The sequence below is a fragment of the Micromonospora sp. WMMD710 genome (assembly GCF_029626045.1).
Lineage (GTDB): Bacteria > Actinomycetota > Actinomycetes > Mycobacteriales > Micromonosporaceae > Micromonospora.
Genome location: NZ_JARUBD010000001.1, coordinates 3,477,825 through 3,593,167 on the forward strand (window position 1 = coordinate 3,477,825; position 115,343 = coordinate 3,593,167).

General features: G+C 72.2%; 98 protein-coding genes and 1 riboswitch (2 of these 99 cut by a window edge). Of the genes, 31 read left to right on the plus strand and 67 right to left on the minus strand.

The features are described 5' to 3' along the window. Positions 1-187: the 5' portion of a hypothetical protein gene (locus O7620_RS15980; RefSeq protein WP_278123639.1), read on the minus strand. The gene continues 32 nt to the left of window position 1, outside the view; 187 of the gene's 219 nt are visible here — the first part of the coding sequence; the start codon lies at positions 185-187; the stop codon falls past the left edge of the window. A 481-nt stretch (positions 188-668) separates the two neighbouring features. Between O7620_RS15980 and O7620_RS15985 the strand changes: the two genes are divergently transcribed. The 4 genes from O7620_RS15985 (at position 669) to O7620_RS16000 (ending at position 2,591) form a co-directional block, all read left to right on the plus strand. Further along, the gene (locus O7620_RS15985; protein ID WP_278123640.1) at positions 669-1,529 is read left to right on the plus strand and encodes a DUF5753 domain-containing protein; all 861 of its coding nucleotides are present in this window, start codon (positions 669-671) and stop codon (positions 1,527-1,529) included. 10 nt (positions 1,530-1,539) lie between these two features. Further along, complete coding sequence (locus O7620_RS15990) at positions 1,540-1,722, plus strand: DUF397 domain-containing protein (RefSeq protein WP_151491755.1); 183 nt, start codon at positions 1,540-1,542, stop codon at positions 1,720-1,722. Between the two features lie 38 nt (positions 1,723-1,760). Then, on the plus strand, positions 1,761-2,027 hold the full coding sequence (locus O7620_RS15995; protein ID WP_278123641.1) for a hypothetical protein: 267 nt from the start codon (positions 1,761-1,763) through the stop codon (positions 2,025-2,027). Between the two features lie 150 nt (positions 2,028-2,177). Then, positions 2,178-2,591, plus strand: a complete 414-nt coding sequence (locus tag O7620_RS16000; protein WP_278123642.1) for a hypothetical protein — start codon at positions 2,178-2,180, stop codon at positions 2,589-2,591. Between the two features lie 168 nt (positions 2,592-2,759). Here O7620_RS16000 and O7620_RS16005 read toward each other — a convergent pair whose 3' ends face one another. From O7620_RS16005 to nrdR, 7 genes are all read right to left on the minus strand, one after another. After that, positions 2,760-3,548 (minus strand): DUF1883 domain-containing protein, encoded by a 789-nt coding sequence (locus tag O7620_RS16005; RefSeq protein ID WP_278123643.1) that lies wholly within the window; start codon positions 3,546-3,548, stop codon positions 2,760-2,762. 326 nt (positions 3,549-3,874) lie between these two features. After that, complete coding sequence (locus O7620_RS16010) at positions 3,875-5,086, minus strand: hypothetical protein (protein WP_278123644.1); 1,212 nt, start codon at positions 5,084-5,086, stop codon at positions 3,875-3,877. Between the two features lie 761 nt (positions 5,087-5,847). Further along, a complete protein-coding gene (locus O7620_RS16015) occupies positions 5,848-6,171 on the minus strand; it encodes a helix-turn-helix transcriptional regulator (protein WP_278123645.1) in 324 nt (107 codons plus the stop codon). Further along, on the minus strand, positions 6,168-7,280 hold the full coding sequence (locus O7620_RS16020; RefSeq protein ID WP_278123646.1) for a tyrosine-type recombinase/integrase: 1,113 nt from the start codon (positions 7,278-7,280) through the stop codon (positions 6,168-6,170). The genes O7620_RS16015 and O7620_RS16020 overlap by 4 nt, the downstream gene beginning before the upstream one ends. Before the next feature lie 95 nt (positions 7,281-7,375). After that, the gene (locus tag O7620_RS16025; RefSeq protein ID WP_278123647.1) at positions 7,376-7,522 is read right to left on the minus strand and encodes a hypothetical protein; all 147 of its coding nucleotides are present in this window, start codon (positions 7,520-7,522) and stop codon (positions 7,376-7,378) included. Between the two features lie 235 nt (positions 7,523-7,757). Beyond that, entirely contained in the window at positions 7,758-10,664 is a 2,907-nt protein-coding gene (locus O7620_RS16030; RefSeq protein WP_278123648.1) for a vitamin B12-dependent ribonucleotide reductase, read from the minus strand. Positions 10,665-10,696: 32 nt separating this feature from the next. Beyond that, positions 10,697-11,197 (minus strand): transcriptional regulator NrdR, encoded by a 501-nt coding sequence (gene nrdR / locus O7620_RS16035; protein WP_278123649.1) that lies wholly within the window; start codon positions 11,195-11,197, stop codon positions 10,697-10,699. Between the two features lie 539 nt (positions 11,198-11,736). On the opposite strand from nrdR, the gene lexA reads away from it, so the two are divergent. Next, complete coding sequence (lexA, locus tag O7620_RS16040) at positions 11,737-12,522, plus strand: transcriptional repressor LexA (RefSeq protein WP_203177784.1); 786 nt, start codon at positions 11,737-11,739, stop codon at positions 12,520-12,522. A 62-nt stretch (positions 12,523-12,584) separates the two neighbouring features. Here lexA and O7620_RS16045 read toward each other — a convergent pair whose 3' ends face one another. Together O7620_RS16045 and hflX are read right to left on the minus strand one after the other, a co-directional pair. Beyond that, the gene (locus O7620_RS16045) at positions 12,585-14,237 is read right to left on the minus strand and encodes a hypothetical protein (protein WP_278123650.1); all 1,653 of its coding nucleotides are present in this window, start codon (positions 14,235-14,237) and stop codon (positions 12,585-12,587) included. Positions 14,238-14,287: 50 nt separating this feature from the next. Further along, positions 14,288-15,742, minus strand: a complete 1,455-nt coding sequence (gene hflX / locus O7620_RS16050) for a GTPase HflX (protein WP_278123651.1) — start codon at positions 15,740-15,742, stop codon at positions 14,288-14,290. Between the two features lie 181 nt (positions 15,743-15,923). Here hflX and O7620_RS16055 point away from each other — a divergent pair, with 181 nt between their 5' ends. Continuing rightward, entirely contained in the window at positions 15,924-17,390 is a 1,467-nt protein-coding gene (locus tag O7620_RS16055; RefSeq protein ID WP_151491761.1) for an NAD-dependent malic enzyme, read from the plus strand. 195 nt (positions 17,391-17,585) lie between these two features. Here the strand turns inward: O7620_RS16055 and dapF are convergent, their stop codons facing one another. Genes dapF through O7620_RS16070 form a run of 3 tightly spaced genes read right to left on the minus strand, consistent with a single transcriptional unit; the run spans position 17,586 to position 20,120 of the window. Beyond that, entirely contained in the window at positions 17,586-18,437 is an 852-nt protein-coding gene (gene dapF, locus O7620_RS16060; protein WP_151491762.1) for a diaminopimelate epimerase, read from the minus strand. A gap of 7 nt (positions 18,438-18,444) precedes the next feature. Next, positions 18,445-19,356: a tRNA (adenosine(37)-N6)-dimethylallyltransferase MiaA gene (gene miaA, locus O7620_RS16065; RefSeq protein ID WP_347403769.1), complete on the minus strand. Its 912-nt coding sequence runs from the start codon at positions 19,354-19,356 to the stop codon at positions 18,445-18,447. Continuing rightward, positions 19,353-20,120, minus strand: a complete 768-nt coding sequence (locus O7620_RS16070; protein WP_278123653.1) for a class III extradiol dioxygenase subunit B-like domain-containing protein — start codon at positions 20,118-20,120, stop codon at positions 19,353-19,355. Before O7620_RS16070 ends, miaA begins: the two co-directional genes overlap by 4 nt. A 150-nt stretch (positions 20,121-20,270) precedes the next feature. Here O7620_RS16070 and O7620_RS16075 point away from each other — a divergent pair, with 150 nt between their 5' ends. From O7620_RS16075 to O7620_RS16085, 3 genes are all read left to right on the plus strand, one after another. Continuing rightward, on the plus strand, positions 20,271-21,479 hold the full coding sequence (locus O7620_RS16075) for a DUF349 domain-containing protein (RefSeq protein ID WP_278123654.1): 1,209 nt from the start codon (positions 20,271-20,273) through the stop codon (positions 21,477-21,479). 1,029 nt (positions 21,480-22,508) lie between these two features. After that, a complete protein-coding gene (locus O7620_RS16080; protein WP_151491165.1) occupies positions 22,509-24,095 on the plus strand; it encodes a cellulase family glycosylhydrolase in 1,587 nt (528 codons plus the stop codon). A 117-nt stretch (positions 24,096-24,212) separates the two neighbouring features. Then, complete coding sequence (locus O7620_RS16085) at positions 24,213-24,410, plus strand: hypothetical protein (protein ID WP_278123655.1); 198 nt, start codon at positions 24,213-24,215, stop codon at positions 24,408-24,410. A 44-nt stretch (positions 24,411-24,454) separates the two neighbouring features. Here the strand turns inward: O7620_RS16085 and miaB are convergent, their stop codons facing one another. Beyond that, positions 24,455-25,933, minus strand: a complete 1,479-nt coding sequence (gene miaB / locus O7620_RS16090; RefSeq protein ID WP_278123656.1) for a tRNA (N6-isopentenyl adenosine(37)-C2)-methylthiotransferase MiaB — start codon at positions 25,931-25,933, stop codon at positions 24,455-24,457. A 220-nt stretch (positions 25,934-26,153) separates the two neighbouring features. Between miaB and O7620_RS16095 the strand changes: the two genes are divergently transcribed. Next, positions 26,154-27,062, plus strand: a complete 909-nt coding sequence (locus O7620_RS16095; RefSeq protein ID WP_225854622.1) for an alpha/beta hydrolase — start codon at positions 26,154-26,156, stop codon at positions 27,060-27,062. A 37-nt stretch (positions 27,063-27,099) separates the two neighbouring features. Here O7620_RS16095 and fxsT read toward each other — a convergent pair whose 3' ends face one another. From fxsT to O7620_RS16125, 6 genes are all read right to left on the minus strand, one after another. Further along, positions 27,100-30,969: an FxSxx-COOH system tetratricopeptide repeat protein gene (gene fxsT / locus O7620_RS16100; protein WP_278123657.1), complete on the minus strand. Its 3,870-nt coding sequence runs from the start codon at positions 30,967-30,969 to the stop codon at positions 27,100-27,102. After that, positions 30,966-32,216 (minus strand): TIR-like protein FxsC, encoded by a 1,251-nt coding sequence (locus tag O7620_RS16105; protein ID WP_278123658.1) that lies wholly within the window; start codon positions 32,214-32,216, stop codon positions 30,966-30,968. The genes fxsT and O7620_RS16105 overlap by 4 nt, the downstream gene beginning before the upstream one ends. Beyond that, positions 32,213-32,866, minus strand: a complete 654-nt coding sequence (locus tag O7620_RS16110; RefSeq protein ID WP_278127032.1) for a TIR-like protein FxsC — start codon at positions 32,864-32,866, stop codon at positions 32,213-32,215. Before O7620_RS16110 ends, O7620_RS16105 begins: the two co-directional genes overlap by 4 nt. A gap of 58 nt (positions 32,867-32,924) precedes the next feature. Next, complete coding sequence (locus tag O7620_RS16115; protein WP_278123659.1) at positions 32,925-33,746, minus strand: AAC(3) family N-acetyltransferase; 822 nt, start codon at positions 33,744-33,746, stop codon at positions 32,925-32,927. Next, positions 33,730-36,021 (minus strand): FxsB family cyclophane-forming radical SAM/SPASM peptide maturase, encoded by a 2,292-nt coding sequence (locus tag O7620_RS16120; protein ID WP_278123660.1) that lies wholly within the window; start codon positions 36,019-36,021, stop codon positions 33,730-33,732. The genes O7620_RS16115 and O7620_RS16120 overlap by 17 nt, the downstream gene beginning before the upstream one ends. Before the next feature lie 63 nt (positions 36,022-36,084). Further along, complete coding sequence (locus tag O7620_RS16125; RefSeq protein ID WP_151491156.1) at positions 36,085-36,273, minus strand: hypothetical protein; 189 nt, start codon at positions 36,271-36,273, stop codon at positions 36,085-36,087. Positions 36,274-36,436: 163 nt separating this feature from the next. On the opposite strand from O7620_RS16125, the gene O7620_RS16130 reads away from it, so the two are divergent. After that, entirely contained in the window at positions 36,437-36,691 is a 255-nt protein-coding gene (locus O7620_RS16130) for a DUF2277 family protein (protein ID WP_278123661.1), read from the plus strand. 43 nt (positions 36,692-36,734) lie between these two features. On the opposite strand, the gene O7620_RS16135 is transcribed toward O7620_RS16130, so the two are convergent. Both O7620_RS16135 and selD read right to left on the minus strand, forming a co-directional pair. After that, a complete protein-coding gene (locus O7620_RS16135) occupies positions 36,735-37,214 on the minus strand; it encodes a hypothetical protein (RefSeq protein ID WP_151491154.1) in 480 nt (159 codons plus the stop codon). Between the two features lie 221 nt (positions 37,215-37,435). Further along, the gene (gene selD / locus O7620_RS16140) at positions 37,436-38,425 is read right to left on the minus strand and encodes a selenide, water dikinase SelD (RefSeq protein ID WP_278123662.1); all 990 of its coding nucleotides are present in this window, start codon (positions 38,423-38,425) and stop codon (positions 37,436-37,438) included. Between the two features lie 194 nt (positions 38,426-38,619). On the opposite strand from selD, the gene O7620_RS16145 reads away from it, so the two are divergent. From O7620_RS16145 to O7620_RS16160, 4 genes are all read left to right on the plus strand, one after another. Next, a complete protein-coding gene (locus O7620_RS16145; RefSeq protein WP_278123663.1) occupies positions 38,620-39,375 on the plus strand; it encodes an amino acid ABC transporter ATP-binding protein in 756 nt (251 codons plus the stop codon). Positions 39,376-39,432: 57 nt separating this feature from the next. Beyond that, positions 39,433-40,368 (plus strand): glutamate ABC transporter substrate-binding protein, encoded by a 936-nt coding sequence (locus O7620_RS16150; protein WP_278123664.1) that lies wholly within the window; start codon positions 39,433-39,435, stop codon positions 40,366-40,368. 79 nt (positions 40,369-40,447) lie between these two features. Beyond that, the gene (locus O7620_RS16155; protein ID WP_234590776.1) at positions 40,448-41,104 is read left to right on the plus strand and encodes an amino acid ABC transporter permease; all 657 of its coding nucleotides are present in this window, start codon (positions 40,448-40,450) and stop codon (positions 41,102-41,104) included. 34 nt (positions 41,105-41,138) lie between these two features. Then, the gene (locus O7620_RS16160) at positions 41,139-42,020 is read left to right on the plus strand and encodes an amino acid ABC transporter permease (RefSeq protein WP_278123665.1); all 882 of its coding nucleotides are present in this window, start codon (positions 41,139-41,141) and stop codon (positions 42,018-42,020) included. Between the two features lie 62 nt (positions 42,021-42,082). On the opposite strand, the gene rny is transcribed toward O7620_RS16160, so the two are convergent. The 7 genes from rny to O7620_RS16195 form a co-directional block, all read right to left on the minus strand. Beyond that, complete coding sequence (gene rny / locus O7620_RS16165; protein ID WP_278123666.1) at positions 42,083-43,849, minus strand: ribonuclease Y; 1,767 nt, start codon at positions 43,847-43,849, stop codon at positions 42,083-42,085. A gap of 752 nt (positions 43,850-44,601) precedes the next feature. Further along, positions 44,602-45,315: a regulatory protein RecX gene (locus O7620_RS16170; protein WP_151493000.1), complete on the minus strand. Its 714-nt coding sequence runs from the start codon at positions 45,313-45,315 to the stop codon at positions 44,602-44,604. 14 nt (positions 45,316-45,329) lie between these two features. Beyond that, positions 45,330-46,376: a recombinase RecA gene (recA, locus tag O7620_RS16175; protein WP_151492999.1), complete on the minus strand. Its 1,047-nt coding sequence runs from the start codon at positions 46,374-46,376 to the stop codon at positions 45,330-45,332. 184 nt (positions 46,377-46,560) lie between these two features. Then, positions 46,561-46,761 carry a DUF3046 domain-containing protein gene (locus O7620_RS16180; RefSeq protein ID WP_278123667.1) on the minus strand — a complete coding sequence of 67 codons (201 nt, stop codon included), beginning with the start codon at positions 46,759-46,761 and terminating at the stop codon, positions 46,561-46,563. A 4-nt stretch (positions 46,762-46,765) separates the two neighbouring features. Then, positions 46,766-48,127, minus strand: coding sequence for an MFS transporter (locus O7620_RS16185; protein WP_278123668.1), 1,362 nt, complete (start codon positions 48,125-48,127; stop codon positions 46,766-46,768). A 174-nt stretch (positions 48,128-48,301) separates the two neighbouring features. Further along, a complete protein-coding gene (locus O7620_RS16190; RefSeq protein WP_278123669.1) occupies positions 48,302-49,429 on the minus strand; it encodes an FAD-dependent oxidoreductase in 1,128 nt (375 codons plus the stop codon). Between the two features lie 1,775 nt (positions 49,430-51,204). Then, entirely contained in the window at positions 51,205-52,545 is a 1,341-nt protein-coding gene (locus O7620_RS16195) for an aminotransferase class I/II-fold pyridoxal phosphate-dependent enzyme (protein ID WP_278123670.1), read from the minus strand. Positions 52,546-52,579: 34 nt separating this feature from the next. Between O7620_RS16195 and O7620_RS16200 the strand changes: the two genes are divergently transcribed. After that, complete coding sequence (locus O7620_RS16200) at positions 52,580-53,821, plus strand: bifunctional pyridoxamine 5'-phosphate oxidase family protein/GNAT family N-acetyltransferase (RefSeq protein WP_278123671.1); 1,242 nt, start codon at positions 52,580-52,582, stop codon at positions 53,819-53,821. Between the two features lie 20 nt (positions 53,822-53,841). Here the strand turns inward: O7620_RS16200 and O7620_RS16205 are convergent, their stop codons facing one another. From O7620_RS16205 to O7620_RS16250, 10 genes are all read right to left on the minus strand, one after another. Next, entirely contained in the window at positions 53,842-54,771 is a 930-nt protein-coding gene (locus O7620_RS16205) for a sporulation protein (RefSeq protein WP_151491589.1), read from the minus strand. Positions 54,772-54,880: 109 nt separating this feature from the next. After that, positions 54,881-55,945, minus strand: a complete 1,065-nt coding sequence (locus O7620_RS16210) for a hemolysin family protein (protein WP_151491590.1) — start codon at positions 55,943-55,945, stop codon at positions 54,881-54,883. Then, complete coding sequence (locus O7620_RS16215) at positions 55,942-57,297, minus strand: hemolysin family protein (RefSeq protein ID WP_278123672.1); 1,356 nt, start codon at positions 57,295-57,297, stop codon at positions 55,942-55,944. The genes O7620_RS16210 and O7620_RS16215 overlap by 4 nt, the downstream gene beginning before the upstream one ends. 181 nt (positions 57,298-57,478) lie before the next feature. Continuing rightward, positions 57,479-57,838: a monovalent cation/H(+) antiporter subunit G gene (gene mnhG / locus O7620_RS16220; RefSeq protein ID WP_278127033.1), complete on the minus strand. Its 360-nt coding sequence runs from the start codon at positions 57,836-57,838 to the stop codon at positions 57,479-57,481. Continuing rightward, entirely contained in the window at positions 57,838-58,101 is a 264-nt protein-coding gene (locus tag O7620_RS16225; RefSeq protein WP_278123673.1) for a monovalent cation/H+ antiporter complex subunit F, read from the minus strand. The genes mnhG and O7620_RS16225 overlap by 1 nt, the downstream gene beginning before the upstream one ends. Beyond that, a complete protein-coding gene (locus O7620_RS16230) occupies positions 58,098-58,712 on the minus strand; it encodes a Na+/H+ antiporter subunit E (RefSeq protein ID WP_278123674.1) in 615 nt (204 codons plus the stop codon). The genes O7620_RS16225 and O7620_RS16230 overlap by 4 nt, the downstream gene beginning before the upstream one ends. Then, complete coding sequence (locus tag O7620_RS16235; RefSeq protein ID WP_278123675.1) at positions 58,709-60,214, minus strand: Na+/H+ antiporter subunit D; 1,506 nt, start codon at positions 60,212-60,214, stop codon at positions 58,709-58,711. Before O7620_RS16235 ends, O7620_RS16230 begins: the two co-directional genes overlap by 4 nt. Then, positions 60,214-60,693 carry a Na(+)/H(+) antiporter subunit C gene (locus O7620_RS16240; RefSeq protein WP_278123676.1) on the minus strand — a complete coding sequence of 160 codons (480 nt, stop codon included), beginning with the start codon at positions 60,691-60,693 and terminating at the stop codon, positions 60,214-60,216. The genes O7620_RS16235 and O7620_RS16240 overlap by 1 nt, the downstream gene beginning before the upstream one ends. Then, positions 60,690-63,524 (minus strand): Na+/H+ antiporter subunit A, encoded by a 2,835-nt coding sequence (locus tag O7620_RS16245; RefSeq protein WP_278123677.1) that lies wholly within the window; start codon positions 63,522-63,524, stop codon positions 60,690-60,692. The genes O7620_RS16240 and O7620_RS16245 overlap by 4 nt, the downstream gene beginning before the upstream one ends. Positions 63,525-63,662: 138 nt before the next feature. Then, entirely contained in the window at positions 63,663-64,049 is a 387-nt protein-coding gene (locus tag O7620_RS16250) for a hypothetical protein (RefSeq protein ID WP_151491596.1), read from the minus strand. 177 nt (positions 64,050-64,226) lie between these two features. Here O7620_RS16250 and O7620_RS16255 point away from each other — a divergent pair, with 177 nt between their 5' ends. Further along, positions 64,227-68,894: an ATP-dependent helicase gene (locus tag O7620_RS16255; protein WP_278123678.1), complete on the plus strand. Its 4,668-nt coding sequence runs from the start codon at positions 64,227-64,229 to the stop codon at positions 68,892-68,894. A gap of 175 nt (positions 68,895-69,069) precedes the next feature. On the opposite strand, the gene O7620_RS16260 is transcribed toward O7620_RS16255, so the two are convergent. Then, positions 69,070-69,657, minus strand: coding sequence for a hypothetical protein (locus O7620_RS16260; protein WP_192580456.1), 588 nt, complete (start codon positions 69,655-69,657; stop codon positions 69,070-69,072). Positions 69,658-69,804: 147 nt separating this feature from the next. On the opposite strand from O7620_RS16260, the gene O7620_RS16265 reads away from it, so the two are divergent. From O7620_RS16265 to O7620_RS16275, 3 genes are read left to right on the plus strand one after another with little or no spacing between them, the layout of a single operon-like run. After that, positions 69,805-70,302 carry a GNAT family N-acetyltransferase gene (locus O7620_RS16265; protein WP_278123679.1) on the plus strand — a complete coding sequence of 166 codons (498 nt, stop codon included), beginning with the start codon at positions 69,805-69,807 and terminating at the stop codon, positions 70,300-70,302. A gap of 9 nt (positions 70,303-70,311) precedes the next feature. Next, positions 70,312-71,112 (plus strand): SAM-dependent chlorinase/fluorinase, encoded by an 801-nt coding sequence (locus O7620_RS16270; RefSeq protein ID WP_151492444.1) that lies wholly within the window; start codon positions 70,312-70,314, stop codon positions 71,110-71,112. A 25-nt stretch (positions 71,113-71,137) separates the two neighbouring features. Beyond that, positions 71,138-71,380, plus strand: coding sequence for a CPCC family cysteine-rich protein (locus O7620_RS16275; RefSeq protein WP_225854764.1), 243 nt, complete (start codon positions 71,138-71,140; stop codon positions 71,378-71,380). Positions 71,381-71,405: 25 nt separating this feature from the next. Here the strand turns inward: O7620_RS16275 and O7620_RS16280 are convergent, their stop codons facing one another. Next, positions 71,406-72,671 carry a hypothetical protein gene (locus tag O7620_RS16280; RefSeq protein ID WP_278123680.1) on the minus strand — a complete coding sequence of 422 codons (1,266 nt, stop codon included), beginning with the start codon at positions 72,669-72,671 and terminating at the stop codon, positions 71,406-71,408. Between the two features lie 109 nt (positions 72,672-72,780). On the opposite strand from O7620_RS16280, the gene O7620_RS16285 reads away from it, so the two are divergent. Then, positions 72,781-73,590 carry a DNA-formamidopyrimidine glycosylase family protein gene (locus O7620_RS16285; RefSeq protein WP_278123681.1) on the plus strand — a complete coding sequence of 270 codons (810 nt, stop codon included), beginning with the start codon at positions 72,781-72,783 and terminating at the stop codon, positions 73,588-73,590. Between the two features lie 161 nt (positions 73,591-73,751). Beyond that, positions 73,752-77,552: a hypothetical protein gene (locus O7620_RS16290; RefSeq protein WP_278123682.1), complete on the plus strand. Its 3,801-nt coding sequence runs from the start codon at positions 73,752-73,754 to the stop codon at positions 77,550-77,552. Between the two features lie 30 nt (positions 77,553-77,582). Here O7620_RS16290 and O7620_RS16295 read toward each other — a convergent pair whose 3' ends face one another. From O7620_RS16295 to O7620_RS16330, 8 genes are all read right to left on the minus strand, one after another. Next, positions 77,583-78,368: a hypothetical protein gene (locus tag O7620_RS16295; RefSeq protein WP_151492440.1), complete on the minus strand. Its 786-nt coding sequence runs from the start codon at positions 78,366-78,368 to the stop codon at positions 77,583-77,585. 23 nt (positions 78,369-78,391) lie between these two features. Then, a complete protein-coding gene (locus O7620_RS16300) occupies positions 78,392-79,255 on the minus strand; it encodes a PspA/IM30 family protein (protein ID WP_278123683.1) in 864 nt (287 codons plus the stop codon). 203 nt (positions 79,256-79,458) lie between these two features. Further along, the gene (locus tag O7620_RS16305; protein ID WP_151492438.1) at positions 79,459-79,917 is read right to left on the minus strand and encodes a helix-turn-helix transcriptional regulator; all 459 of its coding nucleotides are present in this window, start codon (positions 79,915-79,917) and stop codon (positions 79,459-79,461) included. 152 nt (positions 79,918-80,069) lie between these two features. Beyond that, complete coding sequence (locus O7620_RS16310) at positions 80,070-80,618, minus strand: CinA family protein (RefSeq protein WP_278127034.1); 549 nt, start codon at positions 80,616-80,618, stop codon at positions 80,070-80,072. 148 nt (positions 80,619-80,766) lie between these two features. Next, the gene (gene pgsA / locus O7620_RS16315; RefSeq protein WP_151491458.1) at positions 80,767-81,357 is read right to left on the minus strand and encodes a CDP-diacylglycerol--glycerol-3-phosphate 3-phosphatidyltransferase; all 591 of its coding nucleotides are present in this window, start codon (positions 81,355-81,357) and stop codon (positions 80,767-80,769) included. Between the two features lie 77 nt (positions 81,358-81,434). Next, complete coding sequence (rimO, locus tag O7620_RS16320) at positions 81,435-82,937, minus strand: 30S ribosomal protein S12 methylthiotransferase RimO (protein WP_278123684.1); 1,503 nt, start codon at positions 82,935-82,937, stop codon at positions 81,435-81,437. A 106-nt stretch (positions 82,938-83,043) separates the two neighbouring features. Further along, positions 83,044-84,249 (minus strand): DUF2207 domain-containing protein, encoded by a 1,206-nt coding sequence (locus tag O7620_RS16325; protein WP_278123685.1) that lies wholly within the window; start codon positions 84,247-84,249, stop codon positions 83,044-83,046. A 142-nt stretch (positions 84,250-84,391) separates the two neighbouring features. Further along, the gene (locus tag O7620_RS16330) at positions 84,392-85,315 is read right to left on the minus strand and encodes an ornithine cyclodeaminase family protein (protein WP_278123686.1); all 924 of its coding nucleotides are present in this window, start codon (positions 85,313-85,315) and stop codon (positions 84,392-84,394) included. Positions 85,316-85,407: 92 nt separating this feature from the next. After that, positions 85,408-85,480: riboswitch (guanidine-III (ykkC-III) riboswitch) on the plus strand. A gap of 61 nt (positions 85,481-85,541) precedes the next feature. Here O7620_RS16330 and O7620_RS16335 point away from each other — a divergent pair. The 4 genes from O7620_RS16335 to O7620_RS16350 all read left to right on the plus strand — a co-directional run bounded on the left by O7620_RS16335 (position 85,542) and on the right by O7620_RS16350 (position 87,581). Continuing rightward, entirely contained in the window at positions 85,542-85,856 is a 315-nt protein-coding gene (locus tag O7620_RS16335) for an SMR family transporter (RefSeq protein ID WP_278123687.1), read from the plus strand. Positions 85,857-86,064: 208 nt separating this feature from the next. Beyond that, complete coding sequence (locus O7620_RS16340) at positions 86,065-86,895, plus strand: IS5 family transposase (protein WP_278122041.1); 831 nt, start codon at positions 86,065-86,067, stop codon at positions 86,893-86,895. Next, the gene (locus tag O7620_RS16345) at positions 86,892-87,299 is read left to right on the plus strand and encodes a hypothetical protein (protein ID WP_278122040.1); all 408 of its coding nucleotides are present in this window, start codon (positions 86,892-86,894) and stop codon (positions 87,297-87,299) included. The genes O7620_RS16340 and O7620_RS16345 overlap by 4 nt, the downstream gene beginning before the upstream one ends. Before the next feature lie 36 nt (positions 87,300-87,335). After that, positions 87,336-87,581, plus strand: a complete 246-nt coding sequence (locus tag O7620_RS16350) for a hypothetical protein (protein WP_151491463.1) — start codon at positions 87,336-87,338, stop codon at positions 87,579-87,581. Between the two features lie 106 nt (positions 87,582-87,687). Here the strand turns inward: O7620_RS16350 and O7620_RS16355 are convergent, their stop codons facing one another. After that, positions 87,688-90,141, minus strand: a complete 2,454-nt coding sequence (locus tag O7620_RS16355) for a DNA translocase FtsK (RefSeq protein ID WP_278123688.1) — start codon at positions 90,139-90,141, stop codon at positions 87,688-87,690. Between the two features lie 113 nt (positions 90,142-90,254). Here O7620_RS16355 and O7620_RS16360 point away from each other — a divergent pair, with 113 nt between their 5' ends. Together O7620_RS16360 and O7620_RS16365 are read left to right on the plus strand one after the other, a co-directional pair. Beyond that, positions 90,255-90,734, plus strand: coding sequence for a YbjN domain-containing protein (locus O7620_RS16360; protein ID WP_151491465.1), 480 nt, complete (start codon positions 90,255-90,257; stop codon positions 90,732-90,734). Positions 90,735-90,814: 80 nt separating this feature from the next. Beyond that, on the plus strand, positions 90,815-92,449 hold the full coding sequence (locus tag O7620_RS16365; RefSeq protein ID WP_278127035.1) for a YbjN domain-containing protein: 1,635 nt from the start codon (positions 90,815-90,817) through the stop codon (positions 92,447-92,449). 64 nt (positions 92,450-92,513) lie between these two features. On the opposite strand, the gene O7620_RS16370 is transcribed toward O7620_RS16365, so the two are convergent. From O7620_RS16370 to O7620_RS16390, 5 genes are all read right to left on the minus strand, one after another. Further along, the gene (locus O7620_RS16370) at positions 92,514-94,202 is read right to left on the minus strand and encodes a ribonuclease J (protein WP_151491467.1); all 1,689 of its coding nucleotides are present in this window, start codon (positions 94,200-94,202) and stop codon (positions 92,514-92,516) included. A 52-nt stretch (positions 94,203-94,254) separates the two neighbouring features. After that, complete coding sequence (gene dapA / locus O7620_RS16375; RefSeq protein ID WP_151491468.1) at positions 94,255-95,181, minus strand: 4-hydroxy-tetrahydrodipicolinate synthase; 927 nt, start codon at positions 95,179-95,181, stop codon at positions 94,255-94,257. A gap of 47 nt (positions 95,182-95,228) precedes the next feature. Then, positions 95,229-95,969 carry an FAD-dependent thymidylate synthase gene (thyX, locus tag O7620_RS16380; protein ID WP_151491476.1) on the minus strand — a complete coding sequence of 247 codons (741 nt, stop codon included), beginning with the start codon at positions 95,967-95,969 and terminating at the stop codon, positions 95,229-95,231. Positions 95,970-96,211: 242 nt separating this feature from the next. Continuing rightward, entirely contained in the window at positions 96,212-96,733 is a 522-nt protein-coding gene (locus O7620_RS16385) for a DUF2752 domain-containing protein (RefSeq protein ID WP_225854654.1), read from the minus strand. A gap of 64 nt (positions 96,734-96,797) precedes the next feature. Beyond that, positions 96,798-98,027 (minus strand): crosslink repair DNA glycosylase YcaQ family protein, encoded by a 1,230-nt coding sequence (locus O7620_RS16390; RefSeq protein WP_151491470.1) that lies wholly within the window; start codon positions 98,025-98,027, stop codon positions 96,798-96,800. 80 nt (positions 98,028-98,107) lie between these two features. Between O7620_RS16390 and O7620_RS16395 the strand changes: the two genes are divergently transcribed. After that, entirely contained in the window at positions 98,108-98,659 is a 552-nt protein-coding gene (locus tag O7620_RS16395; protein ID WP_278123689.1) for a GNAT family N-acetyltransferase, read from the plus strand. On the opposite strand, the gene O7620_RS16400 is transcribed toward O7620_RS16395, so the two are convergent. Next, entirely contained in the window at positions 98,558-99,832 is a 1,275-nt protein-coding gene (locus tag O7620_RS16400; protein WP_151491472.1) for a glycosyltransferase 87 family protein, read from the minus strand. The genes O7620_RS16395 and O7620_RS16400 overlap by 102 nt on opposite strands. 36 nt (positions 99,833-99,868) lie before the next feature. Between O7620_RS16400 and O7620_RS16405 the strand changes: the two genes are divergently transcribed. After that, positions 99,869-100,450 carry a GNAT family N-acetyltransferase gene (locus tag O7620_RS16405; RefSeq protein ID WP_278123690.1) on the plus strand — a complete coding sequence of 194 codons (582 nt, stop codon included), beginning with the start codon at positions 99,869-99,871 and terminating at the stop codon, positions 100,448-100,450. Positions 100,451-100,487: 37 nt separating this feature from the next. Here O7620_RS16405 and O7620_RS16410 read toward each other — a convergent pair whose 3' ends face one another. The 4 genes from O7620_RS16410 to O7620_RS16425 form a co-directional block, all read right to left on the minus strand. Further along, positions 100,488-101,375, minus strand: a complete 888-nt coding sequence (locus O7620_RS16410) for a carbohydrate ABC transporter permease (RefSeq protein ID WP_278123691.1) — start codon at positions 101,373-101,375, stop codon at positions 100,488-100,490. Position 101,376: 1 nt separating this feature from the next. Beyond that, positions 101,377-102,495: a sugar ABC transporter permease gene (locus tag O7620_RS16415; RefSeq protein WP_278123692.1), complete on the minus strand. Its 1,119-nt coding sequence runs from the start codon at positions 102,493-102,495 to the stop codon at positions 101,377-101,379. Positions 102,496-102,566: 71 nt separating this feature from the next. Then, positions 102,567-103,817 (minus strand): extracellular solute-binding protein, encoded by a 1,251-nt coding sequence (locus O7620_RS16420; protein ID WP_278123693.1) that lies wholly within the window; start codon positions 103,815-103,817, stop codon positions 102,567-102,569. Positions 103,818-103,841: 24 nt separating this feature from the next. Continuing rightward, entirely contained in the window at positions 103,842-104,831 is a 990-nt protein-coding gene (locus tag O7620_RS16425; RefSeq protein WP_278123694.1) for a LacI family DNA-binding transcriptional regulator, read from the minus strand. A 145-nt stretch (positions 104,832-104,976) separates the two neighbouring features. Between O7620_RS16425 and O7620_RS16430 the strand changes: the two genes are divergently transcribed. Beyond that, complete coding sequence (locus O7620_RS16430; RefSeq protein WP_278123695.1) at positions 104,977-107,091, plus strand: glycogen debranching N-terminal domain-containing protein; 2,115 nt, start codon at positions 104,977-104,979, stop codon at positions 107,089-107,091. Positions 107,092-107,532: 441 nt separating this feature from the next. Here the strand turns inward: O7620_RS16430 and O7620_RS16435 are convergent, their stop codons facing one another. The 7 genes from O7620_RS16435 to truB form a co-directional block, all read right to left on the minus strand. Beyond that, positions 107,533-108,003, minus strand: a complete 471-nt coding sequence (locus O7620_RS16435; protein ID WP_278123696.1) for a GNAT family N-acetyltransferase — start codon at positions 108,001-108,003, stop codon at positions 107,533-107,535. A 108-nt stretch (positions 108,004-108,111) separates the two neighbouring features. Beyond that, on the minus strand, positions 108,112-108,864 hold the full coding sequence (dapB, locus tag O7620_RS16440) for a 4-hydroxy-tetrahydrodipicolinate reductase (RefSeq protein WP_151488141.1): 753 nt from the start codon (positions 108,862-108,864) through the stop codon (positions 108,112-108,114). Positions 108,865-108,960: 96 nt separating this feature from the next. Next, on the minus strand, positions 108,961-110,358 hold the full coding sequence (locus tag O7620_RS16445; RefSeq protein ID WP_151488142.1) for a pitrilysin family protein: 1,398 nt from the start codon (positions 110,356-110,358) through the stop codon (positions 108,961-108,963). 47 nt (positions 110,359-110,405) lie between these two features. Beyond that, positions 110,406-112,790, minus strand: coding sequence for a polyribonucleotide nucleotidyltransferase (locus O7620_RS16450; protein WP_151488143.1), 2,385 nt, complete (start codon positions 112,788-112,790; stop codon positions 110,406-110,408). Positions 112,791-113,015: 225 nt separating this feature from the next. Further along, the gene (rpsO, locus tag O7620_RS16455; protein ID WP_030337594.1) at positions 113,016-113,285 is read right to left on the minus strand and encodes a 30S ribosomal protein S15; all 270 of its coding nucleotides are present in this window, start codon (positions 113,283-113,285) and stop codon (positions 113,016-113,018) included. Between the two features lie 198 nt (positions 113,286-113,483). After that, complete coding sequence (locus tag O7620_RS16460; protein WP_151488144.1) at positions 113,484-114,413, minus strand: bifunctional riboflavin kinase/FAD synthetase; 930 nt, start codon at positions 114,411-114,413, stop codon at positions 113,484-113,486. A 77-nt stretch (positions 114,414-114,490) separates the two neighbouring features. Next, positions 114,491-115,343 carry the 3' portion of a tRNA pseudouridine(55) synthase TruB gene (gene truB, locus O7620_RS16465; protein ID WP_278123697.1) on the minus strand. 32 nt of this gene lie beyond the right edge of the window, so 853 of the gene's 885 nt are visible here — the last part of the coding sequence; its start codon lies beyond the right edge, outside the window; its stop codon occupies positions 114,491-114,493.

Here is a 115,343-nt window from a genome sequence, read left to right on the forward strand (position 1 = left end):
GCAGCCCGGCGGGCACCCAGGTCAGATCCTCGGCAGCCCAGACCAGGTAGGACCCCATGTAGAGGGCCAACGACACGGGTGCGCCATCAAACTCGGCGCGCAGCTCGGTGCGCCGGGTCCGGCAGGGCCAGGGCGCGGCGCAGCCGCCGCAGGTCCACACCGGAAGGACCGGGCCATGGGTGGTCACCGCAGGCCATCCAGAAAACGCCGGGTGGCGACCCGGGCGTGCCAGCGGGCGGCCCATTCCGCCTGATAACAGGGGTACGGACACAGTCGCGCCCACCACCAGCGACAGCCCGCACAGAGGCCGTCGACGCCGGGCAGGTGCACGGACAAGATTCGTCCGACCTGATCCTCGGTCACTCCTGTTCCTCCCCTGGCCAGTGGCCTCGCCGGATCGGGATGCGATGCCGGACTCGGCACGGCAGCTCCGCCCCACATCGGCAGACCCGCCGCCACCGCCGCCACGACCAGACCGGCCGGTGCCGCCGAGCCAGGGTCAGCGCCACCGCCAGCAGGTAGTCGTCGTACGGCACGTGCGATCCCATAAGGCTCCAAAGTTGGACTCCTATTCTGGAAGTGCAACCAGGCTAAAGCTGGACTCCCAAATTGGGAACCTCTTCGCGGCGTGTCGCGGTGACCGGCTACGGCTGGGCCATAATCAGCCGGTGGTGAATCCGACGATCCAGCGGCGGCGTCTCGGTCTCGCCCTCAAACGGGCTCGTGAAGGTGCAGGCAAGACGCAAGACGAAGCGGCTGCTGTCATCGATGCAGCAGCGAGCAAGATCAGCAGAGTCGAACTTGGACAGTCCGGCATCAAGCTCACCGACCTGAACCTGCTACTCGACCTCTACGGGGTCCGGGGCGATGACGCCGAGCCACTACGCGACCTTGCCCGAGCAGGGCGACAACGCGGGCGCTGGAGCACCTACCGAAACGCCGTGCCCGACTGGTTCCGCCAGTACCTAGACCTCGAAGGTGACGCGTCAGAGATTCGCTGGTACCAGCCAGAGGTCATCCCCGGAGTCCTTCAGGTCGAGCCCTACATCCGCGCCATGAACGCGATCGCCCACCCACGCCCACCCGCCGATGAGGTCGACCGGCAGGTTGCCGTGCGCATGGAACGGCAGTCGATTCTGCGGCAGGACGACGGGCCCGACCTGAGCTTCATCCTCAGCGAGTCGGCGCTGCGCCGAAGCGTCGGTGACGCGACGACGATGCGCGATCAACTCCTGCACCTGGCACAGGTCAGCGAGCAGCCCAACGTCACCCTGCAGGTGTTCCCGTTCAACGCACAGACCTACGAGACGGCATCGTTCAGCTTCATCATCCTGCGCTTCGGGGACGACGCCGCATCGGACGTGATCTACGTCGAGACCTTCACCGACGCCGACTACCTTGACCGGCCGGACGCCGTACGGGCCTACACTCGACTGTGGGACCGACTCCGGGCAGCCGCTCTCGGGCCGGTAGAGTCGCGCAAGCTCATCCTGGGGATGGCGGACGACGTGGAGCGGCAACAGACCTGAGAGAGTGATCATGGAGACTTCGGACAACCCGGTCTGGCGCAAGTCGAGCTACAGCGACAACAACGGCGGCGCTTGTGTCGAGGTCGCCGAACTGGATACGAGCATCGCGGTGCGCGACAGCAAGAACCCCAGTGGGCCGACCCTTCGCTTCAGCAGAGGCGCGTGGACCGGGTTCATACGGACCGTTCGATAGCTCACGTTCTCGACAACCCAAAGCTCAGGAGACCGGCCGTGCCGTGGCGTGGCGACAGGTGGCGCTGGTGGCTCACAGCAGCCGGTGGTGCGCTTGCGCTACTACCGCTCGGGCAGGGTGCGCCCACGGTCGCGGTATTGGCGGGGATCTGCGGCCTGCTCGTCATCAGCGCCTGGGCATGGGGCACCAGCAGCGGCCGCGTCGTCGGCGTGACCGTCGGCGTCGTCTTCATCGCAGGGCAGGCCGGCGCGTTCGTCGCCTCACAATGGTCCCGCGGCCTGGTAGCCGCGCCCTGGTTTGACTGATTCGCGGTGTGGTTGCTGGTCGGCGTCGTATGCCTGGCCGCGTTGGTCATCGACCGGAGGGCGCACCCCGTCTGGCCCGCCCATATCGCCCGGCGGAACCTGCCGGTGGGCAGAGGTCAGTGGGTTGCCTCTCTGGCAACGCTGGCTACCATGCTGCTGCTGTGCGGCTGCGGGCTTGGCGTCCTCGGGTCCGACGGTGACGGCAGGCTGAGGTTCACTGTCCGCGACGACGAGGTCCTTCCGCTGCCCACGTCGCTGAGCCTTGTCTCGGCCGATAGCTGTGCTGATGGTGGCAGCTCTGGCAACTGCACTGCCGAATTCGTGGTGATGGCCGCCGATGGTGCCGGCAGGACAAGGACCGTGGCTCGGCTCGTCGAACACCTCCGTAGCCGTGGTTGGCCAGTGCAGCCCGAAAATCGCGTCTATCGCGGCACCCGCGAGACTGGCGGGATCCTGAACTGGACACCCCACCGGCTATGGCTGTACGCCGACGTTGAGCCGGCCACGCCGCTGCGGTCCGCGCCACCGCCGGACGCGGCCGTCATCTACATCGACAACATGTGAAACGTCGCCAGCCTCGACGGGCACGCACTCTCTGGGCAACACCTGCCCGCCCATCGACCCTGCCACGAGCGGGAACGCCGCGAGCGCGGCAGGTGACCCTGCCGCGCTCGCGTCTGTTGCGGTCGTACGTACTGGTGGAGAACACCTATTCGCAGCGTGCGGTATTCCTCAGGCCGCACCCGCGTCGAGGTCAGGCCGGACGACGTCGGCGATCTCGGTGGCGATCTCCTCGATCGTGTACTGGGCAGTACTGCGGGCGATCTTGTCTGCGAGGGATGGGCTCTGGTTCATCACCTCGTCCTTGGTGATCTCGTGCCAGATGGGAAGCAGGCTCTGTTTGCCGGAGACCTGCATGGTGATGAGACCGTCGAGTTCGTACTGGGGCCAGCCTTTTCGGAAGAAGGACCGGGACAGCACCACGATGCCGAATCGGCTGCGGGCCAAGCCGGCATCGATCTTGCGACGGAGGCTGTCGCCGATGCGCAGTTCGAACGCGTCGAGCCAGACGGACACGCCCAGTTCTCGCAGGTGCTCGGCGAGTGGAGTGACGACGGCTGGTTTGTCCTCGCTGGCGTGCGAGATGAAGACGTCCCAGACCCGGGCGTCGTCGGTGTCGAGGGAGGGTGGCGCTTCGTGGCGGATCTGACTCAGCGGGGCGGTCGTGCTGCTGCCGCGCAGTCTCGGAAGCGGCGGCGGCTCGACGGACACGGCAGCCCGCACTGATCCACGCAGCCCCGCCATGTCGATCGTCACGTGCCAGTGGCCGTTGCGTGGGATGGAAAGCCGGACGGGCGACTTGGTCACGAGGCCTCCGGCGTAGCGATGCGCACGGCCGTTCTTGTAGCTGGAGAAGTTACTCGAATCCATCAAGCGCACGTTCGCGGCGTTTCCACGGAGCTGGACGACGACGGTGGCGCCGCGCTTGAGCTGACCGAGGTCGAAGTGCTGGAAGTTCATACTCCCTCTCCGGGGTGTCGTGGCCGTCAGGCCGGTGGGGGTTCGTTGGAGTTGTCGTCGCCGCGTGTAGCGACGAACTGCGCCCAGTCACGCTTGGCCCAGGCCGTCCATCGCACGGCAGTCGTGATGTGCAGACCAGTCAGGTCAGCCAGGACGGAGGCGGGAAGTTCGGCGGCGAGTGCGAGCCGGGCGGCGTTGCGTCCGGCGAAGGTGTTGATGCCAGCGCGTTGCAGCCGTGTGGCGATGGCGTTGTCGTGGGCTGGCCGGGTCGCGATCTGCCCGGGAAACAGCCAACCCGGAGACGTGTTGATCCGAGCCAGGGTGGATCAGGCACCGGCGTGGGTCTGGAGCCGGTGGATCAGATCGGCAAGGCGGGCTGGCAGTCGGAGTTGGTGGCCGTCGATCAGGAGGTGAGTGTGGTCGGGATCGCGTAGGACGTCAGCGTCGCGTAGGCGGAGCACCCGGGTCAGCGGCAGCGCGAACAGCAGGATCAGGACTCCGGCAACGCGCAGGTCCAGGGGAAGCGCCTCGTCGGTGAAGCAGCGGCGCAGTTGGGCGACGCGGTCGTCTTCCTTGAGGAGGATCGCCGGTGCCGTCTTGGCTGCCATCGGGACGTCGAGCCCGGTGACCAGTCCGCGGTTGTGGGCCCAGGCTAGGAAGTAGCGGACCGAGCGACGTGTGGTCGCACCTTTCTCCAGCCACCGGTCGAGGACGGGTTGCGTGAGTGTTTCCAGGGTCAATTCGTGCTGGTCGAGCCAACTGAGCAGTTCCAACGCGTTCAGAATCCGGGCGCGTGCGTGGTCGGCGCTGCTGCGGCGGTAGTCCCCGTTGCGGGTGGCGGAGCGGCGGGCGCGGCGGATGACGAACCACTGGGCAAACGGCTTGACGGCTCGGACGTGGTGGCTGGGCTTGCCGGCGAGGATCCGGTCCAGCCAGGGGCCGAGCCGTTCGAGATGTTCTTCGCGGGGCGGAAGGACGCCGGTGGTGACGAGGACTTCGCGAATGTAGTGCAGGGGCTGGGTCTGTGGCTGTTGGTCAAGGAGGTTGTGGGTGAGGGGCGTGGGGGTGATGGCGAACTCGCGCAGGAGCTTCGCCGAACGGCTCTTGGCGAGCCAGCCGACGACCGTCGCGGGGTTGTCGACCCCGGTCAGCGCTTCCTGCAGTGGACGGAGTTGCTCGGCGACCTGACCGTCGGGGCCGGTGAGCAGGTCGGTGAGGCGTTCGGCCAGGACGCAGTGGAAGCAGCGCTCGTCGCAGTGGATCTCCCCGCTTCGACCGCAGCCGCGGCAGGTGTAGGTCAGGTCGACGCCGACGCAGGGCCCACAGACTGATCCACCTTCGTCGTTCCGGGCGATCAGCGGCCGGACCTGGCGGCAGTTGAAGCATTCGGCGGGGTGCCGACGGACGTTCTCGTAGCAGCCGACGCAGACGGGGCCGGCTGGCCATTCCGCTTGAACCGGGCGGCTGCGGCCGCAGCGGAAGCAGGTCCTCGGCGGACGCGGTCGGCAGGCCTTGCAGATCGGGCGTCCAGCGCCCACGCGGTGACAGGGTCGTACCCGCCCGCAGACCGAGCAGGCCGCCTCCTGCCCCTGATAGCAGCCGTAACACAGGTCCGGGCTGCCGCCGCTGGCGCGACGGGCGATTGGGCGGTGTTGGTCGCACCGACCGCAGCGGCGGGCCGGTGCCCGGTAGCACGAGGTGCAGACCGGCCCATCGGCGGTGATGGCGCTCGCTGGCCGTTGCGCTCCGCACGAGGAACACGTGCGGGCCGGCCGCGGGTGACATCCCTGACAACGGGAACTACCGTCTGCTGCCCACGCGACCGTCCTGCGGGTCCGGCCACAGCCGCCGCACTTCCGGCATCGGGCCTTCTCGTAGCAGGCGGTGCAGATAACGCCCTCGTCACGGCGACCCTGCAGCCGGCGGACTTGCCCGCACCGGGCGCACGGACCGACGCGCAGTGCCGCCGCGCATGCGCCGCAGATCCGCCGCCCGCTCCCGTCTCGGCGGCCAAGACCGACCTTGGGCTGGTCGCACCGAGCGCAGCGTGGCAAACGCACGCCGTCGTGGCCAGCGGCAACCAGCGCATGGGCCAGCCGCACCAGCATGACCGGAACATCTCCACCCGGATGAGCCAGAGCGTCGGGATGCTCGTCAAGATAGGCGTCCAGTAGCCGCCACCCGCGGGGTTGATCGCCGACACCCGCCTGAACCAGCGCCGCATCCGCGCCGGGAACCGCCGCGACGACTCGGGCCACAAGCCGGTCGCGGACATGCGCGACGTCTTCGCGGTTGCGGCTCATGACAGCTCCGGGCGGCGGATTGTGCTGCGGCGGACCGCAGGGGCGGCGCGGCGAGACTGGTCCGCGGTCTTGCGCACCTCGGCGTGGACCACCTGCACCTCAATGAGGTCGTTGGGTTGGCAGTCGAGGATGTCGCACAGAGCCGCGAGCGTGTCCATCGACAGTCGTTGTGGTTCCTGGGTGACCAGTCGGTAGACCTGCTCACGAGACAGGTGCACGCCCCGCTCGGCCAGCAGCGGCTGCAGGTCCGACGTGTGGAACATCCCCTTGGCTGCCATCCGAATCCGCAGATGCCAGACGATCCCCATCTTCCTGATCACCGCTGCGGCCCCTCCCACAACTCGGCGTGCCGGTCCCGCAACGCTCGCGTGAGTAGTCGATTGCGGTACTCGTCGGACACACCGGTGTAGATCGCCGTGGTTGACGCGTAGGAGTGGCCAACCTGCTCCTGCACGAACCGCTCCGGATAGTCGAACTCCACCAGATGCGTCACGTAGGAATGGCGCAGGCAATGCAGATCGAGGACAGGGTCGAGACCCGCGTCCTCCCGGGCCTTCTCGAACGCCTCGTTGATCGAACGCTTCGACACCCGACCACGCCGCTCGGTCACCCACAGCGCCGGATGGTTCCCCGGCGACAGCAGCGGCCGGATCTCCTCCAGCCACTGCACGAGCACCGACGTCACCCAGTCCATCTCCGGCACCAGCAACACCGTGCGCCGTTTCGGCGCGCTGCCCTTCGACGACTTGCCCCACCTCACGAACAGGCCACCGCAACGGCCGAACTGCTTCGCCCTGGGGTTATGCCGCAAATCGGTCACGTCCAAGCCCCACGCCTCCCGCCGACGCAAGCCGAACGCGTAGACCGTCTTGAGTAGCGCGGAGTCACGCTGCGCGGTCAACACGCCCTTGCGGCGCCGTGCCCGGATCTCATCCGCACGGCCGTCGGCGGCATCGAACAACGCCTGCACCTCGTCGTAGCTCAACGGGCGGCGGCCCGGCCGGCCCTCGTACTCCGTGACGTGCGCGATCGTGTTCCACTCACCCAGCACCTGCTGCGGGGCCTCACCGAATCGCTCCACGCACAAGCTCGTCCAGCCATAGCGGGCATCAACCAGGTAATCCAGGAACATACGAAGCGCACCCACGTAGCCGCGAGCGGTCGACGCGGCGATCGGCCTCGCCCCCGAACACAGCTGGTCGATGAACGCCTCGACCTCCCCCGCCCGCCACTGCCACGGGTGCTGGTTGCTGAACAACGCCAGCCGCCGGACCACGTCAACGCGACTCTCGATCGTGTCCGACTTGAGGAACCTCACCCGCTGCTGCCGAGCCCAGCCCTCAATCATCGCCTCGAACACCGCCCGGGCCGGATCAAGATGCGCCACCCCGTCAGCGAGCATCAGATGGGCGGCCCCGGGCAGATCCACCTTCGGTTGCGTCACGTTGCATCCAACGCAACATTGATGAAGGCGTTACGGCTGCGCCGTACTGCCCAGGCGGTAGGACCTGGGCAGACCTCAAGCTACTTGCGCTTGCTGGACTTCGACGGCGTCTGAGACAGCGCGCTGGCCGCAGCCGTCTTGTCCGCCTTCGACGACTTCGGGTTCGCGAGCACCTTGGCAGCAGCCGAAGCCGCCTTGGCACCCGTCTGCCGGGTGTTTCGAGCCATATCCTCCACCTCCTCCGCAGTTGTCCTGCGGCCCGAGATGTGGTGTCATGCTGGTTCCTAGGCGCAGCGGACACCACGCCCCTGCCGCAGCGACCGCCCGATCCCCTACCGGCTCGGGCGGTCGCTGTCTTTCAGGCTCGGCCGGCGTCCCACGACCAACATCGCAGAACGCCAGCCCGAGCCCACGTCACCATCGAGCGATTCGGCGTTGCATCAGATGCAACTCCGCCCAGTTTCAGCTGCAGCCGCTGGTGGAGCCGCAGCCCTCGCAGACGTAGCAGCTGCCGGCGGGGCGCATCTTCGTGCCGCAGGTGAAGCAGAGCGGCGCGTCGGCGGCCTTGCCGATGACGGCCTCCAGCAGTTCGGTGCTGGAGCCCACGCTCGGAGCCGGCTTGGCGGCGGCCACGTCGGCCATCTCCTGGGCCGGCTGGGCGACAGCCTCCGACTTGGCCGGCGTCTCCACCGGCGCGGACGACGCCATCGCGCTGAGCTCGGCACCGGTGACGGCGGCGGCTTCCGCGTCGGCCTCGGCCCGCAGCTGGGCGGCCCGCTCACTGGCGGTGAAGATGCCCAGCTCGGCGCGGCGCTCGTAGGGCAGGAAGTCCAACGCCAGGCGACGGAAGATGTAGTCCATCACCGAGGCCGCCATCCGCACGTCCGGGTCGTCGGTCATACCGGCCGGCTCGAAGCGCATGTTGGTGAACTTGCTGACGAATGTCTCCAGCGGCACGCCGTACTGCAGGCCGATGCTGATGGCCACCGAGAAGGCGTCCATCACGCCGGCCAGGGTGGAGCCCTGCTTGGACATCTTGAGGAAGACCTCGCCGAGGCCGTCGTCCGGGTAGGACGACGCGGTGAGGTAGCCCTCGGCGCCACCGACGGAGAAGCTGACCGTCTCGGACGTGCGCTTCTTCGGCAGGCGCTTGCGCACCGGCCGGTACTCGATGACCTTCTCCACCGCGGCCGGCGCGGCGGCTGCGGTCTCGACGGCGGCCGGCTCGGTGGCCTTGTTGGACTTCGCCACCGACAGCGGCTGGCCGACCTTGCAGTTGTCCCGGTAGATCGCCAGCGCCTTCAGGCCGAGCTTCCAGCCCTCGAAGTAGATCTTCTCGACGTCCTCGACGGTGGCCGCCTCCGGCATGTTGACCGTCTTGGAGATGGCACCGGAGACGAACGGCTGGATGGCCGCCATCATCCGCACATGGCCCATCGGGGCGATCGACCGCTCACCCATCGCGCAGTCGAAGACCGCGTAGTGCTCCGGCTTGAGGCCCGGCGCGTCCACCACGTGGCCGTGGTCGGCGATGTGCTCGATGATCGCCTCGACCTGCTCCTCGGGGTAGCCGAGGCTGCGCAGGGCGCGCGGAACCGTCTGGTTGACGATCTGCATCGAGCCGCCGCCGACCAGCTTCTTGAACTTGACCAGCGCCAGGTCCGGCTCCACGCCGGTCGTGTCGCAGTCCATCATGAAGCCGATGGTGCCGGTCGGCGCGAGCACGCTGGCCTGCGAGTTGCGCCAGCCGAACTTGTCACCGATCTTGTTGCCCTGGGTCCACTGCTTGGTCGCCTCGCGGACGATCGCGGTGGCCACCGGGCTGGTCGGCTTGATCTCGTCGTTCGCGGCGGCGTGCTTGCGCATGACCCGCTTGTGCGGCTCGGCGTTGCGGGCGTAGCCGTCGTACGGGCCGACGACGCCGGCCAGCTCGGCGGAGCGGCGGTACGCGGTGCCGGTCATCAGGGACGTGATCGCGGCGGCGACCGAGCGGCCCTGCTCCGAGTCGTACGGCTGGCCGGTGGCCATCAGCAGGGCGCCGAGGTTGGCGTAGCCGATGCCGAGCTGCCGGTAGGCGCGGGTGGTCTCACCGATCTTCTCGGTCGGGAAGTCGGCGAAGCAGATCGAGATGTCCATCGCGGTGATGACGAACTCGACGGACTTGACGAACTTCTCCACCTCGAAGCCACCGTCGGCGCGGAGGAACTTCATCAGGTTCAGCGAGGCCAGGTTGCACGACGAGTTGTCCAGGTGCAGGTACTCCGAGCACGGGTTCGACGCGGTGATCCGCCCGGTCTCCGGGCAGGTGTGCCAGTCGTTGATCGTGTCGTCGTACTGCAGGCCGGGGTCGGCGCACTCCCAGGCGGCCTGGGAGATGGTACGGAACAGCTTCTGCGCGTCGATGGTGTCGACCACCGAGCCGTCCAGCCGCCCCCGCAGGTCGAAGCCGCCACCGTTCTGCACGGCGGTCATGAACTCGTCGGAGACGCGGACCGAGTTGTTGGCGTTCTGGTACTGCACGCTGACGATGTCGGTGCCGCCGAGGTCCATGTCGAACCCGGCGTCCCGCAGCGCGCGGATCTTGTCCTCCTCGCGCGCCTTGGTCGCCACGAACTCCTCGATGTCCGGGTGGTCCACGTCGAGGATGACCATCTTGGCCGCGCGCCGGGTGGCGCCACCGGACTTGATGGTGCCGGCGGAGGCGTCCGCGCCGCGCATGAAGCTGACCGGGCCGGAGGCGGTGCCGCCGGAGGAGAGCAGCTCCTTCGAGGAACGGATCCGGGAGAGGTTGACCCCGGCCCCCGAGCCGCCCTGGAAGATCCGCCCCTCCTCCTTGTACCAGTCGAGGATCGAGTCCATCGAGTCGTCGACCGAGAGGATGAAGCAGGCGCTGACCTGCTGCGGCGACGGCGTACCGACGTTGAACCAGACCGGCGAGTTAAAGCTGAACACCTGGTTGAGCAGCATCCAGGTCAGCTCGTGGGCGAAGACCTCGGCGTCCGCCGGGCTGGCGAAGTAGCCGTACTCCTCACCGGCGGTGCGGTAGGTGGTCACCACCCGGTCGATCAGCTGCTTGAGCGACCACTCGCGCTCCGGGGTCCCCACCGCGCCCCGGAAGTACTTGGTCGTCACGATGTTCGCCGCGTTGACGCTCCACGACTGCGGGAACTCCACGCCACGCTGCTCGAAGTTGATCGAGCCGTCCCGCCAGTTCGTCATCACGACGTCACGGCGCTCCCAGCTGACCTCGTCGTACGGGTGGACCCCCTCCGTCGTCCACACCCGCTCGATCTTCAGCCCCGCGCCTGCCTTGTTCCGTGAACGGCTAGTTGTCACGCCGTCGCCCCCCTCGTCTGCGCGGTGCCCCACCGCGCGTCCTGATCTCTCGAAAAACAGTGAAGTCAACTGGTACGGCCGGCGGCCTCAACCGCGTCGGCCCGGCCCTGCTCCCGGTCGCGCGCCGCGGCCCGCAACGTCTCGATCTCGCGCTCGAAGTCGGCGAGCGAGTCGAAGGAGCGGTAGACGCTGGCGAACCGCAGGTAGGCGATCTCGTCCAGGTCGCGCAGCGGGCCCAGGATCGCCAGGCCCACCTCGTGACTGGGGATCTCGGCGGCGCCCTTGGCCCGGACCGTCTCCTCCACCCGCTGCGCGAGCAGCGCGAGTGAGTCGTCGTCCACCGGCCGGCCCTGGCACGCCTTGCGCACCCCGCCGATGATCTTCGTACGGCTGAACGGCTCGGTCACCCCGCTGCGCTTGACGACCGCGAGGACCGCCTCCTCGACGGTGGTGAACCGCTTGCCGCACTCCGGGCAGGACCGTCGCCGTCGGATGAGCTGGCCGTCATCGGCCTCCCGCGAGTCGACCACCCGAGAGTCAGCGTGCCGGCAGTACGGACACCGCATCGCGGACCTCCCAATCATGATCAACCACGTCGTACCGGACGCACCCGGGCACGGCCCACCACGGCGGTGCCATGCGCTCATGGCGCCCGCCGTGATCAACGTTACGGGAGTGCGGTCGGTAGTCGGACCCAACCTGTAGGCAACTTACGCCCGTGTCACTACTACATCTAGGGGTTGACCGTATGTCGCCGGAGAACCCGGGTCAAGTTGGCCGGCGTGTCCGGCGCGTCACGGACCATCCGGTCATCGGGATCCATCCCGCCGCCGGAAGACCCAACGTCGGCACCCGGCCCGGGTTACCGGCCGCCCGGCTCGAAGGGCCCCGGAAAACGGTCGACGATCGAACACGCGTGCTACCCGACGTACCATTTATCAGAACATCCGTACGACCGGAGGGGTTTTTCACCCCGACACGCCGGTGAGAGGTCGTACAGATGTTTGAAAATGACCGATCTCACCTATACGGTCAGGAACAACGTGGCACCACCGCACGCACCACGAGCCGACGAGGCACCCAGCGCCGACCAGGGAGGACGGACGTGACCGAGGACCGCGCCAGCCGGCCGAAGAGCCCGCAGCACATCACCGAGGCGGGCCCCCCGGCCACCCGACGCCGCAGCGCCGCGCGCAGCCGGACGGGTCAGCCCGCCGTGCGCCCGGTCACCCCGGTGGTCAGCGCCTTCCCCGACCCGGCGACGGTCGACCTGACCGCCCGCCAGCGCCGCATCCTGGAGTTCATCCGCACCTGGGTCGAGCGGCACGGCTACCCGCCGAGCGTGCGGGAGATCGGCGAGGCGGTCGGCCTGGTGTCGCCGTCCAGCGTCGCCTACCAGCTCAAGGAGCTGGAGAAGAAGGGCTTCCTGCGCCGCGACCCCAACCGGCCGCGGGCCGTGGACGTCCGCGCCCCCAGCGAGGCCATCGACGACGAGCTGACCCGCGCGCAGCGGCCGACCCCGGCGTACGTGCCGATGCTCGGCCGGATCGCCGCCGGTGGGCCGATCCTCGCCGAGCAGGCCGTGGAGGACATCTTCCCGCTCCCCCGCGAGTTGGTGGGCGAGGGCGAGGTCTTCATGCTCCAGGTCAAGGGTGACTCGATGCTCGACGCGGCGATCTGCGACGGCGACTGGGTGGTCGTCCGCCAGCAGCCGACCGCGGACTCCGGCGAGATCGTGGCCGCGATGCTCGACGGCGAGGCGACCGTCAAGACCTACCGGCACCGCGACGGGCACGTCTGGCTGATGCCACAGAACCCGGCCTTCGACCCGATCCCCGGTGACGACGCCACCATCATGGGCCGCGTCGTGGCGGTGCTCCGCCGGATCTGACCCGTGCCGCGGGTGAGTGCCGCACGGCGCTCACCCGCACCGGCCGTCCCGACGCCACACCGTCAGTAGCGGTCGCCCCGGTGGCCGCGTCCGCCCCCGGGATACTGCCCGTACGGGTCGACCGGCGCGTCCTCGTCACGTCGCCGGCCGGGTCGCTGGCCCCGGTAATCGGGCTCCGGCCCACCACGGCGAGGCGGCTCCGCCCGGCCCCCGCCCGGCTGACCACCGCCGCCGTACACGCCACCGCCGGGCCGACCGCCGCCGCCACCGGGGGGACGGCCACCGCCGCCCGCCGGACGGCCACCGCCACCCGCCGGGGGACGCGCGCCGCCGTAGACACCACCGCCGGCGCCGCCCGGACGGGCACCGCCGTAGCCACCGTCGCCGGCGGCCGGACGGCCACCGCCGTACACCCCGGGTGCCGCGGCCGGGCCACCACGGCCCGTGCCACCGCCGTACGCCCCGCCGCCGCCGTAGACCGCGCCTCCGGCGGGCGCGCCGCCACCGTAGACGCCACCCGGACGTTCCCCGCCCGGCTCGGCACGACCACCCCGCAGCCCACCGTCCGGATCCGATCGATCGGACGGGTCAGCGACCGGCGGCCGGCGGCGGGCACGGACGATGCCGATGATGCCGGCACCGACCAGCAGCAGGCCGAGCACACCGACCGCACCGACCAGGTACGTGATGTCGTCGAAGCTCAGGCCGGCGGTCCACGACTTGGCGGCGGCCGGTTTGGCGCCCCCCTCGGCCGCCACCGGCACCGCCGTCGAGCTGGACGGGACGTAGCTGAGGATGTCGATCGGCTCGTCCTCGCCGAGCTGGCCGCCGTCGGAGACGGTGAAGAAGCTCTTACCGTCCGGCGAATAGCTGATGGCCTCACCGAACGGATCGGCGAGGGGCGTCACGCGGGGCTTCCCGGTGGTGAGAGCCGTGACGATGTCGCCGCCCGCCACGTCGAACTCGAACGCGTCCGCATAGGTACGCAGGACCACCCGGCTGCCGTCCGGCGACCGGGCCGCGCCGGTGATCGCGACCCGCCCGAACGTGTTGAGCGGGTTGTCCGTCTGCGTCTTGGGCAGCGTGATGTCGCCGACCTTGCGCAGCGGCACCGGGTCGGTGTCGCCGCTCTTGAGGGCCGCCGACGGGGTGAAGATCTCCGCCTTACCGCTGGTCACCTTCGTGATGATCAGCGGCTTGTTGTCGTTGTCGATGAGCAGCGCCTCGGCGTCGTGCGGCTTGCCCTCCGGGTACGAGACCCGGTGCAACACCGGCTGCTTGCCGCCGCCGACCGGCATCGACCAGAGCGCGACCCGCTTCCGGCGTTCCTTCGACGAGACGTTGTCGCCGATGTCGGCGATCCACAGCGTCGCGCCGTTCGGAGAGAGCGCCAGGTCCTCGGTGTCGAACGGACCCTGGCCCGAGTAACGGACCGGATCCTTCGAGATCTTGCACTTGGTGTCGAGGAAGAAGACCCGCTTGCGTGCGTCGACCTCGGTGCCGTCGTTGATCACGACGAACCCGCTCTTGGTGGCCACCAGACCGGACAGCTCGCGCAGCCGCTCGTCGGCGACCGTGCACTGCTTCTTACCGGGGGTGACGGCGGGCGGCTCGGACGCTCCGGGAGCGGGAGCCGCCACGGCGACTCCGGCGAGCGCCACGGTTGCCCCAAGCAGGCCGAGGGCAACCGTGACCGAGGAAACAACGCGGCGCATTCGGCCAGTGTCGCATGCCGCGGGTTTCCGTTGGATGACGCCGTGTCCGCTCAGGATCGGCTGCCGGCCGCCTGGCCCTGCCGCTCGACGTCGTACTGCGCCAACTCGGCGGCCAACTCCGCGCTGACCCGAACGTGCAGCAGGGTGCCCTCCGCCAGGTGCGACGTGCTGAGCACCTCACCCGTGCGGTGCACCCGGGACACCAGGTCACCCCGGTCGTACGGCAGGACCGCCCGGACCTCGACGGCCGGCTGCGGCAGCCGGTCCTCGATGGCCGCGCGCAGGCCGTCGACGCCCCGTCCGGAGTGCGCCGAGACGAAGATCGCATCCGGCCAGAGCCGCTTGAGTCGCAGCAGCGTGTCCTCGTCGGCCGCGTCGGTCTTGTTGACCACCAGCAGCTCGGGCAGCCGGTCGGCGCCCACCTCGGCGAGCACCTCGTGCACCGCCCGGACCTGCTCCTCCGGATCCGGGTGGGTGCCGTCGACGACGTGCACCACCAGATCCGCCTCCGCGACCTCCTCCAACGTCGAGCGGAACGCCTCGACGATCTGGTGCGGAAGGTGCCGGACGAAGCCGACCGTGTCGGAGAGGGTGTAGAGCCGCCCGTCCGAGGCGGTGGCCTTACGGGTGGTCGGGTCCAACGTCGCGAACAGCGCGTTCTCCACCAGCACGCCCGCGCCGGTCAGCCGGTTGAGCAGGCTGGACTTACCGGCGTTGGTGTAGCCGGCGATGGCCACGGCGGGAACGGAGTTGCGGGTGCGTCGGGCGCGCTTGGTGACACGTACGGTGCGCATGCTCTTGATCTCGCGGCGCAGCCGGGAGATGCGGTGGCGGATCCGCCGCCGGTCGGTCTCCAGCTTGGTCTCACCGGGACCACGCACACCCACGCCGCCACCGGCGCCGCCGCCCCGGCCGGAACCACCGGTCTGCCGGGAGAGCGTCTCACCCCATCCGCGCAGTCGGGGCAGCAGGTATTCGAGCTGGGCCAGCTCGACCTGCGCCTTACCTTCCTTGCTCTTGGCGTGCTGAGCGAAGATGTCGAGGATCAACGCCGTCCGGTCGACAACCTTGACCTTGGTGCGCTGCTCCAGGTTGCGCAGCTGCGACGGGGACAACTCGCCGTCGCAGATGACCGTGTCGGCGCCGGTGGAGAGCACCACCGCGCCGAGGTCGTCGACCTTGCCCCGGCCGATGTAGGTGGCCGGGTCGGGGCGCGTACGCCGCTGGATCAACCCTTCGAGCACCTGCGAACCGGCGGTCTCGGCGAGCGCGGCCAGCTCGGTCAGCGAATTCTCCGCGTCCGTCACCGTGCCCTCGGTCCAGACACCCACCAGGACGACCCGCTCCAGCCGCAGCTGGCGGTATTCCACCTCGGTGACGTCGGTCAGCTCGGTCGACAGGCCCGGGACGCGTCGCAGGGACTGCCGCTCCGACAGCTCCATCTCGCCAGTGGTGACGTCGTCGAGCTCGTCCTCGACGGGGACAAAGCTCTCCTGGTCTCGCAAGCGGTTCTCCTGTCCGTTTTGATAAGTAGAACGTAATCCTGACATGACGCAACGCCGAACGCACCTGCTATATGCCCGTGCCGAGGGTCGCCAAAAGTGGGGGCGAATACCGGTCGAGCTCGACAACCCGGTAGAAATGCGGGGCGGCCGAACGGCCGCACAGCCGTGACGGAGGGATCCCGTGGCCATCACCCGACTGCCGAGCGCCGGATTTTCGATCACCATCCGGATCGCCGTAACCGCGGACGCCTCCTCGATCGGCCGGCTCACCACGTCGGTCGGCGAGGCCGGAGCGATCGTCACGGCGTTGGACGTGGTGGACTCGGACCCGACCCACGTGATCGTCGACCTGACCTGCGACACCGCCGACGCCGGCCACGCCGACCAAGTGGTCGACGCGCTGACCGCCCTCGACGGCGTGGACGTGCGCAAGGTGTCCGACCGGACGTTCCTGCTGCACCTCGGCGGCAAGATCGAGGTGACCTCGAAGGTCGCGCTGCGCAACCGCGACGAGCTGTCCCGGGCGTACACCCCGGGGGTGGCCCGGGTCTGCATGGCGATCGCCGAGAACCCGGCCGACGCCCGCCGGCTCACCATCAAGCGCAACACCGTCGCGGTCGTCAGCGACGGCTCGGCGGTGCTCGGCCTGGGCAACCTCGGCCCGGCCGCGTCGCTGCCGGTGATGGAGGGCAAGGCCGCCCTGTTCAAGCGCTTCGGCGGGGTGGACGCCTGGCCGGTGGTCCTGGACACCCAGGACACCGACGAGATCGTGCAGATCGTCAAGGCCATCGCGCCGGCGTACGGCGGAATCAACCTGGAGGACATCGCCGCGCCGCGCTGCTTCGAGATCGAGGCCCGGTTGCGGGAGGCGCTGGACATCCCGGTCTTCCACGACGACCAGCACGGCACCGCGATCTGCGTGCTGGCCGCGCTGACCAACGCGCTGCGCGTCGTGGGCAAGCGGCTGGAGGACGTCCGGGTGGTCGTCTCCGGCGCCGGCGCGGCCGGCACCGCGATCATGAAGCTGCTGCTGCGCCAGGGCGTCGGCGACATCATCGCGTACGACCGGGAGGGCGCCCTGCACCGCGGGCTCACCGGGCTCAACTCGGCGTGGCAGTGGCTCGCGGAGAACACCAACAAGGAGAACTACTCCGGCGACCTGCCCGGTGCCATCCGGGGCGCCGACGTGTTCATCGGGGTCAGCGCGCCGAACCTGCTCACCGGCGACGACATCGCGCAGATGGCCAAGGACTCGATCGTGTTCGCGCTGGCCAACCCCGACCCGGAGGTCGACCCGCGGGAGGCGCGCAAGTACGCCGCCGTGGTCGCCACCGGTCGCTCGGACCAGCCGAACCAGATCAACAACGTGCTCGCGTTCCCCGGGGTGTTCCGCGGGATGCTGGACGCGCACGCCGAGGAGTTCACCGAGGAGATGGCCATCGCGGCCGCCCGGGCCATCGCCGACGTGGTCGGCGAAGACAAGATCAACCCGACGGTGATCGTGCCGAGCGTCTTCGATTCCCGGGTCGCCCCGGCGGTCGCCGCCGCCGTCCGCGCCGCCGCGCACAACCCCAGCCCGCTGCCGGCAGCCGACCCGGGCCCGTCCGACCTCCCCGAGATCGCCGCCAACGCCAGCGCGACGCCCTGACGAGTGGTCCGGCGGTGTGACGCCGGGAGCAGGGAGGCGACCCTCGGTGGGGTCGTCTCCCCCGCTTTGCTCTGCGTCACCCCACGCAACGGCGAGTGTCCGATGATCGGACACCGGGCGTTGCGCGGGGTGAAGCAGAGCAAAGGACCACCACAACGGACCGGCGGCGGCCCTGGCGTCTGGATCAGCTCGGCGTCAGACGGCGGCGGGCAGGGCGGAGAGGTCGACCTCGCCGGTTGCCACCAGGACTGCGGGGCCGGACAGCCAGCAGGAGTCCGCCGTCACCGTGACCGTGAGGCGACCACCGGGGACGTCGACGGCGACCACTCCGCTGCCCCGGCCGACGTCGCGCAGCGCCACCGCGGCCACCGCGCAGGCACCGGTGCCGCAGGACAAAGTCTCGGCGCTGCCGCGCTCGTACACCCGCATCAGACTGTGCCCGTCGGTGCCGTCCACCGGGTCGCCGGCCACGATGAACTCCACGTTCACGCCCGCCGGGAAGACCTCCGGATCGAACCCGGGCGCGGCGGTCAGATCCAGCGCCGCCAGCTCGATGCCCGCCGGCAGGACACACACCAGGTGCGGGTTGCCGACGTCCACGGCGGTGCCGGGCAGGGTCAGACCGCCGAGGGTGGCGGTGGAGCCGTCGTACACCCGGGGGCGGCGCATCTCGACGGAGACGGCGTCGCCCTCGACCAGCGCGCGCACGACGCCGGCCCGGGTCGCCACCGGCAGCGCCGCGCCGGCGGGCGTGGCCAGCCCGGTGTCGAGCAGATAGCGCACGAAGACCCGGGCACCGTTGCCACACATCTCGGCGAACGAGCCGTCGGCATTCCAGTAGTCCATGAACCACTCGGCCTCACCGGCCAGCCCGGCGCCGTCGGGATGCTTGGCCGCGCGAACCACCCGCAGCACCCCGTCCGCGCCGATACCCCGCCGCCGGTCGCAGAGCGCCGCGACCAGCTCAGGGGTCAGATCGAGCTGACCGTCCGGGTCGGGAAGGAGGACGAAGTCGTTGCCGGTGCCGTGGCCCTTGGAGAACTCCACGCCCCCATTATCGCGTCTCGGCCGGCACCAGGCGCAGGGCGGCCTCGAACAGGTCCGGTGCGGCCGAGTCCAGCCAGCGGATCCGCGGGTCGCGCCGGAACCAGGACCGCTGCCGGCGGACGAACCGCCGCGTGGCCCGGACCGTCTCGTCGTGCGCCTGCGCCTCGGTCAGCTCGCCGGCCAGCAGCCGCAGCACCTGCTGGTAGCCGAGTGCCCGGCTCGCCGTCCGCCCCCCGGCCAGCCCCCGACCCACCAGCTCGTGGGTCTCCGCCACCAGGCCGTCGGCCCACATCCGGTCCACCCGCGCCGCGATCCGCTCGTCCAGCAGACCGGTGTCCAGGTCGACGCCGAGCTGCACCGACGGGTAGTACGGCGTCGGCTGTGGCAGCGAGGCCGTGAACGGCGCACCGGTCAGCTCGATCACCTCCAGAGCCCGGACAATCCGCCGGCCGTTACCGGGCAGGATGCCCTCGGCGGCGACCGGGTCGGCGGCCCGCAGCCGCGCGTACAGCGGCGCCGTGCCCACCTCGGCCAACTCCCGTTCCAGCCGCTCCCGCAGCGCCGGATCGGTGCCGGGGAACTCGAAGTGCTCCAGCACCGCCCGCACGTACAGCCCGGACCCGCCGACCAGCAGCGGCACCCGACCCCGGGACAGGATGTCGTCCACCGCCGCGCGGGCCAGCCGCTGGTACTCCGCGACGCTGGCCGGCTCGGTGACCTCCCAGATGTCCAGCAGGTGATGCGGCACCCCGTCCCGCTCAGCCACGGTCAGCTTGGCGGTGCCGATGTCCAGACCCCGGTAGAGCTGCATCGAGTCGGCGTTGACCACCTCACCGTTCAGGGCGTGCGCCAACGCGATGCTCAACGCCGACTTCCCCGCCGCCGTCGGGCCGACGACCGCGACGACCGTGCCGCTCACATCCGCTCCCACGACGCCACGAAGTACGCCACACCGTAGGGGGCCGCGTCGTGCAACAGCTCACCGCGCCAGCTCCCGCCGCCCAACCGGGCTGCGCCGGCCAGCACCTGCCAGGCCGCCCGGCCGGCGGCCTTCAGCTCCGCGGACACCACCGGGTCGAGGTCAAGCAGAACGTCCAGGTCCGCCCCGGCCAACGCCGAGGCAACCCGCTGGTCGTACGCCTCGGCGCGCGGATCGTCGTACCCCGGGGACTTCTGCCCGCGGCAGGCCGACCCGTCGCCGAGCGCCAGCAACGCCACCCGGGCACCCGACGCGTTGACCCGCTCGGCCAGCGCCCCCACCTCGGCCGCGCCGGCGTCGGCGGCCACCTGCACGGCGGACACCGGCGTGCGTACGCCCCGCCGGGCCAGCAGCCAGGCGCCGACGGTCAGGCTCAACGGCAGCACCGCGCCCCGGTCGGGCTGGCCGGGGATCAGCGGCACATCCAGGTCCACGCCCCACGGCTGTAGGGAACCGGTCGCCGGGGACTGGATCGGGCCGGTCGTCGGGCCGGCACCCACCAGGACCACGGCATCCGGGTCGGCGGCGACGAGCCGGGCGACGGCGGTGTCGCAGGCCGCCCGCAGGTCGTCCAACTCCGACGCGGCGGCGCCAGCCACCTCGGGCACGAGCAGGGGCGGATGCGGGCAGACGGCGGCGGCGACCAGTGGCACTAGCCCACCGTAGCGGGAATCCCCGGTGCGTCTCCGCGCCGATCCGGTCATTCGGTCGCTAGGACACCGTATGGTCACGGTCGGCGATAGGCGCTCGACGGGGACCGGGTTGGACCTGTGACAATGCCGGAAGCAACTTGGCTGCGCCGTGGCGGCGACGGGGGACGGTTCCCTCGACGCCGGGAGAACGAGGATGGGCACATGAGCGACTGGACTGCCTTCGGACGGGTGGACGCGGACGGCACCGTGTACGTCAAGACCACCGAGGGCGAGCGGGTGGTCGGATCCTGGCAGGCGGGAGCACCGGAGGAGGGCCTCGCGCACTTCGCACGCCGCTTCGCCGACCTGGTCACCGAGGTGGACCTGACCGAGGCGCGGCTCAACTCGGGTGCGGCGGACGCCGGGCACTCCTTGAGCACGATCCGGCGGATCCGCGCCACGCTGCCCGAAGCCCACGTGGTGGGCGACATCGACGCGCTGGCCGCGCGGCTGGACAAGCTGGCCACCCTCGCCGAGGAGAAGGCCGGCGAGGCGCGGGCCGCCCGCGACGCCGCCCGCGTCGAGGCCCTGGCCCGCAAGACCGCGCTGGTCGAGGAGGCCGAGAAGCTCGCCGCCGAATCCACCGGCTGGAAGACCGCCGGAGACCGGCTCAAGGAGATCCTCGACGAGTGGAAGACCATTCGCGGGGTCGACAAGAAGGCCGACGGTGAGCTGTGGAAGCGGTTCGCCGCCGCCCGGGACGGCTTCACCCGCCGCCGCGGCGCCCACTTCGCCTCCCTCGACGCCCAGCGCAAGCAGGCGCAGACGGCCAAGGAGGAGCTGGTCGCCGAGGCGGAGAAGCTGAAGGACTCCACCGAGTGGGCGGCCACCGCCAACCAGCTCAAGGAGCTGATGACGCAGTGGAAGGCCGCGCCGCGCGCCTCCAAGGAGGCCGAGCAGAAGCTCTGGGAACGGTTCCGGGGCGCCCAGGACGCCTTCTTCAGCCGGCGCAGTGAGGTCTTCTCCGCCCGGGACAACGAGCAGCGCGGCAACCTGGAGCGCAAGCAGGCCCTGATCGCCGAGGCGGAGGCCTTGGACATCGACGCCGACCCGAAGGGCGCACAGGCCAAGCTGCGGGAGATCCAGGCCCAGTGGCACGAGGCCGGCCGGGTGCCCCGGGAGGCCGCCGCCGGACTGGAGCGCCGGCTGCGCGTCATCGACGACAAGGTCCGCGAGGTGATGGACTCGGCGTGGCGCCGCACCACCAAGGAGGACAACCCGCTGCTCGCCCAGATGCGGGCGCAGGTGGCCGAGGCCGAGGACCGGCTGGCCCGGGCGCAGAACGCCGGGGACGCCCGCCGGATCAAGGAGGCCGAGCAGGCGCTCGCCGCCAAGCGGCAGTTCCTCCAGCTCGCCGAGCAGGCCGGCTGAGCTGACGTCGTCCGGGAACCCCGGTCCCTCGCCAGGGACCGGGGTTCCCGCACGTCCAGGCCGTCGCCCCGCGTGCCCCACACCCGTCTCCCTACCCGCGCGCCGCTCCCCACGTCGCGCCGTCCCCGCGCGCCGTCCACGCGCGCCGCACCCCCACACGCGCCGTGTCGTCCGCGCGCCGCACCCCCACGCCGCGCCGCACCCCCACGCGCGCCGCGCCCCCACGCGCGCCGCACCCCCACGCACGCCGCACCCCCACGCACGCCGCACCCCCACGCCGCGCCCGCGCCGCGCCGCAAGATCGCGCTCGATCCATGAAGTAGTGGTCTCGGCGTCGACGGATGCCACTACATCCAGGATCGAGGGGGATCTTGGGGTGCGCCAAGGTCGGTGAGGAAGATCCGCGCAACATCGGGGATATTGCTGCCTCCGGCGCGCTGGAGGCAGCAACATCCGGGAAGTTGCGCGGATCTTGACGGGGGCGTCATCACCGACCGACCGGGAGCGGAGGTTGGGGCCTCCGCCTGTCAAGGTCGTGCTCGATCCTGGATGTAGTGGCATCCCGACGCCTCATGACCACTACATCCAGGATCGAGCGTGATCTTGCCGGGCCGGGTGCACGCGCCGGCGCGGCAGGCGGCGTGCAGACGGGCCCACGGGGGCCAGCGCGCAGGACGGCCAGCACGGAGGGCGGCCAGCGCGCAGGACGGCCAGCACGGACGACAGCCAGCACGGACGACGGCCAGCACGGACGACGGCCAGCACGGAGGGCGGTGGATGGGTGGCAGGTTGACGCATTGAGGTGGGCTGATGAGAATGGGCGGCGGAGCCAGGTAGGGCCACCGGCACGAGGGCGACGACGGCGGAACACCGCTGTCGAGGGTCGCCGGTGAGCGTTCGCGAGTGACCACGTCCGCGTGACATGGACCGTCGCGCACTGTCCGCGTACCCCTGAGGGGCCGTGGCGTGCGGACGGCGGCCCGCCGGCGTCGTCCTCCGATGGCGCCGGGCCTCCGAATTGGAGCTCGAATGTTCCGTCCCACAGCTCTTGGCGGCGCGTTGACCGCGCTCGCCACCGTCGCGGCCGGCGTGTTCATCGCCGCGACCGTCAGCACCAGTCCGGCCGTGGCCGCTGGCACCGGTACCGGCTATCTGCACACCAGTGGCAACCAGATCGTGGACAGCACCGGTGCCACGGTCCGGTTGACCGGCATCAACTGGTTCGGCATGGAGACCGACAACAAGACCTTCCACGGGTTGTGGTCGAGCAACCCGTGGCGGGGGCAGCTCGACACGATGGCCCGGTTGGGTTACAACACGTTGCGCGTGCCGTACTCGAATGACGCGCTGAAGCCGGGCGCGACCGCCAGTGGGGTCAACGACTTCGTCAACCCTGACCTGGTCGGGCTCTCGCCGTTGCAGATCCTGGACAAGGTGATCGACTACGCCGGCAGCAAGGGGATGCGGATCATCCTGGACCGGCACCGGCCGACGGCGGCCGGGCAGTCGCCGCTGTGGTACACGGCGACGGTTTCCGAGGCGACCTGGATCAACGACTGGAAGATGCTCGCCCAGCGGTACGCGGGCAATCCGACGGTGATCGGCGCCGATCTGCACAACGAGCCGCATGCCGAGGGCACCAATCCGGCGGCCACCGGCGCGTGCTGGGGTTGCGGCGACACGGCGCGGGACTGGCGGCTCGCCGCCGAGCGGGCCGGTAACGCGATCCTCGGTGTCCAGCCCAACTGGTTGATCTTCGTGGAGGGGGTGAGCTGCCCCAGCGGCGGCCTCTCCAACGTGTGGGACAACGACCCCAGCAACGACGAGGACTGCGGTTGGTGGGGCGGCAACCTGTCGAAGGCCGGTGCGTTCCCGGTACGACTGAGCGTGGCGAACCGGTTGGTCTACTCACCGCACGAGTACGCCACGTCGGTGTACCGGCAGACGTGGTTCGACGCGCCGGACTACCCGGCGAACATGCCGGCCATCTGGGACAAGTACTGGGGTTACCTCTACAAGCAGAACATCGCCCCGATCATGATGGGTGAGTTCGGCAGCACGCTGGCCGACCCGAAGGACCGGGTGTGGTTGGAGAGGTTGATGGCGTACACCGGCACCGGGGTAACCGGAATGTCCTTCACCTACTGGTCGTGGAATCCGAACTCGGGTGACACCGGCGGCATCGCGCTGGACGACTGGACGACCATCAACACGACCAAGCAGGCGATCCTTCAGCCGTACCTGATCGCGCCGTCCGGTGGCACCGGCCCGACCGGGGGGCCGACGGGTGGGCCGACCAGCCCGCCCACCGGCGCCTGCACCGCCACCTACCGGCAGGTCAACGCCTGGCAGGGCGGCTTCCAGGGTGAGGTGACCGTGAAGAACACGGGTTCGGCCGCGGTGAACCCGTGGTCGGTGACCTGGACGTGGCCGTCCGGAGTGACGTTGGGCAGCGGCTGGAACGCCACCGTCACGCAGTCCGGCACGACGGTCACCGCGGCGGCACCGGGTCACGCCCCGTCCCTGGCGGCGGGCGGGTCGGTCACCGTGGGCTTCACCGCCAACGGCACCGCCAGCGCCCCCGCAACGGTGAAGCTGAACGGCACCGGCTGCTGAGTCCGCGCTGTCGGGACGGCCGGCGCCGCCACACGGGGGCACCGGCCGTCCCGGCATTTACACGCCCACGGGCATGGGCGCCGCGACGGTCCGTCCGCCTCCTCGATAGGAAGCTGCATGCGCACACCACGGCGTCGGATGACGCTGGTCGTCAGCACCGCCGCAGCCACCCTCGTCACCGCCAGCCTGCTGACCGCCGTCACCACCCAGGCGGCGGCCGGCTGCCAGGTCGCCTACCCGTACCGGCTCGACACCGCGAGCTCCGTCAAGTCCATCGTGACGGGCGGTGCCGGCGCGGGTCGGATCACGGTCTGACCGTGAGCCGGTCGGGGTCCGCCGTGCCGGCGGACCCCGCCCGGTCAGTGGGCGGCGCAGGCTCCGGTGGGCGCGGGCGCGACCGGCGGTGCGCCGATCGTCGGCAGACCGAGCAACACCCCGGGGGTACGCGGGGAGCGTCCCGCCTCGGCGGCGTCGCCGGCACGGGTGCGACGGTGCGACAGGGGCGCCCCGTCGGCGTTGAGGTGATGCGGGGCGGCGTACGTGATGGCGGTGTGCACGATGTCGCCGGGCCGGATCGACCCCGCGAAGCCGCCGGCGTCGAAGTGCACGAGCCGACCGTCACGGGCCCGGCCGGACATCCGCCCGGTCCGCTCGTCCTTGCGGCCCTCGCCGATGGCGACCAGCACCTCGACGGTCTCCCCCACCAGACGCTTGTTCTCCGCCCAGGTGATCTCCTCGACGGTCGCGATCAGCCGCTCGTAGCGTTCCTGCACGACCTGCTTGGGCAGCTGGCCGTCCATCGTCGCGGCGGGGGTGCCGGGGCGCTTCGAGTACTGGAACGTGAAGGCCGAGGAGAAGCGGGCCTCCCGCACGACGTCCAGGGTGCGCTGGAAGTCGGCCTCCGTCTCGCCGGGGAACCCGACGATGATGTCCGTGGTGATCGCCGCGTCCGGCATCGCCGCCCGCACCTTCTCGATGATGCCCAGGTAACGCTCGGAGCGGTACGACCGGCGCATCGCGCGGAGCACGTCGTCGGAGCCGGACTGCAGCGGCATGTGCAGCGAGTGGCAGACGTTCGGCGTCTCGGCCATCGCGGCGATCACGTCGTCGGTGAAGTCCTTCGGGTGCGGGCTGGTGAACCGGACCCGCTCCAGCCCGTCGATGTCACCGGTCGCGCGCAGCAGCTTGCCGAACGCGTACCGGTCGCCGAACTCGACGCCGTAGGAGTTGACGTTCTGCCCGAGCAGCGTCACCTCCAGTACGCCCTCGTCGACCAGGGCGCGCACCTCGGAGAGGATGTCGCCGGGGCGGCGGTCCCTCTCCTTGCCGCGCAGCGAGGGCACGATGCAGAACGTGCAGGTGTTGTTGCAGCCCACCGAGATCGACACCCAGCCGGCGTACGTCGACTCGCGGCGGGTCGGCAGCGTGGACGGGAACACGTCCAGCGACTCGAGGATCTCCACCTCGGCGGCGGCGTTGTGCCGGGCCCGTTCCAGCAGCACCGGCAGCGAACCGATGTTGTGCGTACCGAAGACGACGTCCACCCAGGGCGCCTTGCGGACGATCTCGCCGCGATCCTTCTGGGCGAGGCAGCCACCGACGGCTATCTGCATGCCCTGGTGCTTGTCCTTCACCGGACGCAGACGACCGAGGTTGCCGTAGAGCCGGTTGTCCGCGTTCTCCCGCACGGCGCAGGTGTTGAAGACCACCACGTCCGGGGTCTCGTCGCCGCCGGGTGCGCGCACGTACCCCGCCTGCTCCAGCAGGCCGGAGATGCGTTCGGAGTCGTGCACGTTCATCTGGCAGCCGTACGTCACGACGTTGTAGGTCCTAGCCACCCTGTTGGCGCCCCTTCCCCTCGGGCTACCAGGGTAGCGGCCCGCCGGGTGGGGCATGGAGACCGGCATTGACCCGGCGGCCCATAGCGGGGGCACACGTCGGGCAGTACGCTGCACAGCAAGGATGTGTTCTGGGCGGTTTCGGGGGCTTTGCACTCGACGCCGCCGTCGGGCGGCTCCGTTCACGGGGGAGAACATGACGACCCGCGGGAGGCCAACCGTGACGCGACAACACGCGGCACAGCGCTCCGTCGCCACCCCGGACGGGCGTCACCTCGCGGTGGAGACCTCCGGCGCGCCGGACGGTCCTGCGGTCTTCCTTCTGCACGGCACCCCGGGCAGCCGCAGCGGCCCTCGACCCCGCGGCATCGTCGTCTACCGCCTCGGCGTGCACCTCGTCTGCTACGACCGACCCGGTTACGGAGACTCGACACGACACGAGGGTCGGCGGGTGGCCGACGCCGCGGCCGACGTGGCGGCAATCGCCGACGACCTGGGCATCGAGCGGTTCGCGGTGGTGGGTCGCTCCGGTGGCGGACCGCACGCCCTGGCCTGCGCCGCGCTGTTGCCGGACCGGGTCACCCGCGCCGCCGTGCTGGTGGGGCTCGCCCCGGCCGGCGCACCCGACCTGGACTGGTACGCCGGCATGTCGGAGACCAACGTCGAGGACTTCGGGCAGGCCGACGAGGACCTGACCGAACTCACGCTGAACCTGAAGGTCCGTGCGGAGGAGGCGCAGCGGGATCCGATGACGCTGCTGGAGTTCCTCCGACCCCAGTTGCCCGAGGCGGACATCCGGGTCGTCGACGACGTCGCGATCCGCCGGCTGCTGACCGACATGTACGCCGAGGCGCTCCGGCACGGTCCTGACGGCTGGATCGACGACGTCCTGGCGATACGACGAGGCTGGGGCTTCGACCTCGGTGCCATCCGCGCGCCGGTCCGGCTCTGGCACGGTGAGCAGGACAGGTTTTCCCCGGTGGAGCATTCCCGCTGGCTGGCCTCGCGGATCCCGAGCGCCGAGGTCCAGGTGCAACCCGGTGCCGCGCACTTCGGCGCCATGGAGATCCTGCCGCAGACCCTGGCCTGGCTGGCCACACCGGAACTCGCGGCCAGTCCGCGACCCTGAAACGAGCCGCGGTGGCCGGAGCGGGCGGCCGGCCCGATCAGAACGGGTGCGGGTCGATCACCCGGACGACGAACCGCCGTTCCCGCAGGGTCTGCACCGTCGGATGCTCCTGGCCGATCACCTCGGCCAGCCGGTCGGCCACCAGGCCGGCGTCGTCGGCCGGACCTCCGTCACCGAGCTGCTTGGACACCAGGGCGAGATCACCGAGGCAGCGCAGCGTGTCGGGGTGTTCCGGGCCGATCACCGCGGTCAGCCGCTCGGCGGTCTCCCGCAGACGGTCCCGCGCCGCAACCCACTCACCGTCCTCGGCGAGGCACACCGCCTGGTTCACCTCCGCCGCCAGTGTGTGCGGATGATCGGGACCGAGCACCTTGCGCAACTCGCCGGCCGCCCGGGTGGCCGACGCACGGGCGGCCGACCCGCGACCGATCGCCCGTTCGGCGGCGGAGATGTTGCTCAACGTCGCCAGGGTGTGCGGATGCTCCGGGCCGAGCCGAAGCTCCTCGTCGTACGCCCGGGTCACCGCGGTCATCTCGGCGAGCGCCCGGGTCGCGTCGCCGACGGCCAGCAGGTTCGCCGCGCGGCTCGACCGGCACGTCACCGTGTCCGGGTTGTCCGGTCCGAACCGTTCGTCGAGCTTCCGGTACGCCGTCTCGAACATCGGCGCGGCCTCCGCCGACCGGCCCGCGCTGCGCAGTGACACCGCCAGGTTGACCTGGGCACCGAGGCTCAGAGCGTCGTCCGTGCCCAGCACCTCGCAGGACGTCTCGTACACCCCGCTCAGCAGCGCTGCCGACCGTTCGTACTCGCCGGCCTCCCGCAGGTCGCTGCCGAGACGCACGGCGGAGACGAGCGTGTACGGGTGGGTGGAACCCAGCACCAGCCGCCGCCGCTGGTGCACCTCGTCGTCCCACCGTCGGGCCGACCGGTAGTCGCCGACCAGCCGGTACGACACGGCGAGGTTGTTGGCCGCGCTCAACGTCCGCGGGTGGTCCTCGCCCAGGGTCTGGAGCCAGGAGGCGTAGGTGGAGCGGTCCCGTTCCAGCGCCTCGGCGTACCGGCCGAGGGCCCGCAGGTCACCGGCGAGGCTGCCGGCGGTCATCAGACTGTGTGGGTGCAGCGCGCCCAGCAGGCGACGCTGCTCGGCCAGGACCGCCTCGTCCATGGCCCGGGAGTCGTCGAACCGGCCCAGGCTGCGCAGGATGTTCGCTCGGTTAAACCGCAGGTGCAGCAACTGTCGACCCAGCGCCTCGGCGTCGGCCGTGTCCTCGGAACCGGCCAGCCGCTCCGACCAGGTGTCGTCCACCTCCTGGCTGAACCCCTCGGCCTGGTTCAGGCCGCCGCGCAGCCACAGGTAGCGGACCCGGTCGATCAACAGCTGACACACCGACTCGTCGGGGCAGGTCAGCGCGTCGGAGACCTCCAGGTGCGGCCAGAGCATGCGCAGCCGGGGCCACGTCGAGGGGTCGTCCACGTCGCCACGTGGCCGGGACGCGGCAAGCACCAGGTGCACCTGGTGGCGGGCGGCGCTGATCTCGTCGTCGGTCATCCGGTCCCGGACCACGGCCTGCAGCAGCCGGTGCACCTGGACCCGGCCACCCTGAACATCGAGCTTCAGCAACGCCAGGCGGTTGATCTGCTGGATGAGGGCGCCACGCACGAGCCGCTCCGACACCGACGGGTCGAACGGCACGAGCGCCGCCGCCATCTCGTCGCTGTAGATCAGGTCCAGGGCGATCTCCGGGGCCAGCACCGAACAGAGCTGCAACAGGCGGTACGCGGCCGGCGCCTGGTCGAGCAGCCGGTTCAACGACAGGTCCCAGGTGGCCTCCACGGACAGCGCGCTGGGGCCGTGCCGCTCGATCTGCCGCAGGTAGTCGGCGACGGACGTGCCGGTGTCGGCGAGCCACGCGCCCGCCGCCGCCACCGCGATCGGCAGGTCACCGAGCGCGTCGGCCACCCGATCAGCCTCCTCGTCGGTGATCGTGGGCACCCGTTGGGCGAGGTGGGCGACGCTCTCCGCGCGGTCGAAGACGTCGACCTGGATCGGCTTGGCCCGGTCACCCCAGGCGCGGTTACGGGAGGTCAGCAGCACATGTCCGGGGCCCTGCGGCAGGAAGGGCTCGATCTGGTCCAGTTCCTCCGCGTTGTCGAGGACGACGAGCCACCGCTCGTACGGCTCGCCCCGACCGAGGACCTGGAGCACCGACCGGACGGTGTCCGGCAGGGTGGGCCCGGCGACGATGCCGAGTCGGCCGGCGAGGTCGGCCAGGGCCGTGTCGACGAACTGGGGCGGGTCGGCGACGATCCACCAGACCACGTCGTACGCGCACTTGAAGCGGTGCACGTACTCGAGGGCGACCTGCGTCTTTCCGACGCCGCCCATGCCCTGCAGGGCGACCGGCAGCACCACCGCCTTGCCGCCGCTCTGCAACTGCGCCCGCAACTGGGCCAGGTCGTCCTCACGGCCGGTGAACCGGGCGTTGCGGTTGGGCGCGTTGAAGATCAACGGTTCGGTGCCGGGATAGCGGGCACCCCCGCCGGCGGGGCCGTCCACCGACGGCGGCACCGGGCGGCCGACCAACCGCAGCACCCGCTCCACGGCCGTCGCCGCGCTCACGTTGACCAGATTGGTGGAACTCTGCGCCGGGAACTCCGCCAACGGACGCAGATCGGCGACGTACACGGCGAGGGCGGTGGAACCGGTGCTGGTGTCCCGCTCCGGCAACTCCCCGGAGGGCATCGCCAGGTAGGCCGGGGACACCACGCTCAGCGTGCGCGGCGCGGGCGTGCCGGCGGACCCCACGGCGGCGGCCGGCTCGACCACCCGCATCCCGGCCGAGTTGAGCACCCGCTCCAGCCACTCGGCCCAGATGGCGTCCTCCGGAGCGCAGCGCAGCACGATCTGGTCGTCGGCAGCCTCGGTACGCCGACGGAAGCGAGCCTTGCCCCGCTCCCGCACCGACTCGTCCATCACCGGCAGCGCGGTCACCGCACCGTCGGTGAGGATCCCGGTCAACGTCTCGAACGCCGCCAGCAGTGACGTCGGCGAGCCGGGCGGGTCACCGAAGGTCGCCAGGGTCTCCTCGTACGCGTAGAACGGCCGGTACGGCACCTCGACCGCGGCCCAGTACCGCCGCCGCTCGGCCTCGGTCATCCCGGCGGGCAGTCCGGCGAACCGGCGCATGGCGAGCAGACGACCCGCCTCGGCGCGCTCCTTCTCCGCCTGGTCGACCCGCATCGGCACCGGCAGCACGCGGATGTCCCGCCGCAGGTAGCGGTCCCGCACCGAGTGCGCGACCTGGGCCGCGCCGTCGATGCCCTGGTCGCTGAGGGTGAAACAGTCGACCAGGGTGTCCGGCAGATGCAGCGTGCAGATGTCGGCGACGTCGCTCAACCCCGTCCGGCTGTCGATCAGGGTGAAGTCGTACTGCCGCTTCATGTCCGCCCGCAGCGCCTCGAAGAACTGCGCCCCACCCAGCCGGTTGTAGAAGTTGTCCCAGTCCAGGCCGCCCACCGAGACGGCGTAGTCGCTGTTCTGCCGGCCCGCGGACAGGAAGTCCAGCCCACCGCCGGCCGGAAAGTTCCACCGCAGCGAGAACGCGTGGCGGCCGACCCTCGCGTACTGCTCCATCCAGCGTTCCGGCCGTTCGCCGGCGCGGGTGGTCTCCCACTCGTAGTCGCGGATCAGGTCGATCACGCCGCCGGTGCCCGCGATCCTCTCCGCGTCGAGGAACGGGTGGAAGAAGCGGTGCAGGCCGGGTGACTCGAGATCCCAGTCCGCGACCAGCACCCGGCGGCCACTGGCCGCGAGGATCCAGGCCACGTTGGCCAGCGCCATCGTCCGGCCAGTGCCACCCTTGAACGAGTAGAAGGTGACGACCTGGCCTTCGCGATCGTTGTTCATCGGTCTTCTCCGTGGGGACGCGGTGTGGCCGGATCAGCAGGCGGGGACGCGAGGTCGGGGGGAACTGCCGGGCCGTCACGCAGGCTCGGCACCGGCCCCGGTGGCGGGTCGAACCCGACGACCGGGGCGTGTTTGAGGAACCGTCGACGGGCCTCGGTGACCAGCGCCGGCATCAGGTCGACGAACTCCCGCATGGTGCACGCGTGCTTCACCTGCGGCCGACCGGCGTCGTGCAGCAGCTCCATCACCTCGGTCGCCCACCCGGCGGCGTCCTGGCCGTCACCGTCGTCGGTGACCACCAGCGGGACGACCCACTCCCGCAGGCCGCGCAGCCGACTGGCGAGGTCCGCCGGCGAACCCGGCGCCGCCACGATCCACGGGTCGACCAGCAGCACCGCCGGGCGGCGATCGAGAAGCCCGGCCGCCTGCGCGAAATCCGCCGTACGGGCCGTCAACCCGAGGCGCTCGGCCGTGCTGGCCGCGTACTCCGCGGCGGGCAGCTCCTGGCGGCTGCCGTACGGCCGCCACAGCCGACCGCTGGAGGCGTATCCGGAGGGATCACGCTCGGCCGGCAGCCGATCACGGGTGGGCGCCAGGACGGCGACGACGAAGTCCGGGTCGGCCGACACGGGACGGGTGACCTCGTCCATGCTCGGCGCGCGGGACGGTCCCAGCGGTCTCCGCTCGGCAACGTGCACGATCTGGCCCGCCAGTCGGCTCAGCAGGAGCTGGTACTGCTCCCGGTAGGAGGCCAGCATGCAGAGCGCGCGCAGGCCGTTCTCGGCGTACTCGGGGACGTCCCGGCCCAGATCCAGGGCGTCGTCCACCTCCGGCTGGTCCTCCCAGGACGGGATCGGAATCCACAGCACCGGGGCCAGGTGACCGGCGGTGAGCCGGTCCGACCCGGCGGCGACCAGCCGAGCCCGGAAGGAGTCCCGCTCCCCCAACGCCCACGGACGGCTGAAGTAACCGGGCGAGTAGAGCGGGACGAAGACCTCGGCGTCACCGAGTGCCTCCGCGAGGGCCGCCTTCCAGTCCGCGCCCAGCGGGATGTGCTGGTCGAAGAAGCCGATCCGCATACCGGCCACCGGCCGGGCCTGGCGGGTCACCTCCTCGGCCAGGTCGTCGAAGAACTGGCCGACCCAGACGTCGGAGTCGGCCCGGGCACCCAGCGGCGCGGAATGGGCGTAGCTGAGGAAGAAGTACGACCCGCGCTCCGAGCGACGCCGGTCCGCCGGGGGGCTCATCCCGGCTCCTCGACGAACCGGTTGCACAACTCGTCCACGCTCGCCGGCACCCAGGGCTCCACCACGTACGACCGGTGGATGGCGACGATCCGTTGGGCGAGCCGCCAGACCACCGCCCGGTAGGTGTTCTCCCACTGCATGGTCAGCAAGCCGTAGACCCCATCCCGCTGGTAGTGCACCGCGATGTCGGGATCCGGCATCGCGGTCGGGGAGAACCGTTGGATGTCACGGAGCACCCGTGGCAGCGGGGTGCCGTTCGTCGGCGACCAGGTGACCGGCACGATCGCCGTCTCGTGCGCCGACGCCACACCGGGTCGCGGGACGATCCGTCGGCGGGAGAAGGCGTCCCACTCGAGGCCGCACCATTCGCTGCCGAGCAGCGCGCTGGACACCAACGGCACGAAGACCTGGCAGGTGCCGGCGGCCTGGAGCAGCTCCGGGCTCCAGCGTTCCCCGCCCGCTATGGAGCTGTCCAGGAAGCCCGGGTCGAACCCGGTGACCGGGCCGACCAACTCGCTGACGTGGCCCGACAGGTCCTCGAAGAACCGGGAGACGTACTCCGCGGGGTTGCCGCTGGCCCGCCGGACCGGCGCCCGGGAGTAGCTGACGAAGAAGAGGGGTGCTCGGGTGCCAGAGGGTGCGTCCATCATGCTCACCGCTGCCCCTCCGCCCTCCTCGCGCGGCCGGAACATCAGAGTAGACGGCGCGTCAATGCCGGGCCGTCGAGCGATTCTCCGCCAGCCAACCCACCGCGAAATCCACAATGGCGCGCGCGGAGAGCAGGTACGCGACGGACCGACCGACCGGGCCACGCCGGACGAGCGACGCGGCGTCGAGCGCGTCGCCCAGCTGCGGGAAATCCCGATCGTCCAGGTCGGGAGCACGGAAGTCGAGGCGGACCCGCTGCCCGTCGACGAGCCGAAAGCAGTGGTAATCGCGCTCCGGCGGCGCCGGCAGGTGATATTCGGCCAGGTGCAGGGCGCTGCACGCCTCGAAGCCGACGCCGAGCAGCAGGATCTGCCCGTCCGCCGCGTAGAGCCGGCCCACCGGTGAGCGTTCACCGAGGTGACAGGTGAGGGCGTGGTCGTCGGTGAGGTGCCGCGCCTGCGGACCGAGCGCGGCGAACGAGGTCTGTGGGTGGTCGCTGCGCACCGCGCCGGGAGCACGTCGGACGAACTCGGCGAACGCCCCCATCCGCTCCGAGGGGGTGTTGCGCCGGTCCCAACCCGGCAGGGCGGCCTCGTAGCGGGCACGCTGCGCCCGGTCCATTCCGGCGGTGGCCGCCAGGTGGGTCCGGGAGGTGGTCGAGTTGCCGTCGTTCTGGGTGGGCACGAGCAGCGTGCCGGCCGGGCCGAGGGCGTCGCGCAGAGCAGCGGCGAGCGTCGCCGGGCCGCGCTCCAACGGGCCCACCCGGCGCAGGCCGCAGTGCACCAGGAGGCAGACGCCCGGACGGACACCGAGTGCCCGCAGGTCGTCGGCGATACGAGGTCGGCCCAGTGCGGGCGGCTGTCGCTCATCCCGACCCGACACCGGTCTCCTCCAGGGCCTGGCGCACCCGCTCCACGAATCGTTCACCCGCGACCGTGAGCGACCGGCTGGCCAGCAACGCATCCGCACCGTCCCGGGTCCAGGCCAGGAACCGGGCGGCGTGCGCCGATGCGTCGGGATGCGCGGACACGCCGGCGGCGGCGCGGGCCTGCCACACCTGGGTGACCGCGAGGTGCGCGTACACGCCCTGGAGCACACCCTCGACGGGCCTCGGGTCGGGACGCCACGGCACCCGGATCCGGGTGGTGTGACCCGGTTCGACGAGGTCGTACAGGTCGAGTGCGGCACCGAGCTTCACGTGCTGCCACTCGTGCACGAGCAGCACGGCGATCGCCTCCGGGGCCGCGTCGGGCGTGAGGGCGACCGCGCCGAACGCGTGCCGGGCGGTCGCGCTGCGCAGCGGCCCCGCCTGGTCGGGCGCCAGCGGCACGACGGCACGCAGACCGCCGGCGAGCGCGGCGGCGTGGACCGGAACGTCCCGGTCCACGAACCGGCAGGCCTCGGCGAGGGTACGGCCCAACACCCGCGCGGCGGAGTGCTCCAGGCGGGGTGCCACCGGCTGGCCGTAGCAGTCCCGGTACGGGTCACCGTCCTCCACGAGCAGGTGACCACCGGGGACCGGCACGGGTCGGGTCGGCCGCCACCCGGCCGCATCCGGTCCACCCGCGTCGAGAAGCACCGTCTGGTCCTCGGGGCCGCCACGGACCCGGAAACCGTCGGGCAGGACGGTCACCTCGACGGTCCCGTCGACAGCGACCGGCAGCACCAGGCTGCCCAGCGTGGGCAGCGCGAGCACGCCGGAGCGCACCGGAACGTCCACCGTGGCCGAACAGCCGGCCCGCAGGGCGGCGGCGAGCGCGATGGCCGGCAGCGGGTCGGCCGCCCGGCTGGCACCGGGCCGGGCCGACGGGACGAGGCGATGGACCAGCCACGGACGGACGAAGGGGTGGGTGAGCACCGCCCGGACCGCGTCCGACGCCTTGGCGTCCAGGTCGACGAGCAGATCCCAGGCGGCCGTCTGCCCGGATCTCTCCCGCCAGGCCGCCAGCAGCGCCCGGGTGATGGAGAGCTGTGCGGCGGCGAGCAGATCGAGGGTCTGCTCCGAGCCGTACCCGGTCGCCAGGTCGTCGAGCAGGTCGTCGACCGGCGGGGCGGCCTGCTCGGCCCCCTGACCGGCCGACGCGACGGGCGGTGGGTAGGTGTCCACCGTGTCGATCAGGCGGAGCAGGTCCTCGCAGTACACCGACGGGTTGTCGAACCCCGAGCCGGTGCGCCAGCGGTGGGCGTACAGCCCGCCACCGCAACGGTCCATCACCGGGCACGCCCGACAGGTCGCGCAGAGCCCGTCCACGCCGGTCTGCCGGACGGCCACCCCGGGATGCCTGCTGGCCTCGTCCACCGAGTGCCCGAACACGTCGAAACCGGTCTCGGCCGCGCCGTGGTACGCGGTCTTCAACGAGTCGACCTGCTCCCAACTGCCGTCCGCCTCGACGACCAGCACGTCGGCCGGAGCGAGGCCGAACGCCTCGGTGCCGCCGCCACCCGGCGCCAGCGCCTCGAACAGCCGGATCGACACCGGCCGCCCCTCGTCCACCCACCGCCGGTAGATCCGTCCCAGCCAGTCCGCGTACGGGGTCGATCCGGTGCCGGGGCGGTCCGGTGGGCGGTCCCAGGTGGCGTGCGGCAGCAGCAGATCGACCCGGGGCGGGCGCTCGGCCAGCAGCGCCTCGTACACCCGGTCCGGATCGTTGCGGACGTCGATCGTGCAGAGGATGCCGGCGTAGCTCGTCCGGTGATCCGGGTGGCGGAGCAGGGCCAGAGCCCGCCGTACCTGGTCGTGGCTGCTGCCGCCGTGGGCGAAGAGGCGGTGCCGGTCGTTGGCTGCGCGGTCCCCGTCGAACGACACCCCGACCTGCACGTCGTGATCGACCAGCACCCGGCACAGTTCCTCGTCGAGCAGCACGCCGTTGGTCTGCATGCGCAGGTCGAGCCGCGTCCACGGCGTGATCGCCGCGCGCAGCTCGGCCAACACCTCGCGGAGCCCGGCCGCGCCCAGCAGCAACGGCTCACCCCCGTGCAGCACCACGTGCACGACCGGCAGCTCGTGCTCGCGGGCGTGCTCGGCGATCCGCTTCGCGGCGGCCCGGACGGTGGCCGGTGCCATCCGGACCGGCCGGCCACGCCAGGTCTGGTCGGCGTGCTCGTACACGTAGCAGTGGTCACATCGCAGGTCGCACCGGCTGTGCACCTTCAGCACGAACTGGCTGATCCCGTGGCAGGGCCCGCCCACCCCGGGTGGACGGCACCGGCAGGCCATCGCTCAGATGGACGAGTTGAAGGCGGCGACGGCCACGGTCTCGGAGGACGCGGACTCACCCGCGACGACACGTCGGCGGATCGTCTCGACGAGATCGGCATGCTCGACGACGATCCGCTCCAACGGGGTGTGCAGGCTGCGTGTCAGGTCGGCAAGATTGGGGCGGGCTGTGCGGATGGGGGCATGGTCCACAAGAAGTCTCCGGGGGCCCGGGGCGCTGGGAGCGCGAACGGCGACAATGGCTCGAAAGGCTCTGGTCCGTGACCAGGATAGACAAATATCGACCCGGTGTCACCGTCGGTACAAGTGCCGGCACCAACGGTGGCACTGGGCGCCGACCGAGGAGAAGCACCACATGTGCCGAAGCATCAAGACGTTGCGTGAGCCGTTCACCCCGCAGGTGACCGAAACCGACATCGAGGCGGCGGCGTTGCAGTACGTCCGGAAGATTTCTGGCTTCCGGGCGCCCGCCGCGCACAACGCCGCCGCTTTCGACGCCGCGGTGGCCGCCGTGACGGAGGCCACCCGCACCCTGCTCGATCAGCTCGTGGTCCGGGGCGCCGGCCAGGGCACCGCGGACCGGCCGGCCACGGCCTCGGGCCGCGGCTGATCGCCAGCGCGGCGCGGGGCACCGGCCGGACCCGAGTGGTGGGTCAGGCCGCCGCGAGCACCGGTGCGACGGTGTCGGGCGCCCACCGCGAGCGGTGACACTGCGACCAGCCCCGACAGCCGGGGTCGCCGAGCGTGCAGAGCCGCTGCCTGCTGAGCACCTCGCCGTCGTCGGTGTCCCACACGTCGAAGTGCACCGGGCGGACCGTCCCGTCCGGGGCGACGAGCAGATGCCGACCGGCGTCCAGCGTGTCGTCACGCAGCAGACAGTTGCGGCCCAGCAGCCGGGCCAGCGCGGCGATGCTGGCGTGCTCCGACAGCCGCTCGGGCACCCCGTAGCAGTCCACCACCGTCGCGAACTCGCCCGGCGCCTGCCAGACGTCACACACGACCGCGTACGCCGGCAGCCGGGCCGGATCGGCCACCGCCAGCGGCATCACCACCCGACCGAGAGCCTCGGCCAGCGCCGGGTAGACCTCCACGGGTCGTACCCGGTCGATTCTCCAGTTCCACAGCTCGGTCATTCCGCCTCCTCGCTGCGTTCGTCCCACCGGCCTCCGGATCGGGCCTTACTGACGATGGTGGGGGGCATATGACCTCAGCCGGGGGCAAGTTACCGGTCTGTGACCATTCCGGGCAAAATTTCCCAGAGCGACGTTGCTCGGAGTAGCGGGAAGGTGACAGTTTATCGGGTACCGTGTGCGATCCGCACCACCTCCGCCGCGTGTCCTCACGTTCGGCGAGGTCAGCGCAGCACGACCAGATGCTCGCCCCGGGGCAGCAACTCACCCACCACGGGAGCACCCGGCAGCTCACCGGCGACCAGCAGGCCACCCGAGGTCTGCGCGTCGGCCAGCAGCAACCTCTCGGCCTCGCCCGCCGCGCCGAAATCGGTCCACGGGGTCACCCAGTCCAGGTTGCGCCGGCTGCCGCCACTGACGTACCCGTCCCGCAGCGCCTCCCGCGCGCCCGCCAGGTAGGGCACCCGGGCGGTGTCGATGGCCACCGTGAGCCGGCTGGCCCGGGCCAGCTTCGAGGCGTGCCCGAGCAGCCCGAAACCGGTCACGTCGGTGCCGCACCGGATGCCGGCCGCGACCGCCGCGCGCGCGGCGTCGGCGTTGAGGGCGCTCATCGTGGCCACCGCCTCCGGGAAACACTCACCGGTGGCCTTGTGCCGGGTGTTCAGCACGCCCACACCGAGCGGCTTGGTCAACGACAGCGGCACACCGGCCCGACCGGCGTCCAGAGTGATCAGTTCCTCGGGGCGGACCGTCCCGGTCACCGCCAGGCCGTACTTCGGGCCGTCGTCGTCCACGCTGTGCCCGCCGGCCAGGTGACAGCCGGCCAACCGGGCCACGTCCTGACCGCCGCGCAGGACCTCCCGAGCAAGCTCCAGCGGCAGTACGTCCCGCGGCCAGCAGAGCAGGTTGAGCGCCACCAGCGGGGTGCCGCCCATCGCGTACACGTCGGACAACGCGTTGGCCGCGGCGATACGCCCCCAGTCGTACGCGTCGTCGACCACCGGGGTGAAGAAGTCGGCGGTGCTGACCAGGCCGGTCCGCTCGTCCAGGCGCACGACCGCCGCGTCGTCGCCGTGGTCCAACCCGACCAGCAGCTCGGCGGTGCCGCTCGCCGGACCGAGACCGGCCACCATAATCTCCAGCTCGCCCGGCGGGATCTTGCAGGCGCAGCCGCCGCCGCGGGCGTACGTGGTCAGCCGTACCGGTTCGGTCATCTCTCCATGATCTCGACAACGCGCCACGATCGCCACCGTCACCACCCACACGGCGACCGGAATCGGACGACCGACAACGATCGGGACCGGTGTTACCGCTCCGTGACCCGCCGGGTTGCGTTCTGCCACATCACGCCGCCTACAGTGGCCGCACCGGGGGTCAACCGACCCCGATCCGGGAGACGACAGGGACGGTGGACGACGTGACGACGGGCGAACCGCTCATCGTGCTGGACGCGGTCAACAAGTGGTTCGGGCCGCTGCACGTGCTGGACGACGTCTCGCTGTCGGTGGGTCGGGGCGAGGTGGTCGTGGTGATCGGCCCGTCCGGCTCCGGCAAGTCGACGCTGTGCCGCGCCATCAACCGACTAGAACCGATCAACTCCGGCACCATCACCTTCGACGGCCAACCGCTGCCGGCCGAGGGCAAGGCCCTCGCGAAGCTGCGCAGCGAGGTGGGCATGGTCTTCCAGTCCTTCAACCTCTTCGCGCACAAGACCATCCTGGAGAACGTCACCCTCGGCCCGATCAAGGTCCGCAAGGAGAAGCCGGCCGCCGCCCGCGAGCGCGGTCTGGCCCTGCTCGACCGGGTCGGCATCGCCAACCAGGCGGACAAGTTCCCCGCCCAGCTCTCCGGCGGCCAACAGCAGCGGGCGGCCATCGCCCGGGCCCTGGCCATGCAGCCCAAGGCGATGCTCTTCGACGAGCCCACCAGCGCCCTGGACCCGGAGATGGTCGGCGAGGTGCTGGACGTGATGACCTCGCTGGCCAGCGACGGCATGACCATGGTCGTGGTCACCCACGAGATGGGCTTCGCGCGGCATGCCGCCAACCGGGTCATCTTCATGGCCGACGGCAAGCTCGTCGAGGACGCCTCCCCGGCGGAGTTCTTCGCCAACCCGCGCAGTGACCGGGCGAAGGACTTCCTCTCCAAGATCCTCACGCACTAGGCGTCTGTTGTGGAGCACGCCGACCACCGGCGGGCTCCGTCGAAGAAGGAGAAGAGTATGCGTATGAAGCGCGTGGCGGCGGTCGCCATGATGGCCTCCCTCGCCCTGTCGGCCGCGGCCTGCGGCAAGGAGGGTGAGCCGACCCCAAGCGCGGGCGGCAGCGCCTCCGGTGGCGCCCAGTCCGACACCTGCAAGAGCTCCGGCGCGACCTTCACCCCGAAGACGGACGCGGCCGTCGCCGGCAGCCCGACCTTCGAGAAGATCAAGACGGCGGGCAAGGTCTCCGTCGGGGTCAAGTTCGACCAGCCGAACCTCGGCTACAAGGACGCCCAGGGCAAGCGCTGCGGGTTCGACATCGAGATCGCCCAGTACGTGGCCAGCACGCTCGGCATCGACCCGGCGAAGATCGAGTACAAGGAGATCGCGTCGGCCAACCGGGAGACCGCGATCAAGGGTGGTGAGGTCGACTACTACGTCGGCACCTACTCGATCACCGACAAGCGCAAGAACGACATCTCCTTCGCCGGCCCGTACTTCGTCGCCGGCCAGGACCTGCTGGTCCGCAAGGACGAGACGTCGATCACCGGCAAGGACACCATCAAGGGCAAGAAGGTCTGCTCGGCCACCGGCTCGACCCCGATCCAGCGGGTCCGCGACGAGGGTCTGACCGAGGCGAACAACATCGTCGAGTTCAAGACCTACTCGGAGTGCGTCTCGCAGCTGCTGGACAAGAAGGTCGACGCCGTCACCACCGACGACGCCATCCTGAAGGGCTACGCGGCGCAGAACCCGGACGAGCTCAAGGTGGTCGGCCAGCCGTTCAGCACCGAGAAGTACGGCATCGGCCTGCCGAAGGACGACAAGGCGCTGCGCGACTACGTCAACGACCAGATCGAGGCCGCCTTCACCAGCGGCACCTGGCAGAAGATCTACGACGGCACGCTCGGCCTCTCCGGCTCGGCGGGCACCCCGCCGACCCTTGAGCGGTACTGACCGACCGGCTCGACACGAGTTGCGGCGCCGGGTGGGGCTCGTCCCCGCCCGGCGCCCGTCCGAGGACTGAGAGCGAGGCATGGGCGAGTTCTTCCGCGTACTGACGGACAACGGGCAACTGTTCGTTGACGGGTTCACCAACACCGTCAAACTTTTCCTGATCGCCGCGGTCGGCAGCCTCGTCCTCGGCACGCTGCTCGGCGCGATGCGGGTCTCCCCCGTGCCGGCCCTGCGGGCGTTCGGCGCCACGTACGTCAACCTGGTGCGCAACACCCCTCTGACGCTTGTCTTCGCGTTCCTCGTCTTCGCGGTGCCGAAGCTTGACGTCAACATCGACTACTTCCCCAGCGCCGCCATCGCGCTGACCGTCTACACCTCGGCGTTCGTCTGCGAGGTGATCCGCTCCGGCGTCAACACCGTCGCCGCCGGGCAGGCCGAGGCGGCCCGCGCGCTGGGCATGACCTTCGGTCAGGTGCTCACGCTGATCGTGCTGCCGCAGGCGCTGCGGGCCATGGTCCCGCCGATGATGAGCGTGTTCATCGCGATGCTGAAGAACACCACGATCGCCGCCGGTTTCTCGGTGCTGGAGGCCGGCGCGATCCCCGCGTACATGGCCGAGCGGGGCGAGCCGCAGTTCGCCGTCCTGCTCTGGATCACCATCGGCTTCCTGATCCTGATCCTGCCGCTGGTGGCCCTCCAGCGTTTCCTGGAGCGCAAGTGGAGGGTGGCCCGATGAGCGAGCTGGCGGGTCGGGCGACTGCGAACGGAAGGTGGCTGAGTTGAGCCAGGCGTCGATCCTCTACGACCTGCCCGGGCCGCGCGCCAAGCGGCGCAACGCGATCCTGGGTGTCGTCTCCACCGCCGGCATCATCGCGCTGCTCGCCTACATCGGCTACAAGTTCGCCGACACCGGTCAGTTCGAGGCCCGCAAGTGGGAGCAGTTCCAGTACGCCTCGGTGCAACGCGAACTGCTCGGCGGCCTGTGGGCGACGCTGAAGGCGGCCGGCATCGCCGCGGTCCTGGCGCTGCTCTTCGGCGCGGTGTTCGCCAGCGCCCGACTGAGCGACAAGTGGATCCTGCGTACCCCGGCGACCTTCGTGGTGGAGCTGTTCCGGGCGATCCCCCTGCTGATCCTGATCTTCTTCGGCTACTACGTGCCACTGCAGTACGGCTGGTCGATCGACAAGCTGTGGGCGCTGGTCATCGGGCTGATGCTGTACAACGGCTCGGTCCTCGCGGAAATCTTCCGGGCCGGCATCAACGCGGTGCCGTACGGGCAGACCGAGGGCGCGTACGCGGTCGGCATGCGCAAGAACCAGGTGCTGCGGCTGATCCTGCTGCCGCAGGCCGTCCGGTCGATGCTCCCGGCCATCGTCAGCCAGCTCGTGGTGCTGCTCAAGGACACCGCACTGGGCTTCATCATCACGTACCCCGAGCTGCTCTTCGTGGGTAAGCAGATCGGCGGCCGGTTGCCGTTCGGGCTGCCGTACGTGCCGACCTACCTGATCGTGGCGGCCATCTACATCGCCATCTGCGGTGCGCTGTCGGCCCTGGCCTGGTGGCTGCAGAAGCGGATGGGGCGTACCCCGCGTACGGCGGCGAAGGTGCTGCCCGCCCAGGACGCCGGCGAGGACTCCGCCCGGATGATCTGACGGCGCCAGCGCAACGACGACGGGCGGGTGGCCAGGCCACCCGCCCGTCGCGCACGCAGGGGTCAGCGGGCGATCTCGGTGACCCGGGACTCGCGGACCACGGTGACCCGGATCTGACCCGGGTACGTCAGCTCCTCCTCGATCTGCTTGGCCACGTCACGGGCCAGCACGGCCGCCCCGATGTCGTCCACGTCGTCAGGCTTGACCATCACCCGGATCTCCCGGCCGGCCTGCATGGCGAAGACCTTGTCCACGCCCAGCTTGCCCGCCGCGATCTCCTCGATCCGCTCCAGCCGCTTGACGTACGCCTCCAGGCTCTCCCGGCGGGCGCCCGGCCGGCCGCCGGAGCAGGCGTCGGACGCCTGGGTGAGGACGGCCTCGATGGTCTGCGGCGGCACCTCGTTGTGGTGCGCCTCAATGGCGTGCACGACGTCCTCGTGCTCGCCGTACTTGCGGGCCAGGTCGGCGCCGATGATGGCGTGGCTGCCCTCGACCTCGTGGGTGAGCGCCTTGCCGATGTCGTGCAGGAACGCGGACCGCTTGATGGTGGGCACGTCCAACCGCAGCTCGGCGGCCATGATGCCGGCGATGTGCGCGGTCTCGACCAGGTGCTTGAGCACGTTCTGCCCGTACGACGTGCGGTAGCGCAACCGGCCCAGCAGGACCACCAGCTCCGGGTGGATCTCGGTGATGCCGACCTCGACCAGGGCGTCCTCGGCAGCGCGGAGGCAGAGCTGCTCCACCTCCTGGCGGGCCAGGTCGTAGACCTCCTCGATGCGGTGCGGGTGGATCCGCCCGTCCAGCACCAGCTTCTCCAGGGTGAGCCGGCCGACCTCCCGGCGGACCGGGTCGAAGCAGGAGAGCAGCACCGCCTCCGGGGTGTCGTCGATGATCAGGTTGACCCCGGTCACCGACTCGAAGGCGCGAATGTTGCGCCCCTCCCGACCGATGATCCGACCCTTCATCTCGTCACCGGGTAGGTGCAGGACGCTGACCACGCTCTCCGCGGTCTGCTCGCTGGCGACCCGCTGGATCGCGTCCACCACGATGTGGCGGGCCCGCTGTTCGGCGGTGCCCCGCGCGTCGGCCTCGATGTCGCGCACCAGCAGCGCGGCCTCCCGCTTGGCCTGCGTCTCGATCGCCTCGACCAGTTCCAGCCGGGCCGCGTCGGCGGTCAGGCCGGCGACCCGTTCCAGCTCCCGGCGGCGCAACTCCTCCGCCTCGGCCAGCTCGGTCTCCCGCTGGGCGAGAGCGGACTCCCGTGCGGCGAGGGCGGCCCGCGCCTCGGTGAGCTGCCGCTCCCGCTCGGCGAACCGCTCCACCTCCTCGGTGTGCAGCCGCTCCCGCTCGTCCATCCGGGCCGCACGGCGCTCCACCTCGGCCGACTGCTCCCGAGTGGTGGCGGCGAGCACCGCGACCTCCCGTTCGCCGCTGCGCCGGGCCGTGGCCCGCAACTGTTCGGCGTCCGCCTCGGCCTGCTTGTGCGCCCGCTCCAGGACGGTGTCCGCCTCGGCGCGGGCATCGTCGAGCACCCGGCGGGCCTCGGCGCGGGCGGCCTTGGCCTCGGCCTTCGCGGCCGCCGCCTCGGCGCGCGCGGCGGCGGCTGCGGACTTCGCGACGTCGATGGTGCTGTTCGCCTGGTCGGCCGCGTTGCGCAGGGCGGCCAGGGACTGCTCCTGGCGGTCCTTCTCGGCGATGAACGCCGGATCCTCCGGCGCCGGCGCCGAACCCATTCCGCGCAGTGTCCGGACGCCGTACAGCACGGCGCCGATCACCACCGCCGCGAGGATGAGGACGGCCGCGAGGAGCACGACGTCGAAGGCGTTCATGCCGGAACCCCGTCGGGTCTACCGGTGAACCTGTGCCGCCGCCCCGCCATGGCCGCCTCCCCTGAAACGTCTGCCGACCGCAGTGACCGTGCCCGGTGGGCACACTCCTGCGGCTGTGGACGCCCGACCGGAGCGGCTGGCCGTGGGTAGCTCTCTCCGCCGGCGGTGCCCTCGGGCATCGTCGGCGACCGGGTGCAGTTGTCGCGGAGTACCGGACCGGCCTGTCCGGACTGCCGCCAAAGGCCGTGGAGTCGGCCAAAGTGATGCTGTGTTGTTACGCGATCTATGTTGTGCGCTTAGCCTGCGCTGGTCGGGCAATGTGAGCCTGTATGGCGAGGCTAGGTCGCCGGGGGTGGTCTGGTCAAGGACTCATGATCAAACCCCCCGAACGGAGAGAAGTTGCGGCGTCACTCAAAGCTGATGCAGTGTCGGACACGCCGGGACAAAGGCGACGAGGCGACGGCGCCGATCCGGATGTCGTGCCTGTTCAGCGACGGAGACACCCCCGCGGTGAGCCGACTTTGTGACACCAGCGACCCTCGCTCGGCCCAACCCTCTCATCCCGCCAAGATCGCGCCGCTCACCCCACCACGATCCGCGTCGCTCACCCCCGGCACGATCCGCGCCGCTCACCGGCCAAGATCGCGCTCGATCCAGGATGTAGTGGGGTACTCGCGGCGGTGAGGCCACTACATCCTGGATCGAGCGCGATCATCCCGGCACGGCGCGCGGCACGGCGCGCGGCGCGGCGCTCAGTCGGTCAGGCGGTTGTCGCGCTCCAGGTCACCTTCCGCGTCGGCCAGCGCGTCGGCGTCGATCTGCTCGGCGAACTCGGCCGCCTCGGCGCTCTGCGCGGCCAGCGCGTCCTTCACCGCCCGGATCGCCACACCGGGCGGGTAGCCCTTGCGGGCCAGCATGCCCACCAGCCGGCGGAAGATCGCGTCCGGTTCACCCCGGGCGGTACGCAGCTTGCGCTCCACCAGGGCACGGGCGGTCTCCGCCTCGGTCTCCTCGTCCAGTTCGTCGAGCGCCTCGGTGGCCACCTCGCCGTCGACGCCCTTGCGGCGCAGCTCGTTGGCGAGGGCCCGGCGGGCCAGGCCACGCCCGGAGTGCCGGCTGGACACCCAGGCGCGGGCGAACGCCGCGTCGTCGATAATGCCGACCTCGTCGTACCGGTCGAGCACCTCGGCGGAGACCTGCTCGGAGATGCCGCGTTTGGCCAGCGCACCGGCCAGCTCCGCCCGGGTACGCGGGCGGACGGCGAGCTGGCGCAGACAGATCTCGCGGGCCACCTCCGACTCGTCGCGAGGTGGCCCGTCGCGAGGTGGCGCCGGAGCCTCGACCGCATCGCCCGCCTCGGACCGGCCACGACGACCACGGCGCGGGCGCGGGGGATCACTGGCATCGCCCGTACGAGGCGGACTGGCATCCCAGCCCCGCCCCGTACGGGCGCGTCGTCCTGCCACTGGTCAGCGACCGGTCAGAAGTCGACCGGCGGCAGCTCCGGGCCACCGGCGGCGTCGCCCGCGCCGACCCCGACGCCGAGCTTCTCCAGGATCTTCTTCTCGATCTCGGCGGCCACGTCCGGGTTCTCCTTCAGGAACTCCCGGGCCTTCTCCTTGCCCTGGCCGAGCTGGTCGCCGTCGTACGTGTACCACGCACCGGACTTGCGGATGATCGCCTGCTCCACGCCGACGTCGATCAGCGAGCCCTCGCGCGAGATGCCCTTGCCGTACATGATGTCGAACTCGGCCTGCTTGAACGGCGCGGCCACCTTGTTCTTGACGACCTTGACCCGGGTGCGGTTACCGACCACGTCTGTGCCGTCCTTGAGGCTCTCGATGCGTCGCACGTCGAGCCGGACCGAGGCGTAGAACTTCAGCGCCCGACCACCGGTGGTGGTCTCCGGGCTGCCGAACATCACGCCGATCTTTTCCCGCAGCTGGTTGATGAAGATCGCCGTGGTGCCGGTGTTGCTGAGCACACCGGTGATCTTCCGCAGTGCCTGGCTCATCAGCCGGGCCTGGAGGCCCACGTGGCTGTCGCCCATCTCGCCCTCGATCTCGGCGCGCGGCACCAGGGCCGCCACCGAGTCGATCACGATGATGTCCAGAGCGCCGGAGCGGATCAGCATGTCCGCGATTTCCAGCGCCTGCTCGCCGGTGTCCGGCTGCGAGACCAGCATCGCGTCGGTGTCGACGCCGAGGGCCTTCGCGTACTCCGGGTCGAGCGCGTGCTCGGCGTCGATGAAGGCGGCGATGCCACCGGCCCGCTGGGCGTTGGCCACCGCGTGCAGAGCCACCGTGGTCTTACCGCTGGACTCCGGGCCGTAGACCTCGACCACCCGGCCACGCGGCAGGCCGCCGATGCCCAACGCCACGTCGAGCGCGATGGAGCCGGTCGGAATCACCGCCGTCTGGATGACCGGCCGGTCACCCAGTCGCATCACCGAGCCCTTGCCGAATTGCTTGTCGATCTGAGCGAGAGCAAGGTCGAGTGCCTTCTCCCGGTCAGGCCCTGCTGCCATGGTTGCCACCCCTGCCTTCGCCGGCGTCTTTGCTGAGCTTCGCGTCACGCGGACACGCTAGGCGCTGGGTCCGACAGAAAACCAGCCGACGGGCCGCGAGCTGTGGACGAGCACCCCGCTGTGGACAATAGCCGAACAGGTGTACGACAAGACAAGCGACACGCGGAAGCGGCGAAAAGGCTGCTCAGCGTAGTCGCGCGGGCACGCGGTCGGGATATGCGGCGCAGACCGCCCGCCAGACCGCCTGCGTCCGCTCCCCCGACGCCAACGCCTGCTCGATGGTCCGTCCATCGAGCTGGGACAGCACCTGGTCGCGGGCGATGCTGGCCGCGTAACCCGGCCCGAACGCCTCCTCCAACCGCGCCCAGAAGTCGGTCAGCCGCACGTGATCAGCCCTCCTTGTCCGATGCCGTGGTCGACACCGGGCGCAACGCTAGCGCCACCAGGGGCACGGTTGCGACCGCCGCGAGCAGGCAGAGCACCGGATAACCGGCGATCTGCATGACAAACCCGCTGAGCACCGCGGCGCCGGCCCCGGCCAGCCCCATGATCAGGTCGGAGAACCCCTGGACGCTCGGCCGCACACCGGCCACCACCGACTCGGAGAGCAGCGTCGAGCCGGCCACCATCGTCCCGGACCAGCCCAGCCCGAGCAGGACCAGACCGACCGAGAGCCGGGGCGTGTGGTGCCCGGCGGTGCCGGCCACCGCACAGGCGGCCAGCAGCAGCCCGACCCCGCCGAGGATCACCGCCCGCCGGCCGAGCCGGTCGGTGAGCCAGCCGACCACCGGGGCGAACGCGTACATGCCGGCGATGTGCAAACTCAACACGATGCCGACCAGCCGCAGCACGTCGGCGTCGGCGTGCGACTCGCCGATCCGGACCGGGGTCATCGCCATCACCGCCACCATCACCAGGTGCCCCACCGCCACCGCGGCGATGCCGAGCCGGGCGGCGGGCTGCCCGCGTACCACCGACCAGGCCAGCCGCATCCCGGCGCTGCGCGACGCGCGCGCACCGACCGGCGCGGCGGCCGGCGCCTGGGCGGCCGCGGCCGCCGCCGGCGGGTCAGCGGCCGGCGGAGCGACGGGCGCGTCGGCCTCCGCGAGCCGCCGCGCGGTGAGCAGCGGGTCGGGGCGGAGCAACCCGAGGAGTACGCCGGCAGTCAGCACGAACGCGACCGAACTGAACGCGAACGGGCCGGCCAACGGCGGCAGCCCCGAACCGGAGGTGGCCCGGTCGGCCAGCGCGGCGAAGTTCGGCGCGGCCACCGCGCCGATGGTGGTGGCCCAGACGATCAGGGAGAGCTGCCGGCCACGACGGGCCGGCTCGGCGAGGTCCACCGCCGTGTAGCGGGCCTGCAGATTCGCGGCGGTGCCGCCGCCGAAGAGCAGCATGCCGAGGAAGAGCAGCGGCACCGAACGGGTGGCCGCCGCCAGCACCACCAGCACGCCGCCGACGGCACCGACGGCGTACGCCAGCACCAGGCCCGGCCGGCGGCCACGCCGCGCCATGATCCGGGTGACCGGGACGGCGAGCAGCGCCGCACCGACCACCCCGGCGCTCTGCGCGACGCCGGCCATCGCGGTGCCGGCGATCCGTGCGGCGAGCAGCGCGCCGACGGAGATGCCGATGGTCACACCGATGCCGCCGATGATCTGGGTGGTGAAGAGCAGCCGCAGGGTGCGCCGCTGGATCGACGCGACGTCGGGCCGGGCGGCGGTACGCGGCGCGGTCAGGTGGGTGGCCATCTGCGCTCCTCAGGGCGGGGATGACCCATCCTCGCGCACCCGTCCCGCCGCCCGCCGCCCCCGCCCGCCGCGCGGTCCCGGCGGACCGTCAGCCGGCCATCACCCGCTGGTGCAGTGACGACACCGCCGACCGGGCCGCCACGAACGCGCCGTGCTGCCAGGCCACCTCGCGGCTCAGCCAGTCCCCCGCGAAGTAGACCCGCCCGGCCGGCTGGAGCAGCAGGTTGTAGCCGGGCGTGCCGTAGCGGGGCGACGTCCAGGCGCCCTCGATGTAGCGGGTCCGGTCCCAGGCGTGCGAGTACGAGGATGTGTGACAGGTCCAGATCGGTCTCGGGGATGCCGCCGGTCGGTCACGCCGGTCACCTCGGCGTTGAGCCGGATCCGGTGCATGCCCACGGCCTTCGCCAATGCTCGGGGAATCTGGTCCATGCCGCCGACCGGCTGGAACATCAGCATCGCCTGGTCGTAGCCGAACTCGAAGGAGAAGTACCGGCCGACGTTGCTGGCGAAGACGTCGGAGAGCGCCGGCGGCGTGCCGAGCGCGGTGCCCACGTCATTGCCCGCGCCCGGGTAGGCGGCGAAGCCGCGACGGTTGGTCCCGGTGTACGCCCAGTCGCTGGTGCGTCCACCGATCGCGCCGAAGCTCTGCAGGAACGCCAGCAGCCGGTCGCGGTCCTGCGCGGTGAGTCGGCCGTCCAGCGCGCCCTGGTCGGTGGCCTTCGCGAGCAGTTCCGAGACGTAGCCGTACACGTCGGCCTTGGCGGTGCGGTACCGGACCGGCTCGGTCATCCCGGCGGACTCGTTGTAGATCCAGGCGTCCGCGTTTTGATTGGTGAAGACCTCGACGGGTACGCCGAGTTCCCGGCAGTAGTCCATGGTGACCATCCACTGCGCGATCCGGCCCGGCCCGGCGTTGAAGTAGACCCCGTCGGAGAAGTCGGCCCGCTGGGTGCGTCCATCCAGGTCGGTCTCGACATCGCCACCCCGGATGGTCAGGTTTCGCCCGCCGACGCGGTGCCGCGCCTCAAGGATGGTGCAGCGGTAACCCGCCTTGCCCAACTCGTACGCGGCGGTGAGACCCGCGATGCCGCCGCCGAGAATGACCACGCTGGCACCCGGCCGCCCAGTGAGGGTGAAGTCGGACCGCTGCGGCGGCCGGAACGCCGGGGTGACCGACGCGGCCGCGCTGGGAGCGAGCCCCATGGCGCCCATCGTGGCGAGCATCGCACCGGCACCACCGCTGACTCCCACCGCCCGCAGGAAACCACGCCGGCTGACCATCGACTGCATCTGATCGCTCATGAAGCCCCCACAAGATCGACTCACAGAGCGCGTGTTACAGGGATCACGTCGTGCTGTTTTCCGGGTGATATCAGATCGTCCGCCCAGGACGAGACGGACATCTGTCGCGCGGCACACCAGGAGCGCGGACAGGACGTTGCGCTCCACGAGCATCAGCCATTCCCACAGCTACCTGGCTACCACCGCCCACGTGTGGGCAATTACTCAGTGTGACCAGCATCACCCTATACACGTACATGAACCCGACGGCAGAACCCTCCGTTCTCCTATTAGAGCTGCGAAATTTGCTCGGCAGGGATACCGGCAGGTGCAAACTACGCAAGAAAATCGCGTTTCCCCTATGGCGAGGAGAGTGTGATGCCCCCCTCCACACCAAACAATGCCTACCCCAACGCATCCTGGAATGTTCCGGTCAGTTCCTTGGGACTCACCGGAATTCCTGCCGATGAGTTAGCGGAGGTAGTAGACCCTGAGCGAAGAATCCATACGGCGCCCCCTGAGTTGGTCGCTGAGTTGGCCACGCTGATGGCGACCCAGGAGAAGAGCCACCCTGGGCGGCAAGTCTTTTCGCTGCCCCCCGAGTTGGCCGCTAAGTTGGCCGCCCTGAGAGAGGCTGCGAAGGGGCCCCCTCGATTCAGTGGACGGCCTCTACCGTCCACTGGGCACCCACACGCGTTCGCCGGGCACATCCCTGGGCCTTCCAGGCAACCCCTACCGCCCGCCAGTTCTCCACCGTCCACTGGGCACCTACACACGTTCGCTGGGCACATCCCTGGGCCTTCCAGGCAACCCCTACCGCCCGCCAGTTCTCCACCGTCCACTGGGCACCTACACACGTTCGCTGGGCACACCCCTGGGCCTTCCAGGCAACCCCTACCGCCCGCCGCTGGAATCACCCGCGAGGCGTTTAGAGAGGCGCACCGGCCGTCGGAGCCACGTGGGTGGCATCCCCATGTGTCGGACGACCCGGGGTGGGCCAACCTGAACCCGGCCAGTCGGACCCCTCGGCCGCCCGCTGAACTCTCCCAAGCCAACAGCCAACGGACCCCTCAACCGCCCGCCGGATACCCCCACCCACCCGCTGCGTACCCCCATCCACCCGCGCCCGCCGGACACCCCCACGCACACACCGAACGGGCCCCTCGACCGCCCGCCGCATACTCCCACCCACCCGCTGCGTACCCCCATCCACCCGCGCCCGCCGGACACCCCCACGCACACACCGAACGGGCCCCTCGACCGCCCGCCGCATACTCCCACCCACCCGCTGCGTACACCCATCCACCCGCGCCCGCCGGACACCCCCACGCACACACCGAACGGGCCCCTCGACCGCCCGCCGCATACTCCCACCCACCCGCTGCGTACACCCATCCACCCGCGCCCGCCGGATACTCCCACCCACCCGCCGGATACTCCCATCCACCTGCTGTATACCCACATCCGTCGACGACGGCCGCTGCGCGTTCCCATTCGTCGACCGTCCTGTGGCCCTATCCGACGTCGGCCACGGCCGCTGCGCGTCCTCATTCGTCGACCACCGGATTGCACCCTCAGCGGTCGGCCCCAGGGCGGTCAATGTGGTGACCTGCTGGTGGTCGTTGCGGCCGCTGCGCAGCGAGCCATTCCCAGCAAGGGGGCTAGTGCGGTGAGTGACGGCCCGGCTGGTTCGAATCCTACCGGACATTCAAGGGCGCCACTACGCGGGACGACGCAGGATTTCGATACGAAGTAGTCCTTCCAGGCGACCGTCCAGAATCCTCCGGTCCTGAGGATCAGGTGGCGAAGCCGGGGGGTGGGGTGGGATGGGTCGCCCGGGCCAGGGCGGCGGCCAGGGGAGGCAGATCCGTCACGGCCAGGGGGCTGACGGTGATGCGGACGGCTGGTGGTGAGGCGATCCGGTAGAGGGCGCCGGGGGCCACCGCCCAGCCGGCGTCGCGCAGCGCGGTCACCGCGCTGGTCTCGTCCGCGACCGGCAGCCAGACGTTGATGCCGCTCCGGCCGTGCGCGGTCAGGCCGTGCTCCGCCAGCGCGGCCAGCAGCCCCTCGCGCCGCCGCTCATAGCTCTCCGCCGCCCGCTCCACCAGCTCGCCGACCGCCGGATCCCGCCAGAGGGCGAGGACCAGCCGTTGCAGCACGGTGGAGACCCAGCCGGCACCCACCCGCGTCCGGCCGGTCACCCGGGCCACGGTGGTCTCGTCGCCGGCCAGCACGGCCAGCCGCAGATCCGGGCCGAAGGGCTTGCTCACCGAGCGCAGGAAGGCCCAGCTCCGCGTCGCACCGGCCAGCGGGTGCAGGGGTACGCGGGCCAGCTCGGCGGCGTGATCGTCCTCGATCAGCAGCAGATCCGGCCGATCGGCGAGCAGGTCCCGCAGCGCATCGGCGCGGGCGGCGGAGACGGCGGCGCCGGTCGGATTCTGCGCCCGGCTGGTGACCACCAGCGCCCGCGCCCCGGCGGCGAGCGCGGAGGCCACCCCGGCCACCAGTGGCCCCTCGTCGTCGACGGGTACGCCGATCGGGCGCAGCCCCAGCGCCGCCACCAGGTCGAGCAGGTTGGCCCAGCCCGGATCCTCCACCGCGACCGCGTCGCCGGGGCGCAGGTGGGCGCCGAGCAGCCGCTCGATGCCGTCCAGAGCGCCGCCGGTGAGGGTCAGCTCACCGGCGGGTACGCCGTCGGCGTTCAGGCGGGCACGGGCCGCCTCGGCCAGTTCGGGCAGCACACCGGCGTCGGAGTAGCCGATCGACGCGCCCGCGTCGGCGGCGAGTGCCGCCAGGTGTGGAGCGAGCGGGGGCAGCGACCGGGGGTCGGGCTCGCCCCGGGACAGGTCACGAGCCCCGGGCAGCGGCGGCGGGCGCAGCGCGGACCGACGGGCGGCCACCGGAGGGCGGGGGCGCACCCGGGTGCCGTGCCGCCCGGCGGTGGCGAGCAGGCCGCGCTGGCGCAGCTCCTGGTAGGCGCGGGCGACGGTGGCGGGGCTGACGCCCAGCTCGGTGGCGAGGGCGCGCACCGGTGGCAGCGCCGTCCCGGGTGGCAGCGCGTCGGTACGGATGCCCGACTCGATGCTGGCCGAAATCGCGACGGCCGTCGCGCCGGTGAACTGATAGCGTGCTGACACAAATCAGGGATTGTACTAGAACAAAGGGGCGAGCATGTACCCACCCACCGCCCGCACCATCCCCAACCGCTCCCGCGACAAGATGAGCTACGACCGGGAAACGGCACACGCCGTGCTCGACGAGGCGTACCACTGCGCCCTCGGGTTCACCGTGGACGGCCAGCCACGGGTGCTGCCCACCCTGCACGTCCGCGTCGGCGACACGCTCTACCTGCACGGCTCCACCGGCAGCCGACCCCTGCTCGCCGCCCGCGACGACGGGCTGCCGGTCTGCGTCACGGTGACCCTGCTCGACGGGCTGGTCTACGCCCGCTCCCAGTTCCACCACAGCGCCAACTACCGCTCGGTCGTCGCACACGGCACCGCCCGACTGGTCACCGACGAGCGGGAGAAGACCGCCATGCTCACCGCGCTGGTCGAGAAGGTCGGCGCGGGACGCAGCACGGACACCCGCCCGCCCAGCCGGCGCGAGCTGGCCGAGACCGCCGTGCTGGCGTTGCCGCTGCGCGAGGTGTCCGTCCGCGCCCGCACCGGCGGGGTCCGCGAGGACGAGGCCGACCTGCACCTGCCGCACTGGGCCGGCGTCCTGCCGCTGCGGCTGACCGCCGGGCCGCCCGAGACCGCCGACGGGGTCACCGCGCCGCTGCCGGCGTACCTGCGGGCCGCCCGCACGCCCTGGCACGACCCGGTGCCACTGCACGGCGAACACGTCCGGCTGGAGCCGCTGGAGGCGGCGCATGCCGACGACCTGCACACCGCCACCGCCGACGACGAGGTGTGGCGGCACCTGACCGTCGCCCGGCCCAGCGCGCCGGCCGGCACCGCGGACGTCATCGCCGGTGCCCTGGCTGCCCAGCACCGCGGCGAACGGGTGGCCTGGGCGCAGCGCAGCGTGACTACCGGGGTGGTGGTCGGCACCACCTCGTACGACGAAATCGATCCGGAGCGGCGGTCCGTGGCGATCGGGCACACCTTCCTCGGCCGCCCCTGGTGGCGTACCGGGATCAACACCGAGGCCAAGCTGCTGCTACTCGGCCGGGCCTTCGACGACCTCGGCGCGGTACGGGTGGTCTGGCACACCGACATCCGCAACGTTCGCTCCCAGGCGGCCATCGAACGCCTCGGCGCCACCCGCGAGGGGGTCCTGCGGATGCACCGGCAACGCCCGGACGGCTCCTGGCGGGACACCGTGCAGTACGCGATGACCGTCGACGAGTGGCCGAGCGCACAGGCCAGGCTGCGCGAGAGGCTTCGCCGGACAACACCGGTGGCGTGATGAGGGCGGGCATGGGGGTTTTAGGTGCCGTCGCCACCGGAGCCGCCGCCTCCTACGCCGGCGCTGCCGGCGGTGCCGCCCAGGCCGTAACCCGGTCGGATCGGCTGGTCGGGATGGCGGCTGACGTGGGCCGACCCGGCGATCTGCGCGGACCAGTCGGCGTGCGCGGCCGCGGCGGCGTGCCGGTTGATCGCCTGGCGGATCCAGCCGTCCACGGTGGCGACCCAGTCCCGCCGATCGGCATCCTCGTGCCAGATCCGGAACCGGCTGATGCTCTGGTGCGTGATCCCGGCCAGCGCCAGCCGGCGATCCATCCACAGGATCGCCTCCAGGCCCGCCGAGTTGGTCACGAAGATCAGCTCCAGCTCGGTGATCGGCCCCGCGTACAGCGGCCCCACCCAGTACCCCCACCGCTGGTTCAACGGCAGGGTGTGCTCCACGCCGGGCAGGCCACCCTCCTGCAAACCCGCCTGACGAATCATGAAGCCCAGCGTGTCCAGCGCCGCCAGCACGTGCTGCTGGGTGGGGACCGGATGCACGAAGACCGGCACCATGGCCCCCTGGTCCAGATCCGGGTCGACGGACACCTCGGTCCGCAGTCCCATCCGCAGACTCAGCAGGGGCACCCCGCCGAACGTGGTCAGCGGGGTCTCCCACGGCAGCGGCATCGCGAAGTCCACCGCCCGCCGGCGGCCCGCCGGCACGACGAACCGGCCGGCGATGGGCACCTGGTGGAACTGCACCAGACGCCGCGGCGCGCCCGGGTCGTCCGGTTCGAGAGTCGTGACCAGGCCCAGCCGGATGTGGCGTACGAGCACGTCCTCCGGCCCGGCGGCCAGGGTCACCCGCCCCGGCAGGCGCAGGCCCGGACGGGTGCTCGGGTTGGGAAGCGTGGTCTGCACGGACAGCCCGGTCCAGCCGGACTCCCGCGACACCCCGGTCAGCCGCACCGCGCGCCCCCCTTCCGGGCCGAGGCCCCGCAGGCGCGCCTACCCGGTGGCGGTCACCTCAAGCCCGCCGGCTGACCCGGCCGTGCCGAGGCACGGCCGGGTCGGTGCCTCAGCGGAGTCGCCGCCCGCGCGGGACCGTGTCGGTTTCGTCGTCGAACTCGCCGATGACCTCTTCCAGCAGGTCCTCCAGCGCCACGAACCCGATCGGCCGGGCCGGGCCGCCGCCGTTGCGCACCAGCGCGAGCTGTGACTGCCGGGCCCGCATCGCCGCCACCGCCTCGGTGACCGAGGACGTCGCGGGCAGGGTGAACGCGGGCGTCATCAGCTCCGCGGCGGTGGCGACGCGACCGGTGGTGACCACCCGCACCGCCTCCCGGACGTGCACCAGACCGCAGACGTCGCCCGCCTCGTCCAGCACCGCCAGCCGGGAGCGCCCGCTGTCCCGGCTGACCTCCTCGATCCGCTGGGCCGGGTCGTCGCGGCGGACGGTCACCATGGTGGCGAACGGTTCCATCACCTGTGCCACCGACGTGCCCTGCAGCTCCAGCATGCTGGTCAGCAACTGGTGCTGCTCGGCGCCGAGCAGTCCGTGCTCACGGGACTGCTCCAGCAGGATCCGCAGCTCGTCCGGGCCGTGCACCTGGGCGAGCTGGTCCTGCTGGTTGACCCCGAACAACCGCAGGATCGCGTTGGCCAGCGCGTTGAGCGCGGACAGCACCGGCCGGGACACCCGCGCGAAGGCGCGGAACGGCAACGCGAGCAGCGTCGCCGAGCGTTCGGCGTCGGTGATCGCCCACGACTTCGGTGCCATCTCCCCCACCACCAGGTGCAGGAAGGTGACCAGCCCGAGGGCGAAGAGCAGGGCGATCAGATGGCTGGGCGCGTCCGGCAGACCCACCGCGTGCAGCAGCGGGCTGATCAGATGCTCGATGGCCGGCTCGGCCAGCGCGCCGAGCCCCAGGGTGCACAGGGTGATGCCGAGCTGCGCGCCGGCCAACATCAGCGACAGCTCGCGGACACCGTCCAGCGCCGCGCGGGCCGCCCGCCCGCCGCTCGCCGCCGCCTGCTCCAGGCGGTACCGCTTGCTGGCCACCAGGGCGAACTCGGCGGCCACGAAGAACCCGTTCAGCGCCAGCAGGATCACCGAGCTGAACAGCGCGATGCCGGGGCTCATGCGGCGGCCTCCGGCCTGCTCAGCGCCAGCCGTACCGAGTCGGCGACGTGCCGGTCCACGGCCAGCACCTCGACCAGCGCGCGGGGCTCCGCCTCGCCGTCGTCGGCGTCGGCGCCCTCGGGCAACAGCCTGATCTCCAGCCGGTCACCGACCTCCGGCACCCGGCCCAACTCCCGCATCACCAGACCGGAGAGAGTGTCGTACTCCGGGGCCTCGGGCAACGCGATACCGGTGCTGTCGGCGACCTCGTCGATCCGCCAGCGGGCCGGCACGACCCACGACCCGTCGTCCTGCCGGGCGGGTGCCCGCTCCGGCGGGTCGTCCTCGTCGCGGATCGGGCCGACCAGCTCCTCGGCGATGTCCTCCAGCGTGATCACGCCGGCGAAGCCGCCGTACTCGTCGACCACGCACGCCATCTGCCGGTGCCCGGACCGCAGCCGGTCAAGCACGGTGGGCAGCGGCAACGTCTCCGGCACCAGCAGCGGCGGCCCCGCCACCGCGCTCACCGGGGTGGTGGCCCGCTCGCCCGGGGGTACGCCGAGCACGTCGGCGATGCCGACGATGCCGATCAGGTCGTCGACGCCCTCCGCACCGCGGACCGGGAACCGGGAGTGGCCGGTGTCCAGGAACTCGACCACCCGGCTCACCGGCTCGTGCGCCCGTACGGTGTGCACGTCGACCCGGGGCACCATGGCCTCGCCGGCGGTGAGTTCACGGAAGTCGAGCCCCCGGTCGAGCAGCGTGGACATCTCGGCGTCGAGGCTGCCCTCCTCGCGGGACTCGGCGATGATCTGCTCCAGGTCGGCGGGGGTGGCCCCGCTGGGCAGTTCCTCGATCGGTTCGATGCCGATGCGGCGCAGCAGCCGTACCGACGCCCGGTCGAAGAGCCGGATCACCGGCCCGGCGACGGCGAGGTAGATGAGGGTGGACCGGCTCAGCGCCCGGGCCACCCGCTCGGCCCGCGCGATGGCCAGGTTCTTCGGGGCCAGCTCACCGAGGACCATCTGGACCACGGTGGCGAGGATCAGGGCCAGTGCCACCGACAGCGGCAGGCTGACCGATTCGCCGACGCCGGCCACGCCGAACAGCTCGGCGAGACCACCGCCGAGGTACGGCTCGGCCACGTAACCGACCAGCAGGGCGGTGACGGTGATGCCCAGCTGGGCGCCGGAGAGCATGAAGGAGAGCCGGCTGGTGACGGTCAGCGCGCGGGCGGCTGCCTCGTCGCCGTCGTCGGCGAGCTGGCGGAGCTTGCCCCGGTCGACGGCGACGTAGCCGAACTCCTGCGCCACGAAGTAGCCGGTGGCGGCGGTGAGCACGATGATCAGAAGGAGACCGACGACGATCAACACGGGTCGCTCAGGGCTCCCGGGGTCGTCGGAACGGGAAGATGCCGGGCACGACCCGGCTGGCTACTGCTGCCCTCCTGGGCAGAAGAGTCGATCATGCCGTCATTTTATCGGCGCTGGCTGGGACTCCGCTGGGGGTGGGCAGAAGGCGTCCGATCGTCCCGTTCATCCGTGCCGACCGCCGTCAGGCCGGCCCCGCCGCACCGCCGCCCGACCCGCGTTCGGCCAGCTCGTCGGCGTCGAGCAGGTCCCGGTTCAGCCGGCCGGACCGGTACGCGGCCCGGCCGATCATCTGTGCCGCGACCGGTGCGGTGGCCAGCTGGAACACCGCCACCAGCGCGATCATGCCGAGGTCGGCTCCGGAGCGCAGCCGCAGGGCGATGCCGATCAGCAGCAGGAGCACCCCGAGCACCTGCGGTTTGGTGGCCGCGTGCATCCGGGACAGGGCGTCCGGGAAGCGCAGCACGCCAATCGCGGCGGCCAGGCCGAGCAGCGCGCCGGTGACCAGGCAGGCGGCGCCGAGCCAGTCCGCGACCGTCGCGATCACGCCTGCTCCCGGACGGCGAAGCGGACCAGCGACACCGAGCCGACGAACCCCAGCAGGGAGAGCACCACGAGCACCGGCAGCGTGGTGGCGTGCCGGTTGACCGCCGCCTCCGCGCCGACCGCGCCGACCATGGTGGCGAGCAGCATGTCCGCGGCGATGACCCGGTCCAGCAGCGACGGGCCCCGGTAGAGCCGGGCCAGCGCCAGCAGCGCGGTCACCGACAGCAGGGCGGTGAGGACGACGGCGAGGAACGTGATCACGGGGAGGTTCCCTTCTCGGCGGGGTCGGTCTCGACCCGGCGCAACTCGGCGGCGGAGCCCACCGCCCGGACGATCCGCCGCTCGACGGCGAGCGTGCGGTCCCGGGCCGCGGCCAGATCCGGCGGCCCGTGGGTGTCCAGCACGTGCAGGTAGAGCGTCGCGGACTCCCGGTCCACCTCGAGGATCAGCGTGCCGGGCACCAGCGAGACCGCCTCGGCGGTGAGCGCCAGGTTCAGGTCCGTACGGACCCGCAGCTGGACCGCGATGATCGCCCCGCGCGGCCGGTAGCCGGGCTGCACGGCGATCCGGGCGACGTGCAGGCTCGCGCTGACCAGCTCGACGGCGAAGCGGCCCGCGAACGCCAGCATCGCCCGGGGCCGCAGCCGGCCCCCGAAGGTGACCGCCGGCAACGGGAAGAACACCAGCACCGCGCTGCCCACCAGCAGGCCACTCACCAGATTCGCCCAATTGATGTCGCCCCAGAGCAGGTTCCAGACCAGCACCAGCCAGCCGAGCGCCACCGCCTGGTCGCGCCAGCGCCCGAACCGGCCACGTCGGGAGGCGGACTGCTCGCCGGCGGTCTGCGGGTCGCCGTCGCCCGGGCCGGTCACGGCGCACCGTCGGGCAGGACAGCCCGCACGTACGGCGTACGCGACAGCAGGTCGGTGGCGGCGTCGGCGGTGACGTCGAACAGCGGACCCGCCAGCACGGTCAGCGCCAGCCCGAACGCGACCAGGGCGATGGTGGCCCCGACCATCAGCCGGGGAAGCTGGACGACGGGTTCGGCGGTGGCCAGCCGGGGCGCCCGCCAGAAGGCGATGTTCCACACCCGGGAGGCGACGTAGAGGGTGAGCAGGCTGGTCAACGTGCCGGCGGCGACCAGCACGGCGGGCAGCGCCCCACCGGCCGCCACACCGGCCTGGAGCAGCCCGAGCTTGCCGAGGAATCCGGAGAACGGCGGCACCCCGGCGAGATTCATCGCCGGTACGAAGAACAGCACGCCGAGCAGCGGCGCCACCCGCGCCAGCCCGCCGATGCGGCGCAGGTCGGTGCTGCCGGCCCGTTCCTCGACCAGACCCGCGACCAGGAACAACGTGGTCTGGATGGTGATGTGGTGCACCACGTAGAAGATCGCCCCGGAGAGCCCGGCGGCGGTGCTCAACGCCACCCCGAAGATCATGTAGCCGATGTGGCTGACCAGGGTGAACGAGAAGAGCCGCTTCAAATCCGACTGGGCCACCGCGCCGAGGATGCCGACCATCATGGTCAGCCCCGCCACGACCATCAGCAGACCGTCCACCTGCCCACCGGGAAAGAGCAGCGTCTCGGTACGGATGATCGCGTAGACACCCACCTTGGTGAGCAGGCCGGCGAACACGGCGGTGACCGGGGCCGGTGCCGTCGGGTAGCTGTCCGGCAACCAGGCCGACAGCGGGAAGACCGCCGCCTTGATGGCGAAGGCGAGCAGCAGCATCAGTTGCAGGGCCAGCCGCACCCTGTCCGGCAGGGCGTCCAGGCGCTGGGCGAGCTGGGCGAGGTTGAGCGTGCCGGTGGCCCCGTACACCAGCCCCACCGCGGTCAGGAAGATCATCGAGGAGAGGATGCTGACCACCACGTACGTCGACCCGGTCCGGATCCGGGTCTCGGTGCCGCCCAGGGTGATCAGCACGAAACTCGCCACCAGCAGGATCTCGAAGCCGACGAACAGGTTGAACAGGTCACCGGCGAGGAACGCGTTGGTGACACCGGCGGTGAGCACCAGGTACGTCGGGTGGAAGATGACCACCGGCGTGGTCTCGCCCGTCTCGCTGCGGCCCTGGCCGATCGAGTACAGCAGCACGCAGAGGGTCACCGCCGACGAGACCACCAGCATCAACGCCGCGAGCTGGTCGGCGACCAGCACGATGCCGACCGGCGCCGGCCAGCCGCCCACGACCATCACCACCGGCCCGTACCGGTACGCCTGCACCAGCAGCAGCACCGCGACGGTGAAGGTGCCGGTCAGGCAGAGCACGCTGACCGCGCGCTGGATCCGGGGTTGCGTGGCCAGCAGCAGGGTCAGCGCCGCACCGAGCAGCGGCACCACCACGGGCAGCGGCAGCAGCGTACCCATCACGCCTCGTCCCCACGCCGCAGCCGGCGGCGGGCAGGTTCGGGATCCACCTGCTCCGGGTCGCCGTCCGGGCCCTCCCCGCCGAGGTCGACGGCCCCCACCTCGTTGCGGCCGGCCCGACGGATGATCTGCCGGTCCTCCAGGTCGTCGGGCACCTCGTCGTCACCGCTGAGATACCAGCTGCGGTACGCCACGGCGAGCAGGAACGCGGTCAACCCGAACGTGATCACGATGGCGGTCAGCACCATGGCCTGCGGCAGCGGGTCGCTCATCTCGTCGACCGGGCCGGTGCCGACGATCGGCGCCCCACCGGAACGGCCACCCAGCAGGATCAGCAGATTCACCCCGTTGCCGAGCAGGATCACGCCGAGCAGGATCCGGGTCAGGCTGCGCTCCAGCAGCAGGATCACCCCGCAGCCGACCAGCACCGCGACCGCGAGCACCAGGATCAGCGTGGGTCCAGCACCCTCCTCGGTCACGCGCGCTCCCCCTTGTCGACGGTCAGTCCGCCCTCGGCGGCCCCGGTGGCCTCGATGTGCCGGTCCACCTCGGCGCCGAGACTGCGCAGGATGTCCAGCACCAGCCCGACCACGACCAGGTACACGCCGATGTCGAAGAAGATCGAGGTGACCAGGTACGCGTCGCCGATCAGCGGCAGCGGCCGCTCGACCTTCGCGCTCTCCAGCACCTGCCCGCTCAGCAGCAGCGCCACCAGGCCGAAGCCCACCGACACGGCCAGCCCCGCGCCGAGGACCACACCGGCACCGACCGGGGCCGCCTCGGTCAGCTCGTACCGGCCACCGGCCAGGTAGCGGACCGCCAGGGCGAGACCCGCGACCAGACCACCGGCGAAGCCGCCGCCCGGCGCGTTGTGCCCGGAGAAGAGCAGGAACAGGGAGAACAGCACCACGGTGTGGAAGATCAGCCGGATGACCACCTCCAGCACGATCGAGCGGCGCTCCTCGTAGAGGGTCGGCCCGCCGCGCAGCCACACCGGCCGGCCCGGCCTGTTCACCCGCCAGTCCGACTCGGGCCGGCGCGGTCGTGGCCCGGTGCGGGACCGCTCGAAGATCAGACTGGCGACCCCGGTCGCGGCCACCACCAGCACGGCGATCTCGCCCATCGTGTCCCAGGCCCGGATGTCGACCAGGGTCACGTTGACCACGTTGCGGCCGTACCCCTGGACCACCGCCAGATCCGGGAAGACGGCGGAGATGTCCGGCGCCCGGCGGGCGCCGGCGGCGACCAGCGACAGCCCGGCGGCCACCACACCCACCGCGACCCCGATCGCCCGGCGGGTCCACCGGCTGCGCCGCAGCGGCCGGGCCGAGAACCGCTCCGGCAGGCGGCGCAGCACCAGCACGAAGACGGCGATCGTCGCGGTCTCCACCAGGAACTGGGTGAGCGCCAGATCGGGCGCGCCGTGCAGGACGAACAGCATGGCGGTGCCGTAGCCGGTCATCCCCACCAGCAGCATCGCGGTCAGCCGGCGTCGGGCGCCGACCGCCAGCACCGCCGCCACCGCGATCACCACGACGACCACCGGTTGCAGCGGGCTGTCCCAGAGCGGGATCCGGGCCCGCCACGGACTGGCGGCGAGCATCGCCCCACCGGGCAGCAGCACGAGGGTGACCAGGATGATGCCCAGGTACTGCGGCAGGGAGCCGCGCTGCGTCGCCCCGGTCACCTCGATGGCCAGCCGGTCGAACCGGCCCACGACCCACTCGTACCCCTGGCTGCCCCTCACCGGTGAGCGGAGCCGCGCCAGCACCGGGGCGAGCGGTCCGCGCGCGGCGAAGAGCAGACCACCGCCGACGAGCGCCAGCACGGACAGGCCGAGCGCCGGCGTCGGTCCGGGCCAGAGCGCCAGGTGCGCGTCGACCCGGCCGAGCAGGTCGGCGTACGGGCGCAGCAGGCCGTCCAACCCGCCGGCGGCCGGGCCGGCGAGCAGCCCGACAGCGGCCAGCACGGCCGGCGGGGCGAGCATCGGACCGGCGATCCGGTGCGGGTGCACCGGTTCCACGCCCGACCGGTCACTGAACGCCCCCCACAGGAAACGGGCGCTGTACGCCACGGTGAGCACCGTCCCGGCGACGAAGCCGGCGAGGAGCACCGGCTGGTCGAGGAACGCCGCGAACACCGCCTCCTTGGCCACGAAACCGACGAGCGGCGGCACACCGGCCATCGACGCGGCGGCCAGCACGGCGACCACGAACAGCGGCCGGGACCAGTGCCGCAGCCCGGACAACTCGCGCAGATCGCGGGTGCCGGCGCCGTGATCGATGATCCCGACGACCAGGAACAGCGCCGCCTTGAACAGCGCGTGCGCCAGCAGCATCGCGACGCCGGCCAGGGCCGCGTCCGGGGTGCCGGACCCGGTCACCGCCACCAGCAGACCGAGCTGACTCACCGTGCCGTACGCCAGCAGCAGCTTCAGGTCGGTCTGCCGCAGCGCCGCCCAGCCGCCGAGCAGCATGGTGGCCAGGCCGGCGACCTGCACGACGGGCCGCCACGGTCCGACCGTGGCGAGCGCCGGCGCGAGCAGCCCGAGCAGGTAGACGCCGGCCTTGACCATGGCGGCGGCGTGCAGGTACGCGCTCACCGGGGTGGGCGCCGCCATCGCGACCGGCAGCCAGGAGTTGAACGGCAGCACCGCCGACTTGGACAGCGCGCCGGCCAGGATCAGCAGCACCGCCGTGATCAGGTAACCGCCACCGGGCAGCGGCTGGGCGGCGATCTGCGACCAGCGGTAGCTGCCGGCGTGCTCGCCGAGCAGGATGAACCCGACCAGCATGGACAGCCCGCCGAGCGTGGTGACGGTCAGCGCCTGCGCCGCCGCCCACCGGCTGGAGCGCCGCTCGGTGCTGTGCCCGATCAGCAGGTACGAGAAGATCGTGGTCAGCTCCCAGCCGACGTAGAGCAGCAGCAGGTCGTCGGCGAGGACCAGGAGGAGCATCGCGCCGGCGAACGCCACCAGCACGGCGGCGTACTGGGCCAACCCGGGCGAGCCGGTGTCGAAGTAGCGGGCGCTGTAGACCAGGATCAGCGCGCCGACGCCGCCGATCAGCAGGGTCATCAGCCAGGACAGGGTGGTGAGCCGTAACGCGATGTCGAGGCCCAACTGCCCGATCCACGGGTACGTCTCGACCACCGTGCCGCCGTCGTCGACGGCCGGGGTGCGGGCCACCGCCCAGCAGAACGCGGCGGCCGGCGCCAACGCCAACGGGTAGCACGCGCGGGTGCCCCACCACCGGACGAGCAGCGGCGCGGCGAGGGCCGCCACGAGGTGGAGGATGAGCAGTACCAGCACCCGCGCTCCCGATCGAGGTGGCCGACGCCCGTGCAGCGGTGGCGCCTGACAGCGATCAGACGACAGTTCGTCGCCCGCCGGGCCGTTTTGCCGGAATTCGCCCGGTGGTCGTCGGGAGGTGCCTGTGGCCCGGGGCCGTCAGCGCAGCAGGGCGTCGCCGATGGGCAGCGCGTCGTCGAGGGCGGCGCGGTCGCGGTGCAGCTCGGCCAGCAGGTCGACCCGACCGAGCTGGCGGGCGACCTTGTCGACCACCCGCTCCGCGGCGGTCAGCGACCGCACCGAGAGCAGGCGGCCGCGGCTCTCCCGACGCAACACGAAGTAGTGGACGGCGGCACGGACCTGGCCGCGGTCGGCGGCGCTGGCCTGTGCGGTGGAGACGACCAGCTCCCGCAGGCAGCGGGCGAGTCGTTCGGCGAGCTCCAGCTCGGGACCGTGCAGGCCGCCGCGGAGCGTGGCGAGGTGGCTGTCGACCTTGCGGATCAGCACATCGGTGCCGGGTTCGACGTTCCGCTGCTCGCCGGCCATCCGATCCCTCCCACCTGCTCGCGTTGCGAGTGAAGTTACTTTATGTTGCTCCTCACAAGCAAGCAGTTAAGTGAGACTTAACGTATTAAGCACGCATCTCGTGCTTATGCCATACGGCCGGACACATTACACCCTGGCCTGTTCGTGGTTGTCGTACCGGAGGAGCACGATGGAGCGGTGACCGGGGCAGACGAAGATACGGCCGGCGTGCTCGACGGGTTCGGCCCGGCCACCCGCGCCTGGTTCGACGCCGCCTTCGCCGCCCCCACCGCCGCCCAGACCGGCGCCTGGCGGTCCGTCGCCGCCGGCCGCAACGCCCTCGTCGTGGCGCCCACCGGCTCCGGCAAGACGCTCGCGGCGTTCCTCTGGTCACTGGACCGGCTGGCCCGCGAGCCGGCACCGGCCGAGGCCCGACAGCGCTGCCGGGTGCTCTACGTCAGCCCGCTCAAGGCCCTCGCCGTCGACGTGGAGCGCAACCTGCGCGCCCCGCTGGCCGGCATCCGGCAGGCGGCCACCCGGCTCGGCGTCGCCCCACCCGAGATCACCGTCGGCATGCGCACCGGCGACACCCCGGCCGACGAACGACGGGCCTTCGCCCGCACCCCACCGGACATCCTCATCACCACGCCCGAGTCGCTGTTCCTGCTGCTCACCTCCGCGGCGCGGGATTCGCTGCGCGGCGTCCAGACGGTGATCGTCGACGAGGTGCACGCGGTGGCCGGCAGCAAACGCGGCGCCCACCTCGCCCTCTCGCTGGAACGCCTCGACGAGCTGCTGCCCGCCCCGGCGCAGCGGATCGGTCTTTCCGCCACCGTCCGGCCGATCGACGCCTGCGCCCGGTTCCTCGGCGGCGCCCACCCGGTCGACGTCGTGCAGCCGGCCACGCCGAAGACCATCGAGGTCAGCGTGCAGGTCCCCGTGGAGGACATGACCCGCCTCGACGAGCAGGAGCAGCCACCCGAGGACGACCTCGGCGGCCCCGGCCCACGCCGCGCCTCGATCTGGCCGGCGGTGGAGGAACGCGTCTTCACGCTGATCGGCCAACACCGCTCCACCATCGTCTTCACCAACTCCCGCCGCAGCGCCGAACGCCTCTGCGCGCGGCTCAACGAGCTGGCCGCCGAGGAGGTGGCCGCCGCGCCGGATGGCGACGCGGTCGGCGTACCGGACGGGTTGTCGCCTGGCGACGACCCGGCGGGTGACGGCGGCCCGGCGTCCGGCGCGCAGCGGTGGGGTGGCCCGGCGGGGCCGGTGCGCAACCGTCCGCCGGCCGAGGTGATGGCCCAGTCCGGTGCGGCCACCGGCGCGGCGCCGGTGATCGCCCGCGCCCACCACGGCAGCGTCTCCCGCGAGGAGCGCAAGCACATCGAGGAGGCGCTCAAGTCCGGCCAGCTCCCGGCCGTGGTGGCCACCTCCAGCCTGGAGCTGGGCATCGACATGGGCGCGGTCGACCTGGTGGTGCAGATCGAGGCGCCGCCGAGCGTGGCCGCCGGGCTGCAACGGGTCGGCCGCGCCGGGCACCAGGTGGGCGCGGTCTCCCGCGGCGTGGTCTTCCCCAAGCACCGCGGTGACCTGCTCTCCTGCGCGGTGGTCGCCGAGCGGATGACCGACGGCGCGATCGAGGAGCTGCACTACCCGCGCAACCCGCTGGACGTGCTGGCCCAGCAGATCGTCGCCATGGTGGCGCTGGAGCCGTGGCGGGTCGGCGACGTGGCCGTGCTGGTCCGCCGGGCCGCGCCCTTCGCCGAGCTGCCCGACTCCGCCCTGCACGCCGTCCTGGACATGCTCTCCGGCCGCTACCCGTCCACCGCGTTCGCCGAGCTGCGCCCCCGGCTGGTCTGGGACCGGGCCGCCGACCTGCTCACCGGCCGCCCCGGCGCGCAACGGCTCGCGGTGACCAGCGGCGGCACCATCCCGGACCGGGGGCTGTTCGGAGTGTTCCTCGCCGGCGCCGAGCGGGCCGCCCGGGTCGGCGAGCTGGACGAGGAGATGGTCTACGAGTCGCGGGTCGGCGACGTCTTCCTGCTCGGCTCGTCCTCGTGGCGCATCGAGGAGATCACCCCCGACCGGGTGCTGGTCTCGCCGGCCCCCGGGCAGGCCGCGCGGATGCCGTTCTGGAAGGGCGACCAACTGGGCCGTCCCGTGGAGCTGGGTCGGGCCATCGGCGCCCGGGTGCGCGGTCTGCTGCGGCAGAGCGACGAGGCGGCACTGGCCGCGCTGCGGTCCGGCGGGCTGGACGACTGGGCCGCCGGCAACCTCATGGCGTACCTGCGTGACCAGCGGGAGGCCACCCGCTCACTGCCCGACGACCGAACGATCGTGGTCGAGCGGTTCCGCGACGAGCTGGGCGACTGGCGGCTCGCCGTGCACAGCGTCCTCGGCGCGCGGGTCAACGGGCCGTGGGCCCTCGCGGTGGGCCGCCGGCTCGCCGAACGGTACGGGGTGGACGCCCAGGTGATGCCCTCCGACGACGGCATCGTGGTACGTCTGCCGGACACCGCCGACGAACCGCCCGGCGCCGACGTGGTGGTCTTCGAGCCCGACGAGATCACCCAACTGGTCGAGGAGTCGGTCGGCACGTCCGCGCTCTTCGCCGCGCGCTTTCGCGAGTGCGCCGCCCGGTCGCTGCTGCTGCCCCGCCGCGACCCGCGCCGCCGCCAGCCGCTGTGGCAGCAGCGGCAACGCGCCGCGCAACTGCTCGACGTGGCCCGCGAGTACGCGGACTTCCCGGTCACCCTGGAGGCCGCCCGGGAATGCCTCCAGGATGTCTTCGACCAGCCGGCGCTGGCCGGGCTGATGCGTGACCTGGCCACCCGCAAGGTCCGGCTGGTCGAGGTGGAGACCAGCGCCCCGTCCCCGTTCGCCCGGTCGCTGCTCTTCGGTTACGTCGGCGCGTTCCTCTACGAGGGCGACGCCCCGCTCGCCGAGCGCCGCGCCGCCGCGCTCGCCCTGGACTCCACGCTCCTCGGCGAGCTGCTCGGCCGCGTCGACCTGCGCGAGTTGCTCGACCCTGCGGTGCTCACCGAGACCGAGCGGCAGTTGCGCTGGCTGACCGAGCAGCGCCGTCCCCGCGACGCGGAGGACGTGGTCGAGCTGCTGCGGGTGCTCGGCGACCTGAGTGACGCCGAGCTGACCGAGCGGGGTGTGCCCGAGACCTGGCTGACCGAGCTGGAGGCCAGCCGACGGGCACTGCGGGTGCGGATCGCCGGCGAGCAGCGCTGGGTGGGTGTCGAGGACGCCGCCCGGCTGCGTGACGCGCTCGGCGTGGCGCTGCCGGTCGGGGTGGCCGAGGCGTACCTCGCGCCGGTGGCCGACCCCCTGGGTGACCTGGTGGCCCGTTACGCCCGCACGCACGGGCCGTTCGCGGCGGCGAGTTGCGCGGCCCGCTTCGGGCTCGGTGTGTTCGTCGTCGAGCAGGCGCTGCGCCGTCTCGCCGCCACCGGCCGGGTGGTCTCCGGGGAGTTCACCCCGGATTCCGCCGGCGCCCAGTGGTGCGACGCCGAGGTGCTGCGGATGCTGCGTCGCCGCTCGCTCGCGGCGCTGCGCCGGGAGATCGAGCCGGTGCCACCCCGGGCGTTGGCCACGTTCCTGCCCCGCTGGCAGCAGGTCGGCTCGTCGGCCCGGGGCGTCGAGGCGCTCGCCGCCACCGTGGAGCAGTTGCAGGGCGCGGCGGTGCCGGCGTCCGCCCTGGAACGGCTGGTGCTGCCCGGCCGGGTCGCCGACTACTCCCCCGCACAGCTCGACGAGCTGTGCGCCAGCGGGGAGGTGCTGTGGGCCGGGTCGGGGGCGATCTCCGGCGGCGACGGATGGGTCACCCTGGCGTACGCGGATGCCGCGCCGTTGCTGCTCCCACCGCCGGACGACGCGCTGACCCGCACTCCGCTGCACGACGCGGTCCTCGACGCGCTCGGCGACGGGCAGGCGCTGTTCTTCCGGCCGCTGGCCGACCGGGTGGGCTCGACCGACGACGCCGCCCTGACCGGCGTCATCTGGGACCTGGTCTGGGCCGGTCACCTCACCAACGACACCCTCGCCCCGCTGCGCGCGGTGCTCGGCGCTGGCGGCGCGCACCGCTCCCGGCCGTCCGCACCCCGCACCCGGTACCGGCGGCCGGGCCGGGTGGCGCTGCCCACCCGGGGTGGCCCGCCGACGGTCGCCGGGCGCTGGTCGCGTCTGCCGGATCGGGACCTCGACCCGACCCGGCGGGCCGCCGCTCTCGCCGACGTGCTGCTGGAGCGGCACGGGGTGGTCACCCGCGGCGCGGTCATGGCCGAACAGGTGGTCGGCGGGTTCGCGGCGGTCTACCCGGTGCTGTCGGCGCTGGAGGAACGCGGCGCGGCCCGCCGGGGCTACTTCGTCGAGGGGCTCGGCGCGGCGCAGTTCGCGGTCCCCGGCGCGGTGGACCGCCTGCGCGCCCTGGCCGAGCCGGCCGACGGTGCCCGGGGCCGCGGTACCCCGGCCACGGTGCTCGCCGCCACCGACCCGGCCAACCCGTACGGCGCGGCGCTGCCCTGGCCGGACCGGGTGGTCGACTCCGGCGACGGGGCCGCCCCGGCGACCGGGCACCGGGCCGGCCGCAAGGCGGGCGCGCTGGTGGTGCAGGTCGGCGGCGACCTGGTGCTCTACGTGGAGCGCGGCGGCCGGACGCTGCTCTCCTTCACCGACGACACGGACACGCTCGCCGCGGCCGGCAAGGCGCTCGCCGACGCCGTCCACTCCGGAGCGTTGGGCGCGATGTCGGTGGAGCGGGCCGACGGCGAGGCGGTGCACTCCTCACCGCTGCGCGACGCGCTGACCGCCGCCGGCTTCCGGGCCACCCCACGCGGCCTACGCCTGCGCGGCTGACCCGCGCTCCGGCCCCAGCGCGCCCGGCCCCAGCGCGCCCCGCCCCCAGCGCGCCCCGCCCCCGGCGCTCCCGGCCAGCGCCGGCCCGGCAATGTCGCGTCGGGCGCACCTCATCTGATGAGTGATGCCTGTGCGTCATCAAGATGACTCACCGGCATCACTCATCGGACCGGGTTCAGCCGAGGCCGTTGAGGACCTTCTCGTAGCGGGGCCGCTCGGCGGCCGGGGTCTTCGCGTCGAGGTAGTTGAGGACCACCGCACCGCGCCGGTACGACTGGCCGCCCCAGGTCTCCGCGATGTCGCTGGCGCTGATCTCGTCGGGGAACACGTACACCGTGACGGCGTCGGTCGAGATGAGCTCGGAGCAGCCCAGGCCGAGCCCGTCCGGGCCACAGTCGACCGAGCGGTCCTTCGGGTGCGGCACCTTCAGGCCGGCGTCCCTGAACGCGTTGACGACCTGGGTGGCGCCGGGCGCGCCGGCCGGACGTCGGGGCAGCACCACCGGCGGCGGGCTGGCCGGCCGGCGTTCGGTGGGCCCCTGCGGCGCCACGGACGGCGGGGCGGGTGGCGTTGCCACGGCGCCGGAGCTGGACGGGGCCGCCGAGGGCATCGGCGCGCTCGGAAGGCCGGTCGCCGCCGGGGCCGAGACCGACGACGCGATGGGCGCCGCGTTCGGCGGGTCGGCGTCGTCATCGCCGCAGCCGGCGGTGACGGCGACGGCGACCAGCAGGACCCCGAGGACGGGCAGGCTCCGAAGTGTCACCTGGGCAGTGTGCCCAACCGCACCCGGCGGCGGGAGGGGCCGGTCGGCCACCGCGCTGTCCCATATCCGCCACCACGGGTCGGCCGTGCGGCGACGGTACGTTCCAGGGCTGGCGGAGCAGGCGCGGCGAGAGGCGGGGGGCCGAACGTGGGCGGGTTCGAGGTGCGGCCGGCGCGGCCCGCCGAGCGGACGGCGATCGACGCGCTGCACGAGCGCGAGTGGGGTGGCCCGTATGTGGTCGCCCACGACACCCGGCACGACGTGCGTACCCTGCCGACCCTGGTGGCGCTCGACGCCACCGCGGCGGTGGTCGGCGCGCTGACCTACCGCGTCGACGGCGACGGCCTGGAGGTGGTCACCCTGGTCGCGGCCGCGCCCGGCGGCGGCGCCAGCACGGCCCTGCTGGCGGCGGCGACCGCGACCGCGACCGGGGCGGGCCTGGCCCGGGTGTGGCTGATCACCTCGAACGACAACCTGCGGGCGTTGCGGTTCTACCAGCGACGCGGCATGCGGCTGGTGCACGTCGACCGGGGAGCGGTGGACCGTGCCCGCCGACTCAAACCGGAGATCCCCCTGGTGGGCGAGGACGGCATCCCCCTGCACGACGAACTCGTCCTGGAGCTGCGCACCGACGCGGAGGGTTAGCCTGCGGGCATGTCCGTCACGCCCTGGATTTCGCTGACCACCGACTACGGCCTCACCGACGGTTTCGTGGCCGCGTGCCACGGGGTGATCGCCCGGATCGCGCCGGCGGCCCGGGTCATCGACGTGACCCACCTGGTGCCACCGGCGGACGTGCGGCGGGGCGCGGCGGTGCTGGCGCAGACGGTGCCGTACCTGCCGGTGGGTGTGCACGTGGCGGTGGTCGACCCGGGGGTGGGCACCGCCCGGCGGGGCGTCGCGCTGGCCACCCCGGGTGGGCTGCTGGTCGGTCCGGACAACGGGCTGCTGCCGGATGCCGCCGCCGCGCTCGGCGGGGTGACCGCCGCGGTGGAGCTGACCGAGCCGCGCTGGCTGGCCCGCCGGGTGTCCGGCACCTTCCACGGGCGGGACGTGTTCGCGCCGGTCGCGGCCCGGCTGGCGCTCGGCGCGCCACTGGGCGAGGCGGGGCCACCGGTGGATCCGGCCGGTCTGGTCCGGCTGCCGGCGCCGACGCTGACCTCGGACGACGACGGCTTCACCGCCGAGGTGTCGACCGTGGACCATTTCGGCAACGTTCAGCTGGCCGCGCCGGCGCACCTGCTCGACCCGCTGCCGACGACGGTGCGGGTCGGTCCGCCGGGGGTGGCACCGGCCCGGCCGGCCGTCCGGGGGCGGACCTTCGGCGACGCCCCGGCCGGTGGCCTGGTGGTGTACGTCGACTCGGCGGATCTGGTCGCGGTCGCCGTGAACGGCGGGCGGGCGGTGGACCTCCTTCGGGTGGCCCCGGGTGACGTCCTGCGGGTTTCCCGCTGATATTCGACTGTGGAATGCTGCCCCGGTGGGTGAACACGTAGTTCCCGTGGGCTGTCCGTGCTGTGCATCCCGAACCGGCGGGGGGACCTGCCCGGTCTGCTTCTGGACCGACGACGGTCAGACCGACGCCGACGCCGACGCCGTCCGGGGCGGCCCCAACGGCGACCTGAGTCTGTCGCACGCCCGGCTCAACTACGCCGTCTACGGTGCCAGCCACCCGCGCTACCAGGACATGGTGCGCCCGGCCCGCCCCGACGAGCGCCCCTGACGGCACCCGGCGGGGCGGGCACGGGTCAGCAGACCGGCACGCTGCCGCCGTACACGCCGGAGATGTACGCGTGGCTGACGTACTGGCCGGTGGCCAGCCGGTTCCAGCGGGTGGTGGTGCGGTAGGGGCCGGCCACCGACTGGCCGGTGACGTAGCACTGGATCGGCACGTTGGCGAACCGGGCGGCGAGGCCACGGATCGGGTACGACGTGCTGGCCCCGGTGCGGATGTTGAGCGGCCCGTCGCCGACCACGCCACGCGGCCCGCCACCGGTCCACAGGTAGGCGACGTCCACCCAGGCGTTGGTGGTGAGCTGGAGGCCGTCCCAGAAGGTGCCGTCGGCCAGGTCGATGCCGGCCGGGTTGAGCACGGTCCGGCCGAACTGGTCCCGCCCGCCGTTGTAGCCGGACTGGTAGGCGGCCTGCGCCTCGGGTCGGCCCTGCGGCAGGTTCTTCCAGTTCTCCCGCACCGCCGACGGGTTCCAGTAGTCGTCGCGGGTGTTCCACGGTCCGACGTCCCAGACGGGGGCGTACTCGCAGCGCGAACCGGTGGTGGTGCAGACCCGGACGGTGTAGTCGCCGCTGTTGAGCGGGGACAGGCCGCGCCGCGACGGTAGTGCCACGAAGTGGTCCCGGGGCTGCACGGTGCGACCGTTGGCGGTCAGGTTGCCGACCAGCCCGATGCGGGTGGCGTACACCCGGTAGGTGAGGCCCGGAGTGGCCGCGGAGACGGCGGCGGTGGCGTCGGCGGTGAGCTGGACGCCGCGTACCGTCGCGGTGGCGCCGCCGGTGGGCGCGGTGAGCACCACCCGGCTCTGCACCCGGCTCACCGGGCGGTCGAAGACCGCGCCGGCGGTCGCGGCCCGCCACTCGGTCCAGCCGCTGACCCGCCAGCCACGGACCTGGGCCTCGGCGGTGGCACCCGCCGGTACGTCGGCGTCGACCTTCGCGCGGATGCGGGTTGCCGGCCGGCTGAGGGTCCGGGGAGCGCTCAGCAGCATCCCCTCCGCGACCGCGCTGTGCGGGCTGCGGGGGCTGCGCCCGGCGGATCGGCCCTCACGCAGCCGCAGCCCGGCGACGGTGCGCCGGACGTTGACGTCGTCGCGGTCGACGACGGACAGGTCGACGTTCCACCGTTCGCCGGCCGGTGCGGCGGCGGTGAGGGTGAGCGGGCCGCCGGCGGCGGGTGCGCCCGGGACGTGGCTGGTGGCGGGCAGGAGCGTGGCGGTGAGGGCGAGGGTGAGGGTGGTGACGAGGGAGAGGGATCGGGTACGACAATGCGGCCTTGACATCGGCATTCTCCTCAGAACCCCCTGATCCTCGCATGTCAGGAGATCATGAGGAACCGGTGTACAAATAGCGACACATGCGAATCCTGCTCGAAAGAGGGAGGATGGTGGGATGCCCGAGGGTGACACCGTCTGGAACACCGCGCGCGTGCTGCACCGCGCGCTGGCCGGCTCGAGGATCACCGACAGCGACTTCCGGGTGCCGCAGTTGGCGACCACCGACCTCACGGGCTGGACGGTCCGCGAGTCGGCGAGCCGGGGCAAGCACCTGCTGCTGCGCCTCACCGCACCGGATGGGGCGGACTGGACCCTGCACTCGCATCTGCGGATGGACGGCGCCTGGCGGGCGTACGCGCCGGGCGAACGGTGGAGCGGCCGCCCGGCCCACCTGATCCGGGTGGTGCTGCGCAGCCCCGGCGCGGTGGCGGTCGGCTACCACCTGCACGAGCTGGCGCTGGTGCCGACCGCTGAGGAGGACCGCCTGGTGGGTCACCTCGGCCCCGACCTGCTCGGCCCCGACTGGGATCCGGCCGAGGCGGTGCGCCGGCTCGGCGCCGACCCGGAGCAGACCATCGGCGAGGCGCTGCTCGACCAGCGCGCGCTGGCCGGCGTGGGCAATCTCTACAAGTGCGAGGTGCTGTTCCTGCGTGGCGTGTCCCCGTGGACACCGGTCGGCGCGGTGCCCGACCTGACCGGCATGGTGTCGCTCGCGCAGCGGCTGCTCGCGGCCAACCGGGGTCGGTGGACGCAGAGCAGCACCGGCTCGCTGCACCGGGGCCAGACCAGCTACGTGTACGGCCGCCGCGCCCAGCCCTGCCGCCGCTGCGGCACCACGATCCGCAAGCAGGAGCTGGGCGAACGCGTCACCTACTGGTGCCCGGTCTGCCAGCCGGAACACCCGGACGCCCCGTCACCCGGCTGACCGCCCCGCACCGACCGAGGTCATCCCAGATACGGACGATTGGGTAATTCCTATCTGGCCGTCGGAGTCGCATGCTGCGGTTGAGTGCTCACCGACCGTCAGCAGAGCACCAGGGTCGCCACGCCGGGGTGGCGACCCGGTGCACCGACCCGGGGAGAGTCATGGCGATCTTCCGCAGACTCCGCTCCACCTTCTTCGAGCGCACCGCCCAGGACAGCGACGGCAACGGCCGGGTGGCGTCCGTGGTGCCGGCCGCGCGGACCACCGAGGAGGTCGTCCGGACCACCGAGGAGGTCGCCGCACCGACGACCAGCCTGGACCCGGCCGTCGTGCCCCGCTGTTTCGGCCCGGTGCCGAACTTCGCGTACAGCCCGCGCCCTGTGCGGGACGCCGACGGCCGGCTGGTGCCCGGGACCGGGCTGCGCAAGTTCATCGACGCGCTGCCCGTCCCGGGCCAGACCGCACCGCCCGTCCCGGGCCAGACCGCACCGCCCGTCCCGGGCCAGACCGCACCGCCCGTCCCGGGCCAGACCGCACCGCCCGTCCCGGGCCAGACCGCACCGCCCGTGGCGGGCACCGGACTCGGCGCGTACCTGCCGGTGGCCGTCGCGGACACGATCAGCTATCCGGGCTGCGACTACTACGAGATCGGCCTGCAGGAGTACGCCCAACGCCTGCACCGGGACCTCCCGGCCACCCGGCTGCGCGGCTACCGGCAGCTCAACCTCGGCACCGACGCGTCGGGGCACAACACCGTCGCGCCGCCGGAGCGGCCCTGGCACCTCGGCCCGGTGATCCTCGCCCGGCGGGGCCGGCCGGTCCGGGTGAAGTTCATCAATCAGCTGCCCACCGGCCGGGCCGGCGAGTTGTTCCTCCCGGTCGACGACACGGTCGACGGAGCGGGTCCGGGCCCGTTGGGCGGCCCCGCGCCGTACCCGCAGAACCGGGCGGTGCTACACCTGGCCGGGGCTCGGACCGGCTGGACCAGCGCCGGCAATCCGGGGCAGTGGATCACCCCGGCCGCGGAGATCACCCCGTACCCGACCGGCACGGGCCTGACCCACGTGCCGGACATGCCGCCGCCCGGTGCGGGCGCCACCACGCTGTACTACCCGAACGAGCAGAGCGGGCGTCTGCTGTGGTTCCACGACAACACCCTCGGCCTGGCCCGGCTCACCGTCTACGGTGGGCAGCTCGCGCTCTACCTGCTCACCGACCCGGCCGAGGAGCAGCTCGTGGCCGACGGGGTGCTGCCGGCCGAGCAGGTGCCGCTGGTCATCGAGGACAAGACGTTCGTGCCGGACGACACCCAGCTCGCCGCCGAGGATCCGACCTGGGACCGGGAACGCTGGGGCGCCCGGGGCAGCCTCTGGCACCCCCACGTCTACCAGCCGCGACAGGACCCGTACCGCCCCGGTGGGCGCAACCCGACCGGGCGGTGGGACTACGGCCCCTGGTCCCGTGACCCGGCCCCGGGCGGCGTCGGAAACACGGCCATCCCGGCCGGGGCCGTGCCCAACCCGCTGCACGACCCGGTGGGCGCGCCGGACGAGCCGCCCCTTCGGCCTGACGTGCCGCACCCGTCCGCGGTGCCCGAGGCGTACGGCGACACTCCGCTGGTCAACGGTGTCGCCTACCCATACCTGGAGGTGCGGCCCCGCGTGTACCGGTTCCGGATCCTCAACGCCTGCCTGGACCGCAGCGTCAACCTTCAGCTCTACCGGGCCTGCTCGGACGGGCCGATGTGGACCGACGACGGTGTTCTGGCCGACGCGGAGGCTGGCGAGGTGCCGATGGTGGCCGCCGTGCGGGCGGCGGACCGGCCGGCGGGCTGGCCGACCGACGGGCGTGACGGCGGGGTGCCGGACCCTCGTGCGGCCGGGCCGGCGTTCGTCCAGATCGGGAACGAGGGCGGCCTGCTGCCCGCCCCGGTGGTGCTGCCGAACCGACCGGTCGGCTTCCGGTACGACCGGCTCGACCCGACCGTGCTGAACGTCGACGGGCACACCCTGCTGCTCGCCCCGGGCGAACGAGCCGACGTGCTGGTCGACTTCGCCGCCGTCCCGGCGGGCAGCACGCTGATCCTGTACAACGACGCGCCCACCCCGTTGCCCGGGTTCGATCCGCGTTACGACCAGCACGCCGACGCCACCGACCGGACCGCCGAGGGCGGGCCGCCGCCCACCGAGCTGGGGTACGGTCCGAACACCCGTACCCTGCTCCAGTTCCGGGTCACCGGGGCGCCGGAGCCACCGTACGACCTGGCCCGGCTGCGGGAGCGGCTGCCCGTGGCCTACGCGGCCAGCCAACGCCCGCCGGTCGTTCCGCAGCCGGCGTACGACGAGGCGTTCGGCACCCGGACGACACGGGAGACGACGGTGCCGGTGCACGCGGACACGGTGACCTTCACCCCGGCGGGCGCGGCCGGCCCGGTGACCCTGCCCGTCGAGGTGAAGGCCGCTCAGCAGGTCTTCGAGCCCGACCACGGCCGGCTGGCGGGTCGACTCGGCGTCGGGCACCCGCACGCCGGGCCACTCACCCCGGCGACGCTCCCCCTCGGCCCGACCGACCCGGTGACCGAGGTGCTCTTCGCGGCCGACCCGGCCGTGCCGGTCGGCGCGCCGACCGACGGCACGCAGCTGTGGCGGATCAGCGGCAACGTCCGACAGACCGAGCCGCTGTGCTTCGGCGGCTGCGACGTGCAGGTGGTCAACCGGGTCGGCTGGGACGGCACGGTGCGCGCCCCCCACGGTGCCGAGCTGGGTTGGAAGGACATCGTCCGGGTCAATCCCCGCGAGGACGTGGTGGTGGCGGTGCGCCCGGTCGCCCCGACGCTGCCGTTCAAGCTGGGCGACAGCGTCCGGCTGCTCGACCCGGGCCGCCCTGCCGGGATCCGGACCGGCTCGGCACCGGTCAGCCCCGCCGACGGGCGGCCGGCGGTGGTGGTCAACCAGCTCGTCAACCTGGGCTGGGAGTACCGCTGGCACAGCCGGCTCGCCGCCCACCGCGACCTGGGGATGAGCCGGCCGTTGGTGCTGCGGGTGGCCCCCAAGGCACCGACCGGGCTGACCGCCACACCGGTGCCCGGCTCGGCCACCGCGCTGCCGGCGATCGCGCTGGCCTGGACCGGCAACGGCGGCCGTCCGCCCGCCACCAGCCACGTGCTGCAACGGGCCACCGACGCGACGTTCGGTGGTGAGGTCACCACCATCACCGTCGCGGCGACCGCGACCCGTTACACCGATGCGACGGTGACCCCCGGCGTGACCTACCACTACCGGATCAGGGCGGAGAACGCGGTCAGCTACTCGTCCTGGTCGAACAGCGTGCCCGCGTCCGTGCACCTGCCCGCCCCGGTCGGCATGGTCGCCGTGATCCCTCCGGCCGCGCCGCTACGGGTGGCCCTGCGCTGGACGAACCGTTCCTTCGCCACCGGCATCGACGTGCAACGGGCCACCAATCCCACCTTCACCAGTGGCCCCGGCACGACGGCGATCGGGGTCGGCAACAGTCACCTGGACATCGCGGTCGCACCGGAGACCACGTACTACTACCGGGTCCGGACCACGTACCTGGGCGCCGCGTCGGCGTGGTCGACGGTGGCAGCGGTGACCACCCCGGCCGTGCCGGGCACCCCGATCGAGGTCAGCGTCACCGCCAGCGCGCCGGGGCCGGACACGGCCACGGTGATCCTCGGCTGGGGGCCGGGCACGACCGCCAGCTCCGGCTCCGGCTCCGGCTCCGGCTCCGGCTCCGGCTCCGGCTCCGGCTCCGGGTTCATCGTGCAGCGGGCGCTGGACCCGGCGTTCGACCGGGAGGTGGCCACGTTCACGGTGACCGGTAGCGGTTTCACCAACACGGGGCTGGCCCGGGGCGTGACCTACCACTACCGGATCCGGTCATTCAACGTGGTGGGCAGCTCGCCGTACACCGGGCCGGTCTCCGTCACGACACCGCCGTGACCGGCCCGCGGCGCCGGTGCCCGGCGGGCGTCAGCGGGTGGGCGCGCGCAGCGGGGTGCCGGCGGCGCGCAGCTCGGCGAGCGCCGACGCCACGCCGTGCAGCAGGTCGGTGGCCTCGGTGAGCCGGTCGGCGGCCGGGTGGGCGCTCTCGGGTCGGGAGTCCTCGGCCAGGTAGCCGGCGGCGGCCACGACGAGCCGTTCGTAGGCCGCGACGCCGCTCTCCAGTTGGGCGACCAGCGCGCCGTGCGCGTCGGCCAGCGGTGCCCGGGCGTCGGGCGGTGCCAGCCGCAACGCCCGTTCGACGCTGGCCACCCGGGCGGCCAGGTCGCGCAGCGACCGGTCGGCGGCGGCGGCCTCCAGCACGGCCGGCTCGGCCAGCCCGGTGAGTCGCGGTGCCATCCCGGCCAGGGTGAGCGCCGCCCGGTCCAGGCGGGCCCACTGGGCTCCGGCGGTGGTGCCGCGCAGCGCGACCCGGGAGCGGACCCGGCGGACCTCGGCCAGCACACCGTGGCCGACCGGCAGCCGTTCGACGGCGGCCACCAGCCGCGCCCGGGACCGGGCCGCGGCCTCGGCCGGATCCAGTGCCGGGGGCGCCGGCCGGGCGGCCAACGCCCGCAGGTCGATCCACCGCCAGGCGGCGAGCGCCACCGCACTGCCCGCGGCGCCCGCCCAGGCCGCGTCGGGCAGACCGAGGCCGGCGTACGGGGTCAGCACCGCGGCAGCGCCGCCGAGCCCACCGGCCAGCACACTCCACCGCCGGGCGGAGCGGCGCAGCCGACCCAGCTGGCGGAAGTACCGGGTTCGCTCGTCCGCCACCCTGACCTCCTCGGATGAGACGTTCAGCTCGCGGCGGTCGGGTCGCCGGTGCCCCGTTCGCGGGCCATGCTGGCGCGCAGCTCGTCCAGCCGGGCCGCAGCGGCGGGGTCGCCGACCTTCTCGGCCTGCGGTACGGCCGGTCGCTGTGCCACGCCGCCGAGCTGCTCCCCGGCCATGCTGGACCGGATCTGCTCCAGCCGGGCCGAACCGGCGGAGTCGATGGTCGCCTTCTGGATCTCCAGCATGCGGCCCTCGACCGAGTTGCCGGCCAGTTCCGCGCGGCCCATCGCGTTGGCGTACCGCCGCTCGATGCGGTCCCGCACCTCGTCCAGGGAGGGGGTGTTGCCGGGGGCGGTGAGCGACGACATCGACTCCAGCGAGCGGGCCACCGTCTCCTGCATCTTGGCCTGCTCCAGCTGGCTGAGCAGCTTGGTGCGCTCGGCGAGCTTCTGCTGGAGGATCATCGAATTGTTCTCGACCGCCCGGCGGGCCTGCGCGGCGGCGCCCAACGCCTGGTCGTGCAGGGTCTTGAGATCCTCGGTGGCCTGCTCGGCGGAGACCAGCTGGGTGGCGAGGGTCTGCGCGGACTGCTCGAAGCGCCCGGCCTCGGCCTCGTCGCCCTTGGCGCGGGCCTGGTCGGCCAGCACGAGGGCCTGCCGGGCGTTGCCCTGCAACCGTTCGACCTCGGTCATCTGCCGGGACAGCTTCATCTCCAGCTGGCGCTGGTTGCCGATCACCGCGGCGGCCTGCTGCACCAGCGCCTGGTGCTGGCGCTGGGCATCCTCGATGGCCTGCTGGATCTGCACCTTGGGATCGGCGTGCTCGTCGATCTTGGCACCGAAGAGTGCCATCAGATAGTTCCAACCCTTGACGAACGGGTTCGCCATCTCCGCGGTATCCCCTCAGTAGCGTCACTCCACCCGCGGTCAGACCGGAATGGGCCGGCCGACCGCGACCCCGGCCGGTCTCCATCGTCCCAGCCGAACGCCACCTCGGCATCCGTACCGGGCGGTCGACGGCACCGGCAGATCCTGTGGGCAACCCTACGCGGCTGGGGCCGGCTCGCCCATGGTCAACCGGGAGGAGGCGCTCAGGCGGCGCAGACCACGTCCCGGTCGCGCTCGGTGGGGCGCACGCGGGTGCTGCGCAGCGTGGCCTTGAGCGGCGACTCGTGGCGGACCGAGACAGCGACCTTGCCGTCGGAGGTGACCTGGCGTACGCCCCGGTTGGTGCTCTTGCGCACGGTGGCCGCCGCGCCGACGGGCGCGGCCTCGGCCGGCTCGTCCTGCATGCCGACGAGCACCCCGGGCATCTGCTCGGCGAGCGCCACGGTGTCGCTCACCTCCCGCAGCAGCTCGGACAGGCGGGCACCGAGCGCGTCACAGATCGCGGCCAGCAGTTCGCTGGACGGCTCCTTGTGCCCCCGTTCGATCTCGGAGAGGTAGCCGAGGCTGACGTTCGCCGCGGTGGACACCTCGCGCAGGGTGCGGTGCTGCCCCTGCCGGCGCGCCCGCAGTGCGTCACCGATTACCCGGCGTAGCAGGACCATCGCACCTCCCCCTGAGGGATACCTCTCGCCCGGCGTCGGGCAGCCGGTCGCGGCGGACCGCGCCGGCTCCGAGCGTCGGAGCCTTCCCGCAACCGTACCCGGTGCGAGCCCGTGCGACATCCCGCCCCGCCCGTCGGATCGCCCGCGGCTGCTCACCGGCGTCCAACGCCCACCGCCGCCCGCTCGGCGTCGTCGGCGTGGATCCGCTCGGCGAGCAGCCGCAACGCCTCGATCACGGCCGTCGAGCGGACGTGGTCCCGGCCACCGTCCAGGTCGAGCTGGCGGACCTCGCCGCCGTTCGGGCCGGAGACCGCGACGTAGACCAGGCCGACGGGCTTGTCGTCCTGCGGTTCGGGGCCGGCGACGCCGGTGGTGGCGAGGCCCCAGTCGGCGCCGCACCGCTGCCGGCCACCCGCGGCGAGCGCCGCCGCGACGTCCGGGTCCACCGGCCCCCGTTCGGCCAGCAGCTCGGGCGGTACGCCGGCCAGCGTGGCCTTCAGCTCGGTGGCGTAGACGACGAGGCCGCCCCGGTAGATCCCGCTGACCCCGGCGATCTCCACGATCGACGCGGCGAGCATACCGCCGGTGAGCGACTCGACCGTGGCCAGCGTCTCGTGCCGTTGCGCCAGGCTGTGCACGACCCCCGCCGCCGGGCTACCCGCGGACTCCTCCCCCACCGCCGCACCACCCCCCAAACCCACATCCGGCTGCATCAACCCGTCCTTCCCCACCCCCGGCCACCCAACCCTCCCGGTCCGATCGCGTCGATCATGACGTTGGCGGCGCGACACGCCGAGCCGGATGGCGGCAACCCCATGATCAACCGGGTCGGCCGCGTGAGGTGCGGGGTCAGCGGGCGCGGCGGAGGCGCAGGGCCTGGACCACGTAGTCGAAGCCGGTCACCACCGTCACCAGGACGGCGGCGGCCATGATCCAGGGGCCGACGGTGGCGAGGGCGGCCGGCATCGGCCACAGGTACCAGGCGATGGCCAGGATCTGGAGCGCGGTCTTGACCTTGCCGCCGCGGCTGGCGGCGATCACGCCGTGCCGGATCACCCAGAACCGCAGCCCGGTGATGCCCAGCTCACGGACGAGGATCAGCACGGTCACCCACCAGGGCAGCCGGTCGTACCAGGAGAGCAGCAGCAGGGCCGCGCCGGTGAGCGCCTTGTCGGCGATCGGATCGGCCACCTTGCCGACCGAGGTGACCAGCCCGAACCGGCGGGCGATCCAGCCGTCCACCAGGTCGGTCGCGGACGCCACCGCGAAGATCAGGCAGGCCGCCATCCGCCAGCCGGCATGGCTCATCCCGGACACGATCACCGAGGCGGCGAAGACCGGCACCAGCACCAGCCGCAACGCGGTCAACGCGTTGGCGGCGTTGAGCACGGGCACCCGCGCGACCACCCGGGCCGGCGTCGACTCCGTCGCCCCGGTCACCGTCTCGCTCCACTCGGGCCGCCGTGGCGCTCCCGGGACCACACCACCTGGCTCCCCCGCTCCGTTCGGGCCCGCCGTCACCGTGCCGCGCCGGGCGCCGCCGAGATCATCTCATCCGGCACGGCGAGCAGGTCCACCCCTTCGGTGCCGGTCACCGTGGCACGCACCAGGTCACCCGGGCGCAGCGCGGCCAGATCGACCCCACCCTCCACCGGGGCGACCAGGGTGGTGGAACCGTCCACCTCCGGCGCCTGGTGCGCCGCCCGGCCCTCCACCACACCATCGGCGATCGAGTCGACCAGCACCTCGACGGTCGAGCCGAGCCGGTCCTCGGCGCGCTGCGAGCACAGCTCGTCGGCGAGCGCGCTGAGCCGGTCGTAGCGCCGCTTGATGGTCGCGGCGGAAACCTTGCCGGGCAGCCCGGCGGCCTCGGTGCCGTCCTCGTCGCTGTAGTCGAACATGCCGATCGCGTCGAGGCGGGCCTCGGTGAGGAACCGGACCAGCTCGTCGACGTCCGCGCGGGTCTCGCCGGGGAAGCCGACGATGAAGTTGCTCCGCGCACCCGCCTCCGGCGCCAACTCCCGGGCGCTGGCCAGCAGCTCCAGGAACCGGTCGGTGGAGCCGAAACGGCGCATCCGGCGCAGCACGGGCTCACTGGAGTGCTGGAACGACAGGTCGAAGTAGGGCGCCACGCCCGGCGTACCGGCGATGGCCGCCACCAGCCCGGGTCGGGTCTCGGCCGGCTGGAGGTAGCTCACCCGCACCCGGACGATGCCGGTCACCGCGGCGAGCTGCGGCAGCAGCTTCTCCAGAGCCCGGGGGTCGCCCAGGTCCTTGCCGTACGACGTGGAGTTCTCACTGACCAGCACCAGCTCGCGTACGCCGGTCTTGGCCAGCCACTCCGCCTCGGCGAGCAGCTCGTCCGGCGTCCGCGAGACGAACGCGCCACGGAACGCGGGGATCGCGCAGAACGCGCACCGGCGGTCGCAGCCGCTGGCCAGCTTCAGCGAGGCCACCGGGCCGGTGTCCAGCCGGCGCCGCAGCACCTGGCGCAGGTGCGCCGGGGTGTGCTCGTCGGTGTCGACGGCGCTGCGGGCCACGGTGCCGTGCCCGGGCAGCGACACGGCGGAGTCGCGCCGCTTCACCGGGGTCAACGGCAGCAGCTCCCGCCGGTCCCGGGGGGTGTGCGCGGTGACCTGCTCGCCGGCGACGACCGCGTTCAGCCGGGCGGCGATGTCCGGGTAGTCGTCGAAGCTCAGCACCGCCTGCGCCTCGGGCAGGCTGTCGGCCAACTCCCGGCCGTACCGCTCGGCCATGCAGCCCGCCGCGACCACTTTGGCGCCGGTGCCGGCGGCGGCGAGCAGGGTCTGGATGGAGTCCTGCTTGGCCTTCTCCACGAAGCCGCAGGTGTTGACGACCACCACGTCGGCGCCCTCGCCATCGGTGGTCACCTGCCAGCCGTCGGCGTGCAGCCGGGCGGCCAACTCCTCCGAGTCGACCTCGTTGCGGGCACAACCCAGGGTCAGCAGGGCGACACGACGGCCCTCGGCGTTGTCATCAGAGGAGGTGGCAGACACCATCCGAGGGTACCGGGCCGACCTGGGAACCCCACGCACGCGTACCGGGCCACCCGGCCAGGTGTACGCCGCGTCACCAACCCCGGGTGGCGACGCCCCCGACGACGGGCTACGGCGTGGCCCGCTGGACGGTCACCCCGAGCACCCGCCGGCTCCACGGTCGGACCCGCGCGGTCACGATGTCACCGAGCCGGCATTCGTCGGCGATCTTGTGCGGGAGGATCCACGCGCGCAACCGGTCGGCGTGGCCGTCGTCGATGACGAGGTAGTGGTTGATCGGTCTGCCCGGACCGTCGTCCGAGGGCTGCCGTTGCCAGACCTCGTGCCAGAGCACCTCCCCGGTGACCGTGGTCGGGGCGGTCCGGCCCAGCGGGGCCTGGTAGCGGGCGAGCCCACCCGGGTAGCTGACGCTCACCTGCCGCCACCTACCTCCGTACGACGACCAGAGCAGCCCGCGGTCGGCCACGCCGAAGGTGATCAGAGAGGACGTGCGGCCGAGCGCGCACGCGTACGCCAGGTAGCGGTCCCCGGCCGTGACGGCGGCGGGCGGCAGGTCGCCGGTGGCCGCGTGCCCGGCGAGCCGGGCGCGCAGCCCCAGCCAGCGGGCGGCGGCGGCGCGCCCGGCCGGGGTGTCCCGCTCACCCAGGTCCCGGCCCGCGATGGCCGCGAGCACCATGGCGGTGACGACGAAGGCGGCGCCCGCGCCGAGGCGGTCCCCGCCGGAGCGGGTCACGTAGTGCCAGGAACCGACCGCGACCCCACCGGCCGCGACCACACCGAGCATCCTGAGCAGGGTGACCAGCGGGCGGGAGACCCGTGGGCGGGACACCCCGAGCCGTCGGGCGTCGGCCACGACCGCGTGGCGCAGCCGCGTGGACCAGTCGGTGGACCAGGCGGCGTCGGAGAAGTTCAGCGCGGCCAGCGGGACGACACCCTCGACCGCGCGTTCGGCCACCCGGTCGTAGACCTGGCGCTCGTACGGATTGAGGTCGTCGGGCGCGCGGCCGGTGAGGTGCACGGTGGTGGTGCGGGAATCCGGGTCGGCCTGGCGCAGCTCCAGATACCGGCGCGCGGCGAGGTCGAGCAGGGTGGACTGGGCCGCGTCGCCGGTCTGCCGCCACCCGTTGGCCAGCAGGTTCACCACGGCTGGGGGTTCCTGACCGGGGAACCCCGCGACAGCGGCGCCCGGGGTCACCACAGTGGGTCGGCTGGCCAGCACGGTGGTCACGTAGAGCACCACCCAGCAGGCCAGGCTCGCCACCGGCAGGCCGATCTCGATGACCGGGTCGGAGAGGTTCACTACCGCGAGGGTCATGGCGCCTCATGTTCGGGTCGCTCCGCCGGCCCCGTCGCGGCGGTCACCCACATCATGATCGAATAGCGGTGCCGCCAGGCCGCCCGGTCGCACAGGTGACGCTCCTCCGATCGGCCAGTCCGTCCGCGACGGGCGTCCCGATCTACCGCGTCGCGACGCCCACCCGGGTCAGCGCGTCGAGCAGGAAGACCTCGGTGCCGGCCAGACCGGTGGAGCAGAAGACGGAGATCTGGTCCGCCGTGGTCCGGCCGGGGACCGCGCCGGCCAGGATGCCGCCCAGGTCACGCAACCGATCGGCGTACGGGGGCAGGGCGGCCAGCATCGGCGGCTGGTAGTCCGCCGCCTGGGCGGGCGAGTCGGTGACCAGCAGATCGGCGGCGTCCAGCAGGTCGGTGCCGAACTCGCTGCGGTCGCGCTGCTTGAAGCCGACCGCGTTGACGTGCGTGCCGGGGCTCAGGTCGGCGGCGTGCAGCACCGGGGTCGGGCTGGTGGTGGCGAGCACCACGATGTCCCGCCCGGTCACGGCTGACCGCGGATCGTCCACCGCTCGCGCCGGTACGCCCAGTTCCGCACGGACACGGGCGGCGAAGGAACCCCGGCGGGCGGCGGAGCGGCTGTACACCACCACCTCGCGCAGGGGGCGGACCGCCGCGGCGGCCCACACCTGGGTCCACGCCTGGCGGCCGGACCCGATCACCGCGAGGGTCGCCGCGTCCGGCCGGGCCAGCGCGTCGACGGCGACCCCGCCCAGCCCACCGGTACGCCGGGAACCCAGCTCCTCCCCGACGGCGACCGCCCGGATCGCCCCGGTGCCCGCGTCGTGCAGGACGACCAGCTGCTCGGCCTGCGGGTGGCCGAAGGTGTCGTACGAGCGGAAGCCGTACCACTCGCCGAGCAGGTGTCCGGCGGTGAGCACCATCCGTCCACCGGCCAGCGGGGCGGCGGCCCGGGGTGGCGCGACCAGGCGTCCCTCGTACGCGGCCAGAAGCGCGGCGCGCATGGCGTCGACCGTGGTGGCGGCGTCCAGGGCGGCGGCGACCTCGGGGTCGGCATAGAGCAGGGTCATGGTGGCGATACTGCACGTTGAAGTCAGGTAGAGGTCAACGAACCGTGGCCGGAGTCACCACCACGCCGTCCGGGCCGGTGCTAGCGTCGGCTCCGGTGGCCCCGGATGCTCGCGGCCGCTCCGGACGAGTGGTGGGCGTACCCGGTCAGGCCAAGACGCCCCGTGTGACGTGCAGACTCGACTCGTCCCGGCGCGGCAGCCCCGGGCGCTCTCCGTGAGGTGGACGATGGCCTGGCTCGTACTGGTGATCTCGGGGCTGCTGGAGACGGCTTGGGCGATCGCCCTGGACCGCAGCGCCGGCCTCAGCCGGCTGGTTCCATCCCTGGTGTTCGTGGTGACCCTGGTGCTGAGCATGGGCGGGCTGGCGTACGCGCTGCGGGAGATCCCGGTCGGCACCGGGTACGCGGTCTGGGTCGGCATCGGCGCGGTCGGCACCGCCCTGGTCGGGATGCTGGCGCTTGGTGAGTCGGCGAGCCTGCCCCGAATCCTCTGCCTGCTGCTGGTGCTCGCGGGCGTCGTCGGTCTGAAGATCTTTCACTGAAGAGGGACGCGTGACCAGCGCCCACAGTGGGTAGTGATCGATCCGTCACCACAGGCTCTCAGAGGGCGGTCTGAGGATGTTCGACTTGATCTATGGCTTGCGTCCAGTTGGCGATCTTTCAGCGGGTTTCGTCGTATGGCGATCGCTCGATGTTGTGAAAGGTGAATCCTGGTCGTGACCGTCGAGCGGTCGCGGCGTTAGGCCCGTCATGGGTGATCGAAAGCCGTATCCCAGTGACGTCAGTGACGAGCAGTGGGCGTTGATCGGGCCGTTCCTGCGGGCGTGGAAGGCCAGGCGTGTCTCGGTCTCGGGTCATCAGGGCGACTACGACCTGCGGGAGATCGTGAACGCGATCCTCTACCAGAACCGGACCGGCTGTCAGTGGGCGTACCTGCCGCACGACCTGCCCCCGAAGTCGGCGACCTACTACTACTTCGCCCTGTGGCGTGACGACGGCACCGACCAGACGATCCACGACCTCCTGCGCTGCCAGGCACGGGAGAAGGCCGGCCGGGCCGAGGACCCGACCGCGGTCGTACTGGACACCCAGTCGATCCGGGCCGCGAACCACGTCCCGGCCGCCACGACCGGCAAAGACGCCGCGAAGAAGGTACCCGGCCGCAAGCGGGGCCTGGCCGTGGACACGTTGGGCCTGATCATCGCGGTCGTGGTGACCGCCGCGTCGGCCACCGACAACGCCATCGGCATCCATCTGCTCGACAAGGTCGTCGAACACACACCGACGGTCACCCGCGCCTGGGTCGACGCCGGGTTCAAACAGGACTTCGCGCTGCACGGCGCCGTCCTGGGTGTCGATGTCGAGGTCGTCAAACGCGCCGACACCAGGCCCGGCTTCGTGCCGATCCGCAAACGGTGGATCGTGGAGCAGACCCACGGCACGCTCATGCTCCACCGCCGTCTCGTGCGCGAGTACGAGAGCCGACCGGAATCGGCCGTGTCCCGAACGTTGTGGGCATCCACGGCGAACATCATGCGTCGGCTGACCGGGACCAGCACACCCACCTGGCGGCACCGGTGAACCTGCCCGCGATCCTCGACCTGATCGCCGAACGCGAAACCACCGCGCGCCAGGCCGCCGACCAGCTCCGCGAGAAGATCACCACCCTCACCGCAGAACTCGCCCGCATCGACAGCGACCTGGCCGACCTGGCAACCACCCGCACCACCCTGCGCACCCTCGCCGCCACCGAGTTCACAGCCGAGGACCCGACGATAGCCAGCGCCCCCTACCAGCAGATCCTGCACGTCCTCACCACCGCGCCCACCGGCATGCGGGCAAAGGGCATCTGCCTCGCACTCGGCGTCGAACCCTCACCGAAACACGTCGAAGCCACCCGCGCGAAGCTGAAACGCATGGTCAACCACCAGGTCCTGACCGAAGACGAACCCGGAATGTTCACTCTCGCCCCGAAACGGACCTAATCTTTCGAACCACCCTCTCACACACCGGAGGCACACATGGCCGACGTCCCGACCACCGCCCGCCCGCGCAGCAACGCCGCCCGGATCCTCACCATCGTGGGCTTCGTCTTCGCGGTCCTCGCCCTGCTGCTCAACCCGATCATCTTCGGCGTGCTCGGCGTGATCGCGGGCATCGTCGGCGCCGTGCTGGGCGACAAGCCCCTGGGCTGGTACGCCGCCGCCGCCAGTGTCGTCGCCGCAATCATCAGCCTGGTGATCATCGGCGCGCTGATCAACAACTGACCGCCCCCGCCGTCACGGGCCCGCCGGCTGCCGGCGGGCCCGTCGTGCGTTCCCGGAGGCCCGCCGCATCTCCCGTGCCCGCCGTGCCTCCCGAGGTCCGGTCGGGTCAGTCCCCGTCGCCGCGCAGGCCGACCAGGACCTCCTCCAGCTCGTCCGGCTTGATCAGCACGTCGCGCGCCTTCGAGCCCTCCGACGGCCCGACCACCCCGCGGGTCTCCATCAGGTCCATCAGTCGGCCCGCCTTGGCGAAGCCGACCCGCAGCTTGCGCTGCAGCATCGAGGTGGAGCCGAATTGTGAGGTGACCACCAGCTCCACCGCCTGCATCAGCAGGTCGAGGTCGTCGCCGATGTCCTCGTCGATCTTCTTCTTGCTCTCCTGCGCCGGTGCCAGCACGTCCGGGCGGAACTCGGGCTCCCGCTGGTCCTTGCAGAACTTCACCACGTCGGCGATCTCGCGCTCGGTGACCCAGGCACCCTGGATGCGCACCGGCTTGGAGGCGCCCATCGGCAGGAAGAGCCCGTCGCCGCGACCGAGCAGCTTCTCCGCGCCCGGCTGGTCGAGGATGACCCGGGAGTCGGCGAGCGACGAGGTCGCGAACGCCAGCCGGGACGGCACGTTCGCCTTGATCAGACCGGTCACCACGTCGACCGAGGGACGCTGGGTGGCCAGCACCAGGTGGATGCCGGCCGCCCGGGCCAGCTGGGTGATCCGGACGACCGAGTCCTCCACGTCGCGCGGCGCCACCATCATCAGGTCCGCCAGCTCGTCCACGATCACCAGCAGGTACGGGTACGGGCGCATCTCCCGTTCGCTGCCCGGCGGGGCCTTGATCTCGCCGTTGCGGACCTTGCGGTTGAAGTCGTCGATGTGCCGGACGCCGTTGGCGGCGAGATCGTCGTAGCGCATGTCCATCTCGCGGACCACCCAGTCCAGCGAGTCGGCCGCCTTCTTGGCGTTCGTCACGATGGGAGTGACCAGGTGCGGGATGCCCTCGTAGCCGGTCATCTCGACGCGCTTCGGGTCGATCAGCAGCAGCCGCACCTCGTCCGGGGTGGCCCGGGTGAGGATGGACACCAGCAGGGTGTTGAGGCAGCTCGACTTCCCGGCTCCCGTGGCGCCCGCGATGAGGATGTGCGGCATCTTGGCCAGGTTGGCGACCACGTAGCCGCCCTCGATGTCCTTGCCCAGCGCCACCACCATCGGGTGGTGGTCGCTGGTCGCCGCCCGCGAGCGCAGCACGTCGCCGAGCGCGACATTTTCCGGGTCGGTGTTGGGGATCTCCACGCCGACCGCGCTCTTGCCCGGGATCGGGCTGAGGATCCGCACGTCCGGCGACTTCACCGCGTACGCGATGTTGCGCGACAGCTGGGTGATCCGTTCGACCTTGACGCCGTGCCCCAGCTCCACCTCGTACCGGGTGACCGTCGGGCCACGGGTGAAGCCGGTGACCGCCGCGTCCACGTCGAACTGGTCGAACACTCCGGTCAGCGCGGCGATGACCTCGTCGTTGGCCTTGCTGCGGGTCTTCGCGGCGGCACCGGCGCTGAGCATGTTGGCCGGTGGCAGCGTGTAGTCGCCGGCAAGCCCGGTCAGCGCCAGCTGCTCGGCGCGGCTCGGCGCGGGCGAGTGCTCCGGCGGCTCGACCGGCTTACGGCTCGCCGGCACCTTCGCCGGCGCCTTGCGCGGCAGCACCATGGTCTCCTGGAGGTCGGCGCCCTCCAGGTCGTCGAAGTCGTCCGGGTCCAGCGGTAGTGGCATCCGCTTGGTCGGCCGCTTGCGCGCCGGCCGGGCCGCCGGCTCCTCCGACTCCTCGACGGCGTCCGGGGGCGCGACCAGCCCACCGGCGAGCAGGCCCAGCCGCTCGGGGATCTTGTTGATGGGTGTCGCGGTGACCACGAGCAGGCCGAAGAGGAGCAGCAGGACCAGCAACGGCACGGCGACCCAGGCGGTGACCGCCCGCTCCAGCAGCCCGCCGACACCCGCGCCGACCAGCCCACCGGCGTAGTCCCGCTGCACCGTGTCCGTCGGGTCCTGGCCGATCTGGAGCAGCGCGGCGGTCGACACCAGCAGCGAACCCCAACCGACCAACCCGCGTCCCCGGTGCGCCAGGTCGGCCGGCTGACGCATCAGCCGCCACGCCCCGATCATCAGCAGCACCGGCACGACCACGGAGATCGCACCCAGGAACAGCCGGACCGAGTCGGCCAGGCGCGCGCCCACCGGTCCCGCACCGGAGAACCACAGCGCGACGGCGCTGAGCAGGGCCAGCCCGAACAGCAGCAGCCCGGCGCCGTCGCGGCGGTGCTCGGGATCGAGATCGCGGGCCGAGGCGGCCTGCCGGCCGGCGGCCCGCACCGCCCAGCCCATCCCGTGCGCCAGCCCCATCCACAGTGCACCGACCGCGCGGCCGACGTAGACTGCCGGCCCCGGGCGGGTGGGCGCGGTGCGTCGCCGGACCGGTGCCCGGGTCTTCTTCGCCGGTTGACGGGCACGGCTGTTGGTGCCACCGCGCGGCGACGCGCCGCGTCGCCGGCTCGCCTGAGAGGTACGGCCCGCCATAGAGTCACGGTAACGGCGGGAGCCGGCAGATCGCCGCTTTTCCGGGTCGTGTCCGCGCGTCGCAGCACGGAACGCGCCGCCGGTCGTGATATCCGCCTCAGAAGGGATGCCCGATGGCGTCGCCGGGATACGAGGACGGTCCGGACGATCCGCTGGCCGGGCACCCCGATGTGTTGCGTCCGCTGACCGGCGAACTGGTCGCGGCGGTGCTCGCCGCGCGCGGCCGGCCGGTCGGTCTGGCGGTGAACGGCGACCTGGTGGGCCGCTTCGACGACAACCTGATCTGGTTCCTGCGCCTGGGCGGGGACGGCGAGCTGCTCCAGGTCCGCACGATGGTCACACCAACCTTCGGCATCGAACGGGTGCCCGACCTGTACGCCTTCTGCAACTCGTGGAACCACGACCGGCTCTGGCCCAAGGCGTTCGTGCACGTCGACGACGGTGGCCGGGCCCGGGTCTACGGCGAGGTGATCACCGATCTGGAGCGTGGGGTGACCCCGCACCAGCTCGACCAGCTGCTCGACTGTGGCATCTCGACCGGCTGCCAACTCGCCGTGGCCGTCGGCCGGCTGCCCGGCGCGGTGACGGCGTGACCGGCCGGGACGAGTTCACCGGCAGCCGCACCTTCCCGGCCAGCGAGCCCGGCACACCGGCCCCCGCCTCCCGGCCGCCCGTGCACCGCGATCCGGCCCTGGTGGGCGCGCTCGCCGACGCACGGGACCTGGCCGACGGACCGGACCGACTGCTGGCCCTCGAACGGCTCGCCGAGCGGGCCGACGCGGCCGGTGACCTCCGGTCCGCACTGGACGCCCGGTTCGCGCTGATCGAGGCGTACCTGCTGCACGGCGAGCGGTGGCGGCTGGTCGAGCCGGTCCGCCGCTGCCGGGCCGCCGCCGACTACCGGCCCGAGCTGCTCACCGACGACGAGGGCCCGCTGCTGCTGCGCCTGCAGCGGTACGCCGTGGAGGCACTGCTCGGCACCCCCCGGGTGGGGTTGGACCAGACCCGGTCCCTCCTGGACGACCTGGCCCACCGGGTCGGGGCGGACGGGCCCGACGCGCCGACCGTCGCGGAGCTGCGCTGTCGGGTCGCCGACCACCTCGGCGACGAACCCACCGCCCGCCACTGGTTCCAGCGGTGGGCGGGCACCCTCGGCGGGCCGTCCGGCGGATGTCCGGGCTGCGCCCCGGCCCGCCGGGCGGAGCTGCTCGCCGGCTGGGGCGAATGGCGGGCCGCGGTGACCGAGCTGCGGGAGCCCGCCGCGGCAGCGGTGGACTGCACCGACCAACCCGAGCGGGGGCTGGTGGCCGGGCTGCTGCCGGCGCTGCGCACCGGCGAGCCGGAGCGGGCCGCGGCGGCACACGTGCGGGCGTACCGGCGGCACCGGCGCGAACGCGCGGCATTCCCCCACCTCGCCGCGCACCTGCGGTACTGCGCCCTGGGCGGGCATGTGGAACGCGGGCTGAGCGTCCTGGCCGAGCAGCTGCCCCGGTTGGACCGGCCCACCGACGACCTGGCCGCGATGGAGTTCGCCGCCGCCGGCGCGCTGGTCTGCGCGCTGGCCGTCGAGGCCGGGCTCCGCCTGCGTACGGTGCCCCGCCCGGCGTACGGCGGACGGCCGGCCACCGAGCTGGACGTCGCCACCCTCGGCGCGCTGCTGCTGGCGATCGCCAACGAGCTGGCGGGCAGCTTCGACGCCCGTAACGGCACCGGCCACCACTCCGGCCGGATGGCCGCCTGGCTGGCCGAGCGTCCCCTGGCGGCGCCGGTGCCCCTGCCGCCCGACGACGAGCCCCACGACGACGGCCCCGACACCGCCGAGCACGACACCGCCGAGTACGACGCCGCCGAGCACGCCACAGCCGAACAGGACGCCGCCGAGCACGCCTCCGACGACGAGCGGGAACTGGCGACGCTCACCATCGAGATGATCACCGCCGCGCTGGACCGACGCGGCGACCGCTACGTCGTCGACGAAGGCGCCACGGTGGTCGGCCGGTGGGGTGCCGTGACGATCCAGTTCCGTCGGGCCGGTGAACGCGGCGAGGTGCTGCACGCCCGTGCGATGGCCGCCCGCCGGTTGCCGGCGACCCGCCGCGCCGAGGCGTACGCCTTCTGCAACGCCTGGAATCACGACCGGCTGCTGCCCAAGGCGTACGCGCACGACCTCGGTGAGGAGCTGGTGCTGGCCGGTGACGTGGCCACCGACCTCGCTCACGGGGTGGCCCCGGCACAGCTCACGGTGCTGGTGGACGCCGCCATCGTCACCGGCGTCGCCTACGCCGAGGCGGTCGCCGCGCTCCCCTGACGCCCACCGGACGCGGCGACGCCGGCCCACCCCGAACGGGTGGACCGGCGTCAGCGTGCGTCGCTCAGACCTCGACGACGGTGGGCACGATCATCGGGCGACGACGGTACGCGTCGTTGACCCACCGCCCCACGGTCCGCCGGACGATCTGCTGGAGCTGGTGCGGGTCGGTGATGCCGTCCGCGGCGGCCCGGTTGAGCGCCTCGGTGACCAGCGGGATCACCGGGTTGAACGCCTCCGGGTCCTCGGAGAAGCCCTTCGCGGACAGCGTCGGGCCGGCGACGACCTTGCCGGTGACCGAGTCGACGACCACGGTGGTGGCGATGAAACCGCCGTCGCCGAGGATCCGCCGCTCGGTGAGCAGCGACTCGCTGACGTCGCCGACGGCGAGGCCGTCGACGTAGACGTAGCGGCTCTTCACGTGCCCGACGAGGCTGGCCCGGCCCTCCACCAGGTCGACGACGTCGCCGTCCTCGCAGAGCACCACCCGGTCGGCGGCCACGCCGGACTCGATGCCGAGGCGGGCGTGCGCGCGCAGGTGGCGCCACTCGCCGTGCACCGGCATCAGGTTGCTGGGACGGACCACGTTGAGCAGGTAGAGCAGCTCCCCGGCGGGGGCGTGCCCGGAGACGTGCACCTTCGCCACGTCCTTGTGCACGACCACCGCGCCCGCCCGGGCCAGCCGGTTGATCACCCGGTAGACCGAGGTCTCGTTGCCCGGCACCAGGGAGGACGCCAGCACGACGGTGTCGCCGGGGGCGATGGTGATGTGCCGGTGGTCGCCGCTGGCCATCCGGCCCAGCGCGCTCATCGGCTCACCCTGCGAACCGGTGGACATCAGCACGATCTGCTCGGGAGGCAGCGTGGTCGCCTCCTCGATCCCGATGACCAGGCCGGCCGGGATGTTGAGCAGGCCCAGGTCCCGGGCGATGCCCATGTTGCGGACCATGGACCGGCCGATGAGGGCGACCTTGCGGCCGTGCTCGGCGGCGGAGTCGAAGACCTGCTGCACGCGGTGCACGTGCGAGGCGAACGAGGCCACGATGATCCGGCCCTTGGCCTTCGCGAAGATCGAGTCGAGCACCGGCCCGATCTCCCGCTCCGGGGTGACGAAGCCGGGGATCTCCGCGTTGGTGGAGTCGGACAGCAGCAGGTCGACGCCCTCGGCGCCGAGCCGCGCGAACCCGGCCAGGTCGGTGATCCGGCCGTCCAGCGGGAGCTGGTCCATCTTGAAGTCGCCGGTGTGCAGCACCAGGCCGGCGGGGGTGCGGATGGCCACCGCGAGCGCGTCCGGGATCGAGTGGTTGACCGCGAAGAACTCGCACTCGAACGGGCCGAGCCGCTCGCGGCCGCCCTCGCGCACGGTCAGCGTGTACGGCTGGATGCGCCGCTCGGCCAGCTTCGCCTCGACCAGGGCCAGGGTGAACTGTGAGCCGACCAGCGGGATGTCGGGCTTGTGGGCGAGCAGGTACGGCACCGCGCCGATGTGGTCCTCGTGACCGTGGGTCAGCACGATCGCCTGGACGTCGGCGAGCCGGTCCAGGATCGGGCCGAAGTCGGGCAGGATCAGGTCCACGCCCGGCTGCTCCACGTCGGGGAAGAGCACGCCGCAGTCGACGATCAGCAACTTGCCGTCGTACTCGAAGACGGTCATGTTCCGACCGATGGCGCCGAGCCCGCCGAGCGGGATGATCCGCAGGCCACCTTCTGGCAGCGGCGGGGGTAGTTCCGCCTCGATGTGCGCCTCGGTCACGCGTCCACCTCATTCTGCGACGCCGTCACTCGGCGCCCATCGTGTCGTTCGTTCATTCGGGTAGCTCCAGGCCCGCTGCCGCGAAGTCCGCGCGCAGCTGGGCGATCTCGTCGTCGGTGGCGTCCACGAGCGGGGGTCGCACCGGGCCCGCCGGCAGGCCCAGCGACGCCAGACCCGCCTTCACCAGGATGGTGCCCTGGGTGCGGAAGATGCCGGTGAACAGCGGCAGCAGCCGCCGGTGCAGGGCAAGCGCGGCCGGCAGGTCCCCCGCGTCGAACGCCTCGATCATCTGTGCGGTCAGCGCCCCGGTGAAGTGCGTCGAGGTGCCGACCACGCCCACGGATCCGACGGCCAGCGCCGGCAGGGTGAGGGCGTCCTCGCCGCAGTAGAAGGCGAGGGCCGTGCGGCTGGTCACCCAACTGGTGGCGGTCAGGTCGCCCTTGGCGTCCTTGACCGCGACGATCCGGCCGTGTTCGGCGAGCCGGACCAGCGTCTCGGTCTCGATCGGCACGCCCGACCGGTGCGGAATGTCGTACAGCATCACCGGCAGTCCGGTGGAGTCGGCCACGGCGGTGAAGTGCCGCAGCAGCCCGCTCTGCGGCGGCTTGTTGTAGTACGGGGTGACCACCAGCAGACCGTGTGCGCCCGCCTTCTCGGCGGCGGCGGCCAGCTCGATGGTGTGCCGGGTGTCGTTGGTGCCGACACCGGCGACCACCTTGGCGCGATCCCCGACGGCCTCCACCACGGCCCGGATCAAGCGTTCCTTCTCCGCGTCGGTGGTGGTCGGCGACTCGCCGGTGGTGCCGTTGACCACCAGCGCGTCGTTGCCCTGCTCATCGACCAGGTGGCTGGCCAGTCTGGCGGCGCCGTCGAGGTCGAGTGAGCCGTCGGGGGTGAACGGGCTCACCATGGCCGTGAGTACCCGGCCGAAAGGGCGGGACACCGGTCGGGCCGAGGCGTCGGGGTGGTCGTGCGTCATACCCTCCAACCTAGCGGACGACAAGCCGGGGCCTGCCGGGGAAGGGCTCAGGACGCCTCGTGCGGGCTGGCCGCAACCTCGGTGCCGTCCGGCAGCGTCGAGATCACGAAGTCGGCGAAGACGTTCGGGGCGACCTCCTGGAGCTGGCGCAGGCACTCCACGGCCAGCTCACGGATCTCCACGTCGGCGTGCTCGGTGGCCCGCATGGCGATGAAGTGCCGCCAGGCCCGGTAGTTGCCGGTCACCACGATGCGGGTCTCGGTGGCGTTGGGCAGCACCGCGCGGGCCGCCTGCCGGGCCTGCTTGCGACGCAGCGTCGGGTTGGGCTCGTCGGAGAACCGCTGCTCCAGCCCCTCCAGCAACTCGGTGTACGCCCGCACGCTCGCCTCGGCGGCCTCCACGAACTTCTTGTGCAGCTCCGGGTCGTCGGCGATCACCGCCGGCTCGACCATGGCCGCGTCCCGCTCGGGGACGTAGCGCTGGGAGAGCTGGGAGTACGAGAAGTGCCGGTGCCGGATCAGCTCATGGGTGAACGAGCGGGACACCCCGGTGAAGTAGAAGGTCACCGAGCCGTGTTCCAGCACGCTCAGGTGGCCGACCTCGAGGATGTGCGCCAGGTAGCCGGCGTTGGTGGCGGTCGCCGGGTTCGGCTTCTTCCACGACTGGTAGCAGGCCCGGCCGGCGAACTCGGCGAGCGCCTGGCCACCCTCCGCGTCGGTCGACCACGGCACGTCGTCCGGGGCCGCGAACTGGGTCCACGCGATCAACTTGACCTGGGGCTGCACCATCTCCGGCATGCCTGGGACTGTAGTGGCGCGGCGCCGTCCGGCCCAACTCAGGCGCGCCCCGTGCAATGTCGATCACTCGGCCCAGCAGTGTCGCCTGCAAGATCGCACAACATCCTGGATGTAGTAGCATCCGCCGCGCCCGACACCACCACATCCAGGATCGAGCACGATCTTGGGGTGAGGTGCGCCGAGGGCGCGGGTGAGGTGCGCCGAGGGCGCGGGTGAGCGGCGCGGCGGGTGGGTCAGACGTAGAGCGAGGTGAACGGCGCCCAGGGCAGGTTGCGCAGCACCGAGAAGGCGAGCCACGCGGCCAGGAAACCGCCGATGACCTTGGAGCTGATCCGCAGCTCGGGCAGCCGCCACCCGAACGCCTGGTTGCCCGCCCAGGCCACGAAGAGGTACGCGAGGAACGGCAGCGCGAAGACGAACAGGAAGTGGTGCCGGGCGGCCGCCGGCAGGTCGCCGTGCAGCACGTACCAGAGGGCGCGGGTGCCACCGCAGCCCGGACAGTCCAGCCCGGTGGTCAGCTTGAGCAGGCAGGTCGGCGCGGCGTCCGGGTCGGCGTACGTCGGGTTGCTGAGCAGCGCGTAACCCATGCCGGCGGCGACGCAGCCGACCGCGGCCAGGGGCACCGCCCAGCGCGGCGAGCGCTCGTAGAGCCGCAGCACGAAACGGGTGAGCCGGTCCGGTTCGGGGGGCGGGTAACCACCCGGCGGGGGCGTCGGCCAACCGACCGGAGCGGCGCCGGCCGGATCGGCCGGCACCGTGTGGACCGCCCCGGGTGCGGGCTGCGGCTGGTCGACCGGACCGGGAACGCTCGTCACGCGCTCACGGTACACCGGACACGCCGGCCAACGCGGCGCTGAGCGGACCGGCCAGGTCGCCGGCGGCGGGCGGGGCCACCGCGTCCAGGCCGAGCCAGCCGGCGAGCCGGTACAGCTCGGCGGCGAGCGCCACCGCGGTCTCCCCGGCGTCGGCGCCGGGCTCCAACCACGCGGCCGGCACCAGCAGCACCCCGGCCTTGCGGTCGGCCTTCAGGTCGACCCGGGCGGTGAACCGGTCGCCCTGCAGGAAGGGCAGCACGTAGTAGCCGTACACCCGCTGGGGCGCGGGGACGTAGATCTCGATCCGGTAGCTGAAGTCGAAGAGCCGCTCGGTGCGGGCCCGCTCCCAGATCAGCGGGTCGAAGGGGCTGACCAGGGTGTTGCCCCGGACCCAACGGGGCAGCCGGGCGGACGCGTGCAGCCAGGCCGGCTGCCGCCAGCCCGCCACGGTGACCGGCACCAGCTCGCCGGCCTCGGCCAGCTCCGCGACGGCCTGCCGGGCGCCGGCCAGCGGCAACCGGAAGTAGTCGCGTAGCTCCGGCTCGGCGGCCACCCCGAGCGACCGCGCGGCGAGGCCCACCAGCGTCCGGTACGCCTCGGCGTCGGTCGGGGTGGGCGCGGCCAGCACCGCCGCGGGCAGCACCCGCTCGGGCAGGTCGTAGCGGCGCGCGAAGGAGGTGCTGCGCTCCGCGGCGGTCACCTCGCCCGCCCAGAACAGGTATTCCAGAGCCCGCTTGACCGCCGACCAGTTCCAGCCCCAGTTGCCGGTCTCGCGGGGCGCGTCGTGCTCGATCTCGGCGGCGGTGAGCGGCCCCCGCGCGGCCACCTCGTCGCGGACCCAGGCGACCAGCTCCGGCTGCTCCTGGGCGATGCGTCGCATGCCGCCCCAGGATTCGCTGTGCGCCCGGGCCATCCGCCAGCGCAGCATCGGGTGCAGCCCGACCGGGACCAGCGACGCCTCGTGACCCCAGTATTCGAACAGGTCACGCGGGCGCCGGTAGGCGGCCTGGTCGAGCAGCGTCGTCGGGTACGGCCCGAGCCGGCTGTAGAGAGGGAGGTAGTGCGCGCGTTGCAGCACGTTGACCGAGTCCATCTGGATCAGCCCGACCCGGTCGAGCACCCGGCGCAGGTGCCGACGGGTGGGCACACCGGCCGGCGGCGGGTCGGCGAAGCCCTGGGCGGCGAGAGCCACGCGGCGGGCCTGGGCGAGCGAGAGTGATTCCGGTGCGGCCATCGTCGGCGACCTTAATTCATGGGTACGACGCCGGTGCGGGAAGCTGGACTCGGACCGTCATCGGGGCATAGAACGGTGCAATGCTGACCATCCGCCGGGAGGAGCCGGACGACGCCGAGGCGGTCGCCCGGGTGCACGTGCACGGCTGGCAGGCGGGCTACGCCGGCGTGATGCCGGACGAGGTGCTCGGCCGGCTCAACGTGGCGGCCTGGGCGCAGCGCCGCCGCGACGTGGGCACCGCCGACCCCGAACATCCTTTCACGACCCTGCTGGGCGAGGTGGACGGCCTGGTCGTCGGCTTCACCACCTTCGGGCCGTACCGCCGCAACCAGGACCGCGGCGACCTCGACCCGGCGGTCGGCGAGGTGCTGGCGCTCTACGTGGAGCCGGCGTTCTGGGGCGACGGGACGGCCACCGGGCTGTTCGACGCCGCCCGCGCCGGGCTCGGCGAGCGAGGCTGGACCAGCTACCGGCTGTGGGTGCTGGCGGACAACCGGCGGGCCCGCCGGTTCTACGAACGGGCCGGCCTGTCACCGGACGGTGAGCAGTCGACCTACCAGGTGCCGCTCGCCGGCGGGGGTCCGCCGGTCGGGCTGGTCGAGCTGCGGTACGCCGGACGTCTCGACGGCTGACCCGTCCGGGGTCAGCCACCGGCGCACCGGCAGGAAGGCCAGCAGTGCCAGGCTGATCCAGACGTAGGCGTTGCTGCCCAGGAAGCCGTCCACGCCGGTGAAGTCCTTCTCCCAGACCCACACGGTCCGGCTGATCAGCAACACGTACCCGATGGTCGCGGCGGCCAGCAGGACGCGCCGGCGGCGGCCGGCCGGCGCGGCCGTCGCGTTGTCCACCAGCAGGATCAGCGCGGGCAGCAGCCAGACCAGGTGGTGCACCCAGGTGACCGGGCTGACCAGGCACATCACCGCGCCGGTCAGCGCCAGGCCGGTCGCCTCGTCGCCGGCCGCCACGGCCGAGCGGGACCGCCACGCCCAGAGCGCCAGGGTGCCGAGCACGAGCAGCAGCCACAGCAGCGTGCTCGGGTGTTGCGGGTCGAGCCGGGCCACCACCCCGCGCAACGACTGGTTGGACACGAAGGCCAGCTCGCCCACCCGGCCGGTGTTCCACAGCGCCTCGGTCCAGAACTCCCGGGACGCGTCCGGGAACAGCGCACCGGCCAGCAGGGACACCCCGGCGGCCGCGCCGCTGGCCGTGAGGGCCGCGCGCCACCGACCGGTGACCAGCAGGTAGACGATGAAGATGCCCGGGGTCAGTTTGATCGCGGTGGCCAGCCCGATGCCCACCCCCGCCCACCGGTTTCCGGACGGCAGCAGCCGCAGCAGGTCCACCGCCACCAGGAAGAGCAGCAGCGTGTTGACCTGGCCGAAGTTGATCGTCTCGCGCATCGGCTCGAACGCGGCGGCCAGGCACAACGCGACGGCGAGCGCGAACCACCGGGTCCAGCCGGCCCGCCGGGCGATCGGGTCGACCAGCCACCAGATCAGGACCGTGGTGGTGACCACGCTGGCGAGGACGCTCACCACGATCGCGGCCCACCACGGCAGGTACGCCATCGGCAGCATGACCAGCGCGGCGAACGGCGGATAGGTGAAGCCGTACTGGGTGTTCGGCTTGAGGTAGTCGTAGATCTCCCCGCCGTCGTGCACCCACCACGTCAACGCGCCGTAGTAGACCTTCAGATCGAAGAAGCCGTGGCGTACCGCCGCGACGGCGAGGAACGCGGTGACCGCCGCGGCGAGCATCACCACCCCGACGACCTGCGCGGTCGTCCTGTTGGCACCCTGCGCCACCGTCGCCTCCCTGGCCCTTGAGTAGGCTTCCGTCCCATGGCTCTCGGGTACGTCCGCCCGGCGCGTCCCGAGGACGCCGGCGAGATCGCACGCATCCAGCTCGCGACCTGGCGGGTCGCGTACCGCCGGATCCTGCCTCGGCACGTGCTCGACAACCTGGACGAGGCGTTCCTCGCCCGGCGGTGGAGCGCCGCGGTGCTGGAGCCGCCCTCGGGCGCGCACCGGGTGCTGGTCGCCGTCGAACAGGCCGAGCAATCGTATCTGGTGGGGTTCGCCGCCTCGGGTCCGGCCGACGCCGAGGCCCTCGCTCCGGGCGAGCCGACCGACGCGCTCGGCCCGGACGTGGCCGCCGTGACCGACCTGCTGGTCGAGCCGCGGTGGGGCCGGCGGGGGCACGGCAGCCGGCTGCTCGCCGCCACCGTCGACCTGTGGCGGTCCGACGGCCTGCGCCGGGCGGTCGCCTGGGCGTTCGACGGTGACGAGGCGACCCGGAAGTTTCTCACCAGCACCGGCTGGGAGCCCGACGGCGCGGCCCGCGCGCTGGACGTCGACGACATGCTGGTGCCGCAGGTGCGCCTGCACGTGGCCGTACCGACCGAGAAGGTCCCGGCCGAGTGACCGGTGCGGCGGCCCGGGGCCGCCGCACCGGCACGGGTCAGCCCTTGTCCGAGCCGTCGTTGGCGTCGCGGACGAAGTAGCGCTGGAACACCACGAAGAGGATCGCCACGGGGATCGTGGCCAGCAGGGCGGCGCCCAGCTTGAGCGGGTACTGGGTGCCGCTGCCCAGGGAGCCGCTGACCAGGTCGGCCAGCCCTCGCGGCAGGGTGAACAGGTCCGGGTCCTGCACCGACACGAGGCTGTGCGGGAACTCGTTCCACGAGCCCTGGAACGACAGGATGGTCAGGGTGATCAGCGCCGGTTTCGCCATCGGCAGCACCACCGACCAGAAGGTACGGAAGATGCTCGCCCCGTCGATCCGGGCGGCCTCCTCCACGCTCACCGGGATCGACTCGAAGAACTGTTTCATGATGAACACGCCCGCCGCGTCGGCCAGCAGCGGCACCACCAGACCGGCGTAACTGTTGTAGATACCGAGCTGGTTGAGCACCAGGAACTTCGGGATCAGCAGCACCACGCCGGGCACCGCCAGCACCGCGATGATCGCCGCGAACAGCCCGCCGCGCCCCCGGAACCGCAGCCGGGCCAACGCGTACCCGGCGAGCGAGTCGAAGAACACCCGCCCGAGGGTGACCAGCACGGTCACCAGCAGCGAGTTGCCCAGCCAGAGCGGAAAGTTGGTGCCGGCGAAGATCCGTTCGAAGCCGGCCAGGCTGAGCGGGTCCGGGAACGGCGACAGCGGGTTCGCCGCCGCGTCCGACTCGGTCTTGAGCGAGTTGCCGATCTGGATGACGAACGGGTAGAGGAACACCAATCCGAAGAAGACCAGCGTGGCGTACCCCAGGAAGCGGGTGACCAGGGTGCGGGCCGCCCGTTCGTCGCGCCGCGCGGGCGCCGCCGCCGGGCGGTCGGTGGGCACGGCCATCTCAGGACCTCTCCGGTACGCGTCGACGCCACCAGCCGCGGCGCGGCCGGTCGGTGTCCCGCTCGGCCAGCGCCCGGCGCTGGATCAGCGTGAGCACGATGATGATCAGGAACAGGACGAACGAGATCGCCGCGCCGGAGCCGTAGTCGAAGTCCCGGAACGCGGTCCGGTACGACAGGTACGCCGGCGTGACAGTGGTCTTGGCCGGATCGCCCTGGCTCATCACGTACACCTGGTCGAAGACCTGCCAGGAGCCGATCAGGCCGAGGGTGAGCACCAGGAAGGTGGTGGGCCGCAGCATCGGCAGGGTGACGTAGCGGAACCGCTGCCACCGGGACGCGCCGTCCAGGGTGCTCGCCTCGTCCAGTGTGACCGGCACGTTCTGCAGCCCGGCCAGGAACATCAGCATGAAGGTCCCGGAGGTGGTCCAGATGACCAGCGTGATGATCGAGATCATCGCCACGCTGGGGCCGGCCAGCCAGTCCCACCAGCTCAGCCCGAACGGGCCGCCGTCGGTCAGTGCCGCCGGCGGCGAGTCGACGCCGACCACGCCGAACAGCAGGTGCAGGACGCCCCGGGAGTCGGCGAACCACTCCGGACCGTCGATCCCGACGACACCGAGCAGCGCGTTCACCGCGCCGGAGTTGGCGAAGAGGAACAGGAACACCACGCTGATCGCGACGGAGCTGGTGACCGAGGGGAAGTAGAAGGCGCTGCGGAAGAAGCTCTTGCCCTTGAGCATCCGGTTGTTGACGACGAGGGCCAGCCCGAGCGCGAGCGCGGTCTGCGCCGGTACCACGATCGCCACGTAGTAGATGTTGTTGCGGATGCTGGTCATGAAGTCGCGGCGGGCCAGCCCGTCCTCGGTGAACAACTGCGTGTAGTTGTGCGCGCCGACGAACGGGACGTCGCCGGTGAACGGGCTGCCCTGACCGTTCCAGTCGGTCAGGCTGACCCAGAGCGCCATCAGGATCGGCAGCAGCAGGAACAGCCCCAGGATGACGATCACCGGCGCGACGAAGAGCCAGCCGGCGAGGTTCTCGTTGCTGCGGATGCCGCCCCGGCGGGGTCGTCCCCCGGACGCGGTCGCCGCGGCGGCGGTCAGTGTCTCGGTTGCCATCTCCCCTCCCTCCCTCTCTCGGGCCGAAGGTGACGCAGGGCCCCGGCGGTCGCCGGGGCCCGGCCATCACCTCAGCTGCCGCCGAGCGCCGCCTTGGCGTTCTTGTCGAAGTTCTGCAGCACGGTCTTCGGGTCGCCGTTGGTCAGGCTCTGCAGACCGGTGTCGAGGTCCTTGAGGACGCTGTCCATCTTCGGGGCGTTCACCGGGCCCTGGGCGTACGCGACGCCGTCGATGAACACCTTGTCCGCCGGGAAGGCCGCGCTGTACTGGTCGCGTACCGACTGGCGTGACGGCATGACACCGAACGCCGTGGCGAAGGCCATCTGCTGCTCGCCGCTGGTCATCGCCTCGACGAACTTGATCGCCTGGTCCTTGTACTTGCTCTTCGCGGCGATGCCCCAGCACTGGGTGAAGGAGAGCGTGCCCTGCCCCTTCGGTCCGGCCGGCAGCGCCACGACCTTGTACTTCACGTTCGGGAAGTCGTTCTGCAGGGCACCCTTGATCCAGTTGCCCTCGATGGTCATCACGGCCTTGCCCTTGCCGAACGCCTCACCGGACCAGCCGGCGTCGAGCTGCTTCGGGTACTTGGCCAGGCCGGTCGTGAGCATCGTCTTGACGTACTGGAGGGCGGCCAGGTTCTCCGGGGTGTCCGCGGTGGGCTGCTTGCCGTCCTTGCTGAACAGCCAGCCGCCGTTCTGCACCAGGAAGGCGCCGATCCGGTCCCGGGTGTCGCCGAGGGCCAGCGGAACCTGCCCCTTGGCCTTGATCTTCTGCGCGACGGCGGTGAGCTGGTCCCAGGTCGTCGGGATGTCGGCGTCGGTCAGCCCGGCCTTGGCCCACAGGTCGGTGTTGATCTGCAGGGCCAGGGTGGAGAAGTCCTTGGGCGCGCAGTAGAGCTTGCCGTCGTACGTGAACGTGGTGCGCAGGCTCTCGTAGAAGTCGCCCGAGTTGCTGATCTTGTCGCCGTACGGCTCCAGCGCGCCGACGCTGGCGTAGTCGGCGAACCGGGCCGCGTCCACGTAGAAGACGTCCGGCGGGGTGCCGCCGGCGAGGCCCTGACCGAGCTGCTGGGTGAGGTCCTGCGCCGGGGTGACCGTGGCGGTGTTGCCGGAGCTGCCGGCCCACTTCGCGGCGGCGTCCTGCACCGCCTTGGTCTCGGCCTCGCCGGACGAGCCGATCAGGATCTGCAGGCTGGCCGGGCCGCTGGACTGGGCGGCGTCGCCGGACGAGTCGTCGAAGCCGCTGCCGCAGGCCGCGGAGCCGAGCAGGGCGACGGCGGCGAGGCCGGCCACCGCAGCCCGGGTGAGGGTTCGAGGTGCCATGGTTTCTCCTGGTGGGGGGTGGGATTACGCGGTGTGCCGCAGGGCCAGCGAGGGCTGGAGCAGCACGGGGGTGGGAGTCTCGTGGTTGCCGTCGAGGACCCCGGTGAGCAGGTCCACGCAGCGGGCGGCGGCCTCGCCGAGCGGTTGGCTGACGCTGGTCAGCCCGATCGCGGCGGCCACCGGCGTGTCGTCGAAGCCGATCACCGACACGGGCGGGTTGGTGCCACGGACGGCCTGGAGGGCGCCGAGGGCGAGCGAGTCACTGGCGCAGACCACCGCGGTCGGTGCCACGGCGACGAGCAGGTCCCGCATCAGTCGTTCGCCCTCGGCGATACCGTCCTCGGTCTCCCGGTGCAGCCCGACCGGATCGACGTCGGCCGCCAGCAGCGTGTCGCGCCAGCCGGCGCGCCGGTCGTCGCCGACGCCGGAGCCGGTCGGCCAGCCGATGAACGCGATCCGCCGGTGCCCGGCGTCCAGCAGGTGCCGGGTGGCTCCGGCGGTGCCGGCGGCGCCGTCGACGTCCACCCAGGAGTGCGTGTCGAGCGCGTCCCACGGGCGGCCGAAGGTCACGAACGGCACGTCCCGGTCGGCCAGCCAGGCGGTACGCGGGTCGCCGTGCTTGGTGCCGACGAGCACGAACGCGTCCAGCTCGTACGTGCCGAGCAGGTCACCGTAGGTGGCGATCTCCCGCTCGTCGTCGGTGGCGGTGTAGAGCAGCACGCGGTAGCCGGCGGCGTCGGCAGTCTCGGTGAGGCCGTGCAGGAAGCGGTCCAGGACGGAACCGTTGATGCCGTCGCGGGTCGGCTCGATCCGGGCGGCGATGAGTCGGGAGCGGCCGGTACGCATCTGTCGGGCGGCCTGGTTGGCCCGGTAGCCGAGCGCGTTGATCGCGTCCTCGACCCGCTGACGGGTCTCCTGCCGCACGATGTGCGGGGCGTTGAGCACATTGGACACCGTTTGGCGGCTCACTCGGGCGTGCCGGGCCACCGTCGCGATGGTCACCTTTTCGGCCACTTAATCCCTCTCGCCGTCTTGAACGATCCAATCTGGATAAGGCAGGATTAGATCGTTCAAGTTTCTGGAATGTTTCGCACTTTGCACCGCCAGGGGCGCGTTGTCAAGATGTCCGCCCCGCACCCCGAGGATCTGGAGCCACACCGTGATCGAACGCCAGCTGCAACCCGTCCTGCACGAGTTGGTGGGGGTGGTCCACGCCCCCACCAGCGCGCTGGGGGACGCGACCGGGCAGATCCGCCCGACCGGTGTCCAGGGCGTCTTCCACGCCGACGCCCGGGTGCTCTCCCGGGCTGAGCTGCGGGTCGACGACCGGGAACTCGAGGGGCTGACCCGCGGCGACGACGGCCCGCACAGCGCGCACTTCGTGGGCCTGGCCCGCTGGCTCGGCGACCCCGCTCCCGACCCCACCGTCCGCGTCGACCGGCTCCGCCGGGCCACCCGCAACGGTCTCACCGAGGAACTGCGGATCATCTCCACCGCCACGGTCGGCGTACGGGCCACCGTCAGCATCGACCTCGGCTGCGACCTGGCACCCATCGAGGTGGTCAAGTCCGGCGGCGTCACCGCGGCACTGGAGGCCAAGACCGGCCAGCCGGGCATGGTCACCTGGGCGGCCGACGGGATCGCGGTCACCGTCACCGCGCCGGGCGCCGACGTGCTCGCCACCGGCGACCGGGCCACCGCACCCCGGCTCACCTGGCCGGTCGAGCTGCCCCCCGGCGGCGGGCACACCGTACTGCGCTGGCAGCTGAGCACCGAGGACCCGCGTGCCGTCGTCGTCGGCCCCGCCGGCGAACCCGAATGGTCCCGACCCGAGGTGACCGCCGACGACCGCCGCCTCGCCCGGCTGCTCGACCGCAGCCTCGACGACCTGCGCGGCCTGCGACTGACCGAGACCGGGACACCCGGCGACGTCTTCCTCGGCGCCGGGGTGCCCTGGTTCCTCACCCTGTTCGGCCGGGACAGCCTCTGGGCCGCCCGGATGATGCTGCCGCTCGGCACCGACCTGGCCGCCGGCACGCTGCGGGTGCTCGCCCGGCGACAGGGCACCCGGGTCGACCCGGCCACCGGCGAGGCCCCCGGCAAGATCCTGCACGAGCTGCGCCGGCACCAGGTCGCCCTACCCGAGAACGGGCTACTCCTCCCGCCCGCCTACTACGGCACCGTCGACGCCACCATGCTCTGGGTCAACCTGCTGCACGACGCGTGGCGCTGGGGCCTCCCCGCCGAGCAGATCGAACCACTCCTGCCGTACCTGGACTCGGCGCTGCGCTGGCTCGGCGACCACGCCGACCCGGACGGCGACGGCCTCGTCGAGTACATCGACACCACCGGGCACGGGTTGTCCAACCAGGGCTGGAAGGACTCCGGCGACGCCGTCCGCTTCCACGACGGATCCCTGGCCACCGCGCCGATCGTGCTGGCCGAGGTCCAGGGGTACGCGCACGAGGCCGCCGTCAACGGCGCCGCCCTGCTGGACGCGTTCGGCCGCCCCGGCGGAGACCCCTGGCGCGAGCACGCCGCCGCGCTGGCCCGCCGGTTCCGGGACAGCTTCTGGGTGGACGGCCGCTACGGCCCGCAGCCCGCCCTCGCCCTCGACCGGGACAAACGCCCCGTCGACTCGCTGACCAGCAACATCGGTCACCTGCTCGGCACCGGCCTGCTCACCGCCGACGAGGAGACCCAGGTGGCCCGGCTGCTCACCACCGACACACTCGCCGGCGGCTTCGGGTTGCGGACCATGTCCACCGACGACGCAGGCTTCAGCCCCCTGTCGTACCACTGCGGTTCGATCTGGACCCACGACACCGCGATCGTGCTCGCCGGGCTGGCCCGCGCCGGGCACCGCGACGCCGCGCTCGGCTTGACCGAAGGCCTGCTCAGCGCCGCCGAGGCGTTCGACTACCGGATGCCGGAGCTGTACGGCGGCGACGACCGGTCCCTGGTGAACCGCCCGGTGCCGTACCCTGCGGCGTGCCGGCCGCAGGCGTGGGCCGCGGCGGGTGCCGTGCTGCTGCTCCAGGCCGCGACGGGGCTCTACCCGGACGTCCCCGGCGGCACGGTCCGACTGGCCCCACTGGCCGGAGCCGAACTGGGCGCCGTCACGGTCAACGGCCTACGTGTTGCCAACACCCCGGTCACGATCGAGGTCAACCGCACCGGTGAAGCCACCGCAACGGGCCTCCCCACCCCCATAACCCCAACCCCCACCGTCCCCACCCAACGCCGCCCCACCACCCCAACCCACCCCCGCTAACAGCCCGCCCACCCCGTCCCACCCCCACCCCTGCCCCCGCGCGGTCCCCTGCCCCCGCCCGGTCCCCTGCCCCCGCCCCTGTCCCTGTCCCGCCCCGTCCCACCCCTTGTCCTCGCCCCCGCCCCCGCCCCCCGCCCGTCGATCATGGAGTTGTGGTGGGCGACAGCTCCACATGCGCCCCTTTTGCGAGGCACCACAACTCCATGATCGACGCAGGCCGGGCTCAACGCGCCGCCGATCTTGCAGTTTCGGTTGTCGGGGTGGGTGGGATGCCCCATATGCCGCGACAGGAAGTGCAAGGTCGCGGGGGCAGGGGGCGGGGGCGGGGCGGGGACGGGGCAGGGGCGGGGGGCGGGGGCGAGGGCAAGGGGGACCGGGCGGGGGCGGGGGCGGGAGAGGGAGAGGGAGAGGGAGAGGGAGAGGGAGAGGGGCGCGGGAGGGTTAGGGGGTTTTTTCGGCTATCAGTTCTTCGCCGTCTACCGCGCCTGTGGGGTGGAAGCCGAGGGACGTGTAGAGGGCTGCTGCCGGGGTGTTGTCGGGGTGGTACGAGAGGCGGACCGGTGGGTTGGCGTCGCGGGCCGCCAGCCACGGGGCCAGCGTCTGCACCGTCGCGCGGCCGACGCCCTGGCCCTGCTCGGCGGCATCGATCAGCATGCCGCCGATCCAGTGCGAGCCGTCGTCGTCCACGCCCCACATGACGTGGCCGACGACGGTCTCGTCGGCGTACACGGCCAGCGAGGTCCACACCTCGGATCGGCTGCTCAGCAGCAGATAGCGCGCGCCCAACGCGGCCACGAACCGGCGCTGGTCGTCGCGCGGGGCGACGTCGGCCACCGCCCGCCAGTTGTCCTCGTCCACCGGCCGCAGCGTGACTCGCCGCCCGGCCCGGTCCAGGTGTCCCGCATCGATCATCCGGCGGATGCTACCCGGCTCGTGCCCGCCGATCCTGGACAGTTTCCGTTCGCCGGGCGGCGACGGAGGCGCAACGTGCAGCGGTGCAACGGCGGTGGAGCGGCCCGGTCAGTCGAGCAGGGCGTCCAGGCCGACGGTGAGGCCGGGGCGGGTGCGCACCGCGCGGACGGCCAGCAGCACACCCGGCATGAACGACACCCGGTCGTACGAGTCGTGCCGGATGGTCAGCGTCTCGCCGGTGGCACCGAACAGCACCTCCTGGTGGGCGACCAGACCGGTGGCGCGCACGGCGTGCACGCGTACCCCGTCGATGTCGGCGCCGCGCGCGCCCGGCACCTCGTCCTTGGTGGCGTCCGGGACCGGGCCGAGGCCGGCCTCGGCGCGGGCCTGGGCGATCTGCCGGGCGGTGTGCGTGGCCGTGCCGCTCGGCGCGTCCAGCTTGTTCGGGTGGTGCTGCTCGATGATCTCGACGGACTCGAAGTGCCGGGCGGCCCGCGCGGCGAACTGCATCATCAGCACCGCGCCGATGCCGAAGTTCGGGGCGATCACCACGCCCACCTCGGGCCTGTCGGCCAGCCAGCCGCGCACCTGCTCCAGCCGCTGCTCGGTGAAGCCGGTCGTGCCGACCACCGCGCTGATGCCCTGCCCGATGCACCACCGGAGGTTGTCCATGACGACGTCCGGCGTGGTGAAGTCGACGACCACGTCGGCGGCGGAGGCGGCGTCGAGGGTGTCGCCCTGGTCGATCGCCGCCACCAGTTCGAGGTCGTCGGCGGCGTCGACCGCCTTGCAGACCTCCAGGCCCATCCGGCCACGGGCACCGAACACGCCGACCCGGGTCTTCTCCTGCTCGTCAGTCACGGCGCACAACCTATCCCAATCGGGACGTGCCCCGGTCGTCGGATCCGGTCGGCTCCACCGACCGGGACGCGCTCCCGGACCGTGCGACGACAGCCCTCAGACCGCGAAGTCTCCCTCGCCGAACGGGCCGACCACGGCCAGCGACATCGGCCGGCTGAGCAACTCGGCGGCGAGGACGTTCACGTCCTCCACGGTGACCTCGTCGACCCGGCGGAGCAGTTCGTCCACCGGCATCAGATCGCCGTAGAGCAGCTCACCCTTGGCGAGTCGGCTCATCCGGGAACCGGTGTCCTCCAGGCCGAGCACGAACGAGCCCTTGCTCATGCCCTTGCCCCGGGCCACCTCGGCCTCGGTCAGCCCGTCGGCGGCCACCCGGGCCAGCTCGGCGCGGGTCAACGCGAGGACCTCGTCCACCTTGCCCGGCGCGCAGCCGGCGTAGACGGCGAACAGGCCGCTGTCGGCGTACTGGCTGGCGTACGAGTAGACCGAGTACGCGAGGCCGCGCTGCTCGCGGATCTCCTGGAACAGGCGGCTGGACATGCCGCCGCCGAGCACGTTGTTGAGCACCCCGAGGGCGAAGCGCCGGTCGTCGAGGCGGTCGATGCCGGGGCAGCCGAGGAGGACGTGCGCCTGCTCGGTCTCCTTCGGCTCGACCAGGGTGGTCGCCGCCTTGGTGCGTACCGCCGGGGTGGCCGCGCGGTGCGGCGCCGGGCTGGCCGGGTCGCTGTCCAGGCCGGTGCCCCGCACGGCCTGGCGGACCAGCTTGACCACCGCGGCGTGATCCAGGTTGCCGGCGGCGGCGATGACGATCTGCGGCGCGGTGTAGCGGTCCCGGTAGAAGCTCTGGATCTGCCTGCGGGTCATCGGCGTGACGGTCTCCTCGGTGCCGGAGATCAGCCGACCCAGCGGGTGGTCGCCGTAGACGGCGCGGGCGAAGAGGTCGTGGACCTCGTCACCGGGCTCGTCGTCGTGCATGGCGATCTCCTCCAGGATCACGCCACGCTCGGTCTCCACGTCGGCCGGCTCCAGCAGCGAGTCGGCGACCAGGTCGCACATCACGTCGATCGCCAGCGGCAGGTCCTCGTCCAGCACACGGGCGTAGTAGCAGGTGTATTCCTTCGTGGTGAAGGCGTTCGTCTCGCCGCCCACCGCCTCGATCTGCGAGGAGATCTCCAACGCGGTGCGCTTGTTGGTGCCCTTGAAGAGCAGGTGCTCCAGGAAGTGCGCGGCCCCGGCCTGCGGGCCGGTCTCGTCCCGGGAGCCGACGGCCACCCAGATGCCGAAGGACACGCTGCGCATCGCCGGGATCGCCTCGGTGAGCACGCGCAGACCGCTGGGCAGCACGGTACGGCGTACCGTGCCGCCCAGCGGATCGTCGCTGAGCGTCCGGGTCACCGCGCGGGCGGTGCCGCCGGAGCGCACCGCCCCGGTGTCCCGAGACGGGGCCACCCCCCGTCGATCCGGTGGAAACGGCGCACTGAAGGCCCGACTCACGTGGTGCTCCCGGTTCGACGAGGGGTGGGTGATGCGAGGTACGACGGTCAGCTGTGCCGGGTCCGGCGGCGCGGACGCTCACCGCCCTCGCCACCCTCGCCGCCGCCACCCTCGCCACGGTTGTCGCCGCGCTCCGGGCCACGCCCACCACGGTCGCCGCCACGGTCGCCGCGGTCCCGCGGACCGCGGTCGCCCCGGTCCCGACCGGCCGGCCGGTCGCCACCGGCGGCCTCGCCAGCGGCCGGCGCCTCGGCGCCCTCCGGACGAACCTTGTCCAGGTAGATCTTGCCGCGGGCGTCGATGTCGGCGATCTCGACCTCGACCCGGTCACCGACGTTGAGGAAGTCCTCCACGCGCTCGACCCGCTTGCCGTCGCCCACCTTGGAGATGTGCAGCAGGCCGTCGCGGCCCGGCAGCAGCGAGATGAACGCACCGAACGCGGCGGTCTTGACCACCGTGCCGAGGAACCGCTCGCCCTGCTTGGGCAGGGTCGGGTTGGCGATGCCGTTGATCCGGTCGACGGCCGCCTGGGCCGACGGGCCGTTGGTGGCGCCGACGTAGATCGTGCCGTCGTCCTCGATGGAGATCTCGGCGCCGGTCTCGTCCTGGATCGCGTTGATGGTCTGGCCCTTCGGGCCGATCACCATGCCGATCTTGTCGACCGGGATCTTGACGGTGGTGACCCGCGGCGCGTAGTCGGACATCTCGGCCGGAGCCTCGATCGCCGCCCGCATGACCCCGAGGATGATCTGCCGGGCCTCGTTCGCCTGCTGCAGCGCGGCGGCCAGCACGTCCGACGGGATGCCGTTGAGCTTGGTGTCGAGCTGCAGCGCGGTGACGAAGTCCGGCGTACCGGCGACCTTGAAGTCCATGTCACCGAACGCGTCCTCGGCACCGAGGATGTCGGTCAGCGTCACGTACTGGGTCTTGCCGTCCACCTCGTCGGAGATGAGGCCCATCGCGATGCCGGCGACCGGCGCCTTCAGCGGGACACCCGCGGAGAGCAGGCCCAGCGTCGACGCGCAGACCGAACCCATCGAGGTGGAGCCGTTGGAGCCGAGCGCCTCCGACACCTGCCGGATGGCGTACGGGAACTCCTCGCGCGACGGCAGCACCGGGATCAGCGCACGCTCGGCGAGAGCGCCGTGGCCGATCTCGCGCCGCTTCGGCGAGCCGACCCGGCCGGTCTCACCGGTCGAGTACGGCGGGAAGTTGTAGTTGTGCATGTAGCGCTTGCGGTTCTCCGGGGACAGCGTGTCCACCATCTGCTCCATGCGGAGCATGTTCAGCGTGGTGACGCCCAGGATCTGGGTCTCGCCCCGCTCGAACAGCGCCGAACCGTGCACCCGGGGCAGCACGCCGACCTCGGCTGTCAGCGACCGGATGTCACGCGGGCCGCGGCCGTCCATGCGGACCTGCTCACGCAGCACGCGGTTGCGCACCTCGGACTTGGTCAGCGACCGGAAGGCAGCGCTGAGCTCCTTCTCCCGGCCCTCGAACCGAGCGCCCAACTCCTCGGCGACCCGGGCCTTGACCCGGTCCAGGGCCTCCTCGCGGTCGGCCTTGCCGGCGATGGTGATCGCCTCGGCCACCTCGGTGCGGGCCACCTCGGAGACGGCCTCGTACACGTCGTCCTGGTAGTCCAGGAAGACCGGGAACTCGGCGACCGGCTTGGCGGCCACCTCGGCCAGTTCGGCCTGCGCCCGGCACAGCTCGCGGATGGCCGGCTTGGCGGCCTCCAGGCCGCTGGCGACGATCTCCTCGGTCGGGGCGGTGGCGCCGGCCGAGATGAGGGCGACGGCGTTCGGGGTGGCCTCGGCCTCGACCATCATGATCGCGACGTCGCCGTCGTCGAGCGTGCGGCCGGCCACGACCATGTCGAAGGTGGCCCGAGCCAGCTCCTCCAGGGTCGGGAAGGCGACCCACTGGCCGTCGATGTGCGCGACCCGGGTCGCGCCGATCGGGCCGGAGAACGGCAGGCCGGACAGCTTGGTCGACATCGACGCGGCGTTGATCGCCACGACGTCGTACGGGTGCTGCGGGTCGAGCGCGAGGATGGTCTCGACGACCTGGACCTCGTTGCGCAGGCCCTTCACGAAGGACGGGCGCAGCGGCCGGTCGATCAGCCGGCAGGTGAGGATCGCGTCCTCGCTGGGCCGACCCTCGCGGCGGAAGAACGAGCCGGGGATGCGGCCCGCGGCGTACATCCGCTCCTCGACGTCGACGGTCAGCGGGAAGAAGTCGAACTGCTCCTTCGGCTGCTTGCCGGCGGTGGTGGCGGAGAGAACGACCGTCTCGCCCAGCTGGGCGATGACGGAACCGGCGGCCTGGCGGGCCAGCCGACCGGTGGAGAAGGTGATCTCACGGGTGCCGAAGGACCCGTTGTCGATCACAGCGGTGCGGGATTCGGTGCCGAGTTTGGTCTCGGTCATGTGCTGTCGTGCTCCTTCGCGTCGTGGGCCCGCGACGTCGGGGAGCTGCTCAGCCGGCCGGTCTTCGATCGAAGCGCCCGGGTGGCCGGCATGATGCCGGGTTCCCGGGGGCCACTACCGGAGACCGGTACGCTGACCGGCTCCCTCTCGGGTGGTCGCGCGGCCCGTGTTCTTCAGGTGGGACGCGGTACGGGGGAGCGGCCGCCCGGCCACTCCCCCGTCACGTCACCGGCGCAGACCGAGCCGCTCGATGAGCGACCGGTAGCGGGCAATGTCCTTCTTCTGGACGTAGTTGAGCAGCCGCCGGCGCCGGCCGACCAGCAGCAGCAGCCCACGGCGGCTGTGGTGGTCGTGCTTGTGCACCTTCAGGTGCTCGGTCAGCTCGGCGATCCGCTTGGTGAGGACCGCGACCTGGACCTCCGGCGAACCGGTGTCGCCCTCGGCGGTCGCGTACTCCGCACGGATGCTGGCCTTGGCTTCCTGGTCGAGCGCCATGTTCTCCCTGTTTCGATGGGTTGATCAAGTAGGTGTCCGTCGTCCCGATGGACCGGGAACGGACCGGTACCTCGCACCCGCGGCGTCGAGCAGGCACGCGAGGCCCCACGCCGGTCACCCGACGTCTCGGCAAGACTACCAGCACTCGCCGGTAACACCCGGCGAAGGGCCTCGGCGGGGCCTGTCAGCCCCTGACGATCAGGCCAGCACGCGCCTGGTGCGTTCGACGTCCTGATTCATCTGAGTGATCAACGGCTCGATCGAGTCGTACCGGATCTGACCGCGCAGGTGCGCCACGAAGTCCAGGGCCAGCCGCTCGCCGTACAGGTCGCCGGTGAAGTCGAGCGCGTACGCCTCCACCCGCCGCTCCCGGCCGGAGAAGGTCGGGTTGGTGCCCACCGACACGGCCGCCATCAGCGGCTCGTGCTGGCCGCGGCGGATCAACCGGGCCGCGTACACCCCGTCGGCGGGCACCGCCGCGTACCGGTGGCAGAGCAGGTTGGCGGTGGGGAAGCCCAGCTCCCGGCCGCGCTGGTCACCGCGGACCACCACGCCCTCCAACCGGTGCGGCCGACCCAGCGCGGACGCCGCGGCGCCCACGTCGCCCGCGTCGACGCAGGAGCGGATGTACGTGGAGGAGAAGACGGTGCCGTCCTCGGCGACCAGCGGGCCGCCCTCGACGCCGAAGCCGAAGGTCTGGCCCAGCCGCTCCAGCAGCGCCACGTCACCGGCGGCCCGGTGCCCGAAGCGGAAGTTGCCGCCGACCACCACCAGCGCCGCGTGCAGGTGCTCGACCAGGACGTCGTGCACGAACTGCTCGGCCGGCAGCCGGGAGAACTCCGGGGTGAACGGCACCACGCACAGCACGTCCACACCGAGGGCCTCGATCAGCTCCGCCTTGCGGGCCTGCTCGGTGAGCACCGCCGGATGCGAGCCGGGGCGGACCACCTCGGCCGGGTGCGGGTCGAACGTGACCACCACCGACTGCACGCCCAGCTCCCGAGCGCGGGCCACGGCGTGGCCGATGGTCGACTGGTGCCCCTTGTGCACGCCGTCGAAGACGCCGATGGTGACGACCGAGCGTCCCCACCCTCCGGGCGCCGCGTCGTACCCCCGCCACCGCTGCATGCCACTCCTCCCCTGCTGTCCCGCCGGCCGGCGGGTCGACACCGCCGGCCGCGGGCCGGCGGACCTGCGCCCCGGCGTCAGGCCGGGGCGAGCACGATCTCGGCGCGGGCCCGCCCGTCCCGCTCGCTGACGATAGCGATCAGGCCGCCCGCCGGTCCGAAGACGGCGTACGGCCCGATGCGGCCGGTCGGGTCCAGTGGGCCGCCGTGGGCGAGCACCCGCGCCTCGTCGGGCGTGGCGTCGCGGCGCGGGAAGAACCGGTCGGCCGCCACGTCCAACGGCAGGTTCACCACGGCCGGGGCGCGCTGCTCCAACTCGTCGAGGGTGGCCGCCTCGGCGAGGGTGAAACCGCCGACCGCGGTCCGGCGCAACGCGGTCAGGTGGCCGCCGACGCCGAGCACCAGGCCCGCGTCCCGGGCGATGGCCCTGATGTACGTGCCGGAGGAGCAGGTCACGTCCACGTCGACATCCACCACGTCCGGCTCGTCGCGGCGGATGGCCAGCACCTCCAGCCGGGAGATGGTGACCCGTCGCGCCGGCAGCTCGACGCTCTCCCCGTCGCGGACCCGCTTGTACGCCCGCTGCCCGTCGATCTTGATGGCGCTGACGGCGCTGGGCACCTGGTCGACCTCCCCGGCCAACGCGGCCAGCGCCGACCGGATCGCGTCGTCGGTCACGAGACCGGCCGGGGTGGTGGCGATCACGTCACCCTCGGCGTCGTCGGTGACGGTGGCCTGGCCGAGCCGGATCGTGCCGGTGTAGCTCTTGCCCGCGCCGATCACGTAGGTCAGCAGCCGGGTAGCCCGCCCCACGCCGATCACCAGCACCCCGGTGGCCATCGGGTCGAGGGTGCCGCCGTGCCCGACCCGGCGGGTTTTCGCCAGCCGGCGGATCCGCGCCACCACGTCGTGCGACGTCATGCCGCCGGGC

Bases quoted from the DNA above. Each gene is read 5' to 3' on its own strand.
- O7620_RS15990 (WP_151491755.1), top strand. From the start codon at position 1,540: ATGGAGACTTCGGACAACCCGGTCTGGCGCAAGTCGAGCTACAGCGAC.
- O7620_RS16000 (WP_278123642.1), top strand. From the start codon at position 2,178: ATGCTGCTGCTGTGCGGCTGCGGGCTTGGCGTCCTCGGGTCCGACGGT.
- O7620_RS16005 (WP_278123643.1), bottom strand. From the start codon at position 3,548: ATGAACTTCCAGCACTTCGACCTCGGTCAGCTCAAGCGCGGCGCCACC.
- O7620_RS16025 (WP_278123647.1), bottom strand. From the start codon at position 7,522: ATGGCTCGAAACACCCGGCAGACGGGTGCCAAGGCGGCTTCGGCTGCT.
- nrdR (WP_278123649.1), bottom strand. From the start codon at position 11,197: ATGCGGTGTCCGTACTGCCGGCACGCTGACTCTCGGGTGGTCGACTCG.
- O7620_RS16045 (WP_278123650.1), bottom strand. From the start codon at position 14,237: ATGCGCCGCGTTGTTTCCTCGGTCACGGTTGCCCTCGGCCTGCTTGGG.
- O7620_RS16070 (WP_278123653.1), bottom strand. From the start codon at position 20,120: ATGACCGGATCGGCGCGGAGACGCACCGGGGATTCCCGCTACGGTGGG.
- O7620_RS16075 (WP_278123654.1), top strand. From the start codon at position 20,271: ATGAGCGACTGGACTGCCTTCGGACGGGTGGACGCGGACGGCACCGTG.
- O7620_RS16080 (WP_151491165.1), top strand. From the start codon at position 22,509: ATGTTCCGTCCCACAGCTCTTGGCGGCGCGTTGACCGCGCTCGCCACC.
- O7620_RS16085 (WP_278123655.1), top strand. From the start codon at position 24,213: ATGCGCACACCACGGCGTCGGATGACGCTGGTCGTCAGCACCGCCGCA.
- fxsT (WP_278123657.1), bottom strand. From the start codon at position 30,969: ATGAACAACGATCGCGAAGGCCAGGTCGTCACCTTCTACTCGTTCAAG.
- O7620_RS16105 (WP_278123658.1), bottom strand. From the start codon at position 32,216: ATGAGCCCCCCGGCGGACCGGCGTCGCTCGGAGCGCGGGTCGTACTTC.
- O7620_RS16110 (WP_278127032.1), bottom strand. From the start codon at position 32,866: ATGATGGACGCACCCTCTGGCACCCGAGCACCCCTCTTCTTCGTCAGC.
- O7620_RS16130 (WP_278123661.1), top strand. From the start codon at position 36,437: ATGTGCCGAAGCATCAAGACGTTGCGTGAGCCGTTCACCCCGCAGGTG.
- O7620_RS16135 (WP_151491154.1), bottom strand. From the start codon at position 37,214: ATGACCGAGCTGTGGAACTGGAGAATCGACCGGGTACGACCCGTGGAG.
- selD (WP_278123662.1), bottom strand. From the start codon at position 38,425: ATGACCGAACCGGTACGGCTGACCACGTACGCCCGCGGCGGCGGCTGC.
- O7620_RS16150 (WP_278123664.1), top strand. From the start codon at position 39,433: ATGCGTATGAAGCGCGTGGCGGCGGTCGCCATGATGGCCTCCCTCGCC.
- O7620_RS16155 (WP_234590776.1), top strand. From the start codon at position 40,448: ATGGGCGAGTTCTTCCGCGTACTGACGGACAACGGGCAACTGTTCGTT.
- rny (WP_278123666.1), bottom strand. From the start codon at position 43,849: ATGAACGCCTTCGACGTCGTGCTCCTCGCGGCCGTCCTCATCCTCGCG.
- recA (WP_151492999.1), bottom strand. From the start codon at position 46,376: ATGGCAGCAGGGCCTGACCGGGAGAAGGCACTCGACCTTGCTCTCGCT.
- O7620_RS16185 (WP_278123668.1), bottom strand. From the start codon at position 48,127: ATGGCCACCCACCTGACCGCGCCGCGTACCGCCGCCCGGCCCGACGTC.
- O7620_RS16190 (WP_278123669.1), bottom strand. From the start codon at position 49,429: ATGAGCGATCAGATGCAGTCGATGGTCAGCCGGCGTGGTTTCCTGCGG.
- O7620_RS16200 (WP_278123671.1), top strand. From the start codon at position 52,580: ATGTACCCACCCACCGCCCGCACCATCCCCAACCGCTCCCGCGACAAG.
- O7620_RS16210 (WP_151491590.1), bottom strand. From the start codon at position 55,945: ATGAGCCCCGGCATCGCGCTGTTCAGCTCGGTGATCCTGCTGGCGCTG.
- O7620_RS16235 (WP_278123675.1), bottom strand. From the start codon at position 60,214: ATGGGTACGCTGCTGCCGCTGCCCGTGGTGGTGCCGCTGCTCGGTGCG.
- O7620_RS16250 (WP_151491596.1), bottom strand. From the start codon at position 64,049: ATGGCCGGCGAGCAGCGGAACGTCGAACCCGGCACCGATGTGCTGATC.
- O7620_RS16270 (WP_151492444.1), top strand. From the start codon at position 70,312: ATGTCCGTCACGCCCTGGATTTCGCTGACCACCGACTACGGCCTCACC.
- O7620_RS16280 (WP_278123680.1), bottom strand. From the start codon at position 72,671: ATGTCAAGGCCGCATTGTCGTACCCGATCCCTCTCCCTCGTCACCACC.
- O7620_RS16285 (WP_278123681.1), top strand. From the start codon at position 72,781: ATGCCCGAGGGTGACACCGTCTGGAACACCGCGCGCGTGCTGCACCGC.
- O7620_RS16290 (WP_278123682.1), top strand. From the start codon at position 73,752: ATGGCGATCTTCCGCAGACTCCGCTCCACCTTCTTCGAGCGCACCGCC.
- O7620_RS16300 (WP_278123683.1), bottom strand. From the start codon at position 79,255: ATGGCGAACCCGTTCGTCAAGGGTTGGAACTATCTGATGGCACTCTTC.
- O7620_RS16305 (WP_151492438.1), bottom strand. From the start codon at position 79,917: ATGGTCCTGCTACGCCGGGTAATCGGTGACGCACTGCGGGCGCGCCGG.
- rimO (WP_278123684.1), bottom strand. From the start codon at position 82,937: ATGGTGTCTGCCACCTCCTCTGATGACAACGCCGAGGGCCGTCGTGTC.
- O7620_RS16325 (WP_278123685.1), bottom strand. From the start codon at position 84,249: ATGACCCTCGCGGTAGTGAACCTCTCCGACCCGGTCATCGAGATCGGC.
- O7620_RS16330 (WP_278123686.1), bottom strand. From the start codon at position 85,315: ATGACCCTGCTCTATGCCGACCCCGAGGTCGCCGCCGCCCTGGACGCC.
- O7620_RS16335 (WP_278123687.1), top strand. From the start codon at position 85,542: ATGGCCTGGCTCGTACTGGTGATCTCGGGGCTGCTGGAGACGGCTTGG.
- O7620_RS16340 (WP_278122041.1), top strand. From the start codon at position 86,065: ATGGGTGATCGAAAGCCGTATCCCAGTGACGTCAGTGACGAGCAGTGG.
- O7620_RS16350 (WP_151491463.1), top strand. From the start codon at position 87,336: ATGGCCGACGTCCCGACCACCGCCCGCCCGCGCAGCAACGCCGCCCGG.
- O7620_RS16355 (WP_278123688.1), bottom strand. From the start codon at position 90,141: ATGGCGGGCCGTACCTCTCAGGCGAGCCGGCGACGCGGCGCGTCGCCG.
- O7620_RS16360 (WP_151491465.1), top strand. From the start codon at position 90,255: ATGGCGTCGCCGGGATACGAGGACGGTCCGGACGATCCGCTGGCCGGG.
- dapA (WP_151491468.1), bottom strand. From the start codon at position 95,181: ATGACGCACGACCACCCCGACGCCTCGGCCCGACCGGTGTCCCGCCCT.
- thyX (WP_151491476.1), bottom strand. From the start codon at position 95,969: ATGGTGCAGCCCCAGGTCAAGTTGATCGCGTGGACCCAGTTCGCGGCC.
- O7620_RS16390 (WP_151491470.1), bottom strand. From the start codon at position 98,027: ATGGCCGCACCGGAATCACTCTCGCTCGCCCAGGCCCGCCGCGTGGCT.
- O7620_RS16395 (WP_278123689.1), top strand. From the start codon at position 98,108: ATGCTGACCATCCGCCGGGAGGAGCCGGACGACGCCGAGGCGGTCGCC.
- O7620_RS16405 (WP_278123690.1), top strand. From the start codon at position 99,869: ATGGCTCTCGGGTACGTCCGCCCGGCGCGTCCCGAGGACGCCGGCGAG.
- O7620_RS16410 (WP_278123691.1), bottom strand. From the start codon at position 101,375: ATGGCCGTGCCCACCGACCGCCCGGCGGCGGCGCCCGCGCGGCGCGAC.
- O7620_RS16415 (WP_278123692.1), bottom strand. From the start codon at position 102,495: ATGGCAACCGAGACACTGACCGCCGCCGCGGCGACCGCGTCCGGGGGA.
- O7620_RS16420 (WP_278123693.1), bottom strand. From the start codon at position 103,817: ATGGCACCTCGAACCCTCACCCGGGCTGCGGTGGCCGGCCTCGCCGCC.
- O7620_RS16435 (WP_278123696.1), bottom strand. From the start codon at position 108,003: ATGATCGATGCGGGACACCTGGACCGGGCCGGGCGGCGAGTCACGCTG.
- O7620_RS16450 (WP_151488143.1), bottom strand. From the start codon at position 112,790: ATGACCGAGACCAAACTCGGCACCGAATCCCGCACCGCTGTGATCGAC.
- rpsO (WP_030337594.1), bottom strand. From the start codon at position 113,285: ATGGCGCTCGACCAGGAAGCCAAGGCCAGCATCCGTGCGGAGTACGCG.
- O7620_RS16460 (WP_151488144.1), bottom strand. From the start codon at position 114,413: ATGCAGCGGTGGCGGGGGTACGACGCGGCGCCCGGAGGGTGGGGACGC.